The 115,343-nt window shown below is 49.0% G+C and carries 110 protein-coding genes and 1 tRNA gene (1 of these 111 running past the window's edge); 13 read left to right on the forward strand and 98 right to left on the reverse strand.

The features are described 5' to 3' along the window. Positions 1–71: 71 nt before the first annotated feature. The gene (locus BN162_RS03285) at positions 72–1,328 is read right to left on the reverse strand and encodes a type II secretion system protein (protein ID WP_020223646.1); all 1,257 of its coding nucleotides are present in this window, start codon (positions 1,326–1,328) and stop codon (positions 72–74) included. Positions 1,329–1,462: 134 nt separating this feature from the next. On the opposite strand from BN162_RS03285, the gene BN162_RS03290 reads away from it, so the two are divergent. Beyond that, positions 1,463–3,136, forward strand: coding sequence for a DEAD/DEAH box helicase (locus BN162_RS03290; RefSeq protein ID WP_020223647.1), 1,674 nt, complete (start codon positions 1,463–1,465; stop codon positions 3,134–3,136). Positions 3,137–3,194: 58 nt separating this feature from the next. On the opposite strand, the gene BN162_RS03295 is transcribed toward BN162_RS03290, so the two are convergent. Then, positions 3,195–3,443: a hypothetical protein gene (locus tag BN162_RS03295; protein ID WP_020223648.1), complete on the reverse strand. Its 249-nt coding sequence runs from the start codon at positions 3,441–3,443 to the stop codon at positions 3,195–3,197. A gap of 126 nt (positions 3,444–3,569) precedes the next feature. Here BN162_RS03295 and BN162_RS03300 point away from each other — a divergent pair, with 126 nt between their 5' ends. Continuing rightward, positions 3,570–4,469: a diacylglycerol/lipid kinase family protein gene (locus BN162_RS03300; protein ID WP_020223649.1), complete on the forward strand. Its 900-nt coding sequence runs from the start codon at positions 3,570–3,572 to the stop codon at positions 4,467–4,469. A 69-nt stretch (positions 4,470–4,538) separates the two neighbouring features. Here the strand turns inward: BN162_RS03300 and ybaK are convergent, their stop codons facing one another. The 6 genes from ybaK to BN162_RS03330 form a co-directional block, all read right to left on the reverse strand. Further along, the gene (gene ybaK / locus BN162_RS03305) at positions 4,539–5,018 is read right to left on the reverse strand and encodes a Cys-tRNA(Pro) deacylase (RefSeq protein ID WP_020223650.1); all 480 of its coding nucleotides are present in this window, start codon (positions 5,016–5,018) and stop codon (positions 4,539–4,541) included. A 107-nt stretch (positions 5,019–5,125) separates the two neighbouring features. Continuing rightward, positions 5,126–5,665 (reverse strand): rubrerythrin, encoded by a 540-nt coding sequence (gene rbr / locus BN162_RS03310; RefSeq protein ID WP_020223651.1) that lies wholly within the window; start codon positions 5,663–5,665, stop codon positions 5,126–5,128. 152 nt (positions 5,666–5,817) lie between these two features. Next, positions 5,818–7,410 (reverse strand): putative ABC transporter permease subunit, encoded by a 1,593-nt coding sequence (locus BN162_RS03315; protein WP_020223652.1) that lies wholly within the window; start codon positions 7,408–7,410, stop codon positions 5,818–5,820. After that, positions 7,403–8,113: an ABC transporter ATP-binding protein gene (locus tag BN162_RS03320; protein WP_020223653.1), complete on the reverse strand. Its 711-nt coding sequence runs from the start codon at positions 8,111–8,113 to the stop codon at positions 7,403–7,405. The genes BN162_RS03315 and BN162_RS03320 overlap by 8 nt, the downstream gene beginning before the upstream one ends. Further along, complete coding sequence (locus tag BN162_RS03325; protein ID WP_147612132.1) at positions 8,100–8,762, reverse strand: SdpI family protein; 663 nt, start codon at positions 8,760–8,762, stop codon at positions 8,100–8,102. Before BN162_RS03325 ends, BN162_RS03320 begins: the two co-directional genes overlap by 14 nt. 1 nt (position 8,763) lies before the next feature. After that, complete coding sequence (locus BN162_RS03330) at positions 8,764–9,036, reverse strand: autorepressor SdpR family transcription factor (protein WP_020223655.1); 273 nt, start codon at positions 9,034–9,036, stop codon at positions 8,764–8,766. Between the two features lie 175 nt (positions 9,037–9,211). Between BN162_RS03330 and BN162_RS03335 the strand changes: the two genes are divergently transcribed. After that, positions 9,212–9,463, forward strand: coding sequence for a hypothetical protein (locus BN162_RS03335; RefSeq protein ID WP_020223656.1), 252 nt, complete (start codon positions 9,212–9,214; stop codon positions 9,461–9,463). Between the two features lie 31 nt (positions 9,464–9,494). Beyond that, entirely contained in the window at positions 9,495–10,181 is a 687-nt protein-coding gene (locus BN162_RS03340; protein ID WP_051032505.1) for a prepilin peptidase, read from the forward strand. Between the two features lie 78 nt (positions 10,182–10,259). Here BN162_RS03340 and BN162_RS03345 read toward each other — a convergent pair whose 3' ends face one another. From BN162_RS03345 to BN162_RS03385, 9 genes are all read right to left on the reverse strand, one after another. Continuing rightward, complete coding sequence (locus BN162_RS03345) at positions 10,260–11,342, reverse strand: type IV pilus twitching motility protein PilT (protein WP_020223657.1); 1,083 nt, start codon at positions 11,340–11,342, stop codon at positions 10,260–10,262. An 84-nt stretch (positions 11,343–11,426) separates the two neighbouring features. Then, positions 11,427–11,858 (reverse strand): prepilin-type N-terminal cleavage/methylation domain-containing protein, encoded by a 432-nt coding sequence (locus BN162_RS03350; protein WP_020223658.1) that lies wholly within the window; start codon positions 11,856–11,858, stop codon positions 11,427–11,429. Positions 11,859–11,966: 108 nt separating this feature from the next. After that, entirely contained in the window at positions 11,967–13,649 is a 1,683-nt protein-coding gene (locus tag BN162_RS03355) for a GspE/PulE family protein (RefSeq protein ID WP_020223659.1), read from the reverse strand. 10 nt (positions 13,650–13,659) lie between these two features. Further along, on the reverse strand, positions 13,660–14,202 hold the full coding sequence (locus BN162_RS03360; protein ID WP_020223660.1) for a PulJ/GspJ family protein: 543 nt from the start codon (positions 14,200–14,202) through the stop codon (positions 13,660–13,662). Beyond that, complete coding sequence (locus BN162_RS03365; protein ID WP_020223661.1) at positions 14,199–14,516, reverse strand: type IV pilus modification PilV family protein; 318 nt, start codon at positions 14,514–14,516, stop codon at positions 14,199–14,201. Before BN162_RS03365 ends, BN162_RS03360 begins: the two co-directional genes overlap by 4 nt. A gap of 17 nt (positions 14,517–14,533) precedes the next feature. Continuing rightward, the gene (locus BN162_RS03370) at positions 14,534–16,033 is read right to left on the reverse strand and encodes a bactofilin family protein (RefSeq protein WP_020223662.1); all 1,500 of its coding nucleotides are present in this window, start codon (positions 16,031–16,033) and stop codon (positions 14,534–14,536) included. Positions 16,034–16,069: 36 nt separating this feature from the next. Next, a complete protein-coding gene (locus BN162_RS03375; protein WP_020223663.1) occupies positions 16,070–16,624 on the reverse strand; it encodes a hypothetical protein in 555 nt (184 codons plus the stop codon). After that, entirely contained in the window at positions 16,621–18,045 is a 1,425-nt protein-coding gene (locus BN162_RS03380; protein ID WP_147612133.1) for a type IV pilus biogenesis protein PilM, read from the reverse strand. Before BN162_RS03380 ends, BN162_RS03375 begins: the two co-directional genes overlap by 4 nt. A gap of 16 nt (positions 18,046–18,061) precedes the next feature. Beyond that, positions 18,062–19,249 (reverse strand): type II secretion system F family protein, encoded by a 1,188-nt coding sequence (locus BN162_RS03385; protein WP_020223665.1) that lies wholly within the window; start codon positions 19,247–19,249, stop codon positions 18,062–18,064. Positions 19,250–19,359: 110 nt separating this feature from the next. Between BN162_RS03385 and murB the strand changes: the two genes are divergently transcribed. Next, complete coding sequence (murB, locus tag BN162_RS03390) at positions 19,360–20,259, forward strand: UDP-N-acetylmuramate dehydrogenase (protein ID WP_020223666.1); 900 nt, start codon at positions 19,360–19,362, stop codon at positions 20,257–20,259. Here murB and BN162_RS03395 read toward each other — a convergent pair. The 3 genes from BN162_RS03395 to BN162_RS03405 all read right to left on the reverse strand — a co-directional run bounded on the left by BN162_RS03395 (position 20,256) and on the right by BN162_RS03405 (position 23,228). Then, positions 20,256–21,407, reverse strand: coding sequence for a M20 family metallopeptidase (locus BN162_RS03395; protein ID WP_020223667.1), 1,152 nt, complete (start codon positions 21,405–21,407; stop codon positions 20,256–20,258). The two genes, murB and BN162_RS03395, sit on opposite strands and share 4 nt — an antisense overlap. A 313-nt stretch (positions 21,408–21,720) precedes the next feature. After that, positions 21,721–22,887 (reverse strand): cation:proton antiporter, encoded by a 1,167-nt coding sequence (locus BN162_RS03400; protein ID WP_020223668.1) that lies wholly within the window; start codon positions 22,885–22,887, stop codon positions 21,721–21,723. Positions 22,888–22,892: 5 nt separating this feature from the next. Beyond that, positions 22,893–23,228, reverse strand: coding sequence for a hypothetical protein (locus BN162_RS03405; RefSeq protein WP_020223669.1), 336 nt, complete (start codon positions 23,226–23,228; stop codon positions 22,893–22,895). A gap of 107 nt (positions 23,229–23,335) precedes the next feature. Between BN162_RS03405 and BN162_RS03410 the strand changes: the two genes are divergently transcribed. Then, a complete protein-coding gene (locus BN162_RS03410; protein WP_051032506.1) occupies positions 23,336–24,763 on the forward strand; it encodes a spore germination protein in 1,428 nt (475 codons plus the stop codon). Positions 24,764–24,796: 33 nt separating this feature from the next. Here BN162_RS03410 and BN162_RS03415 read toward each other — a convergent pair whose 3' ends face one another. The 21 genes from BN162_RS03415 to truB all read right to left on the reverse strand — a co-directional run bounded on the left by BN162_RS03415 (position 24,797) and on the right by truB (position 41,707). Next, positions 24,797–25,342 carry a flavodoxin domain-containing protein gene (locus BN162_RS03415; protein WP_020223671.1) on the reverse strand — a complete coding sequence of 182 codons (546 nt, stop codon included), beginning with the start codon at positions 25,340–25,342 and terminating at the stop codon, positions 24,797–24,799. After that, the gene (locus tag BN162_RS03420; RefSeq protein WP_020223672.1) at positions 25,339–25,818 is read right to left on the reverse strand and encodes a MarR family winged helix-turn-helix transcriptional regulator; all 480 of its coding nucleotides are present in this window, start codon (positions 25,816–25,818) and stop codon (positions 25,339–25,341) included. Before BN162_RS03420 ends, BN162_RS03415 begins: the two co-directional genes overlap by 4 nt. Positions 25,819–26,036: 218 nt before the next feature. After that, positions 26,037–27,479: a sensor histidine kinase gene (locus BN162_RS03425; protein WP_020223673.1), complete on the reverse strand. Its 1,443-nt coding sequence runs from the start codon at positions 27,477–27,479 to the stop codon at positions 26,037–26,039. Next, on the reverse strand, positions 27,463–28,137 hold the full coding sequence (locus BN162_RS03430; protein WP_020223674.1) for a response regulator transcription factor: 675 nt from the start codon (positions 28,135–28,137) through the stop codon (positions 27,463–27,465). The genes BN162_RS03425 and BN162_RS03430 overlap by 17 nt, the downstream gene beginning before the upstream one ends. 61 nt (positions 28,138–28,198) lie before the next feature. After that, complete coding sequence (locus BN162_RS03435) at positions 28,199–30,217, reverse strand: ABC transporter permease (RefSeq protein WP_020223675.1); 2,019 nt, start codon at positions 30,215–30,217, stop codon at positions 28,199–28,201. Further along, positions 30,192–31,094, reverse strand: a complete 903-nt coding sequence (locus BN162_RS03440; RefSeq protein WP_020223676.1) for an ABC transporter ATP-binding protein — start codon at positions 31,092–31,094, stop codon at positions 30,192–30,194. The genes BN162_RS03435 and BN162_RS03440 overlap by 26 nt, the downstream gene beginning before the upstream one ends. Beyond that, entirely contained in the window at positions 31,091–31,669 is a 579-nt protein-coding gene (locus BN162_RS03445) for a GNAT family N-acetyltransferase (RefSeq protein ID WP_020223677.1), read from the reverse strand. Before BN162_RS03445 ends, BN162_RS03440 begins: the two co-directional genes overlap by 4 nt. 91 nt (positions 31,670–31,760) lie before the next feature. Further along, complete coding sequence (locus BN162_RS03450; protein WP_020223678.1) at positions 31,761–32,147, reverse strand: NifB/NifX family molybdenum-iron cluster-binding protein; 387 nt, start codon at positions 32,145–32,147, stop codon at positions 31,761–31,763. Continuing rightward, positions 32,144–32,980 carry an Mrp/NBP35 family ATP-binding protein gene (locus BN162_RS03455; RefSeq protein WP_020223679.1) on the reverse strand — a complete coding sequence of 279 codons (837 nt, stop codon included), beginning with the start codon at positions 32,978–32,980 and terminating at the stop codon, positions 32,144–32,146. Before BN162_RS03455 ends, BN162_RS03450 begins: the two co-directional genes overlap by 4 nt. A 346-nt stretch (positions 32,981–33,326) precedes the next feature. Further along, a tRNA-Glu gene (locus BN162_RS03460) sits at positions 33,327–33,402 on the reverse strand. Positions 33,403–33,488: 86 nt separating this feature from the next. Next, entirely contained in the window at positions 33,489–33,848 is a 360-nt protein-coding gene (gene rplT, locus BN162_RS03465; RefSeq protein ID WP_020223680.1) for a 50S ribosomal protein L20, read from the reverse strand. 20 nt (positions 33,849–33,868) lie between these two features. Next, positions 33,869–34,063, reverse strand: a complete 195-nt coding sequence (gene rpmI / locus BN162_RS03470) for a 50S ribosomal protein L35 (protein WP_020223681.1) — start codon at positions 34,061–34,063, stop codon at positions 33,869–33,871. Positions 34,064–34,085: 22 nt separating this feature from the next. Beyond that, positions 34,086–34,628 (reverse strand): translation initiation factor IF-3, encoded by a 543-nt coding sequence (infC, locus tag BN162_RS03475; protein ID WP_040451135.1) that lies wholly within the window; start codon positions 34,626–34,628, stop codon positions 34,086–34,088. 214 nt (positions 34,629–34,842) lie between these two features. Then, on the reverse strand, positions 34,843–35,697 hold the full coding sequence (locus tag BN162_RS03480; RefSeq protein ID WP_020223683.1) for a patatin-like phospholipase family protein: 855 nt from the start codon (positions 35,695–35,697) through the stop codon (positions 34,843–34,845). Between the two features lie 3 nt (positions 35,698–35,700). Next, positions 35,701–36,102, reverse strand: a complete 402-nt coding sequence (locus tag BN162_RS03485) for a PPC domain-containing DNA-binding protein (protein ID WP_020223684.1) — start codon at positions 36,100–36,102, stop codon at positions 35,701–35,703. Between the two features lie 112 nt (positions 36,103–36,214). After that, positions 36,215–36,553: an Asp23/Gls24 family envelope stress response protein gene (locus BN162_RS03490; RefSeq protein WP_020223685.1), complete on the reverse strand. Its 339-nt coding sequence runs from the start codon at positions 36,551–36,553 to the stop codon at positions 36,215–36,217. A gap of 78 nt (positions 36,554–36,631) precedes the next feature. Beyond that, the gene (locus BN162_RS03495; protein ID WP_020223686.1) at positions 36,632–37,105 is read right to left on the reverse strand and encodes a SpoIIIAH-like family protein; all 474 of its coding nucleotides are present in this window, start codon (positions 37,103–37,105) and stop codon (positions 36,632–36,634) included. A gap of 64 nt (positions 37,106–37,169) precedes the next feature. Beyond that, positions 37,170–38,543 (reverse strand): nucleotidyltransferase family protein, encoded by a 1,374-nt coding sequence (locus tag BN162_RS03500; protein ID WP_020223687.1) that lies wholly within the window; start codon positions 38,541–38,543, stop codon positions 37,170–37,172. 14 nt (positions 38,544–38,557) lie between these two features. After that, a complete protein-coding gene (locus tag BN162_RS03505) occupies positions 38,558–39,889 on the reverse strand; it encodes an RsmB/NOP family class I SAM-dependent RNA methyltransferase (RefSeq protein ID WP_020223688.1) in 1,332 nt (443 codons plus the stop codon). Beyond that, complete coding sequence (ribF, locus tag BN162_RS03510) at positions 39,882–40,820, reverse strand: riboflavin biosynthesis protein RibF (RefSeq protein WP_020223689.1); 939 nt, start codon at positions 40,818–40,820, stop codon at positions 39,882–39,884. The genes BN162_RS03505 and ribF overlap by 8 nt, the downstream gene beginning before the upstream one ends. Before the next feature lie 11 nt (positions 40,821–40,831). Next, positions 40,832–41,707: a tRNA pseudouridine(55) synthase TruB gene (truB, locus tag BN162_RS03515; protein ID WP_020223690.1), complete on the reverse strand. Its 876-nt coding sequence runs from the start codon at positions 41,705–41,707 to the stop codon at positions 40,832–40,834. 135 nt (positions 41,708–41,842) lie between these two features. Here truB and BN162_RS03520 point away from each other — a divergent pair, with 135 nt between their 5' ends. Continuing rightward, a complete protein-coding gene (locus BN162_RS03520) occupies positions 41,843–42,628 on the forward strand; it encodes a tRNA 2-thiocytidine biosynthesis TtcA family protein (protein ID WP_020223691.1) in 786 nt (261 codons plus the stop codon). Here BN162_RS03520 and BN162_RS03525 read toward each other — a convergent pair. The 18 genes from BN162_RS03525 to BN162_RS03610 form a co-directional block, all read right to left on the reverse strand. Then, positions 42,609–42,863 (reverse strand): hypothetical protein, encoded by a 255-nt coding sequence (locus BN162_RS03525; protein ID WP_020223692.1) that lies wholly within the window; start codon positions 42,861–42,863, stop codon positions 42,609–42,611. The two genes, BN162_RS03520 and BN162_RS03525, sit on opposite strands and share 20 nt — an antisense overlap. Before the next feature lies 1 nt (position 42,864). Further along, complete coding sequence (locus BN162_RS03530; protein ID WP_020223693.1) at positions 42,865–46,761, reverse strand: FtsK/SpoIIIE domain-containing protein; 3,897 nt, start codon at positions 46,759–46,761, stop codon at positions 42,865–42,867. Then, positions 46,758–48,641 (reverse strand): Ig-like domain-containing protein, encoded by a 1,884-nt coding sequence (locus tag BN162_RS03535; protein WP_020223694.1) that lies wholly within the window; start codon positions 48,639–48,641, stop codon positions 46,758–46,760. Before BN162_RS03535 ends, BN162_RS03530 begins: the two co-directional genes overlap by 4 nt. Before the next feature lie 54 nt (positions 48,642–48,695). Further along, the gene (locus tag BN162_RS03540) at positions 48,696–48,989 is read right to left on the reverse strand and encodes a pore-forming ESAT-6 family protein (RefSeq protein ID WP_020223695.1); all 294 of its coding nucleotides are present in this window, start codon (positions 48,987–48,989) and stop codon (positions 48,696–48,698) included. Positions 48,990–49,007: 18 nt separating this feature from the next. After that, entirely contained in the window at positions 49,008–49,310 is a 303-nt protein-coding gene (locus tag BN162_RS03545; RefSeq protein WP_020223696.1) for a WXG100 family type VII secretion target, read from the reverse strand. Positions 49,311–49,439: 129 nt separating this feature from the next. After that, positions 49,440–49,784 (reverse strand): 30S ribosome-binding factor RbfA, encoded by a 345-nt coding sequence (gene rbfA, locus BN162_RS03550; RefSeq protein WP_020223697.1) that lies wholly within the window; start codon positions 49,782–49,784, stop codon positions 49,440–49,442. 36 nt (positions 49,785–49,820) lie between these two features. Beyond that, positions 49,821–51,665: a translation initiation factor IF-2 gene (gene infB / locus BN162_RS03555; RefSeq protein WP_040451136.1), complete on the reverse strand. Its 1,845-nt coding sequence runs from the start codon at positions 51,663–51,665 to the stop codon at positions 49,821–49,823. A gap of 10 nt (positions 51,666–51,675) precedes the next feature. Then, the gene (locus BN162_RS03560; RefSeq protein ID WP_020223699.1) at positions 51,676–51,975 is read right to left on the reverse strand and encodes a L7Ae/L30e/S12e/Gadd45 family ribosomal protein; all 300 of its coding nucleotides are present in this window, start codon (positions 51,973–51,975) and stop codon (positions 51,676–51,678) included. Further along, positions 51,968–52,225, reverse strand: a complete 258-nt coding sequence (gene rnpM / locus BN162_RS03565; RefSeq protein ID WP_020223700.1) for an RNase P modulator RnpM — start codon at positions 52,223–52,225, stop codon at positions 51,968–51,970. Before rnpM ends, BN162_RS03560 begins: the two co-directional genes overlap by 8 nt. A 24-nt stretch (positions 52,226–52,249) precedes the next feature. Beyond that, positions 52,250–53,959 carry a transcription termination factor NusA gene (nusA, locus tag BN162_RS03570; protein ID WP_020223701.1) on the reverse strand — a complete coding sequence of 570 codons (1,710 nt, stop codon included), beginning with the start codon at positions 53,957–53,959 and terminating at the stop codon, positions 52,250–52,252. Between the two features lie 21 nt (positions 53,960–53,980). Further along, entirely contained in the window at positions 53,981–54,451 is a 471-nt protein-coding gene (locus tag BN162_RS03575) for a ribosome maturation factor RimP (RefSeq protein WP_020223702.1), read from the reverse strand. 126 nt (positions 54,452–54,577) lie between these two features. After that, entirely contained in the window at positions 54,578–54,904 is a 327-nt protein-coding gene (locus BN162_RS03580) for a hypothetical protein (RefSeq protein WP_020223703.1), read from the reverse strand. Positions 54,905–55,006: 102 nt separating this feature from the next. Beyond that, positions 55,007–59,362: a PolC-type DNA polymerase III gene (locus BN162_RS03585; protein WP_020223704.1), complete on the reverse strand. Its 4,356-nt coding sequence runs from the start codon at positions 59,360–59,362 to the stop codon at positions 55,007–55,009. A gap of 233 nt (positions 59,363–59,595) precedes the next feature. After that, on the reverse strand, positions 59,596–60,252 hold the full coding sequence (locus BN162_RS03590; protein ID WP_147612134.1) for a hypothetical protein: 657 nt from the start codon (positions 60,250–60,252) through the stop codon (positions 59,596–59,598). 133 nt (positions 60,253–60,385) lie between these two features. After that, the gene (gene thiI / locus BN162_RS03595; RefSeq protein WP_020223706.1) at positions 60,386–61,582 is read right to left on the reverse strand and encodes a tRNA uracil 4-sulfurtransferase ThiI; all 1,197 of its coding nucleotides are present in this window, start codon (positions 61,580–61,582) and stop codon (positions 60,386–60,388) included. Then, entirely contained in the window at positions 61,563–62,723 is a 1,161-nt protein-coding gene (locus BN162_RS03600; protein ID WP_020223707.1) for a cysteine desulfurase family protein, read from the reverse strand. Before BN162_RS03600 ends, thiI begins: the two co-directional genes overlap by 20 nt. Next, on the reverse strand, positions 62,704–64,434 hold the full coding sequence (locus tag BN162_RS03605) for a septation ring formation regulator EzrA (protein ID WP_020223708.1): 1,731 nt from the start codon (positions 64,432–64,434) through the stop codon (positions 62,704–62,706). Before BN162_RS03605 ends, BN162_RS03600 begins: the two co-directional genes overlap by 20 nt. A 173-nt stretch (positions 64,435–64,607) precedes the next feature. Next, positions 64,608–65,045, reverse strand: a complete 438-nt coding sequence (locus BN162_RS03610; protein ID WP_020223709.1) for a GNAT family N-acetyltransferase — start codon at positions 65,043–65,045, stop codon at positions 64,608–64,610. A 342-nt stretch (positions 65,046–65,387) separates the two neighbouring features. Here BN162_RS03610 and rpsD point away from each other — a divergent pair, with 342 nt between their 5' ends. Then, complete coding sequence (gene rpsD, locus BN162_RS03615; protein ID WP_020223710.1) at positions 65,388–65,990, forward strand: 30S ribosomal protein S4; 603 nt, start codon at positions 65,388–65,390, stop codon at positions 65,988–65,990. A 96-nt stretch (positions 65,991–66,086) separates the two neighbouring features. Next, entirely contained in the window at positions 66,087–66,341 is a 255-nt protein-coding gene (locus tag BN162_RS03620) for a TfoX/Sxy family protein (protein ID WP_020223711.1), read from the forward strand. Between the two features lie 30 nt (positions 66,342–66,371). Here the strand turns inward: BN162_RS03620 and BN162_RS03625 are convergent, their stop codons facing one another. The 10 genes from BN162_RS03625 to hrcA all read right to left on the reverse strand — a co-directional run bounded on the left by BN162_RS03625 (position 66,372) and on the right by hrcA (position 79,645). Continuing rightward, positions 66,372–67,244 carry a GH25 family lysozyme gene (locus BN162_RS03625; protein ID WP_020223712.1) on the reverse strand — a complete coding sequence of 291 codons (873 nt, stop codon included), beginning with the start codon at positions 67,242–67,244 and terminating at the stop codon, positions 66,372–66,374. Between the two features lie 116 nt (positions 67,245–67,360). Beyond that, positions 67,361–68,548: a UDP-N-acetyl glucosamine 2-epimerase gene (locus BN162_RS03630; RefSeq protein ID WP_020223713.1), complete on the reverse strand. Its 1,188-nt coding sequence runs from the start codon at positions 68,546–68,548 to the stop codon at positions 67,361–67,363. Further along, positions 68,545–69,759 (reverse strand): polysaccharide biosynthesis C-terminal domain-containing protein, encoded by a 1,215-nt coding sequence (locus BN162_RS03635; RefSeq protein ID WP_040451137.1) that lies wholly within the window; start codon positions 69,757–69,759, stop codon positions 68,545–68,547. Before BN162_RS03635 ends, BN162_RS03630 begins: the two co-directional genes overlap by 4 nt. An 805-nt stretch (positions 69,760–70,564) precedes the next feature. Next, a complete protein-coding gene (locus BN162_RS18545) occupies positions 70,565–70,753 on the reverse strand; it encodes a hypothetical protein (protein WP_147612135.1) in 189 nt (62 codons plus the stop codon). Between the two features lie 203 nt (positions 70,754–70,956). After that, positions 70,957–73,530 (reverse strand): ATP-dependent Clp protease ATP-binding subunit, encoded by a 2,574-nt coding sequence (locus BN162_RS03645; protein ID WP_020223716.1) that lies wholly within the window; start codon positions 73,528–73,530, stop codon positions 70,957–70,959. 112 nt (positions 73,531–73,642) lie between these two features. Further along, complete coding sequence (dnaJ, locus tag BN162_RS03650; protein ID WP_020223717.1) at positions 73,643–74,773, reverse strand: molecular chaperone DnaJ; 1,131 nt, start codon at positions 74,771–74,773, stop codon at positions 73,643–73,645. Positions 74,774–74,790: 17 nt separating this feature from the next. After that, positions 74,791–76,125, reverse strand: a complete 1,335-nt coding sequence (locus tag BN162_RS17665; RefSeq protein WP_020223718.1) for a polysaccharide deacetylase family protein — start codon at positions 76,123–76,125, stop codon at positions 74,791–74,793. After that, the gene (dnaK, locus tag BN162_RS03660) at positions 76,100–77,908 is read right to left on the reverse strand and encodes a molecular chaperone DnaK (protein ID WP_020223719.1); all 1,809 of its coding nucleotides are present in this window, start codon (positions 77,906–77,908) and stop codon (positions 76,100–76,102) included. Before dnaK ends, BN162_RS17665 begins: the two co-directional genes overlap by 26 nt. A gap of 38 nt (positions 77,909–77,946) precedes the next feature. Then, positions 77,947–78,627, reverse strand: a complete 681-nt coding sequence (grpE, locus tag BN162_RS03665) for a nucleotide exchange factor GrpE (RefSeq protein WP_020223720.1) — start codon at positions 78,625–78,627, stop codon at positions 77,947–77,949. Then, a complete protein-coding gene (gene hrcA / locus BN162_RS03670) occupies positions 78,620–79,645 on the reverse strand; it encodes a heat-inducible transcriptional repressor HrcA (RefSeq protein ID WP_020223721.1) in 1,026 nt (341 codons plus the stop codon). Before hrcA ends, grpE begins: the two co-directional genes overlap by 8 nt. Positions 79,646–79,808: 163 nt before the next feature. On the opposite strand from hrcA, the gene BN162_RS03675 reads away from it, so the two are divergent. Further along, positions 79,809–80,723 (forward strand): hypothetical protein, encoded by a 915-nt coding sequence (locus tag BN162_RS03675; RefSeq protein WP_020223722.1) that lies wholly within the window; start codon positions 79,809–79,811, stop codon positions 80,721–80,723. Between the two features lie 567 nt (positions 80,724–81,290). Here the strand turns inward: BN162_RS03675 and coaD are convergent. The 3 genes from coaD to BN162_RS03690 form a co-directional block, all read right to left on the reverse strand. Then, on the reverse strand, positions 81,291–81,824 hold the full coding sequence (gene coaD / locus BN162_RS03680) for a pantetheine-phosphate adenylyltransferase (protein WP_020223723.1): 534 nt from the start codon (positions 81,822–81,824) through the stop codon (positions 81,291–81,293). Next, a complete protein-coding gene (gene rsmD / locus BN162_RS03685) occupies positions 81,821–82,450 on the reverse strand; it encodes a 16S rRNA (guanine(966)-N(2))-methyltransferase RsmD (RefSeq protein WP_315969564.1) in 630 nt (209 codons plus the stop codon). Before rsmD ends, coaD begins: the two co-directional genes overlap by 4 nt. A 92-nt stretch (positions 82,451–82,542) precedes the next feature. Further along, positions 82,543–83,736 (reverse strand): FtsW/RodA/SpoVE family cell cycle protein, encoded by a 1,194-nt coding sequence (locus BN162_RS03690; protein ID WP_020223725.1) that lies wholly within the window; start codon positions 83,734–83,736, stop codon positions 82,543–82,545. A 253-nt stretch (positions 83,737–83,989) separates the two neighbouring features. On the opposite strand from BN162_RS03690, the gene def reads away from it, so the two are divergent. From def to BN162_RS03705, 3 genes are all read left to right on the forward strand, one after another. Continuing rightward, complete coding sequence (def, locus tag BN162_RS03695; protein WP_020223726.1) at positions 83,990–84,559, forward strand: peptide deformylase; 570 nt, start codon at positions 83,990–83,992, stop codon at positions 84,557–84,559. Between the two features lie 228 nt (positions 84,560–84,787). After that, entirely contained in the window at positions 84,788–86,752 is a 1,965-nt protein-coding gene (rnjA, locus tag BN162_RS03700; RefSeq protein ID WP_020223727.1) for a ribonuclease J1, read from the forward strand. A gap of 110 nt (positions 86,753–86,862) precedes the next feature. Then, on the forward strand, positions 86,863–87,396 hold the full coding sequence (locus tag BN162_RS03705; RefSeq protein ID WP_020223728.1) for a histidine phosphatase family protein: 534 nt from the start codon (positions 86,863–86,865) through the stop codon (positions 87,394–87,396). An 849-nt stretch (positions 87,397–88,245) separates the two neighbouring features. Here BN162_RS03705 and BN162_RS03715 read toward each other — a convergent pair. The 26 genes from BN162_RS03715 to BN162_RS03840 all read right to left on the reverse strand — a co-directional run. Continuing rightward, on the reverse strand, positions 88,246–89,082 hold the full coding sequence (locus BN162_RS03715) for an HAD family hydrolase (protein ID WP_020223730.1): 837 nt from the start codon (positions 89,080–89,082) through the stop codon (positions 88,246–88,248). Positions 89,083–89,160: 78 nt separating this feature from the next. Beyond that, entirely contained in the window at positions 89,161–90,582 is a 1,422-nt protein-coding gene (pyk, locus tag BN162_RS03720) for a pyruvate kinase (protein WP_020223731.1), read from the reverse strand. Between the two features lie 17 nt (positions 90,583–90,599). After that, positions 90,600–91,562 (reverse strand): 6-phosphofructokinase, encoded by a 963-nt coding sequence (gene pfkA / locus BN162_RS03725; RefSeq protein WP_020223732.1) that lies wholly within the window; start codon positions 91,560–91,562, stop codon positions 90,600–90,602. A gap of 57 nt (positions 91,563–91,619) precedes the next feature. Further along, the gene (locus tag BN162_RS17670; protein ID WP_020223733.1) at positions 91,620–92,540 is read right to left on the reverse strand and encodes an ATP-binding protein; all 921 of its coding nucleotides are present in this window, start codon (positions 92,538–92,540) and stop codon (positions 91,620–91,622) included. A 3-nt stretch (positions 92,541–92,543) separates the two neighbouring features. Continuing rightward, positions 92,544–93,764, reverse strand: a complete 1,221-nt coding sequence (locus tag BN162_RS03735) for a DnaD domain protein (protein ID WP_020223734.1) — start codon at positions 93,762–93,764, stop codon at positions 92,544–92,546. After that, entirely contained in the window at positions 93,730–94,344 is a 615-nt protein-coding gene (coaE, locus tag BN162_RS03740; RefSeq protein ID WP_020223735.1) for a dephospho-CoA kinase, read from the reverse strand. The genes BN162_RS03735 and coaE overlap by 35 nt, the downstream gene beginning before the upstream one ends. Next, entirely contained in the window at positions 94,256–95,176 is a 921-nt protein-coding gene (gene mutM / locus BN162_RS03745) for a bifunctional DNA-formamidopyrimidine glycosylase/DNA-(apurinic or apyrimidinic site) lyase (RefSeq protein WP_020223736.1), read from the reverse strand. Before mutM ends, coaE begins: the two co-directional genes overlap by 89 nt. A 1-nt stretch (position 95,177) precedes the next feature. Further along, complete coding sequence (polA, locus tag BN162_RS03750; RefSeq protein WP_020223737.1) at positions 95,178–97,787, reverse strand: DNA polymerase I; 2,610 nt, start codon at positions 97,785–97,787, stop codon at positions 95,178–95,180. 243 nt (positions 97,788–98,030) lie between these two features. After that, positions 98,031–99,071 carry a metal ABC transporter solute-binding protein, Zn/Mn family gene (locus tag BN162_RS03755; protein WP_020223738.1) on the reverse strand — a complete coding sequence of 347 codons (1,041 nt, stop codon included), beginning with the start codon at positions 99,069–99,071 and terminating at the stop codon, positions 98,031–98,033. A gap of 105 nt (positions 99,072–99,176) precedes the next feature. Further along, positions 99,177–99,962, reverse strand: a complete 786-nt coding sequence (locus tag BN162_RS03760) for a site-2 protease family protein (protein ID WP_020223739.1) — start codon at positions 99,960–99,962, stop codon at positions 99,177–99,179. Continuing rightward, entirely contained in the window at positions 99,952–100,551 is a 600-nt protein-coding gene (locus BN162_RS03765) for a peptidoglycan DD-metalloendopeptidase family protein (protein ID WP_020223740.1), read from the reverse strand. The genes BN162_RS03760 and BN162_RS03765 overlap by 11 nt, the downstream gene beginning before the upstream one ends. A 68-nt stretch (positions 100,552–100,619) precedes the next feature. Next, positions 100,620–101,729 carry an AI-2E family transporter gene (locus tag BN162_RS03770; protein WP_020223741.1) on the reverse strand — a complete coding sequence of 370 codons (1,110 nt, stop codon included), beginning with the start codon at positions 101,727–101,729 and terminating at the stop codon, positions 100,620–100,622. A 169-nt stretch (positions 101,730–101,898) separates the two neighbouring features. Continuing rightward, positions 101,899–102,666 (reverse strand): SDR family NAD(P)-dependent oxidoreductase, encoded by a 768-nt coding sequence (locus BN162_RS03775; protein WP_020223742.1) that lies wholly within the window; start codon positions 102,664–102,666, stop codon positions 101,899–101,901. 564 nt (positions 102,667–103,230) lie between these two features. Further along, complete coding sequence (locus tag BN162_RS03780) at positions 103,231–104,520, reverse strand: ATP-binding protein (protein ID WP_020223743.1); 1,290 nt, start codon at positions 104,518–104,520, stop codon at positions 103,231–103,233. 179 nt (positions 104,521–104,699) lie between these two features. Then, positions 104,700–107,336 (reverse strand): heavy metal translocating P-type ATPase, encoded by a 2,637-nt coding sequence (locus BN162_RS03785; protein ID WP_020223744.1) that lies wholly within the window; start codon positions 107,334–107,336, stop codon positions 104,700–104,702. 234 nt (positions 107,337–107,570) lie between these two features. Then, complete coding sequence (gene minD / locus BN162_RS03790) at positions 107,571–108,347, reverse strand: septum site-determining protein MinD (RefSeq protein WP_040451138.1); 777 nt, start codon at positions 108,345–108,347, stop codon at positions 107,571–107,573. Beyond that, positions 108,335–108,913, reverse strand: a complete 579-nt coding sequence (locus tag BN162_RS03795) for a hypothetical protein (protein WP_020223746.1) — start codon at positions 108,911–108,913, stop codon at positions 108,335–108,337. Before BN162_RS03795 ends, minD begins: the two co-directional genes overlap by 13 nt. Beyond that, the gene (locus tag BN162_RS03800) at positions 108,895–109,443 is read right to left on the reverse strand and encodes a hypothetical protein (protein ID WP_020223747.1); all 549 of its coding nucleotides are present in this window, start codon (positions 109,441–109,443) and stop codon (positions 108,895–108,897) included. The genes BN162_RS03795 and BN162_RS03800 overlap by 19 nt, the downstream gene beginning before the upstream one ends. Beyond that, positions 109,440–110,288 (reverse strand): rod shape-determining protein MreC, encoded by an 849-nt coding sequence (mreC, locus tag BN162_RS03805; protein WP_020223748.1) that lies wholly within the window; start codon positions 110,286–110,288, stop codon positions 109,440–109,442. The genes BN162_RS03800 and mreC overlap by 4 nt, the downstream gene beginning before the upstream one ends. A 41-nt stretch (positions 110,289–110,329) precedes the next feature. Next, the gene (gene radC, locus BN162_RS03810; RefSeq protein WP_040451139.1) at positions 110,330–111,016 is read right to left on the reverse strand and encodes a RadC family protein; all 687 of its coding nucleotides are present in this window, start codon (positions 111,014–111,016) and stop codon (positions 110,330–110,332) included. Next, positions 110,998–111,483: a hypothetical protein gene (locus tag BN162_RS03815; RefSeq protein WP_020223750.1), complete on the reverse strand. Its 486-nt coding sequence runs from the start codon at positions 111,481–111,483 to the stop codon at positions 110,998–111,000. The genes radC and BN162_RS03815 overlap by 19 nt, the downstream gene beginning before the upstream one ends. Before the next feature lie 123 nt (positions 111,484–111,606). After that, positions 111,607–111,816: a hypothetical protein gene (locus tag BN162_RS03820; RefSeq protein WP_020223751.1), complete on the reverse strand. Its 210-nt coding sequence runs from the start codon at positions 111,814–111,816 to the stop codon at positions 111,607–111,609. Next, entirely contained in the window at positions 111,803–112,642 is an 840-nt protein-coding gene (locus tag BN162_RS03825) for an HAD-IIB family hydrolase (protein WP_020223752.1), read from the reverse strand. Before BN162_RS03825 ends, BN162_RS03820 begins: the two co-directional genes overlap by 14 nt. A 188-nt stretch (positions 112,643–112,830) precedes the next feature. Beyond that, positions 112,831–113,976 (reverse strand): amidohydrolase, encoded by a 1,146-nt coding sequence (locus BN162_RS03830; protein WP_020223753.1) that lies wholly within the window; start codon positions 113,974–113,976, stop codon positions 112,831–112,833. Positions 113,977–113,979: 3 nt separating this feature from the next. Then, on the reverse strand, positions 113,980–115,125 hold the full coding sequence (locus tag BN162_RS03835; RefSeq protein WP_020223754.1) for an amidohydrolase: 1,146 nt from the start codon (positions 115,123–115,125) through the stop codon (positions 113,980–113,982). Positions 115,126–115,276: 151 nt separating this feature from the next. Continuing rightward, positions 115,277–115,343 carry the 3' end of a nucleoside hydrolase gene (locus BN162_RS03840; protein WP_020223755.1) on the reverse strand. It continues 899 nt past the right edge of the window, so the window shows 67 of its 966 coding nt (coding positions 900–966); its start codon lies off the right edge, out of view; its stop codon occupies positions 115,277–115,279.

Here is a 115,343-nt window from a genome sequence, read left to right on the forward strand (position 1 = left end):
CAAAATTTTACATCTTCACAGAATTTTAAGTCTTTCCTAATAAAAAAGGGCTTACATAAAAGCAAGCACCTTTACTTCAATTTGCATGAATTATTTTCGTTGAATTCATCCAAGTTCGTTCCGCATTCCTGCCATTGACTTCCCTGATCAGGCGGCGACATAACTCCACCCTGATCCTTTGGCGTATACCACGTTCCGTTATATAAGACATACTCATTGACAAAATAAGTTTTATTATTACTATATTCAGGTTTTGATATATTGAATAAATTATTTCCTTTTATAAATTCACTCAGATTCGTAAAATCATCTAATTTATAGCTATAGTTATGCACGCGATACACGTTGCCTTGATAATGAAAATAGCTTCCAACACTCAAATTTGCTTTTTTCTCTTTCAGACTTTCCAAGCTTTCTATCTTGTTTAATACAGAGAAATCGACAGGGTCACCAGAACCTAACTGGGTAGCCGCAAAAACAAAATTAGGATTTGATTGATCTATAACAAAACTATCATTCACTTCTGTAAATTTGCAATAGCCCTTGCCATTTTCTTCAATCCACGCTCCCCCATCAGCCTCGCATTTATCCTTGCTCGCCTTCACCGAATCATAAACACACATATTTCCTTGTTCATTGGGAATCAGTTCCCCTTCACAGAGGCAGGAGTTCGCCTGTAAATCATACTTACCGCCACTTTTTTCACACATATACTCAGCAGTAGTCATGCATGCTTTCTTTTTTTCACCATCAACGATAATTTCTTTTTCTAAAACATATCCTGCCGGGCAGGAACAGGTTTCATTCACAATATCAAAGGTTCCCTTGCTGGCTTCACAGGCTTTTTGATAAGCTGACGGAATGTAAGTCGGCAGCGGCTTCGCGGAAGGATAAGTTGTCGGCTCCGGCGTCTTAACGGCTTCGGGCGTCAAGGATCCATCCGGATTGGACGTTGGTTCGTATTTTCCGCCGCAGTCCGCAGTGGTGCTATCGATATACCGAATCCATTTCTGATCTGTAATGTTCCAGCAGTACCCCCCTTCTCCGGATGGATGAACGGCCTGTTCGATCAACCCATCGCTGACCAAACGCTGCTGACGCTCTTGATCGCTATCAATATTTTCAAAAATATCCCGGTTTTCAATTTCATGAAACGAAGCATAGGAATGCGTCGCAAAGTTTAACAGCTCTAAATTGGCGTCGGAAATTTGATCGTTGGCCGAGGAAGCAAAGCCTGACATCGTCGGCATTAATATGGTTAAAAGCACAAATAAAATAGCGACTGTTACGATCATTTCCAACAATGTAAAACCGCGTTTCTCTTTCATAGTTTTCACCTTTGTTCTTTAATCACAATGATTATATCACACTTCATTCTAAGCTTGCTTAATTCATTTTACTTTTGTCCATAATAATGATATACTCCTAGGCGAGTGATTTTTTAGATGAAAGAGAGAAATACATGAAATTTAATGAACTAAACCTATCCCCTGAGATGAGCCGCGCCATCGCAGACTGCGGCTACACAGAGGCTACCTATATCCAAAGCGCGTGCATTCCGGTTGTGATGAACGGCGGCGATGTCATTGGACAATCTCAAACCGGTACCGGAAAAACAGCAGCGTTTGCCATTCCCATCATTGAAATGCTTCAGGTTACTGACCGCAAGCGTCCTCAGGCACTGATCCTTTCTCCAACCCGTGAGCTGGCGATGCAGGTCTGTGATGAAATCCGCAAGTTTACAAAATACAAAGAAGGTATCCGTACGGTAGCCGTCTATGGTGGTCAGCAGATCAGCAAGCAGATTTTAGAATTAAAAAAAGGCGCTGATATCGTCGTTGGGACTCCTGGACGCGTGCTGGATCATATCCGCCGCCGGACGCTGCGCTTTGATCAGTGCCGTGTTCTGGTCCTGGATGAAGCGGATGAAATGCTGAATATGGGATTTCGCGAAGATATTGAAACCGTGATCGAGGCCCTGCCGCAAGAGCGTCAGACAGTCCTGTTTTCGGCCACCATGCCGAAGCCGATCCTGGAGATTACCTCACAGTATCAAACCAATCCGGTTCACATCAAGACTCCGGCGACCCAGATGACCGTGCCGAAGATTGAACAGATCTATTACATCTGTCCAAAAGAAGCCAAGAAAGAAATTCTGATGCAGCTCATTTCGATGCAGAATCCGCATCTGGCGATGATTTTCTGCAACACGAAGAAAATGGTTGATGAACTGACCTCGGATTTAGTGTCCAAAGGCTATCCAGCCGCGGCCCTGCATGGCGATATGAAGCAGGAAATGCGGACGAGCGTCATGGATAACTTCAAAAAAGGCAAGATTAATATTTTAGTTGCGACGGACGTTGCCGCCCGCGGCATTGACGTTGACTCCATGGATGTCGTATTCAACTACGATCTGCCGCAGGAAACTGAATATTATGTTCACCGCATCGGCCGAACTGGACGAGCCGGCAAGGAAGGCTTGGCCGTCACGCTGATCACCGCCAGACAAAAATATGCGCTGCGCGATCTGGAACGGACAACCCGCGCCAAGCTGACGCAGAAACCGCTGCCCTCTTTAGAGGAAGTACGCAAGATCCGCCTGGATTTCTTACGCGAAGATCTGGAACACCGGATGACCCGCGATGTTCCGGAATCCCTGGCCGCAATCATCGACAGCATGAAAGACGACGGCTATTCCTATCGTGAAATGGCTTTAGCCTTGGCTTATCAGATTGCCGGACAGGAAATGTTTGACGAATCCGCCTGGAATGCTTCTGTCCGTCCAGCTTTGACGGTTACGGAAAAAGGCATGAGCGAGCTGATTCTCGATATCGGTTCAGATAAGGATGTCAATGCTTCGATCATTGTCAGTGCAATTGCCACCGCAACGGGACTGCCGGGCAAGGAAATCGGGAAGATCCGGATTAGTGCTCAGGAAACAACCGTGCAGATTCCGCGGCAGTTTGACCGTGAAATCGCCGATGCGATGAAAAAGACGCCGATTAAAGGCCAGACCGTTCATCCGCTGTTGATGGTACGCAAGGGCAAGGATTACAGCAATCTGCCGCCTAAGCGCCGCACCGCTTCCAAAGGTCAGCAGCGCCAGCGCGGACGCCGCCGTGAAAACCGCGACTAATTCACTACACTCAAAACAAAAGCCCTCAGCTGCATTCTCAGTGCAGACGGGGGCTTTTTTAGGCAATGTTCCGTTTTTTGACTTTCTTGCTGAGCTGCGGATGATCCAAATAACACTGCGTCACACTGACGATCATATTCGCATCATACGATCCGCCGATGGAATAGGAAAGCTTCATAATATCCCGGGTCAGATCGTCCAAATCATCGCAGTCAACCTGATTGGCCTGAAGCTTTTGAGCCACAATTTGTTTGCAGGATTCCAAATCCTTCAAGGTCGCGAAATCAAAGAGAATTGATTCTTTCATGTTCTTTCCCATCCTTTGGTTCAATCATAGCATAATATTTTGAAGTTTCAATTAAATCTAGATGACCGGAAGAAATAACCATGGTAAAATTATTCAGGAATTATTCATTTTTAGATAGGGGAAATTATGAAGCATATATTCATCGTCAATCCAACTTCCGGCAAAGGCGACGGAAAGCGAGCCGCCTCCATCATTCAGGCCGAAATCGAACAAAATCATCTTGACGGCGAGATCCGGACGTCCGAATATGCCGGTCATGCTCAGAAGCTGGCGGCGGAAATCAAGCCTGACCCGGAAACGATTGTCTACGCAGTGGGCGGAGATGGGACGATTTGGGAAGTGTTAAACGGTCTGTCTCAGGGACTGCGCCTAGGTATCCTTCCCTGCGGAACAGGCAATGATTACTATCGGATGATCGATTCGCGCAGGCTGCCCTTTGCGCAGCTGCTGCACGAAACACTGCAGGGCAAATGGGTGGAAGTCGATTTCGGACAATGTCATCATTGGCGTTTTCATAACTGCACGACGCTGGGTCTGGATGCGCGGGTTAATGATCTGGCAATCAAGCTCTACCAGAACTATCCGCTCCCAAGATTCTCAGTTTATGGTTTGGCGGCCGTATTCTGCGCTTTGAAACCGACGCCGTTTGAGCTGGTGTTAAAGACAGAAACAGAAACCATCCGGCAGAAAGCGATCATCGCCGCTGTGATGAACGGCAGCAGCTACGGCAATGGGTTTATCGCAGCACCTCAAGCTGATTTACAGGATGGGCTGTTTGATATCTGCCTTATCGAACCACTTTCTTTATGGGAAACTCTGTGGCTGATGCCCAAATACAAACAGGGACGTCATACCCATTTAAAGCAATGCCGGATCCTGCGGGCTTCAGAAGTGGAAATTCAGGTAGATCAGCCGATCTTGATGCAGTCGGATGGCGAAGGCTTTACCTCCAACCATGTTAAAATTACCACCGGTCCTTATAAACTGCCGTTAATTGTGCCGCAGGCTTCGCCATTAAAGGCATAAAATTAAAAATCCTTTCTGTTCATTCTGTGCGGACACAAAAGGATTTTTTTCTTTTTTATGGTAATCATTTCAGCGGATAACCGCTTCAAACCGGGCATGAATCAGCTCGGCCAGGGCTTGGGGAGCCATTTCGATCTGAGTGCCGATTTGTCCGCCGCTGAACAGTATCGTTTCCAATTTCAAAGCTGAACTATGAATGATCGTCGGCAGACTCTTTTTCATACCGATTGGACTGCATCCGCCGCGAATATAACCGCTGACGGAGAATAAGTTTTTCACCGGAATCAATTCAACGGCCTTCTCCCCTACCGCTTTGGCCGCTTTTTTCAAATCCAGCTCGTCTGCCACCGGAATCACAAAGACATAGTACGCTTTACTGGAAGCTTGCGTGATCAGTGTTTTAAATACGTGTGCCGGATTTTCATTCAGCATCGCCGCCACGCTGACCCCATCCACTGCTTCTTTTTCATGATGCGGATACGAATGAACCTGATAGGCCAGCTTCTGCTTATCCAGAATCCGCATGGCATTCGTCTTGACTTCTTTCATTAATCTCTCCCCTTCACTTTTCTTCCGCGCTTATTATATCACGATCCGCCTTCGTCAAAAGAAAAAACCATCCCTTTTCAGGATGGTTCATCAATCAGAATTAAGGATTAATAGTTTGTCGGACGCAGCATGAAGTAGCTCTTCGGATGAGCGCAGACTGGGCAGACTTCCGGAGCGCTTTCGCCGATATGCAGATGTCCGCAGTTGCGGCATTCCCAAACCTGTTCGCCTTTACGAACGAAAACTTCACCGTTTTCAATGTTGGCCAGCAGTTTCAGATAACGTTCTTCATGGGTCTTTTCAATCGCAGCGACACCTTCCATCGTCTTCGCGATGGCGTCAAAGCCTTCTTCGCGGGCTTCTTCTGCCATCTTCGCGTACATATCCGTCCATTCGTAGTTTTCACCGGCAGCCGCATCTTTCAGGTTGTCGATTGTGGAAGGCATACCGTTATGCAGCAGCTTAAACCACAGCTTCGCATGTTCTTTTTCATTATTAGCGGTATCCTCAAACAGTGCCGCAATCTGCTCGTAGCCGTCCTTTTTAGCTTTGGACGCATAGTATGTGTACTTGTTGCGGGCCTGGCTTTCGCCGGCGAAGGCTGTCATCAGATTCTGTTCTGTCTTTGTGCCTTTCAAATCTTTCATGTGTATCTCTCCTTTTCTTTAACAGCCAGTTGGCATGCAACTGGCTAATGAGTTGACAGGCCGCAATTGCGGTCTGTTCTCTACTCTCTATTTTACCAGAGAATTCCAGAATTGCCAGACTTTCGACCAAGAAAGTTCGCCGAGCTATCTGCTTACACGCCTGACAGTTTGGAAAGCAAAGCTTCTCCCCGGCGGATTAAATAAATCCCCATTCCTGCAGCCAGTAAGATTAGCACCAGGGCGATCACCATCATCATCAAAGACGATTCCAGCGGTGCCCAGAACAGCAGAACGGCAAGGATCAGAAAGCTGGCGCCCATACCGGCCAGCACGGTGATCATCGTGCTTAAGCTCTGCTTGACAACGACGATTTCCCGATCAAAATCAAACCGCGGAAAATGCAGATTGATGATTAAGCCGAACAATCCGGAACACAAAATCGCCAGCAAGGTCAAAGTCAGCAGCAGAACCACAGTCAGTAAAGAAAAGTGATAGACAACACTTAGAATAAGAATGCTCAGCCAGCTGACCGGTATATTCAGCGCCAGATCCAGCGCCAGCTTTGCTCCCAGATAGCGGCCGGACGGAATCGGCAGCGAGCGCACGATCCAGAAATTCTTGCCTTCCAGCGAGATGGAGGTCGCGGTGACCGGACAGATCATCCCGCAGAACAGACAGACCGCCAAAAGCAGCATAGCCACCGGGTCCGCGAAGGCACTGAAATCCATGCCGCTTTCCAGCATCACCTGAACCATCAGATCTTTCTGGACTGCCAGCATCACCGCGCACAGCGCAACCATGACCGGACCGACCAGGGTATTCATGACCAGCGACGTGGAAGCAAAATACCGGCGCAGCTCTCTGCGGAATAGCGCCGCATTCATCGAAGAAGACTGAACCTTCATCCGACCGCCAGCCTGGGCCGATGTCATCCGCGCCTTTTGATTCAGCGTATTCCAAAGCGGAGCGATGGCGGCTAAGAATAGCAGCTGAACCAGCGAAGAAGCGCCGATCAGTTTCAGCAGTTCGCCGAAGCTTCCCTGCATCATCGCCATTGTCAGCCAGTAAACCGGAGCCAATCCGGTTTGGATCGGACGAATCAAAGCCCCGACATCCTGAGCCTGACCGGTCTGGCTCTGAAACAAGGTCATCACTGCCATCAATCCGATCACCATACCCAAGGACAAAAGATTGCGAATCAAAACCGGATGTTTGACCCGGCTGGAAATCAAGCGAACCAATACGGCTGCCAGACAAGCCACGGTCATCGGAATCAGCGGCAGAAACAGCTGTCCAATCAATCCATAGAGTAAAAACGTCAGCGGCATCGCATAATGCAGCTGAAACAGCACCATCATCGGCAGCGTCAAAAACGCACTGTACAGTAACATCATCGCGATCAAAGCAATCAGTTTGGACATCAGAATCTGACGGCGCGACAGCGGCATGCTGAACAACAGGTCATAATCACGAAAATCAAACAAATAGCCCTGGGCATGATAGAAGCCGAAGACCAAGATCAAACCGAACGCGGCGCTGAGTATCGACAGCGGAATAAGCAGATTCATCGATTCCGGCACCCCTGCGATCATAGACCAGCTGTATAAGCCGGATAGACCGATCAACAGACTTGCCGCCAGAAGAATCAGGACCGGACTGAATTTCTTTCGCCCGCCAAAGGTTCTCGCCATCTGCCAGATCAGCTGTTTCAACGACAGCCGAAACAGGACAAACGATCTATTCATGATCCGCAAGCTCCAAGAAGACCTGTTCCAGCGATTGATCACCAATGACTTCATCCATAGTTCCCAACGCCGCCAGCCTTCCGTCCTTCAAGATTCCAACATGATCGCACAGCTTCTGCGCCACTTCCAGAACATGCGTTGAAAAGAAAATCGTGTTGCCGCGGTCGCAGTGCTCGCGCATCAGCTTTTTCAGCAAGAAGGAAGCCTTCGGATCCAGACCGACAAACGGTTCATCCAGAACCAAGAGCTTGGGATCGTGCAGAAATGCACTGATTACTGCCAGCTTCTGCTTCATTCCATGCGAGTAGCTGCTGATCGGCATCGTCAGCGCTCCTTCCAGTTCAAATAAACGCGCATATTTCTTGATCCGCTGCGAACGAGTCTGTTGATCAATCTGATAGATATCCGCGACAAAATTCAAATACTCATCTCCGCGCATAATGTCATAGAGATCCGGATTATCCGGAATGTAAGCCAGGTTTTGCTTGCATGTTAACGGTTCCTGACGAATCGAATGCCCGTCGATCAGGATTTCTCCTTCGTCAAAATCCAGAATCCCGACAACTGCTTTGATCGTTGTCGTTTTTCCCGCGCCGTTAGGACCGATAAACCCAAAGATCTCACCGTTTTCACAAGTCAGATCCAAATGATCGACAGCGGTCTTATGCCCATAACGTTTGACTAAACTTTTAATTTCCAGCATGTTTATTCTCCTTATCTTTCTTCCTGAACAACAGCCAGGAATAGCCCAGCGGCAACAGCGCCGCGATCAGAATTAAGCTCAAGATGACCGCCGCTCGCATTGCCAGCGGTACAAAACACGATAACAGAAGCAGAACACCGACAAGGCAGAAGCAGTAACCACCGAAGCGCTGCGTTTTATTCCAGTTATCCGGATCATCATAGCTCCAGATTGTCTTCACACCAACCAGATAATTCTGTTTGATCTTCGGCATCACGTTGCCCAGGATCAGAAATAATAAGCCCGTCATCACCGGCGGCAAATATTCCCCGCTGACTGCCGAGATTCCATAGATCTGCCCTAACACCCAGCCGTACATCAGAAACAGAAAGATTTCTGTGACAGCCATGATAACGCCATACGACTTTTTGAATTTGACATAATTATGCCGCCGCGGATCAATCTTCGGGGAGATCGCCATGATTGCAGGAATCAAGAATAACGCCGCCGGAAAAATCCAGATTGAAGCTTTCGGTCCGGTATTGTCCGCAATTCCCTGAACGTTGAAATGCGTCGGGATGATTTCAGGCAGCGACGGCCAGGCAATCATAGTCATAACCACAGCCAGCACTGGAAGAATTAACAATTTCCAATCGAAGAACTTTTTCAAATCAATCCCCACTTTCTTTTTCTTTTACAAATCCTAAAGCCCAGCCTAACATTTCAGAAAATACGCTCATATTCAATTCATAATAAATATACTTGCCGTCACGATCATCACTGATCAGATCGGCCTTCCGCAGCACCGCCAGATGATGCGATACCGTCGCATTGGTCATCTGAAAGTGCGAAGCGATTTCCCCCGCCGTCATCCGTCTTTCTTTCAGCAGTTCCAGAATCTCACGCCGTGTGGGATCAGATAAGGCTTTAAAGGTTTCCTGCATTCCCACCTCTCACTCCTCCAATCATTTAGATAATTATCTAAATGTATTATAGAGTCACCTTCTATCTTTGTCAATTCTTATTTTTCTTCTTTTCTTTCTCTTGGCGAAAGATTGCCCGAACTTCCCTTTCAGAGTAAAATAAAGATACCGCCGGAAAACGGCAAAGGAGAATGTTATGTTAGAATTTAAATTTGATACTCAGCTTTTAATTGAAGGTCATGATCTTTCAGAAGATAAAATTCATGACTACATCATGGACAATATTGCGGGCGACTGCCTGTTGGCGGTCGGAGACGAAGAACTGATTAAGATTCATTATCATACCAATACACCTTGGAAGGTATTGGAATACTGCGCTAGCCTTGGCGAAATCCATGATATTGTCGTTGAAAATATGGAACGTCAGTCACAGGGGCTGCAGGGTTAGCTTGCCCCTTTGCGATTGAAGGTTTGTCGTTATGGAATGGATTATCGTTCTTTTTTTCTTTTTATTCGGTCTGGTTATCGGGTCTTATCTCAATGTGGTGATTTATCGGCTGCCCCTGCATCTGTCCACGGCCAAAGGGCGCAGCTTCTGTCCGCAATGCCATCACACTTTATCGGCTTTGGACTTAGTTCCTTTGTTCAGCTGGTTGGGTTTGCGCGGAAAATGCCGTTATTGCCACGCTCCGATCTCACCGCGTTATCCGTTGATTGAAAGCTTAACCGGCATCCTCTATGCCGGCTGCGGTTATTTTTACGGTCCGACTCCGGAAGCGATTCTGCATTGCTTATTTCTATCGATCTTAGTGGTCATGGCGATGATCGATTGGGATACGATGGAGATCCCCGATCGCTTATCGGTCTTTATTTTAATGTTAGGTGTCGCTGCCCTTGCTTTGAATCCTGCTTCAATTCCCATCCGGGTTCTGGGTGCCTTGATCATCTCTTTCCCGCTGTGGATCTTATCCCGCTTTAATTTAATGGGCGGCGGGGACGTCAAGATTATGTGTGCTGCCGGATTCTATCTGGGGGCACCCTTAGCCATGACCGCTTTTGTCTTAAGCAGCTTCGTCGGCGCGCTGGCTGCTTTGTATCTCATGATTCACAAAAAAAGGACCGGAAATCAGAGATTCCCTTTGGTCCCTTTTTGGCTATCGGCTTAACCCTCAGCGTCTATTGGGGCAACACGCTGATTCAAGCTTATTTATCTTTGTTCTAAAGACAGCGCAGGCTGTCTTTTTTTAGAAAAAATAGGTCGAAGCCGAGGACACAGTATACGACAAATACTGTTGTAAATCGGCTTCTTTCAAACACCGCTCACGCGCAGTTTTTTCCGAGATTTTTCCTTCCTGAACCAAGCGTGCCAGATCGTAATCCATCTGCCGCATTCCGGCTTTTTGTCCGGTCTGCAAAACACTGCTGATCTGATGCCCTTTGTTTTCACGGATCATTGCCGCCACAGCGTCATTGGTCAGCAGAATCTCAAAGGCAGCGAGTCTTCCCGGCTGATCCTGACGTACCAGCAGTTGTTGGGTTACAACACCTTTCAGCACACTGGCCAGCTGCACGCGAATCTGACCCTGCTGAGCTTCCGGGAATACGTCGATAATGCGGTCAATCGTACTGACCGCGGAATTGGTATGCAGCGTTGAAATAACCAAATGCCCTGTTTCCGCTGCCCGGATCGCCGCCTGGATTGTTTCAAAGTCGCGCATCTCGCCCACCAGAATGACATCTGGATCTTCGCGCAAAGCACTGCGCAGAGCATCCGCAAACGAAGCCACATCGACACCCACTTCCCGCTGATGTACGATGCTGGAAGCATGGTCAAAACGATATTCAATCGGATCTTCGATCGTGATGATATGCGCCTTTCGTGAATGTGAGATGGAATTGATCATGGCTGCCATCGTCGTTGATTTTCCGCTTCCTGTTGGCCCCGTTACCAAAACCAATCCGCGCGGCAGCGTCGACAGCTTCCGCACGGCCTCTGGAATCATTAGATCATCAAACGTAGGAATTGTATTTCTTAATAAACGCAGCGCTGCGCACGGATTCCCTTTTTGATAATAAGCGTTGACACGTACACTGTACCCGCGCGCATCCTGAAAACCAAAGTCTAAATCCCCTTTTTGATATTCCTCCTGCTGCGCCCGATTCATCACCGTCCCCAGCATCGCATGTATTTCTTCTTTCGTTAGCGGCTCATCTCCAATGATTGTCAGTTCTCCTAACATTCTTGCGACCACCGGCAGTCCCACTGTCAAATGCAGATCGGTGCAGTCCATCGCCCTTCCTTGATCCATCCAGCCCTGTAAATCCATGTTGATCACCTCATTTAATTAGCTTCATTGTACCTTGAATTACGGGAAAAGAAAAGAGAGCGGTTAGGCTCTCAAATTGAATGATTAGTCTCCAGTAGTTGGGGTTGAATTGTCATCCAGTGGATAAGTACCAGCAGTCTTAGAATCTTTTGCACCACCATAAGTAACTTCAGTTACATGGTTATTAACAATCGTTGCTTCACAAGCATTTGCAGCCGTTCCTTTAGCAATATCACCGTCTTCCCAGAATTTTGCGTAAACGTTAGCAGTATCTGAACATAACTTGACAGTTTTTTCATCAGTTTTATACATTCCAGTTGATTCTGCAGTTTCAGAGGCTGCGATAGCTATATAAATCGCTCTTGCATTAGCTTCATTTGCAGTTTTCTTGGCATCATCAGTAAATCCCGTCAATCTCGGTACCAGCATCAGCATTAATGCAACCAGAATCGCCACAACGACGATCAGCTCAATTAATGTGAAGCCCTTTTTGTTGTTCTTTCTGAACTTTTTCATAGTTAATAATCCCTTTCTCTCTTGGATGATTTTATTATATCACGGTTAGTTCATTTATGTTGCGATAACATTGTAAAAATTGTAAGAAACTTGTAATATCCGTTGCGGTTAAATCGTATAGATAACCCGCAGCATTTCTTCCATTGAGGTCTGTCCTTTGACAATCATTTTAATCATTTCCTCAGACAAGGTTGTCATGCCCTCGCGGATAGCTGCATCCTTGATTTTATTCGTATCATTGGAGCTGACAATCAAATCCCGAATCTCTGCAGTCAAAGGCAAGATTTCAAACAAAGCAGTACGGCCTTTATATCCAGTCTGATTGCAGCGCGGGCAGCCGTGCGGTTTATAAATCGGCCCTGTATATCCGCCTAACAGCTGACTTTGTTCAGTTGTCGGCATGATCTGCTGCTTGCAATACGGACAGAGCTGACGGACTAAGCGTTGAGCGACAATCCCGACAACCGAGGATGCTAATAAATACGGTTCAACATTCATATCTTTTAACCGGGCAATCGCCGTGGCGCTGTCATTCGTATGAATCGTAGACAAAACATAGTGCCCTGTGATGGCGGAACGAACCGCGATTTCAGCAGTTTCTTCATCTCGGATTTCGCCGATCATGATGACATCCGGATCCTGCCGCAGAATGGAACGCAGCGCAGAGGCAAAGGTTAATCCAGCCTTGGTATTGACTTGAACCTGATTGACGCCCATCATGCGCTTTTCAACTGGATCTTCAATGGTAATGACATTGACTTCCTCACGCGCCAGTTCATTCAGAATGGCATAGAGAGTCGTAGTTTTGCCGCTGCCGGTAGGACCGGTAAACAATAAAATTCCATACGGCTGATGGATCATGGTTTCCATCAAATCATAATCTTTTTGCTGCAAACCGAGATCTTTTAATGTCGACAGTTCCTGCAGGCTGTGACCCAACAGACGAATGACCATTTTTTCGCCATAGACAGTAGGCAGGGAAGACAGACGAATATCCAAGTTCTTGCCATCAATCTGACTTTCAATATGACCATCCTGAGGAATCCGCTTTTCCGCGATATTCATATTGCCCATAATTTTGATACGTGTAATCAAGGCTTCATGAACGGATTTGGCAATCCGGGTGAATTCATGCAGAACGCCATCCGTTCTAAATCGAATGACCGTGGTCATTTCAAACGGTTCGATATGAATATCACTAGCGCCTGTTTCATAGGCCTGACGAATCATATTATTGACAAACTTCACCACCGGGGCGTTATCGACACGCTGGGTCAGTTCTGACAATTCATCGTTGAGCGCTAAATCCTGATCCTCAGTCAGATCTTTCTGGATCTCATCAATCGCACTGCTGACATTGGCTTCGGCATAGTTGCGCCGAATCGCATTCTCGATCATTTCCTTCGGCGCCAGCACCGGCGAAACAGGAATTCCGCAGGAAGCCTTGATATCTTCCAAAGCATAGAAATCCAGCGGATCACTGGTAGCCAGTTGAAGCGCATTGTTTTTGATCTCCAGCGGCATAACCTGATATTTTTTCGCAACGTCTTCTGAAATCAGGCGGACAATATCACTGTTAACCGTGATCTGAAAACCTTCATAGACCGGAACATTCAACCGCACGCTCAGCGCTTTCAGTTTCTTTTCTTCTGTAATATATCCCAACTCAATTAAAACGTCGCCCAGTCGATTGCCCGGATGGGTCTTCTGATAAGCTAACGCTTTATTCAGCTGATCCTCTGTTATATAACCTTGCTCTAAAAGCAGCTGACCGATGGGAAGATTTTTCATAGTTTCCGCCTTACCTTTCTATTGCAATATAGCCTTCTGACAGAACAATGCTGAAATGCTGCTGATCATAATCGATATTTAAGCATTCAACCGCTGTTTCAGCACGATATTTCTCGCCGTTTTTATTAAAGATCAATGTGATTTTGACTGTGGATGTTTCACTGTCATAATCCTTTTGGGCTGTAGACAGCTTCATGTCAACCCGATATCCGTTGTAAAATTCTTCCGGATACAGGAGCTTGGCCTCTCCGCCGGGATATTCCCGCACCCGCAACAAACCATCCTGAATGCAATACAGAATATAACTGCGCTGATATTCATCCGTGAAATCATTCATCGATGCCTTGGAAGTCGCCACATTCTTCGCTGTTTTGATTTCACCGCTGACTTGTTCCAATAGAATCTGAGCTTTTTCTTTTAAATCTGTCTGAGCTGCGCTCTTTTGAAATGTCGTGATCATCGGTTTGAAAATTGCGGTCATGCCAATCACAAGCGTTGTCAGCAAACCGATGACTAAGATCAGTTCCATCAATGTAAATCCACGTTTTTTCATGAGGGATCCGCCTCGAAATACTGATAGTTAACGCGTCCTTTGACATCCGAATAGGTTTTCATCTGACCGGAGATAGCAAACGTATTTCCATCCAGGGAGAAATTCAGCGATGAATTTTGGGACGTAATTTTAATTCCGGCAATTTTCTCACCAGCAATCGCCTTGCGGACTTTCAATTCACTGCGGCTCAGACTGTCCGCTTCCGTCGTAATCGAAACGCCGGAAGTAAACACTTTCGTTAACGATACGACAATCGTAACAAGAATTCCTAAAGCGACGACAACTTCCAACAATGTCATGCCTCGTTTATTCATACGCCTGACCTCCCTTCTTATTTCTGGTAATATAACAGATCGAAATAATAAGATTCTGTACTGTTGAGTTTTGTAATAAAGTACATATTATCACTATTTCTTGCTCTTAGATTAATACTGTTTACTAATTCACTATTCACAAATTCACATGCCTGAATTTGGCCGTTTACTGTAACTCCCTCTGCTTCAAATATAATTTTAGGTGCAAAAACACTTACATTTAAATCACCTTGTATTCGTACAGGATGAGTAAAAACAAGAATGATATTCTCACTGCTTAATAGATTTGTTGAAATTTGATCGCTTAACACAGGATTTTCATCATCAATAATTATAATTGGCCGAAAACGTTTATTATCACTTTCAATAACAAGATCATTAGGCATTTTAGTCAAATTAAAGTAAGCAGCAGTACGATATTTTCCACTTTTGATATGCAGTGAATTTAATTGAGGATTAATGCAATTAAAGATTAAAACCTTAGAATCATCCAATATAACATCCACATTTTCTTCATCATAACTATTATTATTTTCATATTCCAATACTTTCAAGGGAGCGGGGATTACCGGTAAATTAAGTTCGTAATATGAAAAGATTTCATGATCATTATTTACCTGATATGTTTCGCCAGTATAAGAACTGCCTATATTTGTTAAATTTCCACTGTAATAAATAGCCCCATTAATTCTGGCATTCTTTAATATTAAATCGCCTTTACAAATAACGTCACCATTAATAACGACTTGTCCGATTTCATTGCCGCCAATTGTCGCCTTCGTATATTCTGCTGGTTCTAATAAAACATTGCCATCAATATTCCCTGTTACAACAGGGTTCTTTATATTGCGATAAATAAGAACTACTTTTTCGTCAACAAACTCATTGGGATAAGAGGAATCTGTTTTTCCCTCGCTAATTTGTCCATTAACATTTTCTTGGGTGACTGACAAATCAGAAATCGCGTTAATCCAAAAATCAGCTGAAGCTTCTGTCGGTACTCGGCATTCATTAATAAACACAGCGCGTTTAGCCCTGGCTTGATCACCAAGAAATTCTTTTTCAATACCTATCGGATCAAAGAATAGATTATCAAATCGTGTGGATTGTACAGCGGCGGTCAATGTGGATGTCTTTCCTTCATATCTTGATTCTGACGTAATATATAATTTTTTCTTAACCCACGAAAACCAATGATGAGTATCAATAAAAGGATCCAGCGTTATTACATACCGATATTCGCCATAATCGCCATAGCTGGCCCATTCGCTTTCAACCTGATTTTTAGTGCCTTTTACTACATCAATCAGTGTCTTCTGCAAAGCTTCATTATCCAGCTGACTGATCAAAGCTTCCAGTGTGCTTTGGGCAATATACTCCGCCTGCTGCTGCGTGACATCCGCGGCCGTATTCTTGAATGCTCGCTGAGCCAGAGGAAGCAGGGCGCCCGCAAAGATCAAAAAGACAAAGAACAGGCACAGCGCCAGCAACAGTGTGCTGCCTTTTTTATTTGTCAATCCCCTTCCTCCTTTCTCAGTCAAATGGACTGGTTGCTATTCATTAAAGGTATAGAACTGAAGATGGAACGAGCCCTGCATCTGCTTGTCTTTCTCACTGACCGATAGCGAAGTAATGGAAATGACCTGCGGCAGCTGCTGGATCTTATCCATCGCTCCGATCATTTGATCCATCTTGCCGGTAACCGTAAAATCAGCTTCAACCATCAAGACGACGCTGAGCGATTCTTCACTGCCGGGAAGAGTTGCATAGGTCAGATCGGAAATTGTCAAAGAATCCCACTGCTTGATAAAATCCGCCATCGTTTCGTACAGATATTCATCCTTCAATTCCGAATACTTCGGCGGAACAAAGCGGTCCGCTAAATCCTGAAGCTGCTGCGTCAGATCCAGATGATCCTGATTCAGCGATTCCAGCATGTCGATCATCTGCTGCTGCTGAAGCAGCTCATCTTCGATTTGGGCGCGCTCATTGACTAATTCTTTGTGGTGATTCTGCATCGGAGCTAAAAGAAACTGAATCCCGATGACATTGAGGATGAGAAAAGCTAGGACGACCAGTAAGATTTTCTCGCGTTCGGAGAGCTTCATTCGCCATCCCCTCCCTTCAGTCCTAAAGTGATCAGAAAGCTGTAGCTTTTCTGACTTTGATTGTACGTAAATCCGGTATAATTGACATCCGCGAACCAATCGGTGGAACGCAGATCCTGAGTATAGAGCGAAGGCGAAAGGCGGTTGGATGACGTACAGGATAACTGTACGGATAAGCCGTCCTGCACCTGCAGTCCGATAATCGAAACATCCTTGGGCTTTAAGGCCTGAATCTGTTCAAATAAAGTCTTGGTAAACTGCTCCGTTTGTTCACTGTACTGCAGCGCCTGCAAAGCGTCGGCGATCTGCTGACGGGTTAGGGAATTCTGCATGGAAACAACTAACGCTTCATCATACTGCGAAATCCGTTCAGGCAGCTGCAGCTGGGCCTGAACTTGTTTGATCGCGTTGTCTTCGATTTGATTTAACGCAAACTGCCGATATGCCAGGCCGGCCAGCACGAGCGCATTGACGGCGAACAAACCGCCGATCAGCCGCAGTGTTTGCCGGTGGCGATAGGCCTCGGTATAGCGTTGATGATTGATTCCATGAAATAGATCATAGGGGCGGCGAATTTGGGCTAAACCATACACCGCGCAGACCTGCGCGGATACCTCGCAGCCGCTTAATCCTTCCACAGCCGGGAAAATCTCGGTCGGCAAGCGCAAAAGCTGAGTAAGCTCCTGGGCAATGGATTCAACTTCCCGCGGCGCACCGATATGAACCATCTCAACGGGAGAATCCGGATTTTTTATCCGCTGAAACTGCACAAGCTGAGAAATCCGTTCATTCATGACCGCTAACGGAGTCTGATTGCGGTCAAAACGAAAGACGTTGGAAAACATAAACCGCCCGTTGTTAAACAGCACCGACGTACAGACTTCATCGGAACACCAGGAGTATATGGCCGTCTTTTCTTCTTTCAAAAACAACCCGGCCTGAATCAAAGCCAATGTCGAAGTGATCAAGCGCTGCGGCTTGACGCCGGCTGCTTTTAAGGCCTTCGCATAAGCTTCGCCAAAGGTCTGCGGAACGACGACAGTCAGGCTTTCACTGCCGTTCTCCGCCTGCGGCATCACCGCATAATCTACGGTATTTTCCGCGATATTGCCAATCTGACGGGCTAAGTTAAAATATAAGTTTTTCTCCAACGTTTTCGCTTTGAGCTTCGGCGTTTCAATCTGACGATAAATCACGGCTGTACTGTCCGCAATCACCGTGACCTTTTTGCCTTTAAGTTCCAACTGATCCGCCAGGCTTTTCGCCCATCGGGCAAAGCCTTCCTCATCCTGAATAAAGCCGTTGATCAACAGACCTTCCGGGATTTCCTGCGTGCTTGAGCGCTTCACCTGCAGCGTTTGTTTTTTTGCTTTTCCCCATATCACAACGGCATGCCGCTGCATAATATGCAATAGTATCATCGTCATTTCCCCCCTGTTAGGCAATCATTCCGTAAGAATCATAAATCGGCATAAGAATGGAAATAATAACGAAGAAGATGATGATCGCTAAGATGATAATCATGATCGGTTCCATCATCGCCACCATTTTCTGCGTCGCATTGTCAGCCTCGGTATCGTAGTAATCCGAAATGGAATTCAGCACATCCTCCAGCGATCCTGATTCCTCCCCGACGTACATCATCGAGTTCAGCAGCGGATCAAAGGCCTGAGAAGCTTCGATGGAACGGGAAAGCATCTCACCGCGGCGGACACGTTCACTGATCCAGCCGATCTTCTCTGTAAAATAGCGGTTATTCAGCACATCGCCGGAAACCTGCAGCGAATCAATGACGGATATGCCGCTGGAATACAGCGAGGAAAAGGTGCGCGCAAAGCGCGAGGTCGCCACAATCCGATTTAACGTTCCAAACAGCGGAAACTTGACTTTCAGCTCATCAAATCCCCGCCGCAGCGCCGGCACCTTCAGCGCCATCCGCACGCCAAGGGCTAAAAACAGCACGCCAAGAATTAAAAATGGCCAATAGGCAACAATAAAATTACTCATTGAGATCAAAAGCAAAGTATTCCACGGCAGCGCCATATCGCCAACCATGCTTAAAAAGCTTGGAACAACCGATGTCATCAGCGCAAGAATTACCGCCACGGTAACCACCAGCAGCATAACCGGATAGATTAAAGCAGAGGTGACCTTGTTGCGCAGCTTATATTCCTTATCGTAATGCCCCGCCATCCGTTCCATCACCGCATCAAGCGTGCCGTTCATCTCCCCGGCCTGCACTAAATAGATTAACAGCGGCGGAAATGCCTGCTGGCATTGACGCATGGCCAGCGTCAGCGACGAACCTTTGCGCACTTCCTCAACCAGCTGAGCGTACAGCTTCTTCATCTTCTTCTTATCGCTTTTCTGCCGCAGCATTTCCAAAGCGTTGACTAACGGAATCCCCGAACTCAGCATCGCCGCCAGCTGCTTGCACATCAGCGATAATTCCTGATTCTTCGGTTTCCCCGTCTGCGTTTCCCACTGTGCCTTGCGGTGAGCATTCAGGCAGTAAAGACCTTCGTTATTTAAAAGCGCGTAAAGATGAACCACATCTTCGGCCCGCTTTTCCCCCCGTACTTTGCGGCCTTCCCTGTTTACCGCAGTATAAAGATAGGATTCCATACCTCACACATCCTTCATTCTGGTTAGATCATTTTTATTATTATATCATTTTTAAGGATGTCTGCACAGAATTCAGCCGTAAACTTAAACAAATTCAAAGGAGAGAAATTATGCCCATGGACTTCAATTTTATTCAAGAGCTTCAACAAAAGAAGATTGCGATCGAACGGCGGGTAACGATGGCGCCGTATACGTCATTTAGGATCGGCGGTGCAGCGGAATTAATCGCGCTGCCGGACACCGCAGACAAGCTGCGTGCATGCATCTTAAGCGCACAACGGGCCAAAATACCGTATCGAATCTTGGGTCAGGCCAGCAATGTGCTGATCGCTTCCTCAGGCTACCCCGGCATGATCATTCTGCTGCGTTCCAACTGGGCTAAGCTGAACGTAGAAGGAACATTGCTGAAAGCCGACGGAGGATTGACGATCAAGCGGCTGTGCGACGGCGCGATGCAGGCAGAATTATCCGGACTGGAACGGCTATACGGAATTCCCGGAAGCGTCGGAGGTGCCTTGCACAACAACAGCGGCGCTTTCGGCACCGAGCTTTCCGAGCTGTTGGAATCTGCTCAGGTTTTGATCCAGGGCCAGGAAAGAACCCTGACCCGTGATCAGCTGCAATTCGGTTACCGAAGAAGTCTTTTAAACGATCAGAACCATGTGCTGCTGAGCGCCGCTTTTCGGCTGCAGCCGGGACAGCGGCACAAAATCCGCTCTTTGATGGAAGAAACTATGGAGCGGAGAAAATTGAAACAGCCGCTGGAATATCCCAGCGCCGGCAGCGTATTTAAACGGCCTGAAGGGTATTATGCCTCCGCCTTGATCGACCAGTGCGGCTTAAAAGGCAGACAGATCGGCGGCGCGCAGGTCTCGGAAAAGCATGCCGGCTTTATCATCAATCGAAGCCAGGCCAGCAGCGACGACGTCCATGCTTTGATCAGCAATATACAAAAAGAGGTCTATGCAGAGACCTCTGTGACACTGGAATGTGAAATTGAATCGCTTTAGCGGGAAAATTCCGCCTTGACCTGAGCCAGCAGCTGCGGATCACAGGCCAGCTCCACCGCGCACATCGCCAGCGCACTGGCGCCGCTGGCCAGCCCCTCACGGCCTTGCGGACTGATCGTCGCCGCCGCCATTTCCCGTGAATGACCGGTCACTTCACAGCCGCAGATGCGGATATATCCATGCAGCGCCGGACAGCGGTAGCTAACCGCTCCGATATCGCTGGAACCGCCCGGCACTTCATCCACCGGCTGGATTTCCTGTAAACCTAATTCTTCATACTGCTTTTGAAGCAGGCGGGATAATGTATAATTGATCTTATTGTCTTCGTACGGACATTCATAAACGCTGGTTTTCAAAGTTGTCCCGGCCATCTGACAAGCGCCCTCGGCACATTGGACCGCTCTTTCCGACATCGCTTTGGCCACCGCCATCGTCGGCGCCCGGAAGTAGTATTCCAGCGAAGCATAGGCCGGAATGACATTGGCGGCTTCCCCGCCGTCTTTCACAATGCCGTGAATAAAACAGCCCGGCTCCATAAATTGACGCATCATGTTGATCGCTACAAACGTATTGACGGCAGCGTCCAGCGCGCTTTTGCCCTCCTGCGGATGACAGGCATGGGCGTTTTTTCCATAAAACTCAAATTTCAGCGGCATTAAAGCATTTGTCCGCCCGCCCAAGCGGTTTTCTGTACTCGGATGGATCATCATCGCCGCGTCGAGATCATCAAAGCAGCCCTTCTCGGCCATGCGCACCTTGCCGCCGAAGTTTTCCTCAGCCGGAGTTCCGATCACCCGGACCTCTCCGCCCAGCTGATCGATCACCGCTTTGTAGGCGCCGCCGGCCAAGACGCCGATCGCCGCGATTAAATTGTGACCGCAGCCATGACCCACCTCCGGCAGCGCGTCATACTCGCATAAAAACGCAATTTTAGGACCCGGCTTCCCCGAATCATAGCGGCCGATAAAGCCGGTTGGAAGCAGATAGCTGCGCTCGACTTCAAATCCCAGCTGCTCCAGTTTTTCACTCAGCAGCGCCATGGATTCAAATTCCTGATCACCCAGTTCCGGATGCTCATACATCGCCCTGACCAGATCCATGCCTTCGTCAAGATGCTGTTTTACCCACGCTTTGCATTGTTCTTTCATTCCCATTCACCTCATGGTTTAAAATTTATCATGATCTGCGTCATTTGTCACGTTTTTTACCGTTTAAAAGAAGATTTCCGGCTTTAAAAAACGCGGCGGGCCGATTATACCGAAAGCAAAAAGAAAGCCGCGTGTTTCTTCAGAACAACAGCCCCGCACTACGCCCAACTACGGGAAATGACCGTTTGAAAGCACCGAAGCCCGCATCAACTTCATTCAGGCCGATCCATTGAAAAACCTTGTCATACGACGATAAAAAGCAGCGTTTTCTCTTCCCGGTCAAAAGGGTTCAAGGAAAATGCTGCTTTCTTAGTTATTCGCTGATTTCACCGGCCTGTGTCAGCGCCCACTTGGATACGCTTGGGCCGATTAATTCATAAATCAAAGTACCGCATAAGACAACAGCCCGCACGGTTTCCGCATACTGCGGCACGACGGACTGCGCCACGACCGTTAAGCCGATTGCGACACCGGCCTGCGGAAGCAGGGCCCAGCCCAGATATTTCTGCACTGGTTCGCTGGCATGCATGATTTTCGCCCCGGTCCAGGCGCCCAGAAACTTACCGACAACCCGCATGACAACGTAGATGATGCCGACTAAACCGATCGAAGGCAGAATGCTCAGCTTCAGATCAGCGCCGGAGAGTACGAAGAACGCCATGAAGATCGGCGGTGTCAGGCGGTCGGCAATCGCCATGACCTTATCGCTTTCATTGGACAGATTCGCAAAAATCGCGCCCATCGCCATGCAGGTCAGCAGATCCGAAAATCCGAAGGTACTGGAAACAAACAAGGCGATAAAGATAAAGGCATAGATGAGCGCCTGCCGGTTATCTTCGTCATGGAAGAATTTCAGCGGAATCATCAAAATGAAGCCCAGCAGCGCACCGCTGCCTAAGGAGCCTAGGATTTCAACGATCGGATCCATCAGCTGCATCACAAGATTCCCGCTGCCGGGATTTTCAATCATCTGCGCGATGGCCACCGCAATCCCAAAGCCGATCAGGGCTACGGCATCATCGAGCGCGACGACGCTTAACAGCGTTTCCGTCACCGGGCCTTTGGCGCGGTACTGACGGATGACCATGATCGTTGCCGCCGGTGCCGTCGCGGCTGCAATCGCCCCCAGAACAAACGAGAACGCCGGATCAAAGCCAAAAGCGATCAGGGAAGCGATGACCAGCACAACAGCGACCATGGCTTCCAGAATCGCGATGACAATCGGCGTCATGCCGACTCGCTTGAAATAACTGGCCTTGAATTCACTGCCGATTGAAAAGGCAATGAAGCCCAGGGCGACGCTGGAAATAAAGCCGAGCTGACTGAGCGCATCGGCATGCACAAGATTTAAAACCGACGGACCGACGATCAGACCGCCGATCAGATAGCCGGTGACGTTCGGCATTTTGACCAGCTTCATCAGCCGGCCGAACACCAGACCCGTCAGCAGCAGGATTGCCAAACTCATTAATTGCTGCATCGTGATTACCCCTTCTTCACAATGCCTTTAACATAGCTGACCGGAACGGTAAAGACTACGCCTGTATTCGGCTTGTCCAGATCGCCGACATTCTTTTCAATAATCTGCACCGCATGTTCTACGTCTTCATGCTCCAGCACCATGAAGATCGTCTTACTGTTGACCTGAGAATTGTTTAACAACGCCCGCAGCGAGCCGAACAGATAATCATGATCTGCCAGAAGGCGTGCCATTCCCGCACTGTCAATAATCGTAGCGCTGAATTTCTTTTCGTTGGATAAGTCTTTCAGCAGCTGATCCAATTTATCAATCTGATTCATTACAAAAAATAATAATTCCATCGGTTACCCCTCTTTTCTTGAAACCTGTTTTATTATAGCACCGGTTTTCTGTTTGACAAGGAAATTTCCCGCAAGAAATCCAGAGATTTGGGAATACTGGAAACGAGGTGATTTTTTTGGAAAAATCAAGCGCTTTCACAGCTCAGTTCTCTGCTGATCTGCATCAAAGGCTGCCGATTGAGCAAAGTTTTGACTGCGTCAGCACCGTCTTCGATCTGAAACAAGGAACAGGTGAACTGATCTTTATCGACGGCTTTGCCAAGGACGAAGTGATGGAAAAGATCATGGAACACATGATGAAATTAGATCCGTTGGCTGAGTCATCCGTCAGCGGCTGGCTGGCCAGGCAGATCCCCTATCTGGAGGTTTCCGGGACGACGGATTTATCTCAGGCCGTTGACGCGGTGCTGAGCGGTACGCTGTTGTTTCTCGCCGAAGGGGCTGCCGAAGCCGTCCTGATCGATGCCCGCAGCTATCCTGTCCGCTCGATGCAGGAGCCGGAAGATGACCGCGTCCTGCGTGGTTCGCGCGACGCCTTCGTGGAAACGCTGATCTTCAATACCGCGCTGATCCGAAGACGCATCCGGGACCCGAAGCTGATCTATGAATATGTCCAAGTCGGCAGCCGCTCCAAAACCGATGTCGTGCTGTGCTATCTCGAGGACAAAGTTGACAGACAGCTGCTGGATAAAGTTCGTAAGAAGCTGAACAACACGGAAGTCGAAGGCTTGAGCTTATCCCAGGAAAGCCTGGCGGAGTGTCTACTTCCGAAACAATGGCTCAATCCGCTGCCGCGCATCCGCTTTACCGAACGTCCGGATACGGCCAGTGCCAGCATTCTGGAAGGCAATCTGATCGTGCTGACAGACAATACGCCTTCAGCGATGATCCTGCCGACGCATTTCTTTGATTTCTTTCAGGAGGCCAATGATTACTACTTTCCGCCGTTAATCGGCACTTATTTGAAATTGGTGCGGATTGTGATCTTTTTTCTGACCTTGTTCTTTACGCCTTGCTGGTATCTGGCGCTGCGCTGCCCCGGACTGCTTCCGGACAGCCTGCATTTCATCCTGATTGAAGAAACCGCGGCGATTCCGGTATTGGCGCAGTTATTGATCATCGAGGTCATGATCGACGGTCTGCGGCTGGCTTCTTTGAATACGCCTTCCTCCCTGTCCAGTGCTTTCAGCATCCTCGGGGCTGTCATCTTAGGCGAATATGCGGTCAGTACCGGCTGGTTCAACGGTGAAGTGATCTTGTATATGGCGTTTGTAGCGCTGAGCAATTATGCCCAGCCCAGCTTTGAACTGGGCTACAGCTTCAAGTTTTTCCGCATGAGCTTACTGATTCTGATCGCTCTGTTGGGGCCTTGGGGATTATTGATCGGAACGGCCGCAATCATCGTCCTGATGTTAAAAACGGATACGCTTTCAGGCAACTATTGTTATCCGCTCTATCCCTATGACGGGACGAAGCTGCGCTCGCTGCTGCTGCGCAAACCGGCTGATCATCGCCACGGAAACTCAAAACATTAGCTTCATGAAAACCGCTGCGGCGCTGAATCTTTCTCAGGCCGCCGTTTTATTCTCCCTTTCAAGCAGCGCACACAGCGGTTTTAACGCTTCCGGATCACACCAGCTGCAGCAACCCCGGCCGGCGCTTTCCAACAATCCTTGTTCCCACGACTGCAGGACCGCGGGATCTTTTTTGACCAGCGACTTTCTCAGCATCCGGCACATTGTTCGATCGAGAAAATGCATCTGCTGTTCATCATAGCTTCCCCGCCCGTAATAGAGATGGGCCGACGGCAGGTCTTTGTTCAGCTTCTTTTGCAGGACTGCCAGAACGTCTGGGGATGCCGGACTGGCTCCGACCGCAAACACCACCAGTGTCTTTCCAGCCAGTAATTCACGGTGCTTGATGAGAAAAGTCACACCCGCGATGGAGCCGGCGTAAATTCCGCCGAATAAAACGATTTGGGAATAGGCTTTCAAATTCTGCGGCTTAAAGGAGCTTTGTTCTGCCAATTCGCTGGGAATTTGCTCGTGCAGCCATTGGGCATACTGGCGTGAGGCTCCATATTTTGATCGAAAAAGGATTAGTGTATCCGTCATTGAATTTCTCCTTCCAGATTGTCGATACTCGTCAAGAATTGAATCATCATGCGGAAAAACTGTTCCGTTTCCGCGTCACCGAAATCCGCAAACAACTGCTTCAGCCGCTGCTGAAACAACGCTCCCATTGAATTGAAATATTCCTCGGCAGCAGAGGTGGCCTCAATCACAGCTGCCCGGCTGTCAGCGGCGCTGGGATGCAGGCTGACAAATCCCTTCCGCTGCAAAGCCTCCGCCAGTTTTTTTACATTCTGTCGGGAACAGCCCAACAGCTTGCCCAGGTGGGTTAATGTCATTGCCTCCTGAGACTGGCAGACAAGCGTTAAAAGCATGAACTGCTTCAATGTCACCTGCGGGATTTCATGATCAAAGACGGTTTGGAGGCGGTTGGCCGTGATCATCAGCAGACTGAAAATCGCTTTATACTGATGCTCAGGCGAATCGGAAAAGCGCTGGACTAAATCTGATATTTCCATGTTGATCTCCCTCTTATAAGTAACTAGTTACTTATTTATTTTGATTATAGCAACTTGTTGCGTATTCGTCAACAGAACATCCTTCTTTCTTTGAAAAAACAAAAAGCCGCGGTGCTTTTCTATGAAAGCCGCGGCCAAAGATAATTGATTCACCTTATTATAAACCAAGGCTTAACCATAATCCGATTTTTATTCGATCCGGTGGGAAAGAAAGCGTCTCAGGACTCCCTGTCAGACACAATCGGAAGCTCAAACCAGAACACCGAGCCCTGACCGACCTCGGACTTCACGCCGTATTGGGCATGATGCAGCTCCAGGATTTCTCTGACAATCGCTAAGCCGATCCCGCTGCCGGCGCTGGAACGCTTATGCGTCTTATCGACCTTGTAGTAACGATCCCAGATGTAGCTCAGCTTATCCTCGCTGATCCCTTCGCCATGATCCTCGACTTCCACGCGAACCCGAGTGCCGTCGATGCTTTGGCGGATCAGGATCCGTTTGTCCTCCAGCGAGTAATTGATTGCGTTGTTGATGAAGTTATACAGCACCTGTCCCAAACGATCCGGATCGGCGTTAACCCATACCGATTCCTGATGCTCAAACTGAATATCAAAGCCATCCTGCGTCATAAACTTTTCATAGCGGTGCAGCACGGTTTCAATCAGCTGCGTCAGATCGAAATGCTGCGCATGCAGCTCAATCTTGTTTTCCTGCAGCTTGGACAGATCCAGCAAATCGTTGACCAGATTGGACAGCCGGTGGGCTTCGTCAATGATGACCTGAACGTTCTCCGGTGTATTCTCACCCGGCAGATCCCGCATCATCTCGCCATACCCGCTAATCATCGTCAGCGGCGTGCGCAGATCATGCGAAACATTGGCAATCAGATCCCGCCGCATCTGATCGACCTCTTTGAGCTTACGCGTCGTGTGGTTCATCGTATCGTTGAGCTGTGTGATTTCCTTATACCCCTTGCCGGTAAAGACGATATCATAGTTGCCTTCCGCCATCTGCCGGGCACTTTGGTTAATATTGACAATCGGTTTGACAATCCGTCGGGACATCAAAAACGCCAGTCCCACCGAAGCGACGATGACGATCATTGAAATATAGCCAAGCTGGGTGCGCAGCGTTTCCGTCGTGGCATTGACCGGAGAAATGTGCGTATTCACCATGATGATGTTTTTCTGATTTCGGCGGCCTTCGACAACCTTAAAATAAATCAGATTGCGGGAACCCTGCTTATTGGAAAACAACAGATTTCCGTTGGACAGCTCGCTGATCACCTTTTCCGACTGAATGTCGAGATACGAGCCGCCGTTGGCCTCGGCCTTGGCTACATATTGCGCGATGTCGCTGTCATTCAGATTATAGATCTGACAGCCCATCGTATTGGTCGTTTGAATCTGAAAGATCCCATACAGAACGCGGATGCAGGCGTCGTTTTGGCGAGCCTGCTGGGCGACAATATCCGGCAGCTTATCGCTTTCCAAATTCGCCGCCAGCGTGTTGCCGATTTTTTCGATTCCTTCAATTTTAAAGCGCTGATAGAAGCTGTCCAGAAACACGACCTGAAACAGCCACAACAGAGCTAACAGGGCAATGACAAACGCAAGCAGATACTTGACAAGCTTCCACTGCAGACTAGTTTCCGTTTTCAAACCGATAGCCTACCCCTCTGAGCGTTGTGATATAGCGGCTGTATTCCCGCAGATTCTTGCGCAGCAGTTTAATATGCGTATCCAGCGTCCGTTCATCGCCGAAAAAATCATAACCCCAGACATTCTGCAGCAGCTTTTCCCGGGTTAAAGCGATCCCGCGGTTTTTCACAAGATAGAACAACAGGTCATATTCCTTCGGCGACAGGTTGAGCTTCTCGTCCTTGATTCTGACAATCCGACCGGTAAAATCTATTGTCAGATCTCCGATTTTAATCATTTCTTTTTTCTCACTTTGGGATGTCCGCTTGAGAATGGCATGAATCCGCATCATCAGCTCCTTGGGTGAGAACGGCTTGACGACATAGTCATCCACGCCCAGATCAAACCCATGGATCTTATCGTATTCCTCGCCCAGTGCCGACAACAGAATGACCGGTATGTTTTCATGGGTTTTGCGGATCTCCCGACACGCTGAAAAACCGTCCAGATTCGGCATCATGATATCCATGACGATCAGATCATAATTCTCCTTCATCGCCTTCTCCACGGCTTCCAGCCCATCGCAGGCTTCATCCACCGCAAAACCTTCATATTCCGCATATTTGCGGATCATTTCGCGAATTCGCTGCTCATCGTCCACCACTAAGATTTTGATCATTAGGATGCACCTCCTGATTTCTTCTTTATTTTACCCTGAAGATGTGAATTTTGAGTGAATTTTATTCCGGCTGCTTCAGCGAATTGACAAATTCCTGCCATTTTTCGTTTTTCTCAATAAAGATCGTCCCCTGGCTGCGGCGCTGGGAATCATAGAATGCAATCGTCATGAATTCCTCCGAGGATACCGGGGCTTTCTGCAGCTGGGCCGGCAAGTTCTCGCTCAGCCATTGAGACAGGCGCAGATTAAAGCTTTCATAGTCCAATTCACTCTGCTGACGGATCAGTTCCAGCTGGTTATCATACATGCTGAAATAGTCCAGGAACCGGACATTGCCTGCATAGACTTTTAAAAACTGCTGATTGACAATCGAGCTGTACAGCTGAAAAACCGACTGGTAGCGAAGCAAATCGATACTTTGTTCCGTTCTTTCCCCATTGACAAACGAAATCAGCGCCAGATTTAAGAAACAATAGGCATCATCGGCTTGCCGGCACGCGATCTGCTTTGTTTCATGCAGCAGATCGGAGAAGCTCTGCTGCTGTTGTTCCTGCTGCAAAAGCACTGCCAGCTGCCGGACCTGTTCCTGTTCTAATCCGGCTGAAACGCCGTTGGCTTCAACCCAATAGATTGACTCCGGATTCATGCTGCGAAACAACAGCTGATACTGATCGTTTTCGCCTAACAGCGTTTCCAGCTGTTCGACATAGTCCGGTGAAATATTAACGTAGAAATCAGAGTAGCTGCGATCTTGGTAAAACCGCACGATCATATTGACGGAACCTTCGGCATAATCGTTTTTTGCCCCGCTTTGGAAAACGAGCTGAATCAGTGCAGGATCATTCAATTTCAGCTGAAGCAGCGCCTCATACTGTTCAGTTCCCATGAACGAGGAAGGCGCCATCGCAATTGAATTGACTTCTTCAATTGAAATTTGCTGCGCTGCCTCGCGGCGAACTAAAATCCGCATCGGAAAACGAATTAGCGACGCAATCACAACCACTGCCAAAAAACTCAGGAGCGTCCGACGCAGACTAATCAGTTCACGCCGTGCCAGATAATCGTAAAGATGATATAAAATTAACAGAATCCCCGCATAAAGCAAGGCGGAAATCCAGTCTTTCATTCCTAAAGTGTAGAAGAACGGGACAAACGCCGCAATCCGTACGGCTTCGTGAGCGGTCTCGCTGATGAATGAAGTTTCCGCAACTTCCACCTTGCGTCTAAGAAACGCCCAATAGCCCAATCCCGAAGCCGCAATCAGATAGCCAAGCATGATCCAGCAGCGGCTGTAGCTGAACGCTGTGTGATTGTTGTAATCAGTCACCCGAAATGACTGGCGCATGCCGGAAAGACTGCTGATCAGTTTGTCAAACGCAATGTAGGGCAGCGTATCGATCCGGCCCTCATCCTGCACGATCCGCATGGAGTAAGGACTGGTCAGCGTTTCCGTCGCCTTCTGATTGGTATATTCCAGCTGGGAAAACTGATCATAGTTGTAAAATTGTGTCTGAAACGTATAGTGAAACCAGCCCGGCAGCAGCGTCAGCACCGCGATCAGCACAAACTGCACAAATCGGTTGCCGGTCAAAGCAACGGAAAGACAGCTGATGGAGTACACCATCGCCATGCTTAGACTCCACAGGATCAGAAACCGCAGCACGATGCCGTTTTCAACGATCAGCTGCGGATTGCGCAGCAGCGTGATGTGCAGGATCAGCGAGGCGACCAGCACATTGATCAAAAGAAAGAGCATGCCCCCAGCCCAGTTTGACCAATACAGCGTTTTGCGCGGCACCGGAGAGGAAAACACCAGGTCGCTTTTTTTCTTGCTGAAAAGAAAATCAAACAGCGTAGCGCAGGCCGCTAACGGAAGCAGGAAGCAGGCTAAGAAGCTGACAATCCCGGAAGCGGCAGAAAAACTGATGACCTGCATCACCTCTGGATTGTGGCTGAGCGAAAAGCAATTGATCAGAATTCCCGCCTGATAAATGATCATCGCGACCAAAAGCAGTCCCTGAGCACTGCGGAAATTCTGCCAGAACACTTTGAAATTAAAGACGGAGCGAATCGAACTCATAGCCGTATCCCTCCATTTCATAAATAAACACTTCTTCCAGCGACAGCGGAAGCAGATCAAGAATAATCGGCTGCTTGCTGCGCAGAACGTCAGTCACCAGCTCGCGGTCGCCCTTGACGATCATCGTTGCGATCGAACCGCTCTTTTTGTAATACAGCACCTTGAGCTGACGGAACTCATCCCGATCAAAATTCTTGTTCGGCAGGGCGATCTGGACCTTAAACATTTCTGTTTTCAGCGAATCAATATCGCTCTCAAACATAATCCTGCCTTCCACTAACAAGCCCATGTGATCGCACAAATCTTCCAGCTCCCGCAGATTATGCGAGGTTAAAAGCACCGTCGAATTGCGCTGGGCAACGTCCTCCGACAAGACGGATTTGACCAGCGACCGCATGACCGGATCCAAACCGTCGAAAGTTTCGTCAAAAAAGAAATAATGCGCGCGTGTCGACAGCGCTAAGATCAGCGCGCCCTGACGTTTCATGCCCTTGGAAAAATTCTGAATCCGCGCACGGGTATCCAGCTTGAAATGATCACACAGCATCTGGAACCGATGATGATCGAAATGCTCGTACAGACTGGCATAGTAATCGGCCATCATGCGGAAATTATAGTTGGGGAAAAAATACAGCTCATCCGGAATAAAGACAATTTCCTTTTTGATCTTTGCATTGTCAAATACCGCTTCGCCGTTGATTTCCGCTTTTCCTTCACTCGGCTGATACACCCCTGCCAGCATTCGCAGAAATGTTGATTTGCCCGCGCCGTTGGCTCCGACCAGACCGTAGATGCTGCCCTCTTTGATGCTGCAGTTCATCTGCCGGATTACGGTTTTATTGCGGAATTTCTTGCCGAGATTTTCTGCGACAATCATACTTTCACCTGCATCCGGCGTTCAACAGCCGGCTTTACCCAGCGGGATGTAAACTGCTGATCCAGCAGCTCCATCAAAATGCAGTCATGCCATTGCCCGCCGATCTTTTTCGCCTGATGAAAACGGCCGCATTCTTCAAAGCCGACCTTCTTATAACAAGCGATCGCCGGCCAATTATACGAATAGACCTCCAGCCGAACGCTGTGACAGTTTAAAAGGTTCAGGCAATAATCACACAGAAGGCTTAATGCTTCCGTTCCGCAGCCTTGATTGTGATAGCTCTTTTCGCCGATCATGATCCCGACGCTGGCCCATTGATTGATCTGATCCCAGGCAATGATACCACAGGTTCCAATCGGCTGCTTGCTGTCGCGCGCTATGATCAGAAAATCCCGTCCGCCCTGTTCCATGGATCTGAGTATTTCCGCTTCCTTATCCAAGGTGATATTGGAAGCCGCCAGCGTCGTTCCCAGCGTCACTTCCAAATCATTGATCCAGCCGGCAATCCGTTCATATTCACGGCTGTCCAACGGTGATAAAATAACTTTTTCACCGATCATTTTCTTTAAGTTCATCGCAATCTCCTACCTTTGCTTCTTTCATTATAGCTGAGCTGGGAAATGAAAAAAAGGCTCAATTTCTTAAGCCTTTATGACAGGATCAATTTTAGGAATGCTTACCGCAGCTGCAGCTGTGGCCGGCTTGGTGATCATGATGATGCGAACAGGCGGCCTGCGGATCATCCTGCAGTGAACCCTGCGCGTAGTTCTGCAATACCGTTTCCGCCTTTCCGCTCACGCCGCGGACAACGGTGATGCCCTGAGCTTTCAGCGCCTGATACGCGCCTTCGCCCATCCCGCCGCATAAGCAGTCTGTCACTCCATGGGCCTTCAAAAAGCCAGCTAGTTCGCCATGCCCCTTGCCTTCGGTCGGGACGACGGCGCTTCTGAGAATCTTTCCGGTTTCCAGCTCAGCGATCAGAAATGCCTGCGTCTTGCCAAAATGTCCGAAGACCTGTCCGTTTTCATAAGGAATCGCTGTGACTTTCTTCATTCGCTGATCAATCCTTCCAGCTTTTCCGCGGCCTTGTTCATCCATTCGCCCTCAAAGTCCTCAATCCGGCCGGCATCACACAGACTGGCAAACTGTGGATTGATCGGCAGCTGCGCCAGAATGTCCAGACCTTTCTGCGCTGCAACCTCATCCAGCTTGCTGTGACCAAAAACTTCGATTTTCTTGCCGCAGTCCGGGCATTCCAGATAGCTCATGTTTTCAACGACGCCCAGAACCGGAATGTCCATCATGTTCGCCATATTGACAGCCTTCGCGACGATCATCGAAACCAGCTCCTGCGGTGAGGTCACGACGATAATGCCGTCCAACGGAAGCGACTGGAATACGGTCAGCGGAACATCCCCGGTTCCCGGAGGCATATCGACAAACATAAAGTCGACATCTGACCAGATCACTTCGCCATAGAACTGCTTGACCATGCCTGCCAAAATCGGACCGCGCCAAATTACTGGGGATTCTTCATTGTCCAGCATCAGATTGACCGACATGATCTGAATCCCGGTCGAGCTGACCGCCGGCAGAATGCCATCGTCATTGCCATACGCCATCCCATGAATGCCGAAAACCTTCGGAATGGACGGGCCGGTAATATCGGCATCCATAACCGCGCTCTGATATCCACGCCGCTGCATCGTTGTGGCCAAAAGCGATGTAACTAAAGATTTGCCTACGCCGCCCTTACCACTGACGACGCCGATAATTTTACGGATCCGGCTGTTCGGATTGGGTTTTTCCAAAAAACTCTGGGGCTGTTGGCGGCTGGCACAGTTCGCGCTGCAGCTACCGCAGTCGTGATTGCATGTTTCACTCATATCTCAGTACCTCAATTCTTTTCTCACGGTTTGTATTATATCATTTCTGCGCCGAACAATCCAACGCTGTGCCTGAATTCTTTGCATTTTCTGCAGGCTGCGGCACCGGTCAGCTTGTTCAAAAGGATAACCGAATAAATAAATGTCATGACCGCATCCGGCTAGCCGCAAAATGCTTCATCCGCTGACCCCGCTGTTCATCTCGAAATCAAATCCTGGACGCTTGACCAAGATGTATCTCAGCTTCTTCTTGTCTCAATCCCATGATGAAAGCAAGACAAGCCGCGGGCTTTCAGCCAGGCTTAAGCAAACAAAAAGGCTCCCTAGGGGAACCTTATTTCATCCATGGTGACTCGTACGGGATTTGAACCCGTGAATGACGCCTTGAGAGGGCGCTGTGTTAACCGTTTCACCAACGAGCCAGTGCTTAATCATTATAGCTTATCTAGCTCACAAATTCAACAAAAAACGGCGCGAAATTTGCACCGTTTTTCCTTGGGGTTCTGACTTATTTCGCTAACGCCGTCTTTGCGGTCTCAACGATAGCCTTAAAGCCCTTCTCGTCATGAATCGCAATTTCCGACAACATTTTACGGTTGATCGTCACGCCGGCCAGCTTTAAGCCGTGCATCAGCTGAGAATAACTCAACTCATTCATTCTTGCTGCCGCATTGATACGTGCGATCCACAGTTTGCGCATATCCCGCTTCAGCTGCTTACGTCCGATATAGGAGTAACGCAGAGAACGCATGACCTGTTCATGAGCTGTACGATACAGCAGGTGCTTCGAGCCGAAATAGCCCTTCGCTAACTTTAATGTTCTTTTTCTTCTTGCGCGGGTAACAGTTCCGCCTTTTACTCTTGGCATGTTCTAACGTCCTCCTCTAATTAATCCTGAATCAGGTACTTGATCCGCTTCATGTCCGTTTTATCGACCAACGCCGGCTTTCTCAGCTGTACCTTCTGTTTATGTGTTTTGTTCGCTGCAAAGTGAGAGATATAAGCATGGCTTCTCTTCAGTTTTCCGCTGCCTGTTCTTTTAACACGCTTTGCCAGCGCCTTTTTTGTTTTCATCTTTGGCATAATCAAGTCCTCCTATACTTTTTTATTTCTTCTTCGGTGTCAGAACTACAGACATCGTATTGCCTTCCAAAGCCGGAGCCTTTTCCACAGAAGCAATATCTGACATCTGTTCGACGAAGCTATTCATAACCTTTTTGCCGACCTCCAGGCGCGTGATCAAACGGCCACGAAAGCGCATATCGATCTTGACCTTCATTCCATCCTCAACCCAGTTGCGGGCCTGACGAAGCTTCGTATCAAAATCATGCGTATCGATAACCGGGGATAAACGCATGGGTTTTACCTCCGTAACATGCTGATTCCGTTTCGCCTCTTTCGCTTTTTTCTGAGATTCAAAACGATATCGTCCGTAATCTAGGATCTTGCAGACCGGCGGATTTCCATTCGGAGCGACACACAGCAGATCCAGTTCATAATCGTAGGCTTTTTCCAGGGCTTCCCGGCGCATCATTACGCCTAACTGCTCACCTTTTGGGCCAATGACTAAGACTTCCTTGAAACGAATGTTTTCATTGACCAGATCATCGTTGGTCATGACTTTCTTGCTAATAAACGACACCTCCATACTGCAAAAAAGCAGGTACTCCTAGAATACCCGCTTCTACTTACACAGTTCTCTTTGTGTTTGCAGCGTCAACCCAAGTCTGACAGACATCAGGTGAGAAGGGGCACTTCTACTTTCTACATACTTTTTCTTTGCTTGTTTACTTTACCACGGAACACGCTGCTTGTCAAAGGTTTTTTGATCAACATTTGTTTTGCCGCATGGGCTTCGAAAATCAGCGTTCCATAAAGCGATGCAGGGCTTCCGCCTGGCGTCGCCCATCCTCAAGACCTTCGCAATACAAGGCGTGCAGTTCGCTGCGGTCTTTTTCCAGACGGCCAATCGTCACCGGCTGCTGCGGCTGGATCACAAACACCTTGCCCTGCTTGCGCAGATCCTCGATTTCATCCAGCGTTTTATTGTAGTGCAGATGGCGCGTTTCCATCAGCTCGATCAGCTTGGGATAACGGCGGTATTTCGCTTTGATCAGCGGCATCAGTTCATTCGGTCCTTTTCGATATCCGGCACATTGGGTCAGCACGATGACGTTCTTTTCACAGCCCAGGCGCATCGCTTCCTTCACTGGAATGGAATCGCTGATTCCCCCATCCAGATATTCCTGACCGTTTACTTTCACAGTGCGCGAAAGCAGCGGCAGAGAGCTGGATGCCTGCAGCCAGACGATATCCTGATGCAGATCTTCAATTAGGGGATATTCCGCTTCCCCGCTGGCCAGATTGGTGACCACCGCCCGAAACCAGCCGCGCCGCTGCGCATAGACTGCGTAATCATAGCGGTCCAGCTGATTGGGGATCGTATCATAAAGCATTTGCGCGCCGAAGAAATCACCGGTCTGCAGCCACGAACGAACGCTGCAGTAGCGCCAGTCATGAAGATAGCTGACATTGACGCGGTAAGCCCGGCCGCGCTGTTTCGACAAAAAGCTGGCGGCATGACAGCTGCCGGCAGAAACACCCAGCGTACCGTCAAAATCCAAGCCGGCATCTAAAAACGCATCCAGCACTCCTGCCGTATATACGCCCCGCATGCCGCCGCCTTCCAGAACCAATCCAATTTTAGTTTCGCGCATGCACTATTCACCGATCCTTTCTGCCTTTAATTCATCGTATCCGGTTAATGGATCCGGACTGCGGGTCAGCCGCCACTCCTTTAAGTGCAGCAGCACAATTTCCGCAGTCGTATGAACGAGACAGCCGGACGTCAGATGTCCGCCGAAGGTCTGCAGGTTTTGATCACAGACGCTGATACGAACATGCATCCCCTGCTCGCTGATCGTCCCGCTCAGCGAAACGATTTCGGCATCAACCTGTTTTTCATGTATCGTTTCGCCGTCCGCCATCCGAAACCGGACATGGCTTAAACATCCAGCACAGGCAACAATGGCCGCGGCCTGAATGTGATGCTGATTACAATAATCTTCGATGGTTTCTGCCAGATCCTGCCCCGGCAGAACTCTGAAACATTCTGTCTGCATAAATAAAATCCTCTTTTCTGCCGCAGGCGGAACCTCACTGCCTTCAGAGGACAGGCAGCGGCCAAAGCTCCGCTTTTCAAAAGAAAAAACCGGAATCCAATCCGGTTATTTGTTAAAAGAGAAAGCCCACAACTTTGACGTCAACCAGATTGCATTTCAGGCTGGTCATCTGCAGAATATTCTGATAAATCCGATCCTGCAGCGCTTCACAGACCGCGTTCACGTTGGCTCCGTATTTCACTTTGATTTCCGCCATCACGTTTAAACGGTTGTTTGCGATTTTGCATTGAATCGGTTTTTTCAGAGTTGTCGGTTCAATTGCGTAAGCCTGGTCGACATCGTCCACCGAGATCTGCGCAATCGTTTCAAATACGCCTTTGGATAAGGCAATCAGGCCTGTGCCTTCGTCTTTTTCTTTAATTTGAATATATTCCTGAGCCAATTCATTCACCTTCTTTTGTTCCTATTATACCAGAGAAATCTGAAGTTGCCAAAGAAAATGAAACAGGGTTCCACATTTTAACAGCGGCTATTTGAACGTGACTTCCGGTACCCGCTCATCCTGCAGCTGATCGGCGGCGATCTTCATGATCTTCGACGCGTTCTGAACGCCCGCCAAAGTTTTCGGACAGCCGATCCGAACGACTTCCGTTTCCAGCTCCGCCACGCAGCCGCTCATTCCCGCCTCGCTCAGCGCCGCGACGATCGCTTCTTCAGTCTTCTTGTTTTGTTCTACCTGTCCCGCCTGCTGCAGCGCGTTTTGTTTTTCTTCGGTGCTGGCCGAAGGCGAGGCGACAATCGATTGGGAATTCTGGGCCTGGGCATTATGTTTGTCCTGCAGCTGCTGCTGCATGGTGGCCAGGGAATCCTGATCCTCGTTTTGTCCGGTTAAAAGCTGATCGGGATTTAACTGTCCCTGATCGGCCGGCAGCGTTACATAGTAGATTGAAAGCATCAGAATCAATGTAAATAAAGTGAGAAATGCAAATGCCTGTTTATTCATATCACGGCCTCCTGCTCACTTGTACTGTATGCTGCAGGCAGCGGGGTTATGAGTGATTTGAAAATCAATAAAACAAGGCGCAGATCTTATGCTTCAAATGCGCAAGAATGTCTTTGCGCTGCAGCTGATATTCTTCCGCGCTGCCCAGCGCTTCGTCCAGATGATCGATCTCCTCATGGAACAGCTCCATGATCTGAAGCAGACGGTCTTCATGAATGATCTCGACCTTGCCGACCTCGACCATCGCCTCTCCGACGCTTCTTAGCAGATCATCGCGGATCGTCTGAGCGCTGACACTGTCAAGCGACGTAAACTTTTTCTCATACCAGAAACGGTTGACGATCAGCGATTTCAGCACCTCGACAAACATTGTAAAATCCTGAATGTTGTTGCCCGGCTGAATCGCAAACAGCATTACAAAGAAAACATGCCATTCAAAATCAATGTTGATGATGCTTTGCCAATACCGGCCCAAAACATCACAGAACGGATCGTAATGGACAAATTCCTTTTCCAGCGTGATCGGTTCGGTAAAGTCAAGATCGCTGATTTTCAGCAGGTTGAAATGTTCAAAATATTCGACCATTTTCTGCTGCGGCTGATCCGACTGAACAAAGTCCTTGATATAAATATACTGGCTGAGCACAGCGCTGCATTTTTTGAAATCGGTCGTAAAGCCGATCGACTCAATCATTTTAATCGCATACAGATCACTGATCGACTTGGCCATAAACATCTTGAAGCCGCGTTCGCTCATGCCGATGTCCTTGTCTTTATTCTGATTCAGAATCTGTGTATACACAATTTCCAGCTGATGATCAACGACATCCAGATTATCGCGGATTGAAGCCAAAATGTCTTTCATAAAGCTGTCAAACATCACATACTGCGTGTTCTTATAGACGACCTGATGTTCAATCTCGCTCCAGAAGGAATGCACCATGGATTTGATCTGCAGCTCAAAATTGACCTTGCGGCCGTTAAACAGATAATAGCCGTCGATCCGATAGATCGTAAAGCCGTTGCGCTGCAGCTGCGGCTGGGGCATTGCCAGATTCAGACAGAGATCAGGATAAAGCATACATTGAGCATACTCCTGGCCTTCGACAAAGCTGAAATGATGGCGAATCGCCTGATAGATTCGATTTTCATCGCTGATGAAGCGGCATTCTACGGTTAAGCCGATCAAATCAGGCAAAAAGTTCAGCACTTCCTCTCCTGTTGAAAACTGCAGGTAATATTTGTTGCGGATCATTTTTTCCTTGAGCGAGCCAATTGATTTAATCCGCGAACTGAACCCGACGACATAATCCATATAGTCTTCCAACAGATGTTCAAAGCAGCCTTTGATCGCTCCTTCGACATATTGATAAGACGGGTTGTTCAGTTCAAGCAGCTTGACCGAATCATCGATCAAATCAAACAGTTCAAGACGCATGGGATCAGCCTCCTTCAGCGTGTACGCAGTCCTTTGGGATATTTATTTTTAATCACGGTGCCGTCGCTTTTGCCAAACCCGACAGGATAGCCCTCATACATCAGGCAAAGATAACCGCGCGGGGCCGGGATCGGCAGCGGCTGTCCCTGCAAATAACAGGCCAGCTCCTGTTCGTTTAGCGATATGGTTTTGGTCAAACGATCCTGAAGCAAAGCCGACAAATAGAAATGATGGTGCGGTTCCACCCGATTTTTGACGATTTCCCCGGCCATAATTCCCTGCCGCAATACCGGGATTTTCTTCAGCTGAATAAATTCGTGCCGCATCAGAGACAGCCGGTTCTGTTCCAGATGAACATGTAGATCCTTGTATGTTTTCAGCTGATCCTTAAGAAAGGCTTGGACTTCCGGCGACAACTGCACACTTTTGGCGGTTTGCAGCCGGGCTTGGGGCTGGGGTGAAATCTTGCGCAGCTTGGCGATGAAATGGCCTTCACCCTGATCCATTGGAAAAATTCGGCGTACCTTCGCACCGTCGACCCGACCTACCGATAACCCTGGCCGGCCGAATTCCACGCCGCAGTCCAGCAGCTCCATTTCCGGATGACGCCGCAGAAATTGATCGATAACCTGTTCATTTTCTTCTGGGGCATAGGTGCAGGTGGAATAGACAAGAACACCCTGTTCTTTCAGACATACCACGGCCGATTCTAAAATTTTCTGCTGGCGCAGGCTGCATGCCCGGACATGTTCAACACTCCAGTCCGTCATCGCCTGATCTTCTTTCTTAAACATGCCTTCCCCGCTGCACGGAGCATCGACCAAGACTTTATCCATCAGGCCGCTTAACTGCGGGCATAATTGTTCGGGGGAAGCGTGCGTAATCAGTGCTTCGCTGACGCCCAGCCGTTCCAGATTGCTCATCAGAACCCGTGCCCGTCCGCCGTCAATTTCATTGGCGATCAGAAAGCCCTCCTGTCCGATCCGGGCGGCAATCTGCGTGCTTTTTCCGCCCGGAGCAGCGCAGCAGTCCAGCACCCAATCCCCTGGCTGCGGATCCAGAATCGTCACGGCCGAGGAAGCGGAAGGCTCCTGCATATAGAACAAGCCCTGACGATGATAGATATGGCTGCCCAAGCCGGTTAAAGCGGAGTCCATCAGAAACCCTTCCGGGGCAAAGGGGGAAGGCCAGAGTCTGGCAAAACCGCGCTGTTGTAACGTCTGGGGATCAATCTTTAATAAATTAGCCCGCAGTCCGCGAAAAGGCGGCTGTTTCAATGTTTCAAGATAAGCTTCATAGTCATCCTTCAAAAGTATCTGCATCCGCTGCAGAAACGCCTCATTCATGGCCTGACTCCTGAAAATAATCCCGTACGCTCTGACGGTCGCGGTGCAGCTGATCGATCAGCTCATTTAAAGACGCGAATTGTTGTTCCGCCCGCAGCCGCTTATAAAAGCGCAGCCGCATCGGCTGATCATAGAAATTCTGCGAGCAGTCTAAAAGATGAGCCTCCACAGACAGCTGGCGCACAGGATTGCACGTTGGGTTATGCCCGATATTGATCATCGCTTTCCAGCATTGTCCTTCCCACTGCGCTTCACCGGCATAGACCCCACCTAACGGCAGCAGGGTTTCTTCATCTGTGATCAAATTGGCCGTCGGAAAGCCCCACTGGCGGCCTTTTTGCCGGCCATGACCGACAACGCCGCGGATTTCATAGGGATAGCCCAACAATCTTCCAGCTTCGGCAACCTCGCCCTGCTGCAGGCAAAGGCTGATGCGGGAAGAGCTGATCTTATCGCCGTGATCGTTGACCGCTTCGATCACGATAACCTCAAACCGGCCGGCGGCATCCCTGCGCAGCGTTTCCACACTGCCGCTGCCGAATTTCCCATAATGAAAATCAAATCCGCAGATCAGCGCTTTCAGCGGGCAATGGGTGACGAGCATATCAATAAACGCTTTCGGCGGCAGCTCGGCCATGGCCTTGACGAAATCGAGGATGATCACGCGGTCAATCCCCATCCGTCCCGCCAGTTCAATCCGCTGCTCCATCGTCGTCAGATGCTGCACCTTGCTCATTTTTCCAATCGTGATCCAAGGATCCGGGGAAAAGGTAATCAGCGCGCTTTCGCAGCCTGCGGCTTTGGCGCGGCTGACCGTTTCATCAATCAGCGCCCGATGGCCGCGGTGCAGACCATCAAAATAGCCAATGCAGGCACAGACCGGTCCGTCAATAATCTGTTCACCCTGCGTTCTTATCGTATCTACTTTCATTCCTGCTTCTCCTACCATAAACCTCTCAGACAGCGGTAAATTCCGTCAGCCTGATGTTCCATCATCGCCAAGACCTGCTGGCCTTCAACCACGGCGACGATCGGTTCCGTACTGTTCAAGCGCAGCCGCTTGCCGTTTTTAATATCCGGGATCTGCGCCGGTTCTGCTTCCACCAACGGCCATTGACTGGCAATCCCCTCATAAATTGAAACGAGCTGAAATTGGCCTTGCTTTACTTCATCCAAGGTCTGACATTGCGCCAGGGTGTAGCCGCAGGCTGCCGTTCGCGTCAGACTGCTCATCGTGCCGACGGTCCCTAACTTTTCAGCGATATCCTCGCATAAGGTGCGGACATAAGTCCCATTGGAACAAACGACGCGGAAACGAATCGTCGGCACCGTCTGCAGCAGTTCCATTTCAGTAATTTCAATCGGCCGTTTCTCGCGTTTTACTTCAATCCCTTCACGGGCGTATTCATACAGCTTTTTGCCGTCTTTTTTAATTGCGGATACCATTGGCGGCAGCTGCATGGATTTGCCTAAAAAACTATTTAAAACAGCTTCCAGCTGTGCTGAATCGACCGTCGGCACCGCTGCTGCAGCGATTGGTTTACCCCAGATATCGCCGGTATCAGTCTTGGTGCCCAGCGTCAGCTCAGCGATGTATTCTTTTGTTTTTCCTGACAAATACGGCAGCGCCTTGCAGGCCCGGCCTAAAAGGACGACCAGCACGCCTGTCGCCTGCGGATCCAAGGTTCCTGTATGACCGACACTCTTGGTGCCGGCCGCTTTGCGGACATGATAAACAACGTCAAATGACGTCATTCCTGCCGGCTTATTAATTAAACAAATTCCGTCCACTGTATCACTCCAAACTCCACGTTTCATTATACCAAGGGTCTCTTCCGTTTGCAAAGCCTATCGCGACATCCTCACCTATCTCCCATTAAAACTTCACCTGGGCTTCAAATAAAGCCTGTGCTATAATAAAGCGGAAATGCAGAAAATGCAGGAGGATGGACTATGAACGCAATGAAACAAATCTTAGGCTGTATCCGCAAAGCCGACCAGGACTATGGCATGATTGCCGATCAGGACCGCATCGCCATCGGTGTCTCGGGCGGCAAAGATTCGATGCTTCTGCTCTATTGTCTGCATCTGTATCAGCAGTTCTGCACGCGGATTCAAAGCAAACAGTTTGAAGTTGTCGGCATTCACATTCAAATGGGCTTTCCCAATATGGATTTTATGGAAGCTGAGAGCTTTTTCAGGCAGCGCGGCATCCGGCTGGAGCTGGTGCCCAGCCGGATTTACGATATTCTCAAGATCCAGTCCAATGAAGATGGATCGTTGAAATGCTCGCTGTGCTCTACCTTGAAAAAAGGCGCCGTTAACCGAGCAGCCAAGGACTTCGGCTGCACAAAAGTCGCGTTTGCCCATCACGGCGACGACGCTATTGAAACGTTATTGATGAATGCGATCTATGGCGGACGGTTGGCAACCTTCGCCCCAAAGATGTATTTGTCGAATGCGGAAATGCCGTTTATCCGGCCCTTCATCTATGCCCGTGAAAATCAGATCCGTGCCGCGGTCGGGGCCTGCGGCGTGCCGGTTGTCCCGTCGACCTGTCCGATGGATGGATTTACCCGCCGGCAGGATATGAAAGAAATGCTCGAACATCTGTATACCGAATATCCGATGGCCCGTGATAACTTTCTGTTGATGCTGCACAATGAAAAACAGCTCAGCCTGTGGCACAAAGAAAATCCCGAGGACGAAGAAGCGCTGATCAGTAAATCAAAATCTTAAAACCGTCATCCAGCCGCAGCTGGGCGGCGGTTTTTTGTTCATCCAGGATCTTATGTTCCTGCGCATCGCATAAAATTAACGGCTGACTCAAATCAAATTCCTCACGTATTTCCGCGGGGCACATCTCTTGCAGCCCTTCTACGATTTCCTGCAGCGAGAGTGTCGGATCCACGCTGCATTCAAAACGGGCGCCGCTGCAGACTAATTCAAAACATAGTAAAACTTCTTTTCCCATCTCATTCAATCTCCTTTAATCGCTGCATGGATTCCCGTTGGATCCACAGGCGATCCCAAGCCCCCAGTTTGGGGATGGGTGCCGGAAGCGGAAACAACAGCTGCTGATGCAGACCTGATCCTATCCATAAGGTCAATGAAAAATCGACCCGGCCGCGCCATGAACTTTGCTGCAGGGTGCGGGCGGAGCTGACTAACACAAACGGCGCTGCTTCTTCAAAGAAAGCCGCGATGTCCGCTTCTTGGCTGTTTTCAGCATCGACTACCGGATAAGGACTGCACCGCAGCTGCTTAAGCAATCCTTCAGCTCGTTGAGGTTCATTCAGGATGACCACTAAATGCTGATGCGGCTGCAGTGTGATGAACATCGGCGTGCACAGTATCGGATCAATGCCCAAAAATACCGCTTTTCGTTTCAGCCAGCGCGGCGGTATCCGCTGCGGCAGCCGCGGAAGCTGCCAGCGTTTAGGCTGAGGCTGCGGTAAATCCTGCAGCGGCAGGGCTTCAACAAAATCCAGGATGGCTGAAGCCTGAACCAGTCCCCGGCCCTTGGCCAGCGGTTTCGTCCAGGTCCGCTCCAGGGCATTTCCAAGACTGGCTGCGGATGCCGGCCCAAGAAAATAGCGGCGGCGTAAACTCTGGGTTAAACGCAGCGGCAGCCGGTTGACCAGCTTATCCGCACACAACAGATACAGATTCAGTGACGGGCCTTCTTCAATCAGCCGCTGAAACAATGCCGTGTTCTCCCAGCGTTCCAAAATCGCCCCCAGCTGCAAAGCAACGACAAACAGCGGAAGCTCAGCCTGCCGGCGCTGCTGCAGACCGCGGTCAAGCAAGGTGAAAAAACGTTCCAGCAATTCCGGCTGGCGCAGGGACAGCACTTCGATGACCGTCGGCTCCGCAAGCAGTTCAACCTGTTCCTCAAACGGATCCAGTATGATAAATTCAACCTGGTCGTCAAACCGGCTTCCGCTCTGGATCAAACATTGCAGAAAGTTTTGCTGCGCCATGCTCTCTTCGCTTAACAATAAACCGTGTTCGAGCGGATGAACAAGGATCGGCGTCTGACGATGTTGGGGATCATCAACAATCCCCAGCACTAATCCGGAAGCCTGTTTTTTTAAGACCGCCAAATCGGTGGCTTCCGGCAGCGGCGGCCACAGCGGTGAAGCAAACAAATTCCGCCGATCCGCCTCACGCAGCATGATTTCCATCAGCGCTTCACTTTGCCGAAGACTCGCATTCTTTCCCCGCTGTACTTCCCGGATCACTTTCAGTTGGGGATCAAGCCAGCGAACAGTAGGATCCGGTGTTTGCTTGCCGCCTAACCAGGCACATTGACCCTGGACTAGATCTTGCTGACTCAAAAGCAGAAACTGTCCTGGCCGGGTTAAACGCATCGCTTTGTCACAATGCAGAATTTCCTGACTGTCCTGTTTCTGGGCCACCTTCAGACACAGCTTAAAATTAAAATTCGACCACATCTGTTCGTCGACGACCCCGGCTGGCCGCTGTGTCGCTAAGATCAGATGCAGGCCCAGACTGCGTCCGATCCGGCAGATCTGAATCAAACCGCGCATAAATTCCGGCTGGGACTGTTTCAGCTCGGCAAATTCGTCAATGATCAGCACGCAATGGGCTAACGGCGGCAGTGATGGGTGATCCCGGCACAGCTGACGGTAATGATCCAGATCCGCTACCGGCTGTTTAAGCTTTGTCTGTGCTTGGGCAAAGCAGCGCTGGCGGCGCTCGCATTCCTGCCGCAGATAAATTAAGGACCGCTCGATATCGCTTTCTTCCACATTGCTCAAGGTCGCGCACAGATGGGGAATCGGCCGGCCTTTTAACCGCAGCTGTTCAATTAGGCTGCCGCCCTTGTAATCAATCAGGGCAAACTGCAGCTGTTGAGGACTGTAATGCCAAGCTGCCGATAACACCAGGGTTTCCAACAGCCGGCTTTTCCCGCTGCCGGTCATTCCGGCAATCAAGCCATGCGGTCCCTGCCCTTTCTCATGCAGATCCAAGATGACCGGCTGTCCCTGGACATCCAAGCCCAAGGGAATCCGCAGATGCGTCAAACTCGCCGTATCCTGCCACAGCGACTGGGCTATTCCCGGCTGCTTCAGTAGGCTTTGGAAATCCACCTGGATCGGAGAGGTTTTGCTTCGCTGAACATAGCGATACAGCGTTAGCGCACTTTCCCGAAAATCGCGCGCATAGCCGAAATCAACCTCAAATTCCTGGTTTTGCTTTTGTGTCCGGGTCACAATCCGACCATGCCCCTGTTCGATGAAAATGATTTGCTGGGCATTCACACGCAGCTCTGCCGATGTTTCAGCCAGCTGCCATAAGCTTAGCTGATCCCGTGAGTTACTGTCCAAAGCCGCGGCAGCCTCAGGATCGCTCACAATGACCCAAACCGGCTTTTCCAACACTTGAACCTGACGGCGTGCCTGATCCCAATCCTGCCGCTGTGTCCAGATTCGGCGCTGCCCCTGATCGTCGTAGATCTGCGGCAGCCAGCAGAGTGTTTCAAAGACCGGCTTAAAAATGGGGCCGATCCAGGCTAAAGCCACATTGTCCGGCTGATGGCGCACGCAGAAGGTCAATAAAATCGTATTCAAAAAGGCCCTTCGTGATTTTTCATCACAGATTAATCCGAGCCGATGAAAGGCAAAAACATCCCACTCTAGCGGTGCGCTGACACTCAGCCGAAATTGTTGGCGCCACTGCTCAAGCTGCATACTGAGCTTTTGATCGGCCTTGTTGTGCAGGTCCAGCTGATCCTGATCGATTTGCGGATTCAGCGTCAGCCGCTGCCGGCCTAAACTCAGCCTGCCAAACTGCGGATGGGATGGCTCAACATCAAAAACTGTCTGATCCGAAATCTGTTTCAATAAGCCTTCAGCATCTGGATAGCGGTGCATTAAAAACTGAACTGTTTCCTGAAGCTTCATCCGACAGATCTCTTGCCAATCCTTCAGCACGTCATCCAGCCAACGCTGCCGCCGGCGCTGATCGCAGACATTAAGAACATGATTGACCAACAGCTGAAGCAGCGGCCAGAACACAGCGGAGATCATCATGACCGCCGGCATGATAACCATCATACCTGCCCGCTGTCCCAGTGATAAGGCGATGGCCAGCGATGCCCCGCCCATCATCAGTGAAGGGCCAATCGTCATCACATTGAACGATAACGGTCTGAGTTTCACAGTCGGGGGGTGGGGCAGGATGAGTTTGCATTCAGGATAAACGGGATAAAACTGGAAGGCGAAATGAAACGGCAGCTGCAGCTTGTCCGGCGGCTGATACACCCAGTTTTTCAGCGCTTGACGGCACAGCGGTTTCAATTTGACTTTTAAATGACCGCCGGGGTTATTAACGGCGATGAACGCTGGATGAAGCAGGATCGTGACCGCCGCAAACTGCAGACGCATCCCTGGCTCCAAGTCAGTTTGCTTCTGATGAACGCCATTGACAATCATTCCCGGAAACATCGCCTTTTCCAATGCTGAATTCTGATCAAAATCCAACAGACCCCAGACCTCGGCCGGATCTTCCGCAGCCTTTGTCAGCGCGTCACCGCTCACGATCCAGCATCCCTGCGGCCGCTGATAAAGGGTGTATTGATCATATCCTGTTTCATCAAAATAATAGAAAAGATCGATTTTTTCATAAAACGGCAGGTAACACAGTTCATCATGCCGCTTTGTGATCCGGCGGCAGCGGCGCTGACTGTCCAAAAACTGCAGCGTATCGCTGAGCTGCAGCTGCCAGCCTTCCTCTTTATGCGTAATCGCCAGCACCCCGTCCTCTTCTATCGCAAAAAACAGTCCCCGCTTGGGATCAACATGGCGGATTTCCAAGCGGTGCTGCCACAGAATACAGATGATCATGATGCTGGTGTCCGCACGTGAATATGACAGCTCGTCTGATATGTTTGTGAAGCATCCTCAATCGTCACAATTGTATCGCCTGATCTTACTGCCCGAACCTTCCCCGTCTGGACGACCGTTGCGATTTCCGGATCCTCAACAGAATAAATCAGCTCCGTCAACGACACGCCTTCCGGCAGTCCGCGAACAACGATCTGAGCGCTTTGATTCGGATCTAAAATCAACTGAACTTCTTCCAGTTCAATACGGTCGGTTTTTAAAATCGGAACACTCGTCGGCTCGGCAGCCGATGTTTTCTTACCGCGGGTACAGCGATCGACGAAAATCCCGTTTTCCAGATGAGTGCGGCCGTGCGGATTCAGCGTCGCGTTGTTTTCATTCAGAATTGAAACCGTCTTGCCGAAACCCAGCTTTCCAGCCAGTGAATCAGAGGAATTGTATTCCAATTCCAAAATGCCATGAACGTTCAGATCACTGCAGAACTGCAATGACGCCTGCACCGGCTGATGATCCAGCGGCAGCTCTCCGGCATCGGTCTTCGTTTTCTGTCCTTGCTGATCAATCCACGCAGTTGTCCGCATTACCCCGCGCAATCCGCTCTGCAGTAAAAGATCCATGAGTGAAATTCCGGCGGCCCGAGCGGAAGTTTGGACCGCTGCCGTCATTTTCGCTGAACCCTGGAAGATGAAATCATGACGGTTTTCCAGCTGATGAATTGGCCGCAGCACGCCGCCGCGGATTTCCATGCCCAGACTGCCTTCCTGACTCAAAAGCAGTTCGATTTTGCCGCCGGCGTAACAATGCAGCTGCAGCGTCAGAAGCAGATCCACGATCGGAAACTGCGGTACCAGCAGCTTGATCCGAGCAATCGGAATGATCGTATCCGCCTCTTTGCGTGTGGTTGTAAACGAAGCTGTTAAGCTGGCCAACAGATCATGCGGATCAATACCGGAAAAATCACTGGTCAGGGTATTGGAAACGCCGCGGGTCAAGCCGGCTGACTCACTCATCGCAAAGTCCAGCTGCAGGCGACCGTTTTTCTCCGAACCGTTCCATTCAATCATGGGATGAAGATCACTCAGATCATAGTCCATCTGCAGTGTCGCACCGTTGTTCAGCTTTTTGGCCGCATGCACATGGATGCCGCTGGCCGTGATGCTCCAGCTCACCTGAGCGCCGCCGACTTCAAACTGCTGCCGTGCCAGGGCAAACTGCGGCTCGATCCGCTCCCAGAATGTCAGCGCCACCGGCAATAAAGAAGCGTTATCCTGTTGATAAGGTTCAATTTCAGCCTGCCGCCAGTCTGCGTCAAAATCCAGCTTAAACTGCATTTGAGAGAGCCATTGTTCAGGCTGTTCTTCATGCACAGAGGCGATAATCTGATCGGCGGTTTCAACGAAGGAATCCGCAATATAAATCTGGTTTGTTTGCGGATCGGTAAACCACAGCCCCCTCTGGCTTCCCTGATCTGGAGGCAATACAATCTGACCTTGTTCATTCGGGACTGCTTCCCCACCCCACAAAGCTGCCGCCGCCCAATCCAGCTCAGGTTCTGATTCAGGAGGTGTATTCATCTGCCGCATCAGTGCAGTCAGCGAAGATCGCGCCTCCTCCTCACTCAGCCAGCCCTTATTTTGGGACAAGAACCCCAGGGATTGGCAACGCTCCAGAGTTTCAGCCTTTCCATCATAGGCCTGAAGCAAATTCTGACAGGCCTCCTGCCGGGAAACCCGACGATGATCCGGTTCGATTTCTACACCCCAGGCCGCCAGCTGTGCGAGGCCGTCAGCGGAAGCGTCAAAAAACAACGTTTCCGCCAACATCTTCGCCCAATCGCTGCGCAAGACGCCGGCTTTTTCCGGCATGCAGCCCTGTGCCATAAGCAGCACGGTGAGCCCTGCCGCTGCCAGACTCCTTAAGCGCTCGCGCATACGCTAAAAGGAACCGGCATTGTTCTGAATCGTGGTTTCCAATGTGTCATAGCTGGAAACCGCCGTATCCAGAAACCGCGCATAGGATTCGATGATCTGCTTCTGTGTTTCAAACTGCATCGCAAACTGGTTGAACCGCTGCCGAATAGCTTCTGAACCATCGCTCTGCCAAACCATCGCCAAGTCATTCATCTGCTTTTTAGCCTCGATCAAAGTACTGTAAATTTGTTCGTTGCAGACACGGATGGCACCGGATGTTTCCTTTACGCCGGCTAATGAAATCTTCAAGCTGTCCATCTTTTCTCTTCCTCCCTTTTAATTGGCCAGTCCCCGGGCCTGGGCCGCCAGTTCTTCCTGCATCTGACGGTAACTGCGCGCCGAGGCTTTCAGAAATTCGCTGTACTGCTGCATCAACAGCTCAACCCGTTTGAAATCGTCCTGATAGCCCTGGATCTGGCTCGTAAAAGCCAGGTTGTCGCGACCGATCCAGCTGTTCGCGGCCATCAGCTCCACGCGCTCATACAGCCGCGCTACCGTCCGTTCCACCTCCTGCCGCAGCTGTTCAATCTGTCCGGCACAGGCCTCCAGTCGTGTCGGTTCTACCGCAATCGTTCTCATTGTTTTCTCCTTTCTGCACGCCCCTGTTATTAATATTGCGGTTTTTTTGAAAAAGCCCCCAAAAAAGGTAAAAATTTTTTAAAAAACACAAAAAAATCCTGCCTGATTGAATTCAGACAGGATTCAGCGTTATGCTTCGTTATTGATTTTGGAAATGATCGACTCGATGCGTTCGCCTTTTTCCAGCGAATCATCCAGCTTGAAAATCAAATCCGGAACCTTGCGGATTGAAAGCCGCTTGCCCAGCTCCGAGCGGATAAAGCCCTTCGCCCGGTTGAGCGCCTTCAAGCCCGCCTGCTTGCGTTCTTCCTTACCCAGGAAAGAAACGTAAATCGTAGCGTAGGAATAGTCGTTTGTCACCTGCACATCGGTGATCGTGACAAAGCCGACATTGGGATCCTTCAGCGAAAACTGAATGATATCCGTAACGTCCTTGAGAATAATCTGCGCTACTCGTTCTTGTTTGACAGACATGCGTGTCCCTCCTATTTCTTCAGGAAAAGCGTTTCCTTAATTCTGAGGAACCTCCTGATCAGCATAGGCCTCAATTAAGTCGCCTTCCTTAATGTCGTTAAAGTTCATAATCGTTAAGCCGCATTCATAACCGTTGGTCACTTCCTTAGCGTCATTCTGGAACCGCTTCAGCGAACCCAGCTGACCGTCGTAAACGACGATGCCCTGACGGATTAAGCGTACCTTGCAGTCTTTGACCAGCTTGCCGTCGGTGACCATACAGCCGGCAATCGTGCCGATCTTGGAAACCTTGAAGGTCTGACGGACTTCCGCCTGACCGATGACGACTTCTTCAAATACCGGCGCCAGCAGACCCTTCATCGCCAATTCCATTTCTTCCATGGCTTTGTAGATGATGTTGTGCAGACGAATTTCAACGCCTTCTTCTTCCGCCTTTTTGCGGACATTGGCATCCGGACGGACATTAAAGCCGTAGATCATCGCTTTGGAAGCACTTGCCAGCATGACGTCGGATTCGCTGATCGTACCGGCCGTCGAACGGATAACATTGACCCGGACACCCTTGACATCCAGCTTCTCCAGCGAAGACTTGACGGCTTCCGCTGAGCCCTGTACGTCAGCCTTGACGATGACCGGAATTTCCTGAACCTCACCGGCTTCAATCTGGCGGGCCAGATCATCCAGACTCATCGCGGAGCTGCTCTTACGTTCCTGTTCAATCTTGGTCTGGGAACGGCGTTCAGCAATCGCCCGGGCTTGTTTTTCACTGTCGAAGACCTTGAACATGTCGCCGGCTACCGGAACATCGTTTAAGCCGATAATTTCGACTGGGGTCGACGGCTTGGCTTCTTTGATTTCACGGCCGCGGTCATCGGTCATCTTTCTGACCTTGCCGAAGCAGGCACCGACGACGATGCAGTCGCCGGTATGCAGCGTTCCGTTTTGGACTAACAGCGTGACGACGGGTCCGCGTCCCTTATCCAGCTTCGCTTCGATGACCGTTCCGGTCGCATTGCGTTTCGGATTGGCTTTCAGTTCGCGCATTTCCGCAACGACCTGAATTGTTTCCAGAATATCCTGAACCCCTTCGCCCTGCTTGGCCGAGCATTTGACGAAAATCGTATCTCCGCCCCATTCTTCCGGCAATAAGCCCAGATCAGACATTTCATTCATGACCCGCTCCGGATTGGCGGCCGGCTTATCCATCTTGTTGACAGCGACGATAATTGGAACATCTGCCGCTTTGGCATGGTCAACCGCTTCCTTGGTCTGCGGCATGACGCCGTCATCCGCGGCCACGACGATGATACAGATATCCGTTACCTTCGCTCCCCGCGCGCGCATGGCTGTAAATGCTTCATGTCCCGGAGTATCCAGGAATGTGATTTTTTTGCTTTGCACGCTGACCTGGTAAGCGCCGATGTGCTGCGTGATTCCGCCGAATTCCCCTTCAACAACACGGGTTTTCCGGATCGTATCCAACAGCGTCGTCTTGCCGTGATCGACATGACCCATGATTGTGACAATCGCCGGACGCTGAACGAGATCCTCCGGATTCTCTTCCACTTCATCTTCCAGGCTGTCTTCATCAACCGGGATTTCCTTTTTGACTTCAACACCATATTCCATGCAGACCAACTCAATCGTTTCATCGTCCATGGAGCTGTTGATCGTCACCATCTTGCCCAGCATAAACAGCAGCTTGATGATATCGCTGGCATTGCGATTCATCTTCTGCGCTAATTCCCCAACCGAAATTCCTTCCTCGTAGGTAATGCTGGTCACGGCTTCCATCTTCGGCCGCGGGGTATAGGAATTATTGGAATTGTTGGATCTGTGATTCCGTCTTCCTGAGTTATTCCTTCTTTGTTGTTTAGCCAATACCTTCACCTCATTTCATCACTGCATCCTGAATAGCCCTTGCCAGTCCCTCATCGAGAATCGCCGCAGCGATCCTGCGGGGCTGGCCGAGTGCGGCTGACAGTTCTTCAGCCGTCCCTTCAACTATCCATTCCACGCCGTAGAAACGGCATTTATCCTGAATCTTCTTCTGCGCGTTGCTGCCGCAGTCGCTGCAGAGAAGAACCAGCTTCGCTTTGTTTTGGCGGACTGCTGCCAATACGCTGTCGCCGGTGACGACTTTGCGTGCCCGACAGGCGATTCCCAGCAATCCTAAAACCTTGTTATTCACCGAGAACCTCACGGATTCGGGCATACACTTCTTCCGGGATCTCGCATTCCAGAGCGCGTTTTAGACTTTGACGCTTGATCGCCAGCTCCAGCGCTGCCGCATCTCTTTTCAGATAGGCGCCGCGCCCGTTCAGCTTCCCGGTCAAATCTACTTCCACCGTGCCCTGCGGGGTTTTCACAATCCGCAGCAGTTCCTTTTTCGGACACTGTTCCTGCGTTGCAACGCATTTGCGCATCGGTATTTTCTTCATCGTACTCCCTCCCGTTCCAACGGTTTATTTCTCTTCGTCGTAGTATTCGTCGAATTCATCGAAATCAATATCGTCTTCAATCCAGCTGTTCTGCGCTTCCAGTTCTTCCTGACGGCGAATTTCTTCCAGCTCTTCCTCCGAATAGACTGGCTTGAATTCGTAATCCTTATCCTTCTTCAGATCTTTTAAACGCAGCTTGCGGTCATCCTCACGCACATTTCGGCGCCGGCGCAGCGGGGCTTTTTCTTCCGTATGGGAAGTGGCAGACTGTGTCGGATCGGCCAACCGTTCAAAGCGGGATACATATTCGCGGCGTTCGCGAACTTCGCGCTTGATGCGGACAGGTTCTTCTTTCTTTGGCTGTTCTGCCTGCGGCTTGACTTCCTCGGCCTTGACCTCCGGCTCGTTCACAGGCTCGTCAATCGTTTCCGCTTCAATCTCAGCTTCTTCAATCACCGTTTCCGGTTCAGCTTCGACTTCCACTTCCGGCTCAGCTTCAGCCTGTTGAAGCTCTGCGACCGTTTCTTCCACTTCTTCAATGGCTTCAGAAGCTTCTGGAGTTTCAATTTCAGCTTCGGCTTCCGCTTCCTCACTAACAACTTCGATTTCTTCCAGCTGCTTTGCCATCCGCTGTTCAGCCAGTCGCTTCTGTTCCTCAGCCGCAAACTGCAGCATCATCGTCTTCCAGTCGATGCCCTGTTCTTCAATCTCACCAGCGGTCTTGATATCAATCCGCATGCCGGTCAGCTTCACCGCCAAGCGAGCGTTTTTGCCCTTCTTGCCGATCGCCAGGGACAATTGGTTGTCTTCAACGATGACTAACAGAGAACGCTTATCCTCGGTTGGCAGCACTGCCAGAATCTGAGCCGGAGCCAATGCGTTTTTAATCAGCTCGCTGATGTTGTCGCTCCACTCAAAGATATCAATCTTTTCACCCTTCAGCTCATCAATGACAACCTGAACCCGGTTTCCGCGCGGGCCGATGCAGGCGCCGATCGCGTCAACGTCCGGATTGTTGGACCAGACAGCCATTTTGGTCCGTTCGCCGGCTTCTCGGGCAATCGCCTTGATCTCGACGACACCCTGATAAATTTCTGGGACTTCCTTTTCAAACAGGCGCTTGACCAGCTTGGCGTCCGAACGCGAAACCAGCACCTGGGCGCCCTTGGTATCCTTGTTGCATTCAGTGATGACGACGCGGATGCTCTGACCTTCAATGTAGCGTTCGCCCGGAATCTGAGCTGCCCGCGGCATCAGCGCCATCGTTTTGCCTAAGTTGACAACGACAAACTTTTCTTCCACGGATTCGATCATGCCGGTGACCATCTCATCCAGCTGATCGATGTATTCATCATAAACCGCCTGTTTTTCCGCTTCACGGATCTTCTGCTTCATCACATTCTTCGCCAGCAAGGCCGCGGCACGGCCAATCTGGCTGATATCGACCTCACGATCGACTAAATCGCCCAGCTGATATCCCTTGTCCTTGACCTCTGCCAAAGCGACTTCCAGTTCTTCATCTTCAACTTCGTCAACGACAGTATATTGCTGATAGACGTGGATCTGTCCATTGCCTTCATTGATGTCGACCCGAACCAAGACGTCGGGAATGTCGATGTGTTTGCGATAGGCTTTGGCTAAAGCCTCCTGCAGCGCAGCGATGACGATTTCCTTGGTGATCTTGCGGTCATCCTCGATCGTCTGCATCGCCTTCAAAAATTCTTTGAAATTCATTGCGATTTCTCCTCCAAGTCCTTACAGTTTTACAGCCAGGCGGATCTTTTCAATTTGATCCAGTTCCACCTGAGCCTTGCGGGTTACGGCTTTATCGCGATAGCTAAGGGTCAGGGTGGTTTCATTCATTTCCAGCAGATCGCCGGTGATCTCCATCATCGACTTCACCGGACTTTTTAACCGGACAAAGACATGCTTGCCCAGAGCGCCGCGGATTTCTTCCTCATTGCGCAGTTCACGCTCGGCTCCCGGTGAGCATACCTCCAGGAAGTATTCAAAGCTGATCCAATCGTCATGGGCATCCAAAGCTTCAGAAATCTTCTCTGAGACTAAAGCGCAGGTATCAATGTCCATAGATCCGTCAGCTCTCATCACTGCGATCTGAAGAATCCGGGATTTTTTCTCATTCACCCATTTCAGATCGTAAAGCTGAATGCCAAGGGAGTCCAGGACAGGCAGAATCAACGTCTTGATGTTTTCCAACTGTTCCATTTTTCTCTCCTTATAACACGAATGAAGGAGTGGCTTTCACCACTCCTGCTGTTTCTTTATGCATCTCAACTATACACAAAAATGGTGTAAAAATCAAGCCTTTTCGCAAATCGCCCGGTCTTTTTGTTATAGTTTGTGCTCATCATCGACTTTCCGGCGAAATTTCAGCAGTCCTAAATACCGCAGAATCCATAAGCTCCAATGCAGCCGAGCGCCGACACAAAAGATGACCAAAAATACGATCACCAAGGTCTGTTCCGGCAAAAACAGTTTAAGGATCGTAAACACAAGGATGAACAGGATCAGCGCCAACACTGGAAACAGCTGCATCAGTGAAGCCGCAAACGGATCCATTTCAATTCGGTAATGACAATGCGGGCAGTCAAATTCGCGGACTTCCGTGAGTTGGGAAGCCGATATTTCTTCATGACAGACAGGGCATTCAATTTTCATAGCAACCGCTTCCTTTTTTACAACAAACTTCCTAGTTCTATTATAACAGGAAAATCCGCCCGCAGGCGGATTACTTCATCAATTCACGGGAAGCTCAAGAAGCTAAAACAAACTCAGCTGGTTTTCTTCCTGCATGCCTTCCAGCGTTCCCAAGACCTCCAGCTTCCGCATCAGCGTCTGGGAGAGCTGCGTGCGGTTGATCAGATCTTCTTTAGATAAGAACTCGCCCTGTTTGCGGGCTTCGACAATCGACTTGGCCACGTTGGCGCCCAATCCATCGACCGTTGTAAACGGCGGGATAATCGTTTTGAGATCCTCCGGCAGCACGCGGAATTCCGTCGCCAGCGATTTATCAATGTCAATATTGGAGAAACGATAACCGCGGGCGTACATTTCCAGACAGGCCTCAAACATCGAGTACAGATCTTCATCCTTCTTGGTTACCTGCCGCTTCGTTTCCGGATTCGCTTTCATCGCCTGAATCTCATCCATCCGCCGTTTAATGGCATCCATGCCTTTGATCATCGTTTCGATTTCATAGGCATCGCAGCGCAGCGTGAAGAAAGCCACATAGTACCAATAGGGATGATGTACCTTAAACCAGGCGATACGAATGGCCATCATAACATAGGCAACGGCATGCGCCTTCGGGAACAGATACTTGATCTTCAGGCAGCTGTCAATATACCACTGCGGCACATTGTTTTCCTTCATCATTTCAATCCATTCCGGTTTTAAGCCCTTGCCCTTACGGACGCTTTCCATGATGAAGAACGAATCTTTTTTCGGCATCCCTTTTTCAATCAGATACGTCATGATATCGTCACGGCAGCCGATAACGTCATGCAGCGTCAGTCCGCCGTCAATCAAATCCTTCGCGTTGTTCAGCCACACGTCAGTTCCATGCGACAGACCGGAAATTCTTAACAGCTCAGAGAAGGTGCTCGGTCGGGTCAGCTCCAGAATACCGCGCACGAATTTCGTACCGAATTCCGGCAGCCCGACTGCCCCGGTCTGTTCGCCATACACCCGCGGATCGGCTTTCAGCGCATCAACGGAATTGAAGATCGACATCGTTTCCGGATCATTCATTGGAATCGTTGTCGGATCAATCCCGGAAATATTCTGCAGTAAGCGCATCGCGGTTGGATCGACATGGCCGAGGATATCAAATTTTAACACATTATCGTGAATATCATGGAAATCGAAGTGTGTGGTCTTCCATTCTGAATCAGGGTTATTGGCCGGATACTGTACCGGGGTAAAATCATAGACGTCCATCGTGCTTGGAATGACAATGATGCCGCCAGGATGCTGTCCGGTCGTCCGCTTCACCCCTTCGCAGCCGTTGGCTAGACGCAGCCGCTGGGCCTGCCGCATATTTTCCAAGCCCATTTCCTCAGCATAGCCGCTGACATAACCGAAAGCGGTTTTCTGAGCTACGGTGCCGATCGTACCGGCGCGGAAGACGTGATCCTCGCCGAAGACGGTCTTGGTAAAGGCATGCGCCTTATCCTGATATTCGCCTGAAAAGTTCAAGTCGATATCCGGGACTTTATCGCCTTCAAAGCCCAGGAAGGTTTCAAAGGCAATATCATGGCCATTGACAATCATTTCTGCACCGCACTTCGGACATTTCTTAGCCGGCAGGTCAAAGCCGGACTTGACCGAGCCGTCGGTGATGAATTCTGAATGCTGGCAATCCGGACAGACATAGTGCGGAATCAGAGGATTGACCTCGGTAATTCCCGACATCGTCGCGACAAAGGAAGAACCGACTGATCCTCGCGAGCCGACCAGATAGCCATCTTCATTGGACTTCTTGACCAGCAGATGTGAAATATAGTAAATAACCGCGAATCCATTGCCGATAATCGAATTCAGTTCACGTTCCAGGCGCTTTTCCACGATTTCCGGCAGAACTTCGCCATAGGTCTTATGCGCGTTTTCATAACAGATTGTTTTCAGTTTTTCTTCTGAGCCCTCGATGACTGGTGTATACAGCCGATCATGCACCGGCAGGACTTTCTCAACCTGATCCGCCAGCGCATTCGGGGCTTCCACAACCATTTCATACACCAGCTGACGATCCTGGAGCCAGTCGAACGCCTTGAGCATCTGGTTGGTCGTCAGAAAGTGCTGATCCGGCGAAATCGTGCGCATTCTTCGTTCCTTATCATAGATATACAGCGGATGGCGAACACCGCCGATCCCCTGCGTCTGAATGTAGATGTCACGCAGAATTTTTTCTTCCTGTTTGCAATAATGCACGTCGCCGGTCGCTACTACCGGCTTGTTCAGCTTCTTTGCGGTTCGGATGATCCGCATCAGCACCTGCTTCAGCCGTTCGGTATCCGGCAGTGAATGCGATTCCACCAACGGCCGGTAATTTTCCAGAGGCTGAATCTCGATGTAGTCATAGAAAGCAATCGCCGCTTCCAGATCCTGTTGATTCCGGTTGGCTGCCAGCTCAAACACCTCACCGTTATAGCAGGCAGAGCCGATCAGAAGATTTTCACGCAGATCCTGAATGCAGCACCGCAGAATCCGCGGTTCAGCCAGGAATTCTTCCCCGCTGCTTTTGGAATTGGCCTTGCCGAAGACCGCCAGATAATCGGTATTCGACAACGTGACCAGCTTGAACAGATCCTTAAGTCCGGCCTGGTTTTTGGCAATCACATTGACATGCCGCTTCATAACCTTGACAAACGCCTTCTTATCCTGAAGATTCTGCAAATCCGCCACAGTTTTCGCGCCGCGGTCTTTGCATTCCTTGATCATCAGCATGAACACGCTGGACAAGACATCTGCATCATAGTCGGCACGGTGCGCGACTTCCTCATCATAGGTAATCCGGTAATGCCGGGCGATGTTGCCTAACCGATAGCTGCGCCGGTCCGAATGCAGCGCGCGTGCCAGATCCAGCGTATCGACAACAGGATTGGTCAACGGCGCCATGCCGATCCGTTTGAGTTCTTCATTGAGGAAATTGTAGTCAAAAGTCGCGTTATGCGCAACCAGCACTTTGTCGCCGATAAAATCGACCAGCTCCTGCGCCACTTCAGCAAACGATTTCGCGTTGGCTACGTCTTCATTGGTAATGTTGGTCTTTTCTGAGATAAAGGCATTGATCGGCACCGGCGGTTTGACGAACAGCTGTTTGGTTTCTTTAATCTCACCGCGTTCGATGACGACCGCACCGAATTCAATAATGTGATCAAAACTGCAGGACAGGCCTGTGGTTTCCAAGTCATAGACGACATACGCCGTATCGCTCAGCGAATCTGCGCGGGGATTGCGGACGATTGTCAAAAACTCGTCAACCATGTTCATCTCAACGCCGTAAAGAATTTTAAATTCGCGTTCTTTATCACCTTTTAAGAGCTTTGCCGCGCAGCTCTGCGCTTTTGGGAAAGCCTGACAGGCCATATGATCCGTGATCGCAATCGCGCGATGTCCCCACTTAAACGCCTGCGTAACTAGTTCTTCAACTTCGCAGACGCCGTCCATTTCTGATTTGTTGGTATGGCAATGCAGCTCTACCCGCTTCACCTCAGCGGTATCCTGTTCTGCTTCCTTCTTCTCCATTTTGACGATATCATCAGGAAAGAAGACCAGCTCCTTGGAAAAAGAATCGTAGCGGACCGATCCATAGACCCGGACAAGGTCCCCGACGCTTACTTCGTTGAGTTTCTCCTTGGGACAGCGGGCGCTCTCGAACCGCTTGCAGGTAATCGCATCATCATTATCCTTAACATACAGCGTCTGAATCTCATTGCCGGTTTTCTTGATCGTAATCGAATCCTTTTCAAAGATCGTTCCGACAAACTGAACATTTTGAATTTCATCCGTCATTTCTTTTAAGGTCAGCACCGGATAATCTTCCATTTTGGTGCGGCGCGAACGGTATTTGGGCTTATCCTGCGAAACCGAAGGATTCGACTGCGGCTTCGGTGCTTCTTTCGGCATTTTGACCTCAATTTGCGTAAAGCTGGCAGTACGGCAGGAAAACTCAAAATCATAGGTGATGCCGACGTTCTGCATAAAGTGATCGAGTTCTTCCCGACAGGACTGAGCCTGCTGCTTCAGCGCTTCATCGGTAAACAGGCAATCCACGATCCGATCCTTCACCGTTGGAATCGCATCCTTCAGAACATGTCCATAGCGGGAATGCTCGCTGTAAAACTTACAGTATTTCAGCATTTCACCAGAATCCAGATCGCAGACATCCGCGCTGATCCGCAGCTCAACCGGGCAGCCGATCAACTGAACCAGTCCATGATTAAAACACAGCAGCTGTTTCAGCGGCAGCGTCTTCGGCAGCTGCATGTCCAACACGACTTTCTTTTTCGCCGTAATAAATTTACAATGTGTTATTCTTCCCTGTTCAAAATAAGTATTGTCCAAGCCTTCAATTCGGGCTTTGCTTAGCGTTTCTTTTAATTCAATTGTTCCCATCAGCGCATCTCCATCCTGTTCCTGGGTATCATTCTAACATTTTTCACCCTGAAATAGAATTGAAAATATCTTTCATCCTTGTCACACGAAATGAAAATCTGTTTCGTTCATCGTCACATGCTTTCGTGCATAAGCAGCTTAATGATAATGAATTTCTTTTTCTTTTTCTTAATCCTCTTTTGATCCAAAGAAAAAGGGCGGAATAACCGCCCCTTCGACGAGAAGATGAAAATTTATTTGTTGTTCTGACGGCTGCTGTTCTGGCTGTTCTGACGATCAGACTGGTGCTGACGGTCAGACTGATGCTGACGATCGCTGTTGTTCTGCTGGAATTGGTTTTCCTGCGAGAATTCAGAGCGGTACTGGTTGTTCTGACGGCTGTTGCTCTGATTGTTTTCACGATCGGACTGGTGCTGACGGTCAGACTGGTGCTGACGATCGCTACTGTTCTGCTGGAACTGGTTTTCCTGCGAGAATTCAGAACGATACTGGTTGTTCTGACGGCTGTTGTTCTGGTTGTTTTCGCGATCAGACTGACGCTGACGATCGTTGCTGTTCTGCTGGAATTGGTTTTCCTGCGAGAATTCAGAACGATACTGGCTGTTCTGACGGCTGTTGTTCTGGTTGTTCTGACGATCAGACTGATGCTGACGGTCGTTGTTGTTCTGACTGTACTGGTTGTTCTGATTGTTCATGATTTCCATCTCCTGTCCAAATTCGGTGGCATGCTTGCAATTTTCTTTCTGCTTCACATGTTGAAGATACTCGCTCTTGCGTTCGACCAGAGCTTCCTGGTAATCAGCGCCTAACTCATAGGCCAGCTCATACTTGTAATCATTCTGACTTTTTCGGGAAGGACACTGATAATCCCGCTTACGATAATCCATCATTTTTCTCACCTCACTAACAGTATGGCTGAATTGATCTTTCAGCATTCAAAGAAATAAATTTTACCCTTTGGGAAGAAATGGAAAAAACCGGGATTCTTTTTCAGATTCCCGGTTTGATTGCAGCTTCGGTTCTTTAAAATAAATCGTCTTCCTGGGACGTTGCCGGCGTTACTATAACCGTTTCCATTTTTTCAATGCATTCATCGATTAAGGTTTCAAAATCCCAGCCCACTTCCATCTTCTCCGCCTTCTCCGGATGCGGCTTTGTCACCGGGTTTTTCGGTGTGAAAATAGTACAGCAGTCTTCAAACGGCAGAATTGACGTCTCATACGTATTGATGCGTCGGGCAAGGTCGATGATTTCCAGCTTATCATAGGTGACCACTGGCCGGATGACCGGCATATCAATGACCTGGTTGATCGTCTGCATGCTTTCCAGCGTCTGCGAGGCTACCTGGCCGATGCTTTCTCCGTTGACGATCGCCAGACATTTATATTTCTGAGCCACTCGCTGTGCAATCCGATACATCATCCGGCGCATAATGGTGATTGCATAGCTTTCATCACAATGCTTGTAAATCGCCAGCTGCAGATCGGTAAACGGGATGAAGTGGACTTTGATGCGGCCCTGATACTTGGAAATGATGCCGGCCAGATCCAGCACTTTCTTCTGAGCGCTGCTGGAGGTATACGGTGGAGAGGCATAGTGAATGCATTCAATTTCAACACCGCGCTTCATGGTTAAATAACCGGCAACGGGGGAATCAATTCCCCCCGAAAGCATTAACAGCGCTTTGCCGCCCATGCCTACCGGATAGCCGCCTGCCCCTTTGACAGTATCAGCCATCACGTAAGTGAATTCCTCTCGGACTTCAATGCCGATCCGCAGATCCGGATGATGAACATCCACCTTCATTTCGCTTTCTTTTAGGATTTTCGTTGCGACTGCGCGATTGATCTGATCGCTGATCAGCGGAAATTTCTTGTCATGACGGCGGGTTTCGACCTTGAACGTCCCCTGCCCCCGCTCCATCGCAACCTGAAAGCCGGTTTCCACAATCGCATCCAGGTCAGACCGGATTTTCAGACAAAGTGAAAACGAGCTCAGACCGAAAATCTCTTTCAGAATCGTACAGATTTCCTCCGGCTGGGTTCCATGAAGATGGATATATAACCGGTCAAAGGTCCGTTCATAGGTCAGTTTGTCATAAGCGCTCAACGAAGCTCGAATGTTATCCGTCAGCTTTTTGATAAAATCCTTGCGGTTTTTTCCTTTCGTCGACAGTTCGCCATAGCGCACTAAAATGTGATCATATTGAATGTGTTCCATATTTATGTAGTATCTCCTTGAGTTCCCGCAGAAATCGATCGACTTCTTCCGGTGTGTTGCGGCTGGAAAAACTGCAGCGAATGCTGGATAAAGCACGCTGTTCGCTCAACCCCATCGCCACTAAGACGTGGGAGGGCGTTTTTGACTTGCTGGAACAGGTGCTCTGGGCAGAAACACAGATGTTCCGGCTGTTCAGCGCATTCATCATGACTTCCGAAGGAATCGTTTTGCATGAAAAGTTTAAGATCGCGCCAACCCCATCCATCGGACTGTTCACCTCGATTTCAGGCAGCTGCGCCAGCCCTTCGCGCATCCGCTTATTCAGCCGGCCTGTCACTTCGCGGTAATGAACCTGTTCTTCCAAAGCCAATCGCAGTGTCTTGGCCAAAGCAATATTGGCTACCGAATTGGCCGTCCCTCCGCGCAGTCCCTGTTCCTGCTGACCACCGCTGATGATCGGCACCAGATTGACATGCTGCTTTTTCATCAGAATTCCGCTGCCCTTCAGCCCTTCAATCTTATGGGCAGAAAAACTGGCCAGATCGACCTGACTGAGATCGAGATCGATGCGCTTCAACGCCTGAACGCAGTCGATATGCAGCAGTGCATGACTGTTTTTTTTCACAATTTGTTTTATCTCTTCCAGCGGCATGACACTGCCAACTTCATTGTTGACCGCCATAATTGAAACTAACGCTGTTTTTTCGCTCAGCGCCTGTTTTAACTGATCCAGCCGAACAACGCCGCGTTCATCCACATCCAGCCACGTGACTTCAAAACCAAATACCTCCTCCAGCTGATGCATGGCATTGGTTACGCTGGAATGCTCAACCTTGGTGGTAATCAGATGATTTTTTTTGCCTAATGCCGCAAACGCTGCGCCCTTGATCGCCATGTTGTTGGCCTCACTGGCCCCGCTGGTAAACAGAATTTCCTGCGGCTGAACTTTTAACAGCGCAGCAATCTGCGAACGGCTCTTTTCCATCAAGCGATAAATTTCCATTCCCTCATCATACAGAGATTCGCTGTTGGCAAATGAGGTTTCCAACAGCGAGTTAACCAGCCTGCGGACTTCCGGATGCACCGGCGTCGTACTGGCATTATCAAAATAAATGGCATTCTCAGGCAGCACTTTGCGCATTCTCCTTTATCAGCTTCTCATACGAACCCGGATGAATTCTTTCAATCGTTGCCAGCGCCACAGTCAGTGCCTGGGTGTATTCGCCATTGCGGAAGCACAGTTCGGCGCGGGTCAGTTCCGAGTCAATATCCGGATAGGTGGAACGGTATTTGTTTCCGAAAACAATCGTATTCTCAACCATAATCGCCATTGCAACAAGGTTGTTGACATTGTTGTAGAGCTTGTAAATATAATCAATCGCATCATTGAGCGTGGCATTCATCAACTGTACGTTCAGCGGCGTATCCGTCAGCAGATCTTCAATGGAGCGGACATATTCCACCGCTCTTGCCAAATCCCCTTCATACGTTGCGGAAATCGCCGGCAGTTTGTTCTTGCGGATTTTCACCTGCATCTCATTCATGATCAGCTGCAGCTTCAGCAGCTGTTTCTTGCCGCGGGCCTCATCGCTGCAGGCGCTGTCCAGCCGGGCTTTCAGCTGATTGACTTCGGTCAGTACCGCTTCCGCTTCCTGCTGCAGTTCTTTTAATGAAATTAGAATCGTCGAAGCCGGAACGGAATTGCCCTTGATCATCTGCATAATCTTGACGCGCAGATCTTCAATTTCAATAATCCGCTGTTCGCGCACCCGAATCTGATCGCTGAGATCTTCAATCCCAAACCGCACTGAAACTTTCGCTACCAGCTGACGAACATACTGACTGTTTTCCTTCAGCTGCATTACGGTCTTTTCGGCTTTTTCCTCGGCCTGGCGCATTTCATCATAACTCTGGCCTTCTTTTTCAATCTGCGCCAGCAGCTGGCTGAGCCGTTTTTTATCTTCATCCAAATGTGCGCGAATATGCACCGCCGTTCCCTGCTTCAGGGCGGCGAGATCTTCTTTCAGCGTTTCGCTGATCACTTCCAGATTGCGCGGCACCTCCAAATGATGTAAATATACGCCTTTTTGTTTCTGCATCGAGTAGCTGCGCGAAACTTCGTCGATCAAATTCGGAATCAGGCCGCGGGCTTCCTGAAGCAGCTGCGGCAGATTGTTGATGATATCGCTCAGGTCCTCCAGCGCTTCACGGATTTCTTCCAGTTCCTCTGAGGCTTTCTCAAATTCAGAAGCATACATCCATTCCTCAAAAGCGGAGAACATCTTCTCTGTGGCGGCAATCCGATTTTCAATCGTTTCCCAACAGAATGAGAGCTGCGCGCTCTTTTCCTGCGCCTGCAGCTTCAAGGTGCGGAATTCTTCTTTCATCTGCGTAACTTCCGCCCGCTGCGCGGTTTCTTTTTCCAGAATCTTATCGAGGAAGGCTTCCAGCTGATGAACCTGTTCTTCACCCAGCTCCATCATGTTGTCCAGATCATCCAGATTAATCCGGGCATCCTTTAGCTTGCCGACTAAAATCATATCTTCCGTATCGGCCAGCATCTGGGCAATTTGCTTTAAATTTGCCTGCGCCAATTCAAAGTCATCCTTGCAGTGCGTGACCTGCGTCATCGTTTCCTGATTAACACGGGCAATCGCCACCGCTTTATTCAGCTTAAACGGCAGCGGAACACTTTTAATCGAATTGTAACGAACTTCCAATTCCGACAGCTGTGCCTTGCAATTTTTAATCTTTACTTTTCTTACGATAAACCAGATTATAAATATAACAAGAATGACCACCATTGCGATGATCACTTCTTTCCGAGTCAGAATTTCCAATACCTTCTCCAACGCATACCACCTCTTAGTTCTTATTTTATCATAAAGCGACAAACTCTCATAGGTTAAAATATCGCTTTTTGATAACTTCCTGACGTCGATTTTTACGAATTCACCCTTACTTTACTATTTTAAACCTTTGGTTTCCGTTCCGTGTCCTGTCAAAAAACAAGCCATCACAGATTTCAATCCCAGTTAAGCGAAAACAGAATTTCATCCTCATCCCGCTCGCCTGTTTCCACAAAACCCAGCGACCGATACAACCTCTGCGCGATCTGATCAGCTTCCCGACAACACAAAACAATTTGCTTGGCCTTCGACTTTCGCAGTTTCTGGAGCAGTTGTTCCATCGTTCTGCGGCCATAGCCTCTGCCTTGAAAACATTGATCAATGAAGAACTGATCCAACACGATCGTTTGACCTTGATCCGCTTCGCGAATCATGATGATGCCAACCGCTTCTTCCTTCTCTTCGATCAGCCATACTTGACTGTTCTGCTGCTGAAAAGCATAAGCACGGGCTAAGATCATCGGTGCACTGCTCAAATATCCTTGCTGTTGGGGCTTTACGCTTAACGCACAAGCCTGTCTGTAATTCTGAGGTTCAATTTCAGTAAACTTCATCTTCCTGCCTGCTTTCCTTCCTCTATTGCTGCGATTTGCTTTCTTTTTTAATTATAATCGGGTCAGGCTTTACAATGCAACTTTCAATTGTACAAAACGCCTTTAGATAAAGGGAATTATTTCATTTTCCAATTGACAGAAAGCCGTTAAGTCTGCTATACTTACCTAGCGTTTAATAATAGCAGCTTACAAAGTTGCGCAACCGGCGTTGGTACTGGACTCCAATCCAGAGCAGAAGTAACTTGCTGCTTCAAGCGAAACTGCCGTCTACCAACACCCTGCGTCAATGATTTGTACCTGTTGTTGTTTTATGTGCCATAAAACACACAAGGAGGAATTAAAATGGCAAGAAATACTGGACCCGTTTGGAAAATTTCCCGTCGTTTGGGCTTCTCGATTCTGGAAACAGGCGAGGAACTGCAGCGCCGCACTTATGCGCCAGGTCAGCATGGACCGACAAAGCGCATCAAGCTGAGCAACTACGGCACTCAGCTGCGTGAAAAGCAGAGAATCAGAAACATGTATGGTGTTAATGAACGTCAGTTCGCCAACACTTACGTTAAGGCTGAAAAGATGGCTGGCGTTAAGGGCCACAACTTCCTGTGCCTGCTGGAATCCCGTCTGGACAACATCGTTTACCGCATGGGCTTCGCCAGAACTCGCCGGGCTGCACGTCAGTTAGTCAACCATGGTCATATCCTGGTTAACGGCAAGAAAGTCGACATCCCTTCCTTCACAGTAAAGCCGGGTTCCACGGTTGAAGTGAAAGAAAAGTCAAAGTCGATGGCCTGCATCGCTGATGCGCTGGAAGCCACGCTGAACACGGTCGCTTTCGTTACGGTCGATAAAGAAAACAAAAAAGGCACTTATGTGCGCCTGCCGGAACGGAACGAACTGAATCAGGAAATCAACGAACTGCTGGTTGTCGAATACTACAACCGATAAGTCAAGGAAAGCCTTCATTGCAAGGCTTTTTTTGTGTTCCTGCTTGTTTTCCTCGCCTAGTTCAGCTACACTGAAAGCAAAGAAAGAAGGTAAAACATGGGTGAGTTATCAAAATTACCGAATATCGGCAAGGAATTAGAGCGTCAGTTAAATGAAGTGGGGATCATGACTGCAGATGAATTAAAGGAGCTTGGGGCACAACAAGCCTGGCTGAAGATTCGCGCTATAGATCCTTCCGCTTGTCTGCATCGGTTAACCGCTTTGGAAGGCGCTGTTGAAGGGATTAAAAAAACCGAGCTCAGCCCGGATAAAAAGGCCGAGCTCAAAGATTTCTTTTCTGTTTACAAATAGGCATCATGCGAATCTTTTGAGATTCGCTTTTTAAATTAAGAACCGCAGGTAATCCAGATCCACCTGCATATAGCCAACAACCCCTTGTCCCAGATCGACTTTGATCCATTTAAACCCATCGGATAAAACGGTGGCGCTGATCATGTCCACAGGCAAACTCTCTCCGGGCTTCAACTCAGCAATCACAGTTCCTGAAATGACAGCATTGCGCACATAATAGATATTACGGCTGCCGACACCGCGCACAACCTGAACTGTCACATACGGATTAATCCACTGAATATTCTGTCCCCCCTCTTCATTCTCGCCAATAATCACCGGATAGTTTTTATACGCATTATTCAGATCACATCGACCGGGTACGCCGGGTACAGATCCATTGCTTGTATATTGCCACATGCCGCAGGGCAGCGAAGGCCCATTGGTATTCCATTGCGCCAGCCAGCGATCATAACGATCCAGCTGACTTAAAATCAGTTTATTGCGAAACCAATCGAGATTGGCATAAACCATGGGATAAAATCCCGCTTCTTCAACCCGTTGGCATGTATAGCGGCAGATTTCTGTGTTCAGAGCTTTGTTGTAAAGCGTTCCGTTGCGTTCTTTATACCCATCGGCATCTTCCATGTCCAAGGCCACAGGCATGCGTGGTGAAAACTGCCTTGCCAGTGCAATCAAACCTTCAGCTTCATGCATCATTTCTGATTCATTCAGAGCATAGCTGTAATGATAAAGGCCATAGGGTAGACCCGCATCATTGCATTTCCGAACATTTTCTCGAAACCGCAGATCTTCAACAAAATGCCCCCAGCTTGACCGCAGCATCACAGCTTCCACTCCCGATGCGCGGACTTGACGGAAATCTACATCTCCGTTATGCTGACTGATATCAATCACTCTCATACGCTTCCTCCTTTCTTCCCGGATTGTCCGGTAATCTAGTTTATTCCTGCTCAAGGAGACGCTCTGGCGCATGTTCCTAATTTGCTAGAAAACAAAAAAAGGTGCAGTGAGTATTCTTACGATACCCGCCACACCATTTTGTTAATCACGCCCACATAGCTCTGAATAATCTTCACCACTTTGGTACTGACATTTTCTTCAACATAATCGGGAACCGGAATCCCCACATCTCCCGATAAGTTCATTTCCACGGCGGTATCGACGGCCTGAAGTAAAGATCTTTCATCGATCCCCGCTAAGACAAAGCAGGCTTTATCTAAGGCTTCCGGTCTTTCTGTGGATGTCCGGATGCAGACTGCAGGAAACGGATGACCCACGCTGGTAAAGAAGCTGCTTTCCTCCGGCAGTGTGCCTGAATCGGATACTACTGCAAACGCGTTCATCTGCAGGTGATTGTAGTCATGAAAGCCTAGCGGCTCGTGCTGAATGACACGCGGATCCAGTTTAAACCCTGACGCTTTCAAACGGTTGCGGGAACGCGGATGACAGGAATATAAAATCGGCATATCATATTTTTCGGCCATTCTATTAATCGCGTTAAATAACGAAAGGAAGTTCTTTTCCGTATCGATATTCTCTTCCCGATGGGCGGAAAGTAAAATATAGCCATGCGGCTGTAAGTTCAGCTTTTCCAAGATTGTTGAGCTTTCAATGTCATTCAGATTTTGATGCAGCACCTCCGCCATCGGCGAACCGGTCACATACACCCGCTCCTTCGGCAGGCCGCATTCATGCAGATACTTCCGCGCATGTTCGGAATACGCCAGATTGACATCCGAAATGATATCGACGATCCGGCGGTTTGTTTCTTCCGGCAGGCACTCATCCTTACAGCGATTCCCGGCTTCCATATGAAAGATCGGGATATGCAGGCGCTTCGCCGCAATCGCGGATAAACAGGAATTGGTATCCCCCAAAATCAATAACGCTTCCGGTCGGATCTGACTCATCAGCTTGTAGGAACAGTGAATAATGTTGCCTACCGTCGCCCCCAGGTCATCTCCTACTGCGTCCATATAGACTTCCGGATCCGCAATCTTCAGATTTTCAAAGAAGATTCCATTGAGCGTGTAGTCATAATTCTGTCCGGTATGTGCTAAAACCACATCGAAATACTTCCGGCATTTATTGATCACCGCGGCTAAGCGGATGATCTCCGGACGGGTACCCACGATAATTAAAAGCTTTAATTTTCCATTATCCTGAAAATGGATGGAAGAATAATCGGTTCTGATTTCACTCATTCTGCTTCCCTCATTACTACTTCTTCAAAAAAGGTATCGGGTCTTTCTGGATTGAAGATCTCATTGCATGTCATCACGGTCACCAAATTCTCGGTTTCAGACAGATTGATGATGTTATGCGTCCAGCCTGGAATCATCGTTACCGCTTCAATCTTCTCTCCCGACACTTCAAATTCAACGAGTTCTCCTGTATGGATATTCCGCTCCTGGATCAAGCCATGACCCGCGACGACAATGAACAGTTCCCATTTACTGTTATGCCAATGCTGACCCTTGGTAATACCCGGCTTACTGATATTCACACTGACCTGACCGCAGTCCAACGTATGCATGAGTTCTGTAAAGCTCCCGCGCGCGTCGCAGTTCATCTTCAATGCATATTTGAACTTCTCTGTTGGCAAATAAGTTAGATACAAGCTGTAAAGCTTTTTGGCAAAGGAACCTTCCGGCATCTTCGGCATCATCAACGTTTCCGGCTGGGCTTTAAATTGTTCCAGTAAATCAACAATCTCCCCCAGCGTGACGCTATGCGTCACCGGCACACAACAATAGCGTCCATCCTCCTTTAAGATCGTTTCTACACCCTCAAATTCACAATGCTGTTCTTTTCCTTCAAGAAGATCAGACATGCCTTCAATCAGATCGTCGATGTACAGCAGCTCCAGCTCCGTTGTTCGGTCATTGACCGTAAATGCCTCATCATTTGCCACAGCCCAGCAGAACGTTGATACCGCTGAATTGTATTTTGGCCGGCTATGTCCCATTAAGTTCGGAAATCGATACACAGCAACCTTAGCCCCCGTTTCTTCAGCATATTGAAAAAATAGTTCTTCCCCGGCTTTCTTGCTCTTGCCATACTCCGATTCCCCAAATCTTCCTGCCAATGTCGCTTGAATTGATGAACTCAGCATGATCGTCGCTTTGTTCCGGTGTTTTTTCAACAGTTCTAATAATGTCGAAGTGAAGCCGAAGTTTCCCAGCATGAATTCAGCCGGATCCTGCGGACGATTGACGCCAGCCAGATGAAATACAAAATCAGCTTTCTCACAGTACACTTCTAGTTCTTCCAACGTGGATTCCCGATCGTATTCATAGATCTCATCGATCTTTAAATCCGGGCGCGTCCGGTTCTTATTCTCCTTGATATTCTTCAGATTGGCAACCAGGGCAGTTCCTACCATGCCCTTGGCCCCTGTAACTAGTATGTTCATTCTACACCGCCTATCATGTTGATATTGTACTATTGGATTAACTTGGATTCAAGAAATTATTTTTAAGCCTCATTTATTGTTGCTTATTAATATCATAAATTAATACTCATATTGATTATTAAAATTGGAATATGGGTATTCAATATCAGTCTGTGCCTCTACAATTTTAATAGCAGTTTTTGCAGTTTCAATATAATCATTATCTTTTGTATTTGCGAGCAACGAATTGAAATCTCTTTAAATATCTAAGATTACACTTTTATTATTTTCAAAAGAATCATCTTGATGTTCATAGAATAAACTTGATATTTTACTTAGAGCAGAAAGCAAAAAAGAATACCCACTATTAATGCTTGATTGAGGAATAAAAGCGTCAATGCAACATTTTCTTAGTAACTGTGCAGCTTCTTTGTATTCCCCTCTCTTAAAAAACTTATCATACATAAGAAGTGCACACTTAGGACATACTTTTAAGGTGTTTAAACCCATTTTCAAAATTAATTCTTGATCTTTCTTACTATCTCCTAATACATTTAATACACGAGCTTTATCAAAATATGCTTGATCATTACCAATCTCTTCAACAAATTCATCTACAAGCTTTCTAATTTTTCTTTTTAATGTAGTTCTTGTATTTTTTTAGTCGTTCTTTTTAATTCATCTAGTAGATAATCAATAGTAAATGAATAAATTTTAGAATCCCATTCCTTCTTTGGAATTTATTATAACAATAAAAGAATTCAGGCAAAAACAAAATGGATGCCTCCTGTAAAATACAGAGAAGCATCCATGTGTTCCGTCTAGTTCAAATATGTGTCCAGGATTCTGGGTACATATCATTTGCAAAGTCCCATTTCTTAGTTTTAGATTTATCTCTTATTAAAAATTCATTAGTCTTTAAAGAATACTCACTGAATGGTTTGCTTAGCTCTGATATTTGTTCGCAATATTTTCTATATTTGGAAGAAATACTTTTTTCATAAACTATACTCATAATTTCACCTTCATTCCTCTACTACTTTTACTAGTCGCTTACTTATTTCATTTTTTTTCACATCAAAAAGTGTGATTTTTTTACACTATTAGAATAAATGCTGTCATCAACGACACGATTTATGTCATGAATGGTTAGTGATTCTAAACTTTAATAACTATGAAGCCAAATAAAAAAGGCCGGATTTTTCCGACCTTTTGAGGTTAAATGACTTCTGGATTTTCAATGACGTGCAGGACATACTGTTCATTTTCAACGTCGACCCTCATCGTGCAGTTGCCTTCATTGCCGCGCTCAATCATCTTTTTGGCAATCAGGGTTTCAATTGTTCTTTGGATATGACGCTTCATCGGACGTGCTCCGAAGACTGGATCAACACCTAATTCAACGATCTTCGCTTTCGCTGCGTCGCTGACTTCCAGAACGATATCCTTCTTCGCCAACCGGCCTGCCAGTTCGTTCAGGAACTTATCCGCGATCTTAACCAGAACTTCATTGTTCAGGGCATTGAAGACGATGATCTCATCAATCCGATTCACGAATTCCGGTTTGAAATATTTGTGTACTTCATCCATGTAATGACGGTTACGCTCAACCTTATCGTGATCAAAGGCATATTGAGAGCCTAAGTTGCTCGTCATGATAATCAGCGTATTCTTGAAATCAACCGTCACACCCTTGTTATCGGTAATCCGGCCATCATCCAGAATCTGAAGCAGGATGTTGAAGACATCCGGATGGGCTTTTTCGACTTCATCTAAAAGTACGATAGAATAGGGTTTTCTGCGCACCGCCTCTGTCAGCTGGCCGCCCTCATCGTAACCGACATATCCCGGAGGCGCACCGATCAGCCGCGATACGCTGTGTTTCTCCATGTATTCACTCATATCAATGCGGATGATCTTGGATTCATCGTCAAACAGCTGTTCAGCCAAAGCCTTGGCAACCTCTGTCTTACCAACGCCGGTTGGACCTAAGAACAGGAACGAACCGATCGGCCGGTTTTCATCCTGAATCTGCGCTTTTGACCGCAGAATTGCTTCGGTGACCAATTCCAGTGCGCCATCCTGACCGATAACCCGCTGCGCCAAAGCATCCTGCAGATGCAGAAGCTTCTGACGTTCGGTTTCAATCAGCTTGCTGACCTCAATGTGCGTCCAGCGGGAAACGACCTTCGCGATCTGTTCCTCATCAACGATCTCCTGAATCATGTGTTTTTCTTTCTTGCTCTGCGCCGCTTCGCGGATCTTCCGTTCTAAGGTTGGAATCGTATCATACTGCAGCTTGGCCGCTTCCTCATAGCGGGCTTCGTTCTGCGCCTGAGTGAAATCCAAACGGGCTTTTTCCAGCTGCTCCTTATACCCCTTGGCTTCGTCCAGCTTCCGCTTTTCCTGCTGCCATTGGTTGTATTTGATTTCCTTTTCCTCTTTCAGATCCGCCAGTTCCTTACGCAATTCTTCTAACCGCTGCAGCGTCTTGGCATCCGTTTCCTTCTTCAGTGCAGTTTCTTCAATTTCCAGCTGCATGATCCGCCGCATCAGCTCATCCAGTTCGGTTGGCATGGAATCCATCTCCACCCGCAGGGATGCGCAAGCTTCATCGACTAAGTCAATCGCTTTGTCCGGCAAGAACCGGTCCGTGATATACCGATTAGACAATGTCGCTGCGGCAATGATCGCTTCATCTAAAATCTGTACGCCATGATAGCTCTCGAACCGATCCTTTAAGCCCCGCAGAATCGAAATTGTATCTTCTACCGACGGTTCATCGACCTGAACCTTCTGGAATCGACGCTCCAGTGCGGCATCCTTTTCAATGTACTTGCGGTATTCATCAAACGTCGTAGCCCCAATACATTTTAACTCTCCTCGCGCCAGCATCGGCTTCAGCAGATTGGCGGCATCCATGGACCCTTCCGTCTTGCCCGCTCCGACCAGATTGTGAATCTCATCAATGAACAGGATAATGTTGCCGTCAGCCTGCTTGACCTCATTGAGCACGGCTTTCAGCCGTTCCTCAAATTCACCGCGGTATTTCGCTCCGGCAATCAACGCTCCCATATCCAATTCAATCAGCTTCTTTTCCTTTAAGCCAAACGGGACGTCGCCATTCATGATCCGCCAAGCGATACCCTCAACAATCGCGGTTTTGCCGACGCCCGGCTCACCGATCAAAACTGGATTATTCTTCGTCTTTCGCGATAAGATCTGAATGACCCGCCGGATTTCTTCATCCCGGCCGATAACTGGATCGATCTTTCCGCTCTTGACATCTTCAACTAAATCATGGCCATATTTCTGCAGGGCATCGAGTTGATTTTCTGCGTTTTGTTCTGTCATCTTCATTCCACCTCGTCTTTCTTCTTCCGCTTTTTCAAGCGCTTTTCGCGTAATGCCTGTCGCTTCCAGAATCGCCTTGGCGACGGCGCTGCCGCCGAACAGCAAGCCAATCAGAAACGCCACTGAGCTCATATACGTTTCTTCATGAGCCTGACTCCACTTCAGCGCTTCCTGATAGGCCTGCTGCACCTCGCGTGAGAGATTCGGCTGGGCTGCAGAAGTGCTGGAAGGCAGCCGTTTCATATAACTGTCGATGATCTGCAGCGTCCGCTGTTTATCCTGATTCAGCCGCTGCCATAATCCGTCGATTCCATCATCTTCAAAAATGGCTTTCAGGCAATGCTCAACATTCAGTTCGCTTTGTCCCTGGGCCTGCGCCAGCTGGATCGCTTCCATCAGGATCCGCTGCAGGCGTTCTGTCATCTGATCAATATTCATAGGATGTCCCTCCTTGTCATCGTTAGTATATCACTTTTAGCACTCTAGTCAATAGAGTGCTAAACAAAATTTTTAAGAAAAGGGTTCGTCTATATCAAACCCTTTAGGACGTTTATTTAAAAGCCTTTTTGAATTTATCGAAGACCGATTCCTTGCCGCCTTTGGCCTGCAGTTTGCGCAGCTTTTCATACATGTCTTTTTCTTCGCCGCTGAGCTTCTTCGGAATCTCAATCTTGACTTCCACTAACTGATCGCCCTGACCGGAACCGCGCAGATCCTTGACGCCTTTGCCTTTCAGCCTGAACTGCTGGCCGTTCTGTGTTCCGGAAGGAATCGACAGCTCCACATCGCCGTAAACCGTCGGCACATCGACCGAGCAGCCTAATGTCGCATCGACAGAGGAAATTGGAATCGTAATAAAGATGTTGCGGCCATCACGCACGAAATAATCATGCTTCATGACCATAATCTCGATATACAGATCGCCGTTCGGTCCGCCGTTAGCGCCACGTTCCCCTTTTCCGGAAACACGCAGCTGCTGACCAGACTGGATCCCGGCCGGGATCTTGACGTCCACGCTCACGCGCTTATGCTCATAACCCTTGCCGCCGCACTTGGAACATTTCTTGCGGATTTTCTTGCCGGTGCCGCCGCAGTCCGGGCAGACGCTTTGGGACTGGAATACGCCAAACGGTGTGCGCTGCTGGGTAACTACCGTTCCTGAGCCATGGCAGGTCGGACAGACAGTGACGTCATCTTTGGAATGCGCGCCGGTTCCCATGCATTGCGAACATTGTTCATCGACGTCAATCGTAATCGTTTCCGTCTTGCCGAAAATTGCATCCATGAAGCTGATCTTCATCTGCATGTAGCGATCCTGACCCTTGCGCGGGCCATTGGAACGGCGAGCTGATCCGCCCCCGCCAAAACCGCCGCCAAAGAATGAACCAAAGATATCGTTCAGATCGTCAAATCCGCCGCTGCTGAAACCACCGCCGAACCCGCCGGCGCCCATGCCATCCATGCCGGCATGACCAAACTGATCGTAGGTCGAGCGTTTCTGCGGATCGCTGAGAACCTCATAGGCCTCATTGACTTCCTTAAACTTTTCTTCCGCGCCCGGCTCCTTGTTGACATCCGGATGGTACTTTTTAGCCAGCTTGCGATAGGCTTTTTTTATTTCATCATCAGAAGCGCCTTTGCTGATGCCCAGGACTTCATAATAATCACGCTTTTCACTCATAAAACATCACCCTCCTGCTACTCTACACTTTTTATGAATCGATCCAGGCCCGCACCGCCGGTAACCCGGATTCGCGGCAGCCTGTATAAATCCATTCCGGGTTTTATTTTACCATATTCTGTCGTAAAAGCCAGCTGAACCCCAGCTTCCTTTAAAATTTCTACTGCGTGATCGTTGACATCGCCAAATGGGTAACAGTAGACAAAGCCGCCATCCACATATTCCAACGATTGTCGGGTATCGTTCACGCCTTCCTCAGAATCAACGCATAACAATCGTCCGCCATGGCCTGCCTTGCATCCACCCTGGTGCATTAAGAAGGAGTGGGACTGGAGTTCCAGGCCATCTTCCCGCATCTGGAAAAACTCATACGGCAGCTGCGGATTCATCCAGCCGGTAATCAGAAATAACGTGGCGTTATAGCCAAATTCCTTCAGCACAGGATAAGCATATTGATAGACAGTCGGGTCACCGTCGTCGATTGTAATCGCAATCGCTTTTTCCGGCACATCCGCCCAGCCCTTCATCATCATTTCTACTTCGCGCATCGTTAACGCAACATAGCCACGGTCCTGCAGAGCCTGCAGCTGTTCGCGGAATTCTTCAACTTCAACGTAATTGACATTGTCCCGGCTCTGCCCATCCGCTTCACTGTAAAAGAAGTGATACATCAAAACCGGCAAGGTCGTAGCAGCCGTTTCAGCGGTTCCCGAACGCTCCAGTGTTTCCTCAGCCTGACTCTTGTCGACCCAAACGATCCGGCCCTGCAGCTCAACGCCGTAAGCTTCTTCTTTCTCTGCATACACCAGCCATGTCTGTTCGGAGCTGGTCGTCAGAATGGTTTCATCATTGTCGTTTTTCATCCGTGTACCGGCCTTCAGCTTCACCGCAAAATCTCTTTCCAAAAGATGATTGGTGGGATTCAGCCAGCTGCCGGAAGGTGTGACCTGCAGCGCGTCGATCAAAACCTGCGCCCCGCCCTCCTGATCCATCCGATCTAACGGAAGATAGGAAGAGGTGATCAGATCTGGATCGCTGATTTCTTTAAGCTGGACTAGCTGTCCCGGCTGCAGTATGGCGAAGGGCTGCAGCTTACCGTCCTGCATGATCATTAACTCAACAGGCTGTTCGCTGCTGACACGGCGGCCGTTGCACTCTTTGACATGGGCGAGCTGCTCATCATTCAAGGAACTCGTCAGCACAGCGCTGCTTGCATCATTCAACTGATCCGCGTTGTTCTTGGGGGTGCGGGAACAACTGCTGAGGGCAACGCTCAAACACAGAAATCCCAGTATGGAAACCAGGATTTTTGTGCGGCGTGAATTGTTATTTCTTTTCCTTGAAGTCGGCATCGACGACATTGTCATCCTGAGCGTCTGTGCCCGCATCAGCGCCCTGGGCACCCGCCTGCTGCTGATACATCGCCTGAGCCATATCGTTGGCTGCCTTTTCAAGCTGATCCATCTTGGTTCTCAGTGTATCCATATCATTGTTATCAATCGCTGTGCGCAGTTCATCACGCAGTTTCTTGACTTCTTCCTTCTGCTGATCTGTAACATTCGCATTTTCCGTATTCAGCGTTTCGTCAATCTGATTGATGAAGGCTTCCGCGCGGTTCTTCAATTCGATTTCTTCTTTGCGCTTATCGTCTTCAGCCTTGTGATCTTCGGCTTCGCGTACCATCCGATCGATTTCTTCATCGCTCAATCCTGAAGAGTTGGAGATGGTAATCGACTGGGATTTGCCTGTTCCCTTATCTTTTGCGGAAACATGGACGATACCGTTAACGTCAATGTCAAAGGTAACCTCAATCTGCGGAACACCGCGGCGGGCCGGAGCGATTCCGCCTAACTGGAAGTTGCCTAAGGTCTTGTTATCATTGGCCATTGGACGTTCGCCCTGCAGAACATGGATGTCTACAGCCGGCTGATTGTCCGCTGCCGTCGAGAAGACCTGGCTCTTGGATGTTGGGATCGTTGTATTTCTTGGGATCAGCACCGTCATGACGCCGCCCAGCGTTTCGATACCTAAGCTTAACGGTGTAACGTCCAGCAGCAGAACATCCTTGACGTCACCGCTGATGACGCCGCCCTGGATCGCCGCGCCTAAGGCTACAACTTCATCCGGGTTGACAGAACGGTTCGGCTCCTTGCCTAATTCCTGACGAACAGCTTCCTGAACGGCTGGGATTCGGGTAGAACCGCCGACTAACAGAACCTGATCAATATCATTCTTGGTTAAACCGGCATCCTTTAAGGCCTGACGGACCGGAATGACAGTGCGGTCGACCAGCGACTTAGTCATGGAATCAAACTGAGCACGAGTTAATGTGGCTTCAAAGTGCAGCGGCCCGGCTGCCCCAGCGCTGATAAACGGCAGGGAAATCTGTGTCTGAACCATGCCGGACAGATCCTTCTTCGCTTTTTCCGCCGCTTCCTTCATTCTCTGCAGCGCCATCCGATCCTGTTTCAGATCAATGCCATTTTCTTTTCTGAACTGATCTGCCATCCAGTCAACAACGACGTTATCAAAATCATCGCCGCCTAAATGGTTGTCACCAGCTGTGGCCAAAACTTCAAATGTACCGTCAGCCAGATCCAGGATGGAAACGTCGAAGGTTCCGCCGCCTAAGTCAAAGACGAGAACTTTCTGTTCTTTATCGGTCTTATCAATACCGAAGGCCAGTGCAGCCGCTGTCGGTTCGTTGATGATTCGTTCGACTTCCAGACCAGCAATCTTGCCGGCATCTTTGGTCGCCTGACGCTGCGCATCGTTGAAGTAAGCCGGAACGGTGATGACCGCCTTGTCGACCTTCTCCCCCAGATAGCTTTCAGCGTAATCCTTCATATAACCTAAGATCATTGCGGAAATTTCCTGCGGTGTATATTCCTTGCCGTTGAGCTGAACTTTTTCGTTCGTGCCCATTTTCCGCTTGATTGAAATGACAGAATCCTTGTTGGTGACAACCTGACGCTTTGCCGCATCGCCGACGATCCGTTCGTTATTCTTAAAAGCGACAACGGACGGCGTTGTCCGGTTGCCTTCCGGATTGGTGATTACTTTGGCTTCATTGCCTTCCATGACGGCAACACAGCTGTTGGTTGTACCTAAGTCAATACCGATAATCTTTCCCATAATTGAAATCCTCCTTATTTATCTGTTTTCTACTTTTTCTATTCGCTGACCTTGACCATCGCGGCGCGCAGAATCCGATCTTTTAACAGATAGCCCTTCTGCAGAACCTCGACGACATGGTTGGGTTCAGCGCCTTCCACCGCTTCCATCATCAATGCCTGATGGAAATTCGGATCAAACTCTTTGCCCAGCGCTTCGATCTCGCTCACGCCTTCTTTCGTCAAAGCATGAATGAGCTGCTGGTAAATCATCTCGACGCCTTTGCGGTAACTTTCCGTTTCCGGGGTCGGCTCAATCGCCAGCGCCCGTTCCAGATTGTCCAAAACCGGCAGGATATCTAACGCAAAGCTTTGGATCCGGTATTTCCGGGTCTGCTCGGCTTCCTGCTGGAGCCGGCGGCGTGTATTCTCCGTATCGGCGTAAGCCTTCAGATATTCGTTTTTGAGCCGAACATTCTCACCTTCCAGCTCGCTGATGCGGGTTTTCAGTTCTTCAATTTCATTTTTCTTGGAGAAAAAACCTTTCTTTTTCTCCTCTTTTTTGTCTTCCTTTTCTTCTTCCTGCGAAGCGTCAGACGCAACTTCCACTGCTTCTTCCGCAGCCTCTTTCGGCATTTCTTCTGCCGTCTGCGGCTGTTCTGCAGCTTCACCTTCCGGTGTTGGATTCGGTTTCACGTCTTCCTTCATCGTCTCTTTTTTCATTTCTTCCTGGTTACTCATGGCTGCCTCCTTTTCCGTATAAACTCTCGATCGACTGACTGACCAGTTCCAGCAGCGAAACAATTCTGTCGTAATCCATTCGGGATGGGCCAAAGACCATCAGCTGGCCTTCCTCATCACCGCCGAGCTTGAATTTACTGGTCACAACGGCCATATCATTCACCCAAACTAGCTGCGCGTTTTCATTCATCTTTAACGCCAGCTCTGAATTGGCAGTCATTCCGATCTGCCGCCACAGGCTTGGATTTTCCATCATAGCCATCAATTCCTTCAACTTTTCAATATCGGCAAATTCCGGCTGATACAACATATTGTTCTGACCGCTGAAATACACATTTTCACTGGCAAACTTGACGAAGGCATTGACAAACGCCTGAAACAACATCTCATGCCGCTTGACATGCGCTGCTAGGATCGGTTTGATCGAATCCATCTTATCGACAACATCTTTGATCAAGGTGCCCTTCAATCGGTCGTTCAGAATCTGGCAGCAGGTTTGAATATCTTCTACTGACAGGTCGTCGTCGAACTGGAACGTCCGGTTCTCCGTATGTCCCAGATCGGTAATAAAGACTGCCACAGCACTTCGGTTGCTGATCGGGAACAGCTTGACATGCTCCAATCGCTGCCGGCTGGCATCCGGCCCCAGAACCCCTGAAGTCAGATTGGTCATCTGCGAGAGAATGTTGCAGCTCTCACGGATTGCATCATCCAAATTCAGCGGCTTGCTGGCCAAATGCTCGCGAACAGCCACTTCCAGCTGATGCTCAAGCTTGTGTTCCATCAGATGTTCGCAATAAAACTTATACCCTTTTGTGGAAGGCACCCGGCCGCTGGAGGTATGGGTCTTTTCGAGCAGGCCCATTTCTTCCAGAACCATCATATCATTGCGAATCGTTGCGCTGGAGTAAGGGAGCTGATACTTTTCCATCAGAGTCTTGGAACCGACCGGCTCGGCTGTCTGAACGAACTCATCGACAATCGCCTTGAAGATTTCAATCCGCCTCGGTGTCAGCATCTCCTCGCCCCCTTTAGCACTCTTTCCCGATGTCTGCTAACAGTATAATCCAGCTCGTTAGCACTGTCAAGAGGAAAGTGCTAATATTTTTCAAGTTTTCAAGCTTTTCGCAGTTCGGTTTTCAAGTTGAAGCTCATACACTTCTACAGGAGGCTTTTTGCCTATGAAAAAAGGAATGACAATTGTTTTTTTTGTTCTGCTGGCCGCCTTGCTCTATTATGGATCGGTCACCTACCAAGCATCCTGCCAGGCCCTGACCATCTGGTTTGAGAAGCTTGTTCCCTCCTTATCCGCCGCCATGGTTGTCATCCGGATTCTGGATGGACAGGGATTGCTGCGCGCCGTATCCCGGCGGCTGTTCGGGTTTACCGAAAGCTTATTTCATATTTCCCCGGATGCTTTTTCACTTGTCTTCGCGTCCTTTTTCCTCGGTTCCCCGGCGGGACAGATCCTGATTGATGATTATGTTCAAAGTGGGCGTCTGACACAAACAGAAGGAAAAAGATTAGCCTGCTGTGTCACCGTCAGCACGCCCTCGTTCGTTCTGATCACCTGCGGTTCAGTCTTGCTGCATTCGTTTCAATATGGTCTGATGATCTGGCTGGCGGAATTTTTTGCGGTGATGCTGCTGCTGTTTTTTACCCGCAGCACGCCGGTCACACTGCAGTTAGATTCAAGCCGCGAAGTCTGCAGTCTGTTTGAGAACCTGAAAGAGGCTGTTGTTCAGGCGGGGATCAGCTTGTATTTCATCGGCGCTTATTTATTGTTAACCTTAGTGCTGCTGAATCTGTTAACGATGAAGCTGCCGGCCTCGTGGCTGCTGCCGATCCAATGTGCCACCGAATTTTCATTAGGCACAAACAATTTGGCCCTGCTGCCCTTAGCGCCTTGGATCAAAGCCCTGCTGATGACACTGGTACTGGGCTTTGCCAGCTTCAGTGTTCATCTTCAGGTGCTCTCCCTCACGCCCCACCTCAAGCTCGCTTATCCCCGGTATTTCAGCTTCCGCATTATGCAGATGGGCTTGGCAGGCGGTGTATTTTTACTCTTGCAACTGCTGCAGCTGTGGCGGAGCTGACTTCTTAAGTTCTTTTCCATAAGATCATCCCCAAGAAAAGCCAGCGTTCTTCATCCGCTTCGTCATCCATGAAATTCATTATTCATTGAACCCGCGTGGCTTTTTCTTCCGTTTTCGACTGTGTAATCATCCAAGTCGCCGCAACTCATGCTCAGTGAACGGATGATCCTTAATTAAATAGTAAAGCGAATTCGCAGCTTTCTTCTCAATATTTGGATATCGCTTCTACTCAAAAACGTTTTGGTAAGCTGCAGCTGAAATTCCTTCCCGTTTTCCTTACAATGAACTATCCTGGAATCTTCTTTTCAAACTGCCGAGATATCCTCGATCGTTGCAGAATCCAGGTCATGATCTTTCAGCATATTTTTAATATGCTTATAACCCATTTAAGTTCGTTTCATCATTTCCTCTTTTTACAGTTTCACAAAAAAAGTTTATGCCTCAAAATCGACTGAGTTTAGAAACACTCTTCCTGATCTTGCATAAACTTTTCGTTATGAATCAATTCTATTGTTTTCACTGCTTTACCCTGACGGTCACAGTAATGAAGCCGTTCTTGTGTTGTGCTTAACCCTTTTCCGTCGGCTTGTTTCCAACAGGTATCCGCTGCCTGTCCTTTTTTTGCGGATTCAGCTCTTCTTCAACCTCATTGATGATCGCCTCTGGGATAAACTTGGTTAAATCGCCATTGTTCAGCGCAATTTCTTTGGAAACGGACGAGGACAGGAAAGAATACCGCGGCCGCGCAACAAAAAATACGGTTTCAATCGTTTCATCCAAAAACATATTGGCCGTGGCCTGCTGCAGCTCGAATTCATAGTCCATGACTGCCCGAATCCCCCGGATCAACACCTGAGCTCCGATGGATTTCGCAAATTCCACCGTCAGTCCATGGCCGACAACAACTTTGACATTCGGCAAATCCCGGGTGATTTCCTGAAGCATCCGCACGCGTTCTTCTTCAGTAAAAGCATTGCGCTTATTCGGATTCTTCATAATCGCGATGATCAGTTCATCAAACACCGAGGATGCACGGGTAATAATATCGAGGTGACCGTAGGTCGGAGGATCAAAAGATCCCGGATAACATGCTCGTTTCATAGTTCTGTTTCCTTTCGATAATAACTGATGCGGCTGATGCCGTAGGTCGCTTCCTTGACTTTGCGCAGCTGATGATACGCATCATCAAATTCATCTTCCTTCAAACTTTCCAAAATCACATGTCCCTGATCGCAGACCAGATTCAGTTCATCGAGCTGCTGCATGATTTTATGCAGCTGCTGCTTCTGATACGGCGGATCAAGATAAACCAGATCAAACTGGACGCCTTCTTGCGCTAACCGCCGCAGCGCCGCAAAGCAGTCGCACTTCCAAATATCGCACTGGTCTTCCACTTTCAAAGAAGCAGCATTGGCTTTGATCACAGCGGCGGCCGCCGGACTGCGGTCGACAAAATAGACATGCTCGATTCCCCGCGAGAGCGCCTCCAAGCCCATGGAACCGCTGCCCGCAAACAGATCCAGCATCATCCCGCCGTCAAAATACGGTCCGATCCGGCTGAATATCGCTTCCTTAACTTTATCCAAGGTCGGCCGGGTCTGCTCGCCTTTCGGCGCCTGAATCAGCCGAGAACGAAATTTTCCTGCAACAATTCGCATTTTTTCACTCCTTGTATGTATAAAGGCGGAGAAACTCGGGCAAGATACTAGTGCATCGAAAGATGCTATCCCCCAATCTTTGTTTCTCCTCTCCCTTTCTTTGGAATTCCCGAGTCGCTTCGGGAATTCTTTTCTTTATTTTAATCTCTTCCATCCTGCCGCTATTCAATTTTCCCTTGGCGATATTGTGAGATCACGGCCTGACCCATTCCAACAGCGACCATGACGGACAGCGTACTGGAACCACCAGCTGAAATCATTAACAGCGGAACGCCCGTCAGCGGAATCAATCCGGTAACACCGCCCACATTAAACAGAAAGTGAATGAAGAAATACATGGAAACGCCAATCAAGACAATACGCCCGCGCTGACTTTTCATCCGGACGGCATATGCGAACATCCGCGCGATAATCAAGGCGTAACAGATCAAGATCAGTAAGAAGCCGAAAATGCCCAGTTCCTCAACAACGATCGCAAGAATGAAGTCGGTGTTGGCGGCCGGAAAGTTGGTATATTTTTGAATGGACTTGCCGTAACCCAAGCCCTGCCATCCGCCGCTGGCAAACGAAACCAGTCCGTTAATCAGCTGAAAACCGGTGCCATATTTATCCGCAAACGGATTCATCGCCGAGGTAAATCGGTTGATCTGATAGTTTTTAAACGGCAGCGCCTCGATCAGATGTTCCCCCATCGGTGAAAGAATCCACACGCTCAGCGCAACGCCGACAATCAGCAGCATCACCAACGTTTTCTGCAGTTTGCTCAGCGCTGGATGATACGGGATCAGAAAACAAATGCAGGCTATGCCGGCCATAACAATCGCTGAACCGAAGTCCGACTGCAGAATCGCAACGATAAAACAGAATCCGCCGACAATTAATAATGGATTGCGCATCAGATCCCGCGTTGTCAGCTTCAGATTGCGGATATCTCCCAGATAGGTCGCCATCACCATGATAATGACAACCTTGGAAAACTCTGAAGGCTGAAGCGTAATCTCCTGACCGGGAAACGGAATCTTGATCCAGGCCCGGGCTCCGCCGACTTCCCAGCACAACGCCAGTAAAAGCAAGACTAAGGTCAGGCTGACAATCGGCGTAATATTTTTTTTCATCCGATCAAATGTAAACCAGCGCGCCATGGTGACCATCCCCAGATAGCCCAGCACCGTAAACGCCAGCTGTTTGATAATCGTTTTCATCAACGTCATCACGTTGCCCGAAGCCAGTCCCATCGTTGCCGAAGCGACCATGAATAAGCCGAACACCGCCAAGATCAGCGTACAGAGATGGATGATCAGATCATAACGATACGGCATGCGAAACGAAGTCTTTTTTTTCTGCGTCAAATTCATCCGCCTCCTGGTGACATTTTACCATAAAACCCAGCCCGGCACAAAAGAATTGAAGTTCGGTTTTTGACAATCAAAGGACGTGACGATCCGGGTTGTTTTCATTATAATAAAGGAAAGAATCGTCGAAAGAGGTCTGTTTTTGACACCAGGAAGAAAAAGAAAGCGCTTAAAAAACAATTTTGGAGAATCTTTCGTTAAATTTCCCTTCCCTTCTTTTGATTTCTTGAGTATTATATAAAGTGAGGTAGATTTTATGAACATAAACATGGATACCATTGTTAAGGACAATGACGTTCATCTGCGCGATAAATCGGCGCCGGTGTCTTTGCCGTTGTCCGAAGAAGATAAAAATACGTTAATCGAGCTTTTAAATTACGTCAAAGAGTCGACGGATCCGGATTTGGCAGAAGCGAAAAATCTGCGCCCGGCAGTCGGTATCGCCGCCATTCAGATCGGTGTTCCCAAGCAGCTTTTGGCCGTGGTCGTCGATGAAGAAGACAAAAACGGCAATCCTGTGCATTATGAATATGCTTTGGCCAATGCCAAAATCGTTTCCCAATCTGTTCAGAATTCATATCTGAAAACGGGTGAGGGCTGTCTGTCCGTTTTGGACGATCATCCCGGCTACGTCATCCGCAGCGCGCGGATCAAGGTCAAGGGTTATGACATGCTTCAGGATCGTGAAGTGACATTCCGGGCTTCTGGGTATGTTGCCATTGTTCTGCAGCATGAGATCGATCATTTCAGCGGCATTCTGTTCTATGACCGAATTAATCCGGATGATCCTTATGCGCCGGTTGAAAACGCCATTGTGATTGAATAATTTTCCTTCATATCCGGCGGATCGATTCCGCTGGGATTCCAACGCGTAACCATAAAATCAGAAAACTCATTGTTCGTGGCTGCCGCGGGGAGCTGAAGGATCGACTTCAGGCCATCCCGCGGTTTAGCTGTGACATCGCTGCCGGATAAGCCGGCTTTGAATAAAAACTAAACAAATCATTAAAAGACAGGTGCAATGTTTTTTAAGAATAAAGAAAAGAGGTAAATAATGAAAGAAAATAATGCAGCTACTCCTGCAAAAAAAGCACCGAGAAAATCAACACCCCGAAAGAAACCGGTAATCGCCAAAGTCCTCAGCGAAGTCGCTGAACCCTCGTTTCATCGGGATACTGATACGCTTATCTACGCCTTAGGCGGACTCGGTGAAATCGGTAAAAACATGTATTGCTTCGAGCATCAGGATGAAATCATTATCGTCGATGCCGGCGTTCGATTCCCGGAAGAAAATCTGCTGGGCGTCGATTACGTCATCCCGGATTATTCTTATCTGATTAAAAATCAGGCAAAAGTCAAAGCGTTAATCATCACTCATGGTCACGAGGATCACATCGGCGGGATTCCGTTTTTCCTGCAGTCAATCCGCCTGGATAAAATCTACGCCCCGCGCTTTGCCTGCTCGCTGATTCAGAAGAAGTTGGAAGAACGGCGGATGAGCCGGCAGGTGAAGCTGGTTCAGATCAATGAGGATTCACGGATTACAACGAATCACTTCCAAGTCGGCTTCTTCAATACGATCCATTCCATTCCGGATTCCTTGGGCATTCTGATCAATACCCCGAACGGCCGGATTGTTGAAACCGGTGACTTTAAATTTGACCTGACGCCGATCGGCACCAACAGTGATTATCAGAAAATGGCCTACATCGGACAGATCGGAGTCAGCTTGCTGATGAGCGATTCCACCAATTCCGAAGTTTCCGGCTTCTCCATCAGTGAGAAAAAAGTCGCGAAATCGCTGCTGGAAATCACCCGCAAGACACCGGGACGTTTAATCGTCTCTACGTTTGCTTCCAACGTTAACCGTGTCGGCCAGATTCTGGAAGCGGCAGTGGCCTGCGGACGCAAAGTCGCGGTCTTCGGCCGATCGATGGAAAACGTTGTCCAGATTGCACGGAAGCTTGGTATTATCGCGATTCCGGAAAAGTATTTCATCACCCCGGATCAGTTAAATTCCCTGCCGGCCAATAAGATCTGTATCGTCTGCACCGGTTCCCAAGGCGAACCGTTGGCGGCCTTAAGCCGGATTGCCAACGGAACCCACCGCTGGATCAAGATCATCCCCGGCGACACTGTCGTCTTCTCTTCCAATCCAATTCCAGGCAATGCCGTCAGCGTATCGCAGGTTGTCAATCAGCTGACCCGCGTCGGCGCTAACGTCTTAGTCAACAGTCCGCTGACCTCGCTGCATACAACCGGACATGGATCTCAGGAAGAACAGAAGCTGATGCTTCAGCTGATCAAACCGAAATACTTCATGCCGGTGCATGGTGAATACAAGATGCTGCGGATCCATGCTGAAAGCGCGATTGAAACGGGAGTTCCGCGTGAAAATACGTTTATCTGCGCTAACGGCGATGTCCTGGTTCTGCGCGACGGTGAAGTTTTCCAGGCTGAAACCCGCATTCAGACCGATGATATTTATGTCGATGGCAATGATATTTCCGGTTTGAGCACGGCCGTTCTGCGCGACCGCAAAATTTTGGCCGACAACGGTTTGGTCGCGGTCATCGTAACGATTGATTCGCGCACAAATAAAATCCTGTGCCGGCCGAACATCGTTTCCCGCGGCTTCGTCTTTATCAAGGAAAGTCAGACGCTCTTAAAAGAAGCGGAAATGATCGTCTATGAAGCCTTGAAGAAAAAGATGATGCAGAAAACAACCTTCGGCGAATTAAAGAACTGCATCCGCAGTTCTCTGGAACCGTATTTGTATAAGAAAACCAACCGCAATCCAATTGTGATTCCGGTCATTCTGAATCAGAAAGCGGCCATGCTGCAGATGCAGCAGAAACGGGAAGCTGCGGCGGCAGCGCACAAGGATGAAGACAGCGCTATCAAACGTACTCGCAAGCCAAGAAGCACTCCGGTGAAAACCAAGAAAACAAAGCCGGAGGAGGGTGAAGCTTCATCCCAGTTCCATTCCAACACCAAGATAAACAACGCTGAATCCTAATCGATCAGCGTTTTTTTCAATCTTCCCTTTTAACCTGTTATTAAAATCAATATTTTATAGGTGGAAGCAGACAAGGCTAATCTGTTTTAAACAAGAAAAGGAGCACAGTGATGATTTATTTTATCCGGCATGGTCAGGCAGATTATTCTGAAAAAGACTCCAAGATTTATCAAGGCTTCGGCAATCACATGGCGCCGCTGTCGCCAAGGGGTATCCAGGAAATCGAAGAAACCGCGGCGGATCCCCGGCTGCATCAGGCGAAACTGATTTTATCCTCGCCCTACGTCCGAGCTTTGCAAAGCGCTGCCATTCTTTCCCGCCGTCTGCAGCTGCCGCTGCAGGTAGAAACGGATCTGCACGAATGGCTGGCAGACAAGCGATACCATTATCTATCAGAAGAACAAGCAGCACTTCATTACAATGAATTTGTGACTTACAATGGCATCTATCCTGATGATGCAGAAAAAAACTGGGAATCCATCCCAGCGATGCGCCAGCGGGTTCTTCATGTCTTGGCTCGCTGTCGTTCTGTTTCTCCAATCATCGTTGTCTGTCATGGTATGCTGATTCAGTCACTCTGCGGCTATCACCCTCAAAATGGTGAAATTGTAGAATTCAGTTTATCTTCTGATAACGTTGATTAAGAAAACGGATTTCAAGCTCCTATTCAATAAGGAACGAGAAATCCGTTTTACTTATCTTCAATCTTTTGCTTTTAAAAGTGTTTCTTATTTAAGTGTATCGATTCTGTTTAAAACAGAGTTTTTTAATCATAACTAGAAACGAATTCTCACTGTAATTTTATTTCGATCAGTTATTATAGATATATAGCTTTATATTGCTGGAATAGGCGGTTCTTATGGCTAAGAAATATACAATTATCGTATCCATTCTAATGATTCTATTCCTGATTATCATTAATAATGCTTATTTCGTTCAAGCTTCAGAATTAACGATCGGCAGCATTAATCAACAATACTATACGAGTTTCAACAAACTCGACTTTACATGCAAATCCGTGAACTCATTTTCTCCGTTCAATACTAACAAATCTATATTACTTCGTTCAGATAATTACGATCTCAATCTTGTAATTGAAATTACGGGTTTATCTGATGAAGGCTTCGATCTTACTCATTATAATCAGAAATCATCCAATGCGAATCGTTTTATGAAGTAACGAACCTCTCTTCCGCCTATTATATCAAGCAAATTAATGGTGATTTTAATGACTATAATGCTTATTGCGTGACTCCCAACGCCAATATATGGATATCTTTCTCAAAAACAGAGTTAAAAATAGATGAGATTATAGACCTATTATACGAAATAATCCATCGATCCTTTTCATCATCCATCCTAATTTTCAGTTAAGTTTCTATACTACTGTAAAGCCTCTTTATGCCTGAAATTCTTCTCACAATATTCTACAACAAAATTCAGATAAAAAGATTAGCTCTCATAGTTTAAGTTGTATTCAATTTCATTCACTTTTAAACGCTTCTTTCTAGAAACGAAGTGATGACATCCGCCGGTCCCTGCTGCTCACAGGCTGCAATTACTGTCCGCGCCCGCCGCAGAATTTCAGGTTTGGCATTGGCCACGGCATAACTGTTGGGAAATTGCTCAAATAGGCACAGATCATTCAGATCATCGCCAAAAACAGCGATTTCCTCACGCTGTAAATCCAACAGTTTCTGCAGCTGCTTTAATGCTGACGCTTTATTGCACGTTTGCGGCAGCACTTCCAGATTGTGCGTAAACGCGGAGGTCAGCGCAATCTCCGGAATGTTTTCAAGCTGACTGCGAATTTGATGCAAAGCGTCCAGAGAAGCGCTGCGCATTTCAATTTTAAACAGGGGTTCGCTGAGTTCCGCCAAACTTTCCAAACGTCGATAATCCGCTTCAAAACTGCTGAAAGGTGTATTCTGCGATGTCTTGCCGCAGCCGGGAATGGTGAAATAGCGCTGATAGTGCTGCTCAATCGGCAGAAACGTATATTTCAACTCGCCGCTGTAAATCGTCGTTAAGACCTCCGGATGGCGAAGTTTTGGCATGATGCGCTCCGCTAATTCCCGATCCAGAGCCTGCACAGCCCGGATCTGACCCTGGGGATCACGCAGTTCTGCCCCATTGAGATCAATCATCCAGCCTTCAACCTGAGATCCTTCAAGAATTCTACGGGCAGCCGGGGCATTCCGGCCGGTTGCCGCGCAGAACTCAATTCCTGAGGCCCTAGCCTGACGCAGAGCCTGGGCAACACGGGGATAAATCAGCTGGGTATGGCGATCTAAGATCGTACCGTCAAAATCACAAACGATAAGTTTCATTGAAGCAGCCTCCTATTCCTTGACTTTTATTTTAACTGAATCGGACAAAGAAAAACAGCCCTTGCGGACTGTTTCAGGTTATTTAATTTCGATGATCTTCATCATGTTGGCGCTGCCTTCACCCGTCGGATAACCCGCGGACATGATCAGCAGCTGCCCTGGCTTCAGGCCATAGCCCTTGGCGATCGTGCTTGCCAATTCGTCATCGTTGGTCAATTCGTTCTGAATATCCGAGAAAATCGGCGTTACACCCCAATAAGCTTCCAGCTTGCGCTGTGTGCTCTTGGTAAAGGTAACGGCCAGAATCGGAACACACGGTCTGAACTTGGAGATTCGCTTCGCTGTCGTTCCACCCTGAGTGAAGACAACAACGGCCCCCACGTTCTGCAGTGTCAGCGTGGCATCAGAAACCGCGATCCCGATCGCATCCTGCACTGTTTTGCGGCTGGACTTGATCGAATGATCCAGACGTTCCCGATATGGGATAATTTTTTCCACTGCTTCGGCAATCGTCGCCATCGTTCTGACCGCTTCCACCGGATATTCACCCGCTGCGCTCTCACCTGAAAGCATGATCGCATCGGAACCATCCAGAACGGCATTGGCAACGTCGCTGGCTTCCGCTCGGGTCGGACGCGGATTGGACATCATGGATTCCAGCATGTGCGTTGCCGTGATGACCGGTTTGCCCATTTCATTGGCTTTATGGATAATCGTTTTCTGGTAGATTGGAACATATTGCGTCTGAACTTCCACGCCCAAATCCCCGCGCGCTACCATCACGCCGTCAGCGACTTCCAGGATGGATTCCAGGTTGTCAAAGCCTTCCTGGTTTTCAATCTTAGCGATAATCTGAATCGTCGGCTTGCCCATTTCAATCAGAATTTTCCGAATCGCCAGAACGTCTTCAGCCCGTCTGACAAACGAAGCGGCGATGAAGTCAACATCCTTTTCACAGCCAAAACGGATATCCGCATCATCCTTTTCCGAGATAAACGGCATGGACAGCTTGACATTCGGTACATTGCAGCCCTTGCGGGTCTTGATCACACCGGAATTTTCAACGCGGCAGGTTAATTCCTGTCCATCGCTTTCCAGGATGGTTAAACGCATTTTGCCGTCGTCGATCAGAATGTAGTTGCCAGCCTTGACGTCTTCAAACAGTTCCGGACAGGCGATATGGAAACGATCATGGGTGCCTTCGATTTCTGCCCGGCAGATCTTGACAATATCCCCTTTGGTGAAATCCGCTTTGCCGTCCTTAAAGATTCCGCAGCGAATTTCCGGTCCCTTGGTGTCCAGCATAATGCCCAGATTGATGCCGATCCGTTCGCTGACGTCGCGAATCATATCAATGCGTTCGCCATGGGTCTTGTGATCCTCATGCGAAAAGTTGCATCGAACGATATTCATGCCTTCCTTTGCCAGCTTTTCCACCATTTCCGGGGTATTGCTGGCAGGGCCTAACGTACATACAATTTTAGTCTTCTTGCCTAACATAAACTTCCTCCTTCAACTTATACTAATCGGTCAAACAGACGATACAGATCTTTTCTTGAATGCCGTGGGGAAGACAGTGCTTCTTCAATCGGCATCGAAGTGACCTTGTTGTCAATCATCCCGACGCAGTGTCCGCCGACACCCTCCATCAGCAGATCGACCGCCTTTTCGCCCATCATTGAGGCTAAAACACGATCTCTCGGCGATGGCGAACCGCCCCGCTGCACATGTCCCAATACGGTCGCCCGCCCGGCAAAGCCGGTATTCTGGGAAATCTTGCGCGCAAGCTCGTCGACATCTGCGATCTTTTCTGAAATGACAACGATGGCATGACGTTTCTTCACGGCTTTGTCCAAGTACCGCAGCCGTTCCAGAACATCCAGCTCATCATAGCCCGTTTCCGGTGTGATGACGATCTCGGCTCCGCAGGAAATCGCAGCCCAGACCGCCAGATCACCGCATCGATTGCCCATCACTTCAACGACGGAACAACGATGATGCGAGCTGGAGGTATCACGCAGTTTATCCACCGCCTCTACAACGGTGTTCAGCGCTGTATCGAAACCGATCGTAAAATCCGTGCCCGGAATGTCGTTGTCGATCGTTCCCGGCAGGCCGATACAGTTAATCCCCAGTTTCGTCAAAGCCATGGCGCCTCGATAAGAACCATCGCCGCCGATCACTACGATCGCGTCGATCTTCGCGTTCTGCAGCGTCTGCACTGCTTTTTTCTGTATTTCCAGGTCTTTGAATTCCGTTAACCGGGCCGATCCCAGCACGGTGCCGCCCCGATTCAGAATATCGCTGACGGTGGATTTATCCATCGGAATGTAATTGCCCTCGACTAAGCCGCGGTAACCGTCTTTGATGCCCATGACCTCAAAGCCATTAGCCAGCGCCACGCGCGTTACCGCCCGGATTGCCGCGTTCATGCCCGGAGCATCGCCGCCGGACGTCAAGATTCCGATTCTTCGTATCATACGAATACCTCCTGTCATTTCCCGTATATCATAGCATTGAATTTGAAAATTGTGAAACTAAATCGACGTGTTTCGGCGATTTTTTCCAGTGATTTTCATCTCTTTCGACAAGGCTTTTATGCGTTCCATAATTCTAACCGCTTTCAATTCTTCCTTCTCTGATTTCTGGTTGTACATGTAGTGATTTTCCAAAGAATCAAAGTTTTCATTGCTCGTAAACCAGGTTAGTTTCTGCGCGTCCATGCGCTCGTTGAATATCGGCAGCAGCACCTCATCGCGCAGCCAGGAGGTCACGCTTTCCGCCCCGATGTCATCAAACACCGCGAAGTCCGCGCGCTTCATTTCATACAGCTCATCCTCGAAGCTGTCGCGATCATCCAGCAAGCCTTTGATCCTGGAAGCCATCGTCGGCACATGCACAAACACGACCCGCTTACCTTGTCTAGCGAAGCTGTTGCAGGCACAGGCTGCAAGATAAGTCTTCCCCACTCCCGGCGCGCCAAACAAATAAAATCCTTTTTCCTGCGGCGCCAGTAAGGCCTGTGAAATTTTTGCCACCGCCAGCGCATAGGCCGGCTCTTCCTGATCAATATTAATGTCGGTAATCGAAACCGACCACAGCCGCTGCGGCAGGTCATTGATCCGATAAGCCTGTACGTGCTTCTCAGCCTGCTGCCTCTCTTTAGCATAACGGCACGGCCGAACCTGCAGCGTCAGAAATCCTGAATAGGTCAGATCCAGCACCTGTCCGGTTTGTTTCTGCCGGCACTGCGTCAGTCCGGTACAGTTCTGGCACAAACTCAGCTGCTCAATCCATTGATGAAAACGGTAGGGATAGCGGTCGACCCAGCTGCTGTCCAGCTGATTCTGCTGCAGAAATTTCTGAACCAGCGGATGCTGCTTCAGCTTAGCTGCCAGTTCCTGTTTTTCTTTGAGCTGCTGTTCGTTCAGCTCCACTGACCATTTTACAGCTTCCATCCCTTAACCCTCCTGCTCACGCAAACGACGGCGTATCTCTTCAAATTCTTCCCGATCAAAATCCGGCTCCTTCTCAGCTTCTTTTTCTTCCCCGCTCTTCATCTGGACATAGTAGTCCGGCAGCACATCCTTGCGGTTGGATTTGCGGCCGGCATTACTGCGCGGCTTCTTCATCTCGGCCATGGCTTTCTCTGGGCTGTCGATTCCCGAGCGGATCCATGCGGCAGCAATCGAAGCGACAAAGTTGGGCACCAGCTTGTTGTCGCTGATCGAAAGCACATATTCCAATAACAGATTGACGATTTTCGGATCCATTTTCATCTCAGTGATCAGCTTCTCAATGATCCGCTTATCGCCATCCTGAACCGGGACGCCGTTCTGTTTTGACTGCAGAAAGGCCACTGGGGGCAGATCGTAGGGATCATCAGTTGCTTTCTTTGCCGGCTTCTTCGCCTTCATGACAAACGCCATCGAGCGCAGTTTCTCCCCATCCAGCGTATTGCTCGCATTATCCGTACAGCGGCCGACCAAAATCAACATCTCATCCGCGCCTAAGCCATACATCGTTGCCAGTTCGCCGATCAGCCGCAGATTATCATGCGTGCGGGCTTCAATCGGGAAGACGAGGTTGCTCGCCCGGCCTAAGAAACGTTCATAATCAAAGTGGATTGCCGGATGATCCCCGGCGTCGAAATTATAGGTCGGCTTGATTCTGGAGAACTGCTCTTCACTTTCGGCATCCCAGTTTTCGATAACCGAGCTTTTGAATTGTTCGGTAACTTCATCAAAGCCTTCCCGCGACAGTTCAATATGCGCCAGCTTATTCATCGAAAGCTGATATTGCTTCGCGCCCATGATCCGCGCATATAGCCGGCCTAAAACCTCATGCTTAAAAAACCGGTCGGCTTCTAGCGGCGGATACAGGACATAGATATAGTTGTCCTTGCCTTCACCGGTTTTCATGTAGCTGCGCATCAGCATCATTTCTTCCAGCTTGCGCCGCGCCCGCTCCAAGACGGTGATATCCATATTCATGATCTGACACAGCCGGCCATGCGGTTCAAAGGAACGCTGGTGCTTAGCTTCGCTGATTAACGTCAGATACAGCGCTGCCCCGGCACAGCCGACTAGCGGCTGATACAGAGACATCAATGAGTTCAGCGCGTCGGCGCCCAGCGGCCGCAACACTTCACTGCGGTATCCGTCTTTCGCTTTCAGTTCCATCTTGTTTCTCCTTGATCCACTTTAGAATCTGCCTTTCCATCGCTTCAAGATTCCCGTCATTGACAATCACGCAGGTTGAACGGCGAATTTTTTCTTCCTGGCTCATCTGTGCAGCCAGCCGTAATTCAGCCTGCGCGCGGGAAATGCCGCGGCCCTCTTGCAGCCGCTGAAGAATCATTTCCAGGGGCGCGCTGACCGTGATGATCTCATCGAATTGATTGTCCATGCCGGCCTCAAAGACCAGCGGCACCTCGGCAAACCAGAGCGGCTGTTCGCACGCCTGAGCCTGACGGTTCAGCTCATCCAGAATCAAAGGATGAGTGATCGCCTCCAGTTTCAGCCGAAGATCCTCCGCCTGAAAGACCAGCGCCGCCAGTGCCGCCCGGTCAATCTGCCCCTGATCGGTTAGAATTTCAGAGCCAAACGCTTCTATACAGCGCTGATAGCCGATTTGTCCCGGCTGCATGATCTGCCGGCTGATCGCATCGCAGTCAGCGACCGCATACCCCTGTCTGCGCAGGATCGCACTCAGCGTCGACTTCCCGCTTCCGATCACGCCGGTAATCGCAGTTTTGATCATATTCGATTCCCGTTCCTCTCTTTTTCTGACAATGCGGACAATAGTAGGTGCCCCGCTGGGCCACCGTAATTTTCTTAATTTCGCCCCCGCACAGTGGACAGGCTTCGCCCTCGCGGCCATGCACCTGAATCTGTAATTGAAAGCGGCCGGTCACTCCCAAGGAGGACGTATAACTGCGGATTGAACTGCCTCCGGCTTCAATCGCCAAGCTCAGAATCTGCCGGGCTACTTCCGGCAGCGCTTCAAGCTGGGCTCGGGTCAGCTGATCGCTGCGCTTGCGCGGATCAATCCGCAGCGCAAAACAGATTTCGTTGGCATAAATGTTGCCGACACCCGCGACAAAGTGCTGATCCAGCAGACATTGCTTTATCGGAAGCCGGCGTTTTTTCAGAAACGCGCGGCAGTAATCCGGATTAAACTGATCGCTGAACGGCTCCGGTCCCAAATCATGAAAATGCTCCAGATCCCCATCCAGTTCCAACAATTCCATCGTTCCGAATTTGCGCGTATCGTGATAGCGCAGCTGCGTTCCATCATCCAGACCCATGATCACATGAACATGCTTGGACAGTGGCTCTTGCGGCAGCTGCACATAAAATTTGCCTTCCATCCGCATGTGGGCGATGAAATACAGATCATCCATCTGAAAGATCAGATATTTCCCGCGCCGTGAAAACCGGCGGAAATGCTGCCCGGTTAAACGCCGGCAGAATTCGGCTTCCTCCATTTGAATCATTTTCGGCACCCGCACCTCGACGTGCTCAATCCGGCGGTCTTGGATCAAAAGCTCCAGCGTGCGGACTACCGTTTCAACCTCTGGCAGCTCCGGCATCTTATTTCGCCTCGTACCAGGTCTTACCGACCTTCGTTTCCGCCACCAGCGGCACCTTCAGTTCCATCGCATGCTCCATGCCTTCCTGAATGACGGCGCACAGCGCATCCAGTTCAGTTGGCAGCGCATCAAAAATCAATTCGTCATGCACCTGCAGAATCATTTTGGATTTCAGACCTTTCTCCGCCAGCGCTTTGTCAATGCGGATCATCGCCAGCTTGATCAGATCAGCGGCCGATCCCTGAATCGGCGCGTTCATCGCCGCCCGTTTGCCAAATTCCCGCGTCATGTAATTCTTGTCGTGGATTTCCGGCACTTCACGCCGGCGTCCCAGCATAGTCGCGGTATAGCCATGCTCCTGGCAGAATTCAATCACCTGATCCATGTACTTGGAAATGTTCGGATAGCTTTGCAGATAGCGTTCAATAAATTCCTTGGCCTGAGCCCGGCTGATATCCAGCTGCTGCGACAGACCGAAATCAGAGATTCCATAGACGATCCCGAAATTCACCGCCTTGGCTTGGCGGCGATGCTGGGCGTCAACCTGATCCAGCGGAATCTGGAACACGTCGGATGCGGTTTTGGTATGAATGTCAACGGCATGCCGGAAAGCCTCCAGCAAGCCCTGTTCATCCGCCATGTGCGCCAGCATCCGCAGCTCAATCTGCGAATAATCGGAAGCGACCAGGACATTGCCCTCACTCGGCAGAAACGCCTTGCGGACTTCACGCGACTGTTCATCACGGACGCTGATGTTCTGCAGATTCGGCTCGGTGGATGACAATCGGCCGGTCTGGGTTGCGCATTGATTATAAATCGTATGGATCCGGCCATCCGGATGGATGTATTTTTTCAAGCCTTCCGCATAGGTGCTGTAAAGCTTCTGATATTTTCTGAATTCCAGCAAATCCGCGATAATCGGATGGATGCCGAGCAGCTTTTCCAAAACATCGGCCGACGTTGAACGCTTCTTGCCGCTGGTTGGCAGTCCCAGTTTATCAAACAGGACCTCGCCCAACTGCTTCGGGGAATTAATGTTAAAGGTTTCTCCCGCTGCGGCATAAATCGCATCGGTCAGCTCATCCAGGCGGGCCTGCGTCTGACGGGCAATATCATCCAGCGTCTGCCCATCGATCCGAATGCCTTCTTTTTCCATTTTATACAAGACGGACGCCAACGGCATTTCCACTTCATAAAACAGCGCACGCATTTCCATTTCGTTCAGCTTCGGCTCGCTGTCCTTCCACAGCTTGTCGATCAGCTGGATTTTCTGGGCACACAGCTGCTGATGAAGCTGCGGTTCCGGCAGCTTCATCTTGCCAGGTTTGCCATACACCTCATCCATCGTCACCCGTTCATTGAATCCGAATTTCTCGCGGATCTTCTGATCGCTGGTCAGCGTGGAATCGCACAGAAAGGCTGCAATCATCGAGTCGATCCGCATGCCGTTCAGCGTGAGTCCAGCCCGGTCAGCCAAATGCAGGCAGGCCTTGACATCGTATACGATCTTCGTTTTTTCACCCGCCAGATAATCCAGTAAGTTTTCATCCTGACGGACATTCTCAATCGTCATGTATACACCCTGACCCGCATACGCCAGCGCCAGCCCATGAACATCGGCAAAATACACTGACGGCTGATCCTGATCAAGCACCAGAACGGCGTTATCCTGCATTAAAGTCTGCGGACAGCGCTGAACCTCAGTGATCGTCAACGCCGGGATGTCCGGTGTGTTGGTCTCGGCCTGCTGCTGAATCTCAGAATCCAGCTTATTCGCCAGCGAGTTCATTTCATAGCGCACGTAGAACTGACGCAGCGGTTCAGGCGTAATGTGAAAGGCAAACTCTTCCGTTTCAAACGGAATCTCAACATCGGTTTTGATCGTCGCCAGCTTCTTGGACAGCAGCGCCTGCGCTTGAAAAGCTTCGACGTTTTCCTTCAGCTTGCCTTTCAGCTGATCCGTATTGGCAATCAGATTTTCCACGGTTCCAAACTGTTCCAAAAGCTTTAAGGCCGTCTTTTCCCCCACCTTGGGAATGCCCGGAATGTTGTCGGATGCATCGCCCATCAGGCCCTTGAGATCCCGGATCTGATCCGGTGTGATTCCCATCTTTTCCTTTAAGCTGGCGACCGTCATTTCCTCAATATCGCTGATCCCTTTTTTCATCAGCCAGACCGAGGTCGTATCATCGATCAGCTGCAGCATATCGCGATCCGAGCTTAAAACATTGATGTCCCAATCCGGATATTTTTTGATCATAGATCCGATGATATCATCGGCTTCGATATCCGTCATTTCAAACTGCTTGATCCCGGCGGCTTCCAAATATTCCCGCGCGATCGGAAACTGCTCCACCAGAGCCTCCGGCGTTTCCTTGCGTCCGCCCTTATATTCAGCGAACAGCTCATGCCGAAAGGTATGCTTGCCCTTATCAAAAGCGACCAGCATTGCATCCGGCTGGATGATCTGCACCGCCTTGTTGATCATCATCGCAAAGCCGTAAATCGCATTGGTCGGAATGCCGGTTGAGGTGGACATTGGCCGCATAAAGGTTGCATAAAATGCTCGAAAGAGCATGGAATTCCCATCGACTAACAACATTTTCTTCATGGATTAATCTCCTTCTGTTTTTCAATTTGATTCAGTCTTTATTTTACCATAAGCCCCGGTGAATATCAAAACAAGCGCTAACGTCTTTCCCGCTTTCCTAGCCCCAACAAAACCGCCTGAAACTGTTCACACTGGGAAACGGCAGCACTTCTGCAAAGATCCGGCGCAGAATAAAAAACGCAAAGAGAATCGCTTCCCTCTGCGCTGTTTGATCAAAACATTCTAATTGAATCCGTACCTTGTTTATTCGTCATCCTCTGCGGCATCGGCATCCGCAGCCGGTTCCTGAACTGCCGGATTCAAATCATCTTCCGCCATGCTTTCCAGCTGATTCAGATTTTCGACCATGATCGACATGTAATCTTTATTATCCTCACGCTGATCTGCCGATAAGCTGGACAGATTGCTTAAATCCACCCGCTGCAGATTCAATTCCTCTGACAGCTGATTAAACAAAGCAAGCATATCCTCGGTCATATTCGGTTCATAGGCGATATACTTGACATTATCCTCCATGATTTTGGTCTTGATGATATCCAGCTGCCGGGCATTGGGCAGCACGCCGTACTTCGATAAAATGACCGGATAGACCTGAATCCCGTAAGTCTTCTGCCAGTTGCCGAAGCTAGCAGTCATCGAAACGAACTTGATCGTCTTCTTTTCATTTTTCAATGTGCTGGACAAACTCTGATATTCCGCATCCAGCCGCACCAGCTCGCTTTCCAGCTGACTGTAATTTTCTTCAAAATAACGGCTTTCCTCGACATAGTTTTCACACAACCAGTCACGGATCTCCTTCGCCATGCTCGTCATCGCGATCGGATCCATCCACAGTGTCAAATCCTTTTCATTGACGTCAATCGCATCGAATGCATCGCCCTTATAATACGCACTTTCGACAAACTGCTCAACGTCGTTGGCGATAACGCGGGTATAACGCTTAAAAGAATAGATTGAATTGTTGACCGACAGATCCTTCACGGCAGCCGAGCTGGATGAACGGATTTCCGGCAGCACCAGCTGAAAATACGGTTCGAGCTGACCGATATGCAGCACCAGATCCGCATCCTTCACGCGCTCTTTCAGATCCGCGGCGGCACTGGCGCGCTGCACGATCACCTCGTCCTGCAGACTTTGAATTTCAATTCGGTCACCGCCGATCTTTTCCAGAAGATATCCCAGCGGATAAACCGTATATACTACCTTTTTCTTATCGGTTGCGCAGCCAGTCAAAGACGTCAGCAGCAAGCCCAGAAGAACGAGAAGAATAATTTTCTTTTGCATGGATGGTCCTCACTTCCTTTTAGGATTATAGCATATTCTGCCCTTGAAAAAAACCCTCTTCCGCATGCCTTCTTCCCGTCCGCTGTATGTTTGAAAAGTTGACTTTCAGATCAGCCAGTCCCGCGGTTTAGAGCGGATCGGCCGGGTCTTGCCAAATCGCCGCATCAGCCATTGTTTTTCATCGATCAGCCCGTCTTGCTCCAGAATGACGTTATGCCGCTGTCGGTACAGATCCTGATGACGGTGCAGCTTCAGCGGCAGCCGGCGCGGATGAATCAGCCGATACAAATAAAATTGTTCTGCCTGATAAGTCCGCTGACGCCAGCTGAGCACATTGACAAAAAACAGAAATCCAAACACACCCAGCGTCATTGGATTGCGGTTCATCCATTGGACAAACACAATCGGCGTCAGAATAGCCGACACTACAAACGTTAACGACTGCGCCGTTTTATACGGCAGCCAGCAGTGCCGCAGCGATTGAACGATTCGGCCTCCGTCCAACGGATACAGCGGCAGAATGTTGAACAAAAAGACGGAACGGTTGATGTTCAGCACCCATTCCAGCATCACCGGTGATATCCAGCCCAGCTGGGCCAAGCCGCCGTAAAGCAGCGGAATTAAACCATGCATCGCCAACCCGCCCGCCAGGATCACAAGCTCCTCCCATCCGTCCCGATCACCGAAATGTTCCAATGTCAGCGCTAAACCAAACGGCAGAATCGAAAGCTGGCGGATCGGATAATGGAAGAAGCAGGCCCAGAAAGCATGGCCGCTCTCATGCAGCGCGAGAATGAAAAAGATATGAGCTAAAGGCGTCGCCGCGTGAGAAAAAAAAGCCAGGGCTGCCACCAAGATGGTAAAACCGCTGACTTTGATTTTAATCTTCATCGCCCATTGCCCGCTGCAGCGTCACCGGCTGGCCTTGTTCGCTGAATTCCAGGTAAACCGCATCCTGCACGGCCCCGATTGCCGTCCCCTTTAAAATCCGGTCGTTGGGATGGACCTGAACCTCCATCAGCGCACCATAGGTCACTAAGACGCCGTTATCCTGTTTCACCATCACGATGGAACCACTTTCCTGCTCGCCGATATACAGCACTACGCCATCCGCGATGCACTGCACCTGATTGCCCTGCGCCGGCTTATAATAATGATCCTGAATCAGCTCATAGCTGACCGTCGCAGCCACCGGCTGATCCTTGCCAAACCAGGTTTCAAACGGCAGCCATGCCGATAAGGATTTAAAATGCAGCTTTTCCGCAAGCGCGTCGATCTGTTGGAGAACTGGCTTCGGATCAATCCATTGCTGCTTCTCGTTGATCATCCAGCCCAGTCCCAGGCTTGCCCCCACCATCGCCAGCATCGCTAAGCCGTAAATCAGTGTAAATAACGGACTCCCCGAGGCTTCATAAGAATGGCTTATTGGGGTTTTGCGGCGGGCGGATATGCGTTTTCTGATATGTTTGATCTCACTCATGGCTGATCTCCTTCCCTGTTACTACTGTATGCTGTCATCCAAAAGAAAAAGAACGGCAAACCGTTCTTTTATTCCTCCTCGGTAGGCAGCGGATCATAGCGCTCATTGCGAAAACGAACCAGGTTGACGATCACCCGCAAGCTCATAAACACAGGAATAGAAATCATGATTCCAAGCGGACCTAACAGCATTCCGCCCGCAAACACACACAAGAGCGTCCACAGCGGAGGAACCTGCGAGCTGCGGGAATGCACGATCGGCGCAATGATGTAGGCATCCACCATCGACAGCACGCAGATCCCGCCGATCAAAAGCAGCACATTGGGCAGCGGCAGCGTAAGCGAGGTCAGGATCCCGATAAAATTCGCAATCGTCGCCCCGAAATACGGAACGATCAGTCCAATCGAAGTCAGCAACGCGATCGTGACCGCGCTTTTATGTCCGATCAGCATATACAGCAGCGAATACTCAATAAACTTGATCGCCATCAGCATGAGCATCGAATGCAGATATCCGCTGATCTCCGCATTGACGGCACTCAGATAGATCGGCAGTTCCTTGTCAATCGTACGCGCTAAGCTAAAGATCGTCTTGCGGATCTTCTCAAAGTCAAACAGCACATAAACCGAAATGATAAACGCAAACACCGCGTTGGTCAGAAAGGAAAGCACCTTGGATATCAGCTGCGGCAGGATTGCCGAAAAATTCGGCAGCCAGCTCTTGGTATCATTCAAAAGCGTCGTAATCTGCTGGAAAATCCCAGCGACCAGAATATTCGGCACATTTTCATTGATTTCAACATACTGCTGATAAAGCCAGTTCAAGCCGGAAATCATCGAATTGATCAGCTCGGTCGTCTTATCATAAACCATCGGCACGACCATCATCAGAATGCCGATCAAAAGCATCAGCATCCCCAGACAGACTAACGGGATGGCAATCTTTCGGGATACGCCCTTTTTCTGCAGAAATTCAATAAACGGATGGACGACATAAGCGATCACAAAGCCGACCAGAAATGGGGTTAAGATTAACCGCAGCGTCGTCAGCCAGCTCATCCAGACATTGGAGGTCAGCGACAGAAAATACAGGATCAGCAGGATCAGCAGGACCTTTAAAAGATTCTTCAATGACAGCTGTTCCTTAAAATAGGCGTTCATTTTATGCAGCCAGCCCATGCGTCATCCCTCCCCTTACGTGCTTTTATTTTAGCATTATTCAGATCAAAAGAAAACCGAAAGAACCTTGAAACGGAAAGCTGAAATCCGAAGATAGAAGAAAAGGACAAAAGGATTTTTCCTTCTGTCCTGTCGCTGACCTGGCTTAAAGCGCTGTTACAGACCTGCGTTAAACGAGCGAAGTTCCGCCGTCAACAACGACATGCTGACCGGTGACATAGCTGGACGCATCGCTGGAGAAAAACAGAATCGGACCGCTGACTTCCCCGCGCCGTCCCGGCCGGCTCATCGGACACTGAGCGCTGTAGCCCTGTAAGAAAGCTTCTGATTTGAACAGCGTATTCTGCGTCATTTCCGACTCGAACAGTCCCGGGCAAACCGCATTGACGGTAATGTTGAACTGACCGTAGGAACAAGCCATACCCAAGGTCAGACCGAGCACCGCCGCCTTGGACGTATTATAAGCATGACGGATAAACATGTCGTTCTTGTCGCCGATCAGCGCGTTGACCGAGCTGATGTTGACAATCTTGCCATAGTTCTGAGCTTTCATGTGCGGGATCACATACTTGCACATCAGGTAAATGCCTTTGACGTTAATGTTCATCGAACGATCCCAGTCCTCCTGACTCAAGGTGTCGACACCGCCGCGCACCGCAACTCCGGCGTTGTTGAGCAGAATGTCAATTCGGCCAAAATGATCAATAACGGTTTCGATGGCCTTTTCAATGCTGGCTTCATCCGTAACGTCGCAGCCGACCGGCAGCGCATCAATCCCTTCCGCCCGCAGCTCCTGAGCCAAGGCTTCCAGTTTGTCCTGACGGCGGGCAAGCAGAGCCACATTAGCGCCCGCTTTGGCATACGCTCTGGCTGCATCCGCGCCCAAGCCGCTGGACGCTCCGGTTACCACAGCAATTTTTCCAGTTAAATCAAACATCAGTAAATCCTCCTTCCGGACAGATTTCTGTCCTTTGTAAGTTCAGTATAACAGGAAATCCTGATTTTGATTTAGGCATTTATTAAAATATGCCGTAATTTCACAAGTTAGAAAATGAACAATGAAAATAACCGGAATTTTTTTCAAATTCCGGTTACAACTAAAGAGGAATATCCCATGAACAAGTCTGTATCGTTACCACAGTGAATTGAAATGGACTCGAGATATTCAAGCAAGCCAACTTTGGAAAACCGATTATTCATAGTATTCTCGAAAACTCTACCTAGAAGATAACCCCTAAATCAATCATTGATTCAGATGGAGCATTTTCATATGACCAACTGGCAAAGCATTGTGGGTACCACCGATTACAGCTGAAAGGAAAACTAGTCTACAGCAGCTTGAGGAAATTTCAGCTGATGGAGAACAACGAAAAATAGCTGATCCGGCTCAGGGAAATCAAGAAACTTTGTTATAGAAATACATGAAATACTTTAAAGAGTGAGTTTTTGCTCCTTATATAGCGTTGTTTCTCTAATTCGAGTCCCTTTTGTTAAATAAAGCCTAATTTTTCAAAGCAGTTATCGGAACAACATATACACCGTCAGGTCTCATGTATGCCGCATTTGACATACCGCATATCACAGCCATTACAGAAGGTACTTTGCCATTTTCCGCAGCGATTTTGTCTCGTATATCAATGAGATTCGCTGCTGCTTTGTCAATTTGATTTGCGCCAAGTTTGATCTCAAATGCACACCATCGACCATCTTTCAATTCAACAACAGCGTCAATCTCTCGATTAGCATAGTCTTGATAATGGAAGACTTGCGCAGCAAATGCCTCTGCATAGATTTTTAGGTCTCTTTCACAAAGCGACTCAAACAAGAACCCGAATGTCTCAAGATCGTTAATCAGTCTATCCGGAGTCGCATTCAATAACGCACACGCCAGCGCAGGATCGCAGAAATGTCTTTTTTCTGCTTGCTTTACACGTACCGAAGAGCGGATATTCGATGAGAACGGCTTTTGATTATCCAAAAGGAAAAGCCTCTCAAACACATCAAGATATTTTCCTAAGGTGTCATAGTCAAGCGATTCGTCATCAATATCTTTAATATCATTCTCCAATTTTTTCTTGGTAGCTGTTGTGCTTTCATTTCTCGCAAGAGACCGCAGCAAAAGCCGCATCTTATCGATATCATACTTTATACCGTCGATCCTTTGCGCATCATCTGTCAATATAGTCTCGATATAAGACTCGGAAATCAGTTGCGCATTTTCAATCGGAATGTCCATTGCACCGGGAAAACCGCCACGAACAATATAGTTTGCAAGATCTCTCAAGGCCACTTCACCGGTCAATGCAGGAGTCATTTTGCCTTCACATAAGTCTTCCAGTGAAATCTTACCGGAAGAATCACCGGACTCATAAAGGGACATTGTACGCATTCTCAGTTTTCCAATACGGCCCACGCCGCTATGCACTCTTTTTCCTTTCCTCTTTGGGATAGATGAACCAGTCAAAATAAACTGGCCGCGCAGCCCTCTTTGGTCAACGGTATAACGAACTGCGTCCCATAGAGCTTCTACTTCCTGCCATTCATCAATCAATCTTGGAGTTTCACCTTCAAGGACTAACGATGGGGACATTTCTGCCAATCGTCTATTCTGAAAATTGTTTGCCGAATCTGCAATGAGGAACTCACTGTTTGCGTGATAGGATGAAATCCAGGTTTTTCCGCACCATTTCGGTCCTTCGATACATACAGCACCAAAGGTGTCTAAATATCGCTCCACCTGTTTATCCATAATTCTTGCTTTGTATTTCTCTACATCAGCAATTTTATTCACGTCGTATCCCGCCTTTCTATCTAACTATTATTATACCACATTAGGCACAATTCGCTAATATTGTTCGGCATAATTCAGCTTGATTATTCGGCATAATTCAAAAGTATTGTTCGGCATAATTTTTAAATTTTATTCGGCATATTTTCAAATTCCTAAACACTTAATTAAAAATGATCTGTTTATTGAACTTTCAGCGCCCGCATCGAGTTGAGAATCGCTAACAGCGTTACTCCCACGTCAGCGAATACACCCATCCACATATTGCTTTTGCCAAACAGCGTCAGAATCAGCACGCCGATCTTGATCGCTAAAGAGAAAACAATGTTCTGACGCAGAATCGCATGGGTCTTGCGGGAAATTTGGATCGCCGTTGCCAGCGCTGCCGGATCATCTTTCATCAAAACGATATCCGCGGCTTCAATCGCTGCATCACTGCCGACGCCGCCCATCGCGACGCCCAGATCCGCCCGCGCCAGAACCGGCGCATCGTTGATGCCGTCACCGACAAACGCAAGTTTTTTGCCTTCCGGCTGAGCTGCCAGCAGCGTTTCCACCTGTTCAACTTTATCCTGAGGCAAAAGCTGGGCATAGACAGTATCAATACCGATTTGAGCAGCCACCGCTTCCGCAACCTTGCGGTTATCACCAGTCAGCATTACGGTATTGCGGACACCTGCCTGTTTCAGCTGGCTGATCGCAGCAGCGCTGGTGTTTTTGATCACGTCGCTGATAACCAGCCAGCCCAGATATTCCCCTTCCTGAGCCACATGGATGATCGTTCCGATTTCTTCCACGGCTGGACAATCCAATCCCTGAGCTTGCATCAGTTTTGTGTTGCCCAGTGCCAGCTTCCGACCGCTGACTTCAACCTCAACACCCTGTCCGGAAATTTCTTTATAGTTGCGGATTTTTTGGTTGTCAATCGGTTGGCCATACGCCGCAACGATCGAGCGGGCGATTGGATGATTGGAATAGGCTTCCCCATAAGCAGCCAGCTGCAGCAGGGAGTCGGCATCCGCATGAACAGGCTGAATTCGGGTGACGGAAAAAGTACCCTGTGTTAATGTTCCAGTCTTATCAAAGACAACGGTATCAACGTCTTTTAAAATTTCTAAGAAGTTGCCGCCCTTGACCAGAATGCCCTGCCGGCTGGCGCCGCCGATTCCGGCAAACAGCCCCAGAGGAATGGAAATAACCAAAGCACACGGGCAGGAAACAACTAAGAAGGTCAGAGCTCGATACAGCCAGACTTCAAACGATCCCATCTGCAGCAGAAACGGCGGAATCACAGCGACAAGAATCGCCGCTATGACCACTGTCGGCGTATAAACACGGGCAAACTTGGTGATGAAGCGCTCAATCGGTGCTTTTTTAGAGCTGGCATTCTCGACCAGTTCAAGAATCCGTGAAACTGTAGATTCACCAAATTCTTTTGTGACTTTCACCTGAACGACACCGCTGAGATTGACCATTCCTGCCAGAATCTCATCGCCGCTCTGCGCATCCCGCGGCAGACTTTCCCCTGTCAGGGCAGAGGTATCCAGGGAGGTTTCCCCTTCCGTCAGGATGCCGTCCAGCGGGACCCGCTCACCTGGCTTGATTAAGATCATCTCGCCGATCATGACGTTTTCCGGATCAACTCGCATTTCTTTTCCATTCCGCACAACCGTCGCATACTCAGCCCGGATATTCATTAACGAACCGATGGATTTGCGGGATCGGTTGACAGCATAGGACTGGAACAATTCGCCAATCTGATAGAAAAGCATAACCGCAACGCCTTCCTTGTAATCTCCGATCGCAAAGGCTCCGATCGTCGCCACGCTCATCAAGAAGGTTTCATCAAACCACTCTCCCTGCAGTACGTTGCGAATAGCACTGTACACCACTTCCCCGCCGATCAGCAGGAAGCTGATTAAAAAGAGGATGAAGACATAGCTTTCCGCCTGCAGAATAATTCCTGCGATGAAAAATCCAATTCCGATCAACAGCTTGGCATTTTGCCGGAAGAAGCTTTGCGGCTTGGCTTCGGGTTCTGGTTGTTTCATTCCCGTTTTCATCTCTACCACCGCGACTTCCGGTTCCAGTTTCTTCACGACAGCTGTAATCGCTTCAATCAAGGCCTCACGGTCAGAGGAAGGTTTGGCATCAACCAGCAATGTTTCCGTTGAGAATGTGACCGAAGCTTCTTCAACCTCCGGCATGGCATTGACTGCGCGCTCGATTTTAGCTGCACAGTTGGCACAGTCCAATCCTGCCAGACGCAGTTTCAGCTCGCCTTTTACCGCAGAGTGATCTAGAGTTGGAATTTCTTCATGATCATGACCGCAGCTGCACCCTTCTTCATGATGGTGATGTTCATGTTTGCCATCGCAATCAGCATGGTCATGATGATGATCATGACCGCAGCCACATTCTTCTTCATGGTGATGATGGCCGTGTTCACCATCGCAATCAGCATGGCCGTGATGATGATCATGACCGCAGCCGCAGCCTTCATCATGATGGTGATGGTCGTGTTTGCCATCACTATCAGCATGGTCATGGTGATGATCATGACTTTCTGTCTGTGCATTGGATCTTACCCTATCTTTGCCGTCGGTTATTTCAACGACGTTGATATCCGGCTCAGCCTTCTTCACCGCTTGAATAATCTGTTCTTTTTTAGAGTCGCCTTCAAACTCGACAATCATCTTTTTATGAACAAAGTCAACAGTAACTTCATTCAAGCCTTTAATTTTGCCAACCTGGCGTTCCACCTTCATCGCACAATTCGGGCAATCCAGTTCAGGCAGCGCATACACTTCTGTTTTCATAGTTTTTTCCTCCAGCTTTCGTGTTGGATGTTCCTTGACAAGGAACAGGGCTGATGAAAACGCAACAGAGATTCTGTTATATATGAACATGTGTTCATATGTTTTCTGTTCACATTATAGACTACTGAGATTCGATTGTAAATAGGCAAAAATATTTTTTGTGATTTTTTTGCTTACACTTATTATTCTTCCCCCGTTTACTATAAAAATGAAAAAAGATCGCCGCAGCGATCCTTAACCAAACAGTTTCTGAATAATATTCTTTTCCTTGAATTTCGGCAGTGTTGCTTTTTCTCCCAGCAGGCGCTGAGCGATAACGGTATAGCATTGCGAAGTGATTGAGCTGCGCTTCAATGCCATCGGTACGCCGCGGTTGTTGCAGGCGATCAGATTTTCATCCTCATAAACCAACCCGATAACCTCCAAGCCCAGCCAATCGGCGGCTTCCTTGACGCTTAAGGAAATTCCTTTTTCAATATAACGCGGATTAACGCGGTTCATCACCAGCCGAATGGTCGTCTTGCCTTCCTTCAATAAAATACCGATCACACGGTCGCTGTCCTGCAAAGCCGCGATATCCAGATTCACAACAATCAGCGCTTCATCAGCGCAGCACATCGCATATTGAAAGCCCCGCTCGATGCCCGCTGGCGAATCCAGCAGAATAAAATCAAACTGATCCCGCAGCTGATCGACCACCGTCGTCAGATCTTCCAGCTTCAGCCTTCCGATATTCACGGTTCGGCAGGCTGCCATCAGATAAAGATTTTCACAGCGCTTATCCTGAATCATTGCCCGGCCTAGCGGACACCGGCCTTCAACCGCATCCTTTAAATCATAAAACACACGGTTTTCCAAGCCCATCATCACGTCCAGATTTTTTAAACCCAGATCCATGTCGATCATACATACTTTTTTGCCTAATGACGCCAGCGCGATGCCGAGGTTGGCGCAGACTGTCGTTTTGCCGACGCCGCCCTTGCCGCTGGTGATCATGATTACCCTTGCCACACTTCTTCCTCCTTCAAACATAGACTTGTGCATCTCTGATTCTCATAATACACACAGACTTTCGCGAAATTTGTCATAATCTGCCAGTCGCTGTCTGAAATCTTGATGCGGGCATGATCCAGTCCCAGCGCGATCAGCTGACACGCCGGATCAAAAAGCCGGATCTGTCCGGCTACGGTGCCCAGCACAATTAACGGACCGCCGCCGCGCATTTCAATCTGAATCGGCTGGCGCACATCATGAAATAAAACCGCAGCGCCTTCCAACTGGATCACCTCGCCAGCCCGCAAAGGATCGCGAATCAAACTGAGCGCTCCCTGGGCTGCCGGTTTTTTCTGAATGTAAATCCCTCGGCACACACAGCCAGTCACCTGCAGGATTTCAAACAGTTGTTTTAACCGTTCTGCGCCGGGATCGCTGTCAAAAAAAACTTCGGCTGGATGACCATTGCGGGTCTGCAGCAGCCGAAGCTTGGCCTCCAGCTCCACTGCCTGATCCTGCCAATGATGGCATTCCATGCGAATTGTGAGTCCGGAGTTCTGGCCGATTATTTTAACTGTTCCCATCTGAGCTTCTCCCCTTTTCTGCGGATGGACTCCCGCCGAATCTGCAGGGTCTGCCGCTGATCATTCATCCAGATCACAAGCAGAAGCGGCGCCAAATTGCCGACAAGCGTCGTCACCAAACGCTTGCTCAGCCATGTCATTAAGGACATCGCCGACAGATTGCTTGCGGTCATGTAGAAGTATATCAGAAGCTCTTTGACGAAAATGATCGAAAGTAAGAGAATCATCAGTTCTAATAACGAAGAACTGATATGTTTGCTCCAAATATGAATAAGAAAGGCACACGCCAGGCAGACCAAGGTACTGAGCATGAAGTGATCGCCGCTCAGAAAATCAAAGACCAACCCTGCGAGAAACGCTGTGAACAACGAATCCAACAGATTTTTCTGCCGCACTGTCAGCATCAGGGCACAAAAGCCCATACTGGGAATAAAGACGGAATGAATCAAAGCAAAGTCAAATGGAAACAACGCTGTCAGAATCATATCGGCAGCCAAACATAAGCCGATAAAAGCTGCTTCGTAAATCACTGCGCTGCCCCCTGGCGGCGAACGACGCAGACATAATTAAACGATTGGAAATCCGCGGCCGGGCTGACATAAATATTCATGCCGACGGCATTGCTTAACTCTTCAACCTTGCTGACGTTGCCGACTAACAAACCAGATGGAAAGACGCCGCCCATACCGCTGGTGACAACCCGCATCTGCTCCGTCACCGTCGCTCCGGAGTTGAGTAATTTGACAACAAAACCTTGCTCATTGCTGTCATACTTTTCCAAAATGGCGTCAACCGTCTTTCCTTCGCCGATTTCAATCTTTACGGACACTTTATTTAAGCCGTCCTCGGAGGTAATGAGCTTGACCGTTGACGTATGTTCAGTGACCTTCGTTACTTTGCCGATCAATCCTTTGGGCGTAATCACGGCATAGTTCACTCCAACCCCATCGGCACTGCCTACATCCAAAGTTAACAGATTATTCCATGCTTCCTGCGAGCGGGACAAAACAGTTGAAGGAATCAGATCGTAATCGGAAACGATCGTCTTTAATTCGGCGATCTGTTTTAATTCTTCAATCTGCCGCTGCGATTCCGCAAGCTGTGCCTGCAGTGAGGCGATCTGATCAACTTGAGTCCGAAGCAGATCATTTTCCTGACGGACCTGCCACAGCCGGGAGAAGGAAGTAAAGAAATCCGTCACCGTCGTTACCGGATAATCAATCAATGAGTATTTAATCATGGAAAAAGCGTTATACCCCTGCCGGCTGATTTCACTGAATGGCGTTGTGACGCTGACAACGTTCAAAATCAAGGAAAGCGACACAGTAATGCCGATCAGCCAAAGCAGTATTTTTTGAAAACGATTCAATTTCATTTTATCACCTGCGTCTATTATACGGTGATTGATCCCGAACTTCAATCTAATAATCCATGCGCGCGAAAGCTGAAATACTGAGTGGCGCTGACGATTAAATGATCCAGCAATTCAATCCCGATCAGTTCCCCCGTTTCTTTCAAGCGCTGAGTAATGATTCGATCCGCCATGCTGGGAGTCAGATCCTGCGATGGATGATTATGCACGACTAAAATACGGCAGGCTGACGTCAGCAAAGCTTCTTTAAACACTTCGCGAGGATGAACGATGCTGGCGTCCAAGGTTCCTTTGAACAACAGCCGGTGTTCTAAAATGTGATTTTTGGCGTCGAGATAGATCGCTAAAAAATGTTCCTGCTGCTTCCCGCCGATCTCCCGGCCCAGCCAGTTCATCAAGGCTTCGGGATTGGAAACCACGTCGATATCCCGGGTTCGTTCTTCACTGATCCGCCGCGCCAATTCAAAACAAGCTAAGATCTCCAAGCCGCGAACCTGACTGATCCCTTTGATCTGCATCAATTCTTTCAGCGTCAAGCGGGACAGCCCGGCAACGCCCTGACTTCGGTGCAGCAATTCCTCGGCGATCATCAGACTGGAAGAACCGGGGACGCCGCTGCGCAGGATCAGCGCCAATATTTCTTTGTTGGAACAATGCTCAATTCCCTGCTGCAGCGCTTTTTCCCGCGGCCGTTCTTCACAGGGCATTTCTCTTACGGTTGTGATGTACATCCCTCCAATACAACGGCAGTCTGACCTTCTTCCAGCTGTTGACGCTGCGTTTCATTCAGCGTGCATGAACGTTCCATCCATTCGTAATCCAGATCAATCATCCGCTGTTTGCATTGCCGGGTCACCTGTGGATCCAGGCTCATTCCCACCGCGACAATCTGGTATTGATCCCGTGGATAAACAACGGGCGTAAACCCATCCTGCTCTAAAAATGCCGTCAGCTCACGAACTGAGCTTTCCTGGGCAAATACCCCGGCCTGAATCCAGCTTAGAGTGGAAGTGGAAACAGCTCCGTTTTCCGCATTAACCGGCGCCGCGGGTTCCGCACTTGGTGTGACCGTGACTTCCAGAGCATCCTGGGGAGCTGAACTTGTTTCACTGATCCGGGCAAACAGACCAAAATACAGAACGCAGAAGCCCAGCGACAACAGTACGGCCATCATGGTTACGATTGAACTTTTTTTCATTTGGCTTCACCTCTGGTATCAGCCTATGAAAAAGTCAAGCGATTCAGTCAGACTGCTCACTTACAATATTCGCTGAAAATTTGATTTTGCCTGTCTAAAAAACCAAAAAAAGGAGATTTTTTCTCAAATTTCTCCTTTATCCTTTATTTTTGTCTGTGAGAGATTTGTTTTCAAGGCTTCAGGATCTTCTGAAGCCGCTAAGGCCAAAGTGATTATCTGAGCCAAAAGCGGTTCAATTTTCTCTGCGCGGCCTTGATGATCTTCAAACTGAACTTGTTCGATCAATTCTGCGCTGAGGACCGCCAGCCGCTTTATCGCCTTATACCGTTCCATGATTTTGTTCCTTTTCATTCTGATTCAGAATCATCGCGACAGCCTGAGCAAAAGCTCCCTCCTCACAGCTGCCGACAAGCTGATCCACTTGCGTTTTAACCGCCTCCACAGCGTTATTGGGCGCAAACGACAAGCCGGCTTCCGCCAACATCTCCCGATCATTGTTGCCGTCCCCGATCGCCGCTAGTTCCTTAAGCGAGATGCCGCGTTTTTCGCACAGCTGCCTCAAAGTCAGCGCTTTATGTACGCCCTGCGGTGTAATATCCAGAAACCCAGGTCCGGAACGAGTCAGCGTCACATCACGGAGCGTTCTGCGCGCCGCTGCTTCAATTTCATCTAATTGATCAGGATCTCCAGTCAATCCTGCCATGCATGCGGGTTTTTGGATATATGAAAAGAAATCCGAGCCGACCACAAGGAAATCTATGCCGACAATCGTGCGGTCACTGTCAAGCGAAGCATCATAGCCGTCGGCTACCATCAGATCTTCCTGCTGAACCGCCAGGGTTACTCCGGAATGGGCATCGGAAAACTGTTTCAGCATTTGAATCTGTTCAGCACTTAAACTATGCAGCACCGTACGGATACCGCTAAAACAGTCAATGAGTTCCGCGCCGGCCGAAGCAATGATCATGCCGCCTTTTTCCTTCATCTGCAGCTGAGCTTCCAATTTCCGAACTCCGGCATAAATTCGCGCTGTGGCCAGCACGAGTTCAACCCCCTGCTCCCGCAGCCGATCCGCCGCGGCCAGGTTCACCGCAGGAATGGAATAAGTTTGATGAGAAAATAATGTGTTGTCAATATCAGATGCTAAAATTCGAATCATACACTTCGCTCCTTGCCGCCCCTCTGTTTTCCTGCTTTTTAAGACTGCAGAAACCGAACGGTGTAAATTTTCTATGTTTTTACTATATCACAAATTGCTAAACACGCGAAGTCCCCAATGAAAAAGAGGAATGACCGCAGAGAATTTTGTTCTGCTCCATTCCTCTTTGCTTTCGCTAAACCTTCAGATCAATCTACGATCTCGCCATTGACCAAAACATGACGGATCGTTGTAAAAATTGTCAGCGGATCCCCGTCCGTCATGACGATGTCGGCATCCTTTCCGACTTCTAATGAACCAACCCGATCCTCAATGCCTAAATGCTTTGCCGGATTAATTGTAATCGCCTTGAGTGCTTCCTCGTGATCCATCCCGGATTTGACCGCCAACCCAGCCGACATCGCCAAATATTTTAACGGAACGATCGGCGCATCGGTGACGATTGAAACCTGCAGCCCCGCCTTGCTTAACACCCCCGGGGTGGTAAAGGTCATGTTGCGGATTTCAAACTTACTGTTGGCATGCAGATTCGGTCCGACTGCCAGCGGAACGTTGGCCGCCTGCAGCTGCGGAATAATAAACTGCCCTTCGGTCACATGTTCCAGCGTCAGCTTCAAATCAAACTCCTTGGCGATTCGAATCGCCGTGCAGATATCATCGGCACGATGAGCATGCGCCTTTAACGGCAGCTGCTTGCGGACAACCGGCAGCATCGCATTCAGCTTCATATCGAAAGCCGGCCGCTTCGCCGGATCCTGCTGAGCCTCGCTGAGCTTCATTGAATATTCGTTTGCCTTAAACAACAATTCACGCAGCTTGGCCGCCGTCGCCATCCGGGTATTGTTGTTTTTGCCTTGATAACAGCGCTTCGGATTCTCACCGAAAGCACACTTCATCGCGACCGCCTCTTTGACGATCATCTCATCCACACAGGTACCGACCGTTTTGACCGCCGCAAAGGTTCCGCCCACGACATTCGCGCTGCCCGGACCCGTTCCAATTGTCGTTACGCCCGCGCAAACGGCTTCTTTAAATGAAGGATCAAACGGATTGATCGCATCAATACCGCGCAGCTGCGGCGTAATCGGATCGGTGGATTCGTTGGTATCGTTGCCCTCAAAACCAATCCCATCCTCATACAATCCAATATGACAATGACAGTCGATAAATCCCGGATAGATGTCCAATCCGGAAGCATCCATCACCTCGCACTCCGAAGGAACTTCAAGCTGCTCGCCAATCGCCGCAATCTTGCCGTTGTCGATCAGGATATCCGCCGTGATCGTTCCCTGATCAGCCATCGTATGAAGCTTACCGTTTTGAATCAGTCGCATGACTTAAGCCACGACCTTTCCATCAATGATGACGACTTCCGGCTGGGCGGATACTTCAAAACAGCTGCCCTCGATGACCAGAATATCCGCATCCTTGCCGATTTCCAGGGATCCAACGCGGTCTTCAATTCCGATATGCTTCGCGGCATTGATCGTAATCGCTTTTAATGCATCCCATTCCTTCATTCCGGATTTGATTGCCAGTCCGGCACACAGCGGCAGATACTGCTGCGGAATGACTGGAGAATCCGTGATGATCGATACCTGACAGCCCGCAGCCGCCAGAATTCCCGGCGTTTCAAAGGTTTTGTTGCGCAGCTCAAACTTGCTGGCATGGGTCAGGGACGGTCCGACGGCCATCGGTACCGGCTCATCCTTCAGTTCATCCACGATCAGATGGCCTTCCGTCACATGTTCCAGCGTCAGCTTAACATTGAACTCCTGCGCAATCCGCAGCGCTGTAAAAATATCATTGGCCTGATGCGCATGGGCCTTTAACGGCAGCTCGCGGTGCAGAACCGGACGCAGCGCCTCCAATTTCACATCCAGCGGCGGCAGCTTGGATTCATCCTCAGCCGCGGCTGTTACCTTGCGGTCATATTCCTTTGCCTTTAAAAGCATTTCCCGCAGTTTTGATGCCGTCGACATCCGGGAGTAGTTATTTTTATCTTTGTAGCAGCGCTTCGGATTTTCACCGAAGGCACATTTCATCGCGACTTCCTTTTTTACGATCATCTTGTCAACGCGCTTGCCAACCGTCTTGATCGCGGTAAAGGTACCGCCCAAAACGTTAGCGCTGCCTGGACCCGTACAGACCGTCGTAATGCCGGCCAACGCCGCCTCGCGGAACGTCGGATCCATCGGATTGATGCCGTCGATCGCCCGTAGCTGCGGAGTCAGGATATCTGTCATTTCATTGCAGTCATCCCCTTCAAAGCCGATCCCGGAACCATCCAGGCCAATGTGGCAATGCGCTTCAACAAAACCCGGATAGACATTTTTATCCGTAGCGTCGATAATCTCACAATCCTGCGGTACGATTAAATTCTGACCGATGGCCGTGATCTTTCCATTTTCCGCCAAAACATCCGCAAGATACGGTTCCTCATGAACCGCGTCGTGAACCCAACCATTTTTAATACAAATCATAGTTCGCCCTCATTTCTTTCAATAGGTTCATTATACAAAATTTTACAAAAAATGAAAGTGACAAAATCAAAATTTCATCACTTTCATTTCTGTTACATTTAAGTTGATTCGTCAGCCAGTTTTACTTTGCACTGGCCTTTTATCCCATTTTTTATGATTCTGTCTTTTCTGACAGACTTAAGGTTTTTGTCAGCGAAGCCGTAAACAGCTCAAGAAAA

It is taken from the genome of Holdemania massiliensis AP2, from assembly GCF_000327285.1.
Lineage (GTDB): Bacteria > Bacillota_I > Bacilli_A > Erysipelotrichales > Erysipelotrichaceae > Holdemania > Holdemania massiliensis.

What these genes read in the sequence shown, in the direction of transcription:
- BN162_RS03505 (WP_020223688.1), bottom strand. Translation starts at nt 39,889, where the DNA reads ATGAATGAGGCGTTTCTGCAGCGGATGCAGATACTTTTGAAGGATGAC.
- BN162_RS03295 (WP_020223648.1), bottom strand. Translation starts at nt 3,443, where the DNA reads ATGAAAGAATCAATTCTCTTTGATTTCGCGACCTTGAAGGATTTGGAA.
- BN162_RS03435 (WP_020223675.1), bottom strand. Translation starts at nt 30,217, where the DNA reads ATGAGTTCGATTCGCTCCGTCTTTAATTTCAAAGTGTTCTGGCAGAAT.
- BN162_RS03705 (WP_020223728.1), top strand. Translation starts at nt 86,863, where the DNA reads ATGATTTATTTTATCCGGCATGGTCAGGCAGATTATTCTGAAAAAGAC.
- BN162_RS03760 (WP_020223739.1), bottom strand. Translation starts at nt 99,962, where the DNA reads ATGAAGATTAAAATCAAAGTCAGCGGTTTTACCATCTTGGTGGCAGCC.
- radC (WP_040451139.1), bottom strand. Translation starts at nt 111,016, where the DNA reads ATGTACATCACAACCGTAAGAGAAATGCCCTGTGAAGAACGGCCGCGG.
- BN162_RS03300 (WP_020223649.1), top strand. Translation starts at nt 3,570, where the DNA reads ATGAAGCATATATTCATCGTCAATCCAACTTCCGGCAAAGGCGACGGA.
- BN162_RS03775 (WP_020223742.1), bottom strand. Translation starts at nt 102,666, where the DNA reads ATGTTTGATTTAACTGGAAAAATTGCTGTGGTAACCGGAGCGTCCAGC.
- BN162_RS03715 (WP_020223730.1), bottom strand. Translation starts at nt 89,082, where the DNA reads ATGAAACTTATCGTTTGTGATTTTGACGGTACGATCTTAGATCGCCAT.
- BN162_RS03395 (WP_020223667.1), bottom strand. Translation starts at nt 21,407, where the DNA reads ATGAAAGAACAATGCAAAGCGTGGGTAAAACAGCATCTTGACGAAGGC.
- hrcA (WP_020223721.1), bottom strand. Translation starts at nt 79,645, where the DNA reads ATGCTGACACCGAGGCGGATTGAAATCTTCAAGGCGATTGTCGATGAG.
- BN162_RS03405 (WP_020223669.1), bottom strand. Translation starts at nt 23,228, where the DNA reads ATGGAATTATTATTTTTTGTAATGAATCAGATTGATAAATTGGATCAG.
- BN162_RS03520 (WP_020223691.1), top strand. Translation starts at nt 41,843, where the DNA reads ATGAACGCAATGAAACAAATCTTAGGCTGTATCCGCAAAGCCGACCAG.
- BN162_RS03580 (WP_020223703.1), bottom strand. Translation starts at nt 54,904, where the DNA reads ATGAAAATTGAATGCCCTGTCTGTCATGAAGAAATATCGGCTTCCCAA.
- BN162_RS03365 (WP_020223661.1), bottom strand. Translation starts at nt 14,516, where the DNA reads ATGAATAAACGAGGCATGACATTGTTGGAAGTTGTCGTCGCTTTAGGA.
- BN162_RS03400 (WP_020223668.1), bottom strand. Translation starts at nt 22,887, where the DNA reads ATGCAGCAATTAATGAGTTTGGCAATCCTGCTGCTGACGGGTCTGGTG.
- BN162_RS03545 (WP_020223696.1), bottom strand. Translation starts at nt 49,310, where the DNA reads ATGAGAACGATTGCGGTAGAACCGACACGACTGGAGGCCTGTGCCGGA.
- BN162_RS03540 (WP_020223695.1), bottom strand. Translation starts at nt 48,989, where the DNA reads ATGGACAGCTTGAAGATTTCATTAGCCGGCGTAAAGGAAACATCCGGT.
- BN162_RS03530 (WP_020223693.1), bottom strand. Translation starts at nt 46,761, where the DNA reads ATGATCATCTGTATTCTGTGGCAGCACCGCTTGGAAATCCGCCATGTT.
- ybaK (WP_020223650.1), bottom strand. Translation starts at nt 5,018, where the DNA reads ATGAAAGAAGTCAAGACGAATGCCATGCGGATTCTGGATAAGCAGAAG.
- BN162_RS03535 (WP_020223694.1), bottom strand. Translation starts at nt 48,641, where the DNA reads ATGGCACAGGGCTGCATGCCGGAAAAAGCCGGCGTCTTGCGCAGCGAT.
- BN162_RS03330 (WP_020223655.1), bottom strand. Translation starts at nt 9,036, where the DNA reads ATGCAGGAAACCTTTAAAGCCTTATCTGATCCCACACGGCGTGAGATT.
- murB (WP_020223666.1), top strand. Translation starts at nt 19,360, where the DNA reads ATGCCCATGGACTTCAATTTTATTCAAGAGCTTCAACAAAAGAAGATT.
- dnaK (WP_020223719.1), bottom strand. Translation starts at nt 77,908, where the DNA reads ATGGGAAAGATTATCGGTATTGACTTAGGTACAACCAACAGCTGTGTT.
- BN162_RS03315 (WP_020223652.1), bottom strand. Translation starts at nt 7,410, where the DNA reads ATGAATAGATCGTTTGTCCTGTTTCGGCTGTCGTTGAAACAGCTGATC.
- rbr (WP_020223651.1), bottom strand. Translation starts at nt 5,665, where the DNA reads ATGAAAGATTTGAAAGGCACAAAGACAGAACAGAATCTGATGACAGCC.
- BN162_RS03600 (WP_020223707.1), bottom strand. Translation starts at nt 62,723, where the DNA reads ATGCGCAAAGTGCTGCCTGAGAATGCCATTTATTTTGATAATGCCAGT.
- BN162_RS03765 (WP_020223740.1), bottom strand. Translation starts at nt 100,551, where the DNA reads ATGAGTGAGATCAAACATATCAGAAAACGCATATCCGCCCGCCGCAAA.
- BN162_RS03525 (WP_020223692.1), bottom strand. Translation starts at nt 42,863, where the DNA reads ATGGGAAAAGAAGTTTTACTATGTTTTGAATTAGTCTGCAGCGGCGCC.
- rnjA (WP_020223727.1), top strand. Translation starts at nt 84,788, where the DNA reads ATGAAAGAAAATAATGCAGCTACTCCTGCAAAAAAAGCACCGAGAAAA.
- grpE (WP_020223720.1), bottom strand. Translation starts at nt 78,627, where the DNA reads ATGAGTAACCAGGAAGAAATGAAAAAAGAGACGATGAAGGAAGACGTG.
- BN162_RS03610 (WP_020223709.1), bottom strand. Translation starts at nt 65,045, where the DNA reads ATGAAGTTTACTGAAATTGAACCTCAGAATTACAGACAGGCTTGTGCG.
- mreC (WP_020223748.1), bottom strand. Translation starts at nt 110,288, where the DNA reads ATGAAATTGAATCGTTTTCAAAAAATACTGCTTTGGCTGATCGGCATT.
- ribF (WP_020223689.1), bottom strand. Translation starts at nt 40,820, where the DNA reads ATGAAAGTAGATACGATAAGAACGCAGGGTGAACAGATTATTGACGGA.
- dnaJ (WP_020223717.1), bottom strand. Translation starts at nt 74,773, where the DNA reads ATGAGTGAAAAGCGTGATTATTATGAAGTCCTGGGCATCAGCAAAGGC.
- BN162_RS03675 (WP_020223722.1), top strand. Translation starts at nt 79,809, where the DNA reads ATGAAAAAAGGAATGACAATTGTTTTTTTTGTTCTGCTGGCCGCCTTG.
- BN162_RS03795 (WP_020223746.1), bottom strand. Translation starts at nt 108,913, where the DNA reads ATGGGAACAGTTAAAATAATCGGCCAGAACTCCGGACTCACAATTCGC.
- BN162_RS03445 (WP_020223677.1), bottom strand. Translation starts at nt 31,669, where the DNA reads ATGAACTTAAAGAAAATGATCGGTGAAAAAGTTATTTTATCACCGTTG.
- BN162_RS03575 (WP_020223702.1), bottom strand. Translation starts at nt 54,451, where the DNA reads ATGGAACAGTTGGAAAACATCAAGACGTTGATTCTGCCTGTCCTGGAC.
- BN162_RS03360 (WP_020223660.1), bottom strand. Translation starts at nt 14,202, where the DNA reads ATGAAAAAACGTGGATTTACATTGATGGAACTGATCTTAGTCATCGGT.
- BN162_RS03815 (WP_020223750.1), bottom strand. Translation starts at nt 111,483, where the DNA reads ATGAAAAAAAGTTCAATCGTAACCATGATGGCCGTACTGTTGTCGCTG.
- rnpM (WP_020223700.1), bottom strand. Translation starts at nt 52,225, where the DNA reads ATGAAGAAAATACCGATGCGCAAATGCGTTGCAACGCAGGAACAGTGT.
- BN162_RS03415 (WP_020223671.1), bottom strand. Translation starts at nt 25,342, where the DNA reads ATGACGGATACACTAATCCTTTTTCGATCAAAATATGGAGCCTCACGC.
- BN162_RS03785 (WP_020223744.1), bottom strand. Translation starts at nt 107,336, where the DNA reads ATGAAAACAGAAGTGTATGCGCTGCCTGAACTGGATTGCCCGAATTGT.
- BN162_RS03625 (WP_020223712.1), bottom strand. Translation starts at nt 67,244, where the DNA reads ATGAGAGTGATTGATATCAGTCAGCATAACGGAGATGTAGATTTCCGT.
- def (WP_020223726.1), top strand. Translation starts at nt 83,990, where the DNA reads ATGAACATAAACATGGATACCATTGTTAAGGACAATGACGTTCATCTG.
- BN162_RS17665 (WP_020223718.1), bottom strand. Translation starts at nt 76,125, where the DNA reads ATGCCGACTTCAAGGAAAAGAAATAACAATTCACGCCGCACAAAAATC.
- BN162_RS03690 (WP_020223725.1), bottom strand. Translation starts at nt 83,736, where the DNA reads ATGAATTTGACGCAGAAAAAAAAGACTTCGTTTCGCATGCCGTATCGT.
- truB (WP_020223690.1), bottom strand. Translation starts at nt 41,707, where the DNA reads ATGAAACGTGGAGTTTGGAGTGATACAGTGGACGGAATTTGTTTAATT.
- BN162_RS03770 (WP_020223741.1), bottom strand. Translation starts at nt 101,729, where the DNA reads ATGGGCTGGCTGCATAAAATGAACGCCTATTTTAAGGAACAGCTGTCA.
- BN162_RS03825 (WP_020223752.1), bottom strand. Translation starts at nt 112,642, where the DNA reads ATGATTCGAATTTTAGCATCTGATATTGACAACACATTATTTTCTCAT.
- BN162_RS03355 (WP_020223659.1), bottom strand. Translation starts at nt 13,649, where the DNA reads ATGAAAAATCTTCCCATCGGTCAGCTGCTTTTAGAGCAAGGTTATATA.
- BN162_RS03735 (WP_020223734.1), bottom strand. Translation starts at nt 93,764, where the DNA reads ATGGAACTGAAAGCGAAAGACGGATACCGCAGTGAAGTGTTGCGGCCG.
- pfkA (WP_020223732.1), bottom strand. Translation starts at nt 91,562, where the DNA reads ATGATACGAAGAATCGGAATCTTGACGTCCGGCGGCGATGCTCCGGGC.
- BN162_RS03755 (WP_020223738.1), bottom strand. Translation starts at nt 99,071, where the DNA reads ATGCAAAAGAAAATTATTCTTCTCGTTCTTCTGGGCTTGCTGCTGACG.
- BN162_RS17670 (WP_020223733.1), bottom strand. Translation starts at nt 92,540, where the DNA reads ATGGAAGCTGTAAAATGGTCAGTGGAGCTGAACGAACAGCAGCTCAAA.
- BN162_RS18545 (WP_147612135.1), bottom strand. Translation starts at nt 70,753, where the DNA reads ATGAGTATAGTTTATGAAAAAAGTATTTCTTCCAAATATAGAAAATAT.
- rbfA (WP_020223697.1), bottom strand. Translation starts at nt 49,784, where the DNA reads ATGTCTGTCAAACAAGAACGAGTAGCGCAGATTATTCTCAAGGACGTT.
- BN162_RS03830 (WP_020223753.1), bottom strand. Translation starts at nt 113,976, where the DNA reads ATGCGACTGATTCAAAACGGTAAGCTTCATACGATGGCTGATCAGGGA.
- thiI (WP_020223706.1), bottom strand. Translation starts at nt 61,582, where the DNA reads ATGGAACACATTCAATATGATCACATTTTAGTGCGCTATGGCGAACTG.
- BN162_RS03440 (WP_020223676.1), bottom strand. Translation starts at nt 31,094, where the DNA reads ATGATTGTCGCAGAAAATCTCGGCAAGAAATTCCGCAATAAAACCGTA.
- infC (WP_040451135.1), bottom strand. Translation starts at nt 34,628, where the DNA reads ATGGAGGTGTCGTTTATTAGCAAGAAAGTCATGACCAACGATGATCTG.
- BN162_RS03380 (WP_147612133.1), bottom strand. Translation starts at nt 18,045, where the DNA reads ATGATACTATTGCATATTATGCAGCGGCATGCCGTTGTGATATGGGGA.
- BN162_RS03635 (WP_040451137.1), bottom strand. Translation starts at nt 69,759, where the DNA reads ATGAACATACTAGTTACAGGGGCCAAGGGCATGGTAGGAACTGCCCTG.
- rpsD (WP_020223710.1), top strand. Translation starts at nt 65,388, where the DNA reads ATGGCAAGAAATACTGGACCCGTTTGGAAAATTTCCCGTCGTTTGGGC.
- BN162_RS03450 (WP_020223678.1), bottom strand. Translation starts at nt 32,147, where the DNA reads ATGAAGAAAGTCACAGCGATTCCTTATGAAAACGGACAGGTCTTCGGA.
- BN162_RS03630 (WP_020223713.1), bottom strand. Translation starts at nt 68,548, where the DNA reads ATGAGTGAAATCAGAACCGATTATTCTTCCATCCATTTTCAGGATAAT.
- BN162_RS03835 (WP_020223754.1), bottom strand. Translation starts at nt 115,125, where the DNA reads ATGATTTGTATTAAAAATGGTTGGGTTCACGACGCGGTTCATGAGGAA.
- BN162_RS03430 (WP_020223674.1), bottom strand. Translation starts at nt 28,137, where the DNA reads ATGATCAAAATCTTAGTGGTGGACGATGAGCAGCGAATTCGCGAAATG.
- BN162_RS03485 (WP_020223684.1), bottom strand. Translation starts at nt 36,102, where the DNA reads ATGCAGACAGAATGTTTCAGAGTTCTGCCGGGGCAGGATCTGGCAGAA.
- BN162_RS03320 (WP_020223653.1), bottom strand. Translation starts at nt 8,113, where the DNA reads ATGCTGGAAATTAAAAGTTTAGTCAAACGTTATGGGCATAAGACCGCT.
- BN162_RS03585 (WP_020223704.1), bottom strand. Translation starts at nt 59,362, where the DNA reads ATGGGAACAATTGAATTAAAAGAAACGCTAAGCAAAGCCCGAATTGAA.
- polA (WP_020223737.1), bottom strand. Translation starts at nt 97,787, where the DNA reads ATGAAGAAAATGTTGTTAGTCGATGGGAATTCCATGCTCTTTCGAGCA.
- BN162_RS03420 (WP_020223672.1), bottom strand. Translation starts at nt 25,818, where the DNA reads ATGGAAATATCAGATTTAGTCCAGCGCTTTTCCGATTCGCCTGAGCAT.
- BN162_RS03455 (WP_020223679.1), bottom strand. Translation starts at nt 32,980, where the DNA reads ATGAGTGAAACATGCAATCACGACTGCGGTAGCTGCAGCGCGAACTGT.
- pyk (WP_020223731.1), bottom strand. Translation starts at nt 90,582, where the DNA reads ATGTTAGGCAAGAAGACTAAAATTGTATGTACGTTAGGCCCTGCCAGC.
- BN162_RS03620 (WP_020223711.1), top strand. Translation starts at nt 66,087, where the DNA reads ATGGGTGAGTTATCAAAATTACCGAATATCGGCAAGGAATTAGAGCGT.
- BN162_RS03480 (WP_020223683.1), bottom strand. Translation starts at nt 35,697, where the DNA reads ATGCGCGAAACTAAAATTGGATTGGTTCTGGAAGGCGGCGGCATGCGG.
- BN162_RS03335 (WP_020223656.1), top strand. Translation starts at nt 9,212, where the DNA reads ATGTTAGAATTTAAATTTGATACTCAGCTTTTAATTGAAGGTCATGAT.
- BN162_RS03590 (WP_147612134.1), bottom strand. Translation starts at nt 60,252, where the DNA reads ATGATGGATTATCGTAAGCGGGATTATCAGTGTCCTTCCCGAAAAAGT.
- coaE (WP_020223735.1), bottom strand. Translation starts at nt 94,344, where the DNA reads ATGATCAAAACTGCGATTACCGGCGTGATCGGAAGCGGGAAGTCGACG.
- rpmI (WP_020223681.1), bottom strand. Translation starts at nt 34,063, where the DNA reads ATGCCAAAGATGAAAACAAAAAAGGCGCTGGCAAAGCGTGTTAAAAGA.
- BN162_RS03285 (WP_020223646.1), bottom strand. Translation starts at nt 1,328, where the DNA reads ATGAAAGAGAAACGCGGTTTTACATTGTTGGAAATGATCGTAACAGTC.
- BN162_RS03340 (WP_051032505.1), top strand. Translation starts at nt 9,495, where the DNA reads ATGGAATGGATTATCGTTCTTTTTTTCTTTTTATTCGGTCTGGTTATC.
- BN162_RS03345 (WP_020223657.1), bottom strand. Translation starts at nt 11,342, where the DNA reads ATGGATTTACAGGGCTGGATGGATCAAGGAAGGGCGATGGACTGCACC.
- BN162_RS03350 (WP_020223658.1), bottom strand. Translation starts at nt 11,858, where the DNA reads ATGAAAAAGTTCAGAAAGAACAACAAAAAGGGCTTCACATTAATTGAG.
- mutM (WP_020223736.1), bottom strand. Translation starts at nt 95,176, where the DNA reads ATGCCGGAGCTGCCAGAGGTTGAAACGGTAGTCCGCACGCTGGAGCTT.
- BN162_RS03820 (WP_020223751.1), bottom strand. Translation starts at nt 111,816, where the DNA reads ATGGAACGGTATAAGGCGATAAAGCGGCTGGCGGTCCTCAGCGCAGAA.
- coaD (WP_020223723.1), bottom strand. Translation starts at nt 81,824, where the DNA reads ATGAAACGAGCATGTTATCCGGGATCTTTTGATCCTCCGACCTACGGT.
- BN162_RS03290 (WP_020223647.1), top strand. Translation starts at nt 1,463, where the DNA reads ATGAAATTTAATGAACTAAACCTATCCCCTGAGATGAGCCGCGCCATC.
- nusA (WP_020223701.1), bottom strand. Translation starts at nt 53,959, where the DNA reads ATGAATTTCAAAGAATTTTTGAAGGCGATGCAGACGATCGAGGATGAC.
- rplT (WP_020223680.1), bottom strand. Translation starts at nt 33,848, where the DNA reads ATGCCAAGAGTAAAAGGCGGAACTGTTACCCGCGCAAGAAGAAAAAGA.
- BN162_RS03385 (WP_020223665.1), bottom strand. Translation starts at nt 19,249, where the DNA reads ATGGAATCCTATCTTTATACTGCGGTAAACAGGGAAGGCCGCAAAGTA.
- BN162_RS03645 (WP_020223716.1), bottom strand. Translation starts at nt 73,530, where the DNA reads ATGAATATTGATCAGATGACAGAACGCCTGCAGCGGATCCTGATGGAA.
- BN162_RS03495 (WP_020223686.1), bottom strand. Translation starts at nt 37,105, where the DNA reads ATGAATAAACAGGCATTTGCATTTCTCACTTTATTTACATTGATTCTG.
- BN162_RS03375 (WP_020223663.1), bottom strand. Translation starts at nt 16,624, where the DNA reads ATGAAGCTCTCCGAACGCGAGAAAATCTTACTGGTCGTCCTAGCTTTT.
- BN162_RS03500 (WP_020223687.1), bottom strand. Translation starts at nt 38,543, where the DNA reads ATGCGTCTTGAACTGTTTGATTTGATCGATGATTCGGTCAAGCTGCTT.